The sequence below is a fragment of the Microvirga sp. 2YAF29 genome, assembly GCF_052114605.1.
Classification (GTDB): Bacteria; Pseudomonadota; Alphaproteobacteria; order Rhizobiales; family Beijerinckiaceae; genus Microvirga.
This window is the reverse complement of sequence record NZ_JBFRFB010000010.1, coordinates 1-115,343: the sequence shown is the minus strand read 5'-3', so window position 1 is coordinate 115,343 and position 115,343 is coordinate 1. Positions and strand designations below refer to the sequence as shown.

Below are 115,343 nucleotides of genomic sequence, written 5' to 3'. Positions count from 1 at the left end.
GAAATTACCGTCTCCCAGAATTTCGCGAACGCCTTCAGGCCCGAAGGTACGCATCCGGTCCAGATCGGCCATGGGCTTTTGATGATCGGGCTGCGTGATGCCGGGGAGGCGCGTCCACGGAAAGTTTTCCATCCATGAGGCGTGCGACGCAACCGGGTCGATTTCCTTTACCTTCTCGAGGGTGCGCGGCGCATTCCACCAATTGTGGAACTTCACTCGGCAATCCGGATTCGTGCCCATCCACTCGATGGCGGCGGTGTGTCCGGGAGTATTGCCGCCGTGGCCGTTCACGAAAAGGATGCGGCGAAAGCCCGTGCGCTTCAGGGAGTCGAGAATATCCGTGATGATGCGCAGGTAAGTGTCGGCTTTGAGAGAGATCGTGCCAGGATAGGCCATGAAATAAGGCGTGATGCCGTAAGCCTGAACAGGGAAAACCGGAATTCCCAGCGGCCTGGCGGATTCGAGCGCGACTCGCTCGGCAAGGATGCTGTCGACGGAGAGGCTCAAGTAAGCGTGCTGCTCCGTGCAGCCGAGCGGAACGACGGCGCGGTCATCCGTCTTCAGGTATTCTTCGACCTGAAGCCAGTTCATCTCACAGATCTTCATGCAGGTTCTTCCTCTTGATTGTTGGTGGTTGAGCGCAGGCGCTCAAGCACGGGCAGCAGCGTCGCGCGGATCGCATGAGGATCCGGCACATAGCGAAATTCCATGGCGCGACGGTCCGGCGGAAGGAGTTCCTTGATGGTTGCTTCCGCGCCGCTGGCATAGACGGCGACATCGACGCCGGACAGGAAAGCCGCCAGGTCAGGTGCGTTGATGAGCCGGACTTCCACGTCCGAGACGTGCGGCGCGAAGCGCAGGACGCCCGGCTTCATGAGAGCCGTGAATTCCGGAAAGATGGATATGATGCCGATGCGGGCCATCGGATCGATCATCGCGAGTTGCCCGCGCGTTTCTTCAGACGGGATGAAGCTCAGGCCTACAACTGGGATGCCGCTTGGCACCAGATGCTCAACTTCGCCGCGACGATGGGCCAGCGTTACACAGATGTCGCAGGGCAGAGGGAATGACTCGCCGGCATGCAAAGCGTCTACGGTCGTCACGACGATACTATCGCCGATGCCGATGTGCTCCTGGATTCGATTTGCATATTGCTGGGTCGTATCGACGAAGTTGCCGACCATCACGAGACGCAGCGGGCGTGTCGGCGTCGGCCCACGTGCGGCGCGCGCATTGACCAGCGACGAAACGACCGATGGCGCCAAGCCCAGCTGCTCTGCTTCATTGAAGAGGAGTTCGACACGTCGTTGAATTCTGCGGATCGCATTGGATCGAAGGCCATCGCTGTTGTGCCCATCCCCTACGAATGTGCCGGCCCCGGGCTTCGCCTCAATGAGACCGGCCTCACGCAGCTCGCGATACACCGTCGCGACTGTCATATGCGCTATGCCAGCCCGTTCAGCCAGCTCCCGCACGGAGGGCAGCCGTTGGCCTGTGGGCAACTCACCGAGGGCGATGCCGAACTCGATCAGGCCGCGCAGCTGCACGCCCAAAGGCACCGGGAGCGACCGATCCAGGGCGCCAGCAAGGTTGCCCAGAATGCGATCTTCGGTCAGCTGTACTGTTTCAGAATAACAGTTGCTTTCAGAAGACCCAGAAGATGGCTGCGTTTTAGGCACTGTGCTGTTGACTTTTCTAAACTGAGTGACCTACCGTTCTAATCGATAAGAACACCTTGGACGAAAAGCCAGGGCGTTAGCAAGAGGGGAAGTGAATTGAACAAAACTTTCAAGTTGGGCGGATCGCTCGTTGCAGCTCTGATGCTGGGAACGGTGCTTGGTGGCGCAGTGTCGGCGCAAACGCTGACCATGGGTCTGCGTGCAGGCCCCGACTCCATGGACCCGCATTGGTCGACGCTTGGCAGCCAGGCGGAAGCTCTCCGGCACATCTTCGACACGCTCGTCATGTCGGACGACAATCTGCAGCTGAAACCCGGTCTCGCGACGTCCTGGAAGCCGATTGACGACACGACCTGGGAATTCAAGATTCGCGAAGGCGTGAAATTCCACGATGGATCCGAATTGACAGCCGAGGACGTAAAGTTCTCCATCGATCGTATCCCGGTCGTCACCGGCCCGATGAGCATGACGATCTACACGAAGCAGGTTGCGGAGACGAAGGTCGCCGACAAATACACCCTGCACGTTAAGACGAAGGCTCCTGCTCCCACCCTGCCGAACGACTTCATCCGCCTCTTCGTGGTGTCGAAGTCCGTCGGCATGGAGGCCCGCAACGAGCAGTTCAACTCCGGCAAGGCTGCCATCGGCACAGGTCCTTACAAGTTCGTCTCCTGGGAGCCGAAGGGCGATCTCGTCCTTGAACGCAGCGACAGCTATTGGGGCGAGAAGCAGCCGTGGCAGAAGGTGGTTCGCAAGGAAATCCCGAGCGATCCGGCCCGCGTGGCGGCGCTCAAGTCGGGTCAGGTCGATCTCGTCAACTATGTGCCTGCGACCGATTATGCAGCGATGCAGAAGGACAAGTCGGTGGACACGTTCGTCGCCGACTCGGTGTATTACCTGAACCTCACGCCCAACGTGAAAGAGACCCTGCCGAAGAAGGCGAAAGTCGACGGCAAGGAAATCGAAGCCAACCCGCTGCGCGATCCCAAGGTGCGCGAAGCCATGGATCTCGCCATCGACCGAAAGACGCTCGTTCGCGTCGTGCTCGAAGGCCTGGGTCGGCCCGCGAACCAGCTGATGCCGGCGACGTTCTTCGGCGGCAACAAGAACCTGCCGGAAAAGCCCTACGATCTCGCGAAGGCGAAGCAGTTGCTCGCCGATGCAGGCTATCCGAAGGGCTTCGAGCTAGACTTCCACTGCACCAACAACCGCCTTCCTGGCGACTCCGCCGTCTGTGAGGCTCTCGCTCAGATGTGGGCGCGCGCCGGCCTGAAAATCAATGCCAATGCCCTCAACGGCACGGTGTTCTTCCCGGCTCAGCAGAAGGGCGAGTTCTCCCTTTGGATGAGCGGTTGGGGTACACTGACGGGTGAGGCGAGCTACACCTACGGCTCGCTGGTGCACACAGCCGATCCATCGCTCGGCCTCGGCGCGTTCAACAAGCAGGGCTACTCCAACCCAGAGGTGGACAAGCTGCTTCAGGAAGGTAGCCGCACCATGGACGACACGAAGCGCCGCGCCCTCTTCGAAAAGGCGACGGAAGTCTCCATGAACGACCGGGCCCTGATCCCGACCGTTCAGCTGCAGACCGTGTGGGCAGCCAAGAAGGGCATGCTCACCATTCCGCCGCGCGTCGACCAGGAAACCCTGGCCTACGAGATCAAGCCGAAGAGCTGATCGTAAACACAGCCGGCCGGGAGTCCTGGCCGGTCGAACTGGGAGAGGGGCGTTGTCGTCCCTCTCCATTTATCGTTTGATCGTTCTTCCAAAAAGGCGATGCGGTTCCCACGGAATCTGGTTATCGCACAGCCGTGCACGAGACAGCATGATCGGTTTTTTTATTCAGCGTGTTCTTCAAGCGCTTATGGTCGTGATCGCCATGTCGATCATCGTGTTCCTTGGCGTTTACGCCATCGGCAACCCTATCGACGTGATGATCGACCCGGCGTCGGACCAGGCCCTGCGCGAGGCGCTCATTCAGCGCTACGGCCTCGATCGTCCTTTGATCGAGCAATATTTCGTATTCATGAGCAACATGCTCCATGGAGATCTCGGAGAGTCGTTCATCTATCGCCTTCCGGTGCTGAGCCTCATCTGGTCGCGCTTCCCGGCGACGCTCGAACTCGCCCTGACCGCGATGATGATCGCCACCTGTCTTGGAATTCCGCTTGGATTGTGGGCGGGTTACAAGCCGGAATCGCTCTCCGCCAAGGCGATCATGGCATTTTCGGTCCTGGGCTTCAGCGTTCCGAGTTTCTGGGTCGGCCTTCTCCTCATCATGACGTTTGCGGTCGAGCTCGGCTGGCTGCCCTCCGGCGGTCGCGGGCCGACGAGCACGGTCTTCGGCATTCCCATGTCGATCACCTCGCTTGAAGGTTGGAGCTATATCCTCCTTCCCGCCTTCAACCTCGCATTGTTCAAGCTCGGCCTGCTGATCCGCCTGACCCGTGCCGGAACCGCGGAGGTGATGAGTTCCGATTACGTGCGTTTCGCCCGTGCCCAAGGATTGTCCGAGCGCAAGGTCGTCGGTCTTCACGTGCTCAAGAACATCTCGATCCCCATCGTCACCGTGTTCGGCCTCGAACTCGGTTCGACGCTTGCTTTCGCGGTCGTCACCGAGACGGTGTTCAACTGGCCCGGCATGGGCAAGCTCATCATCGATTCCATCACCGTGCTCGACCGGCCCGTGATGGTCGCTTACCTCATCCTGGTGGTGTTCCTCTTCGTGTTGATCAACCTCATTGTCGACCTCGTCTATGGACAGCTCGATCCACGCATTCGCGTAAAGGCCGCGTCATGAGTAGTTCTCCCGCCTTCGCGGTTCCCGCCGAAACCGGCTGGACCAAGCTTTCCAACTTCTGGTCCGATTTTCGGCAAAGCCCTGTCGCGGTCGTTGCGCTCGTCGTCGTCGTAACTATCGTTCTGCTGGCGATCCTCGCGCCTGTCGTGGCTCCGCAGGATCCCTACGATCAGGGAGCGCTCGATCTTTTCGATGCGCGCCTGGAGCCCGGCGAGATCGGGTCGGGCGGCTATGTCCACTGGCTCGGCACCGATGCCGCCGGCCGCGATCTCTTCTCCGCGATACTTTATGGATTGCGGACCAGCTTGATCGTGGGCGTCATGGCAGGATCGTTTGCTCTGGTGCTCGGCACGACGGTCGGGTTGGTCGCAGCCTATTATGGCGGCCGCATCGAAGCGATCATCATGCGCATCATCGACCTGCAGCTCTCGCTGCCGGCAATCCTGCTGGCGTTGGTGCTCGTGGCCATGCTGGGGCAGGGGCTGATGCAGCTCGTCGCGGCCCTGGTAGCGGCGCAATACGCCTATTTCGCCCGTACTGCGCATGGAGCGGCGAGTGCCGAGCGGCGTAAGGATTATATCGAGGCCGCGCTCTCGACTCCGCTGCCAGCGCGGCATGTGCTCTTCCGCCATCTTCTGCCTAATGCCTTGCCGCCCATCATCGTGGTGGCGACGGTGCAGGTGGCGAATTCCATCGCCCTGGAGGCGACCCTGTCCTTCCTGGGGCTCGGGCTTCCCATCACCCAGCCTTCTCTGGGGTCGCTGATCTCGAACGGTTTCCAGTTCCTGCTTTCGGGCCGCTACTGGATCTCGATCTATCCCGGCATCGCCCTGATGCTGACCGTCGTCGCCATCAATCTCGTTGGCGATCAAGTGCGCAACGTTCTGAACCCGAGGCGCAGTCGATGAGTGACGCCGTTCTTCGTGTCAACAATCTCCAAACGCAGTTCCAAACGCGTGGCGGCGTTCTCAAAGCCGTCGATGGCGTCAGCTTCGCGGTCGCGCGTGGCCGCATCCTTGGTCTCGTCGGTGAATCCGGCTCCGGAAAAAGCGTCACTGGCTACTCGATCCTCGGTCTCATCGAGGCGCCGGGAAAAATCGCGGGCGGTGAGGTTCTGCTGAACGGCAAGGACCTCACGCGTCTCAAGGGGGAAGCCATCCGCCGGGTCCGAGGCGCTCAGATCGCCATGGTCTTCCAGGACCCGATGATGACGCTCAATCCGGTCCTCAAGATCAGTACGCAGATGATCGCGGCCGTGCGTGCGCACGACAGGGTCTCGAAGAAGGTCGCGCGGGAGCGTGCCAGGGATGCGCTTGCCAAGGTGGGCATTCCGAGCCCGGAGGAACGGCTCGATGCCTATCCGCATCAGCTTTCCGGCGGCATGCGCCAGCGCGTGGCAATCGCCATTGCGCTTCTGCACAACCCTGCTGTCATCATCGCCGATGAGCCGACGACGGCGCTCGACGTATCGATCCAGGGACAGATCCTTGCCGAGGTGCGCCGTCTCGCGGACGAAACCGGCACGGCTTTCGTGTGGGTGACGCACGACCTCGCGGTCGTGTCGAGCCTCGCCGACGACATCTGCGTCATGTATGCGGGACGCGTCGTGGAAACCGGCCCCGCCGCCGATGTGATCGCGTCCCCGCGCCACCCTTATACTGCGGGACTTCTCGCCTCGGTTCCGTCCGAGCATGAGCCCGGAGCACGTCTTCCGCAGGTTCCCGGCTCCACGCCCTCGCTGGCGAACCTGCCGCCTGGTTGCGCCTTTGCGCCCCGCTGCGCGAAGGCAGGCCCGGCCTGCACCACCACGCCACCCGTTCAACATTTCGATGATGGACGCACCGCCCTTTGCCATTATCCGATTGAGCCCGTTACATGCCAGCCGCTCTCCTTGACATCGACCACGTATCGAAGCGCTTCGTGAAGCTTCCGAGTCTCGGCGAGCGCATCGCCGGGATGCTCGGAGCAGGTACGAAAGCGGAAACCGTGCGTGCGGTCACCAATGTCAGCCTGTCCGTCGCCAAGGGTGAGGTCGTCGGCCTCGTGGGCGAATCCGGCTGTGGCAAGTCCACTCTCGGACGCATGATCGCGGGCATCTACACGCCCAGCGACGGCAAGATCCTTTTCGGTAATGCACCCGTCGCCAAGCAGCAGGGTCGGCGCACCCAGAAGCTGACGACCCGCGTGCAGATGATCCACCAGGACCCGTTCGCGAGTCTCAACCCGCGCATGCGTATCGGCGACACCGTGTCTGAGGGCCCCGTGGCTCACAAGATCATCAAGGCTCGCGAAGCCGATGGCTACGTGGCGGACCTGCTGGGGCGTGTGGGTCTCGATCCGAGCTATCGCCGTCGCTTTCCGCACCAGTTCTCCGGCGGCCAGCGCCAGCGCATTGCAATTGCCCGTGCGCTTGCCATGAAGCCCGACCTTCTGGTGCTGGATGAGCCTGTGGCTTCCCTCGACGTGTCGATTCAGGCGCAAGTGCTCAACCTGTTCATGGATCTGCGTCAGGATCTTGACCTGACGGGTATCTTCATCAGCCACGATCTCGGTGTCGTGCGGCACGTGTCAGATCGCGTCGCGATCATGTATCTCGGCCGCATCGTCGAACTGGCGCCGACCTCGGAACTCTACGCCAATCCAAACCATCCCTACACGCGTGCACTGTTCGAGAGCGTGCCGCGCATCGGTGTGGGGCGTAAGGATTTCCGTCCGATTGCGGGTGAGATCCCTTCGCCCCTCAACCCGCCGAGCGGCTGCCACTTCCATCCTCGGTGCCCATTCGCGGGCCCGCGCTGTAAGCGCGAGGCACCGCCGCTGGAGGCCATTGCACCGGGCCGCTTCTCCGCGTGCCATCTCAACACCGGCGGAACCGATTAAGACGAGAGCTTCAGGACATGACCCAGACTTCATCTCTGCAGGCGCTGCATGAGCGCATCGGCGCCGTCAACGACGTGCTCAACGCTACCTCCGTCCTCACATGGGACTCGCGCACCATGATGCCGGAAGGCGGCGCGGAGACGCGCGGCCATCAGATCGCGACGCTGACCCGCATCGCCCGTGATCTCCTCCTCTCGAATGAGACGCTGAAGGCGCTGGAAGCAGCTGAGCGCGCTGTCGAATCCTCGGCTGAGGATTCCGCCGAGCGCCGGATGGTCTCCCAGACGCGCCATGCGGTGGAGCATCACCGCAGCGTTCCCGCATCGCTTATCCAGGAGCGGGCGGCCCTGCGCACAGTCGCACAATCGGCCTGGATCGAGGCGCGCTCGAAGAGCAATTTCGCTACCTTCTCGCCATATCTTGCCAAGACGGTCGAACTCTCGCGGGCCTATGCCGACTGCATCGGGTGGAGCGAGCATCCTTACGATGCGATGCTCTCGATCTATGAGCCGGGGGAGACAGCCTCAAGCCTCAAAGCTTTGTTCGGGGAGCTTCGCGCCGGAATCCTTCCGATCCTCCGCGCGGCAACGGCGCGCCCCGCGCCTCGCTCGGACTTCCTGTTCCGTGATTATCCGGAGGAGGGGCAGCGTGCCTTCGGGTTGAAGGTTGCCCAGAAGCTCGGCTACGATTTCAAGCGCGGGCGGCTCGACACGACCGTGCACCCATTCGAGGTGTCGTTCACCCGCAACGACGTGCGCATCACCACGCGATATACCCGCAATTACCTGCCCGCTTCCATCTTCGGCACGGCCCATGAAAGCGGCCATGGACTTTACGAGCAGGGCGTCGATCCGGCTTATACGCGCACGACCCTCGCCACCGATCTGGTCGGCCTCTATGCAGTCGGCGGCACCAGCTTCGGCGCCCATGAATCGCAGTCACGCCTATGGGAAAACCACATCGTTCGCAGCCGGACGTTCTGGCAGCTGCACTTTCCGGAGCTACAGAACCATTTCCCGGAGCAGCTCGGCGATGTGAACGCGGAAGAGTTCTACCGCGCCGTTACGCGCATCGAGCCCGGCTTCATCCGGGTCGAGGCCGATGAGCTGACTTACGATCTCCACATCATGCTGCGCGCTGACATTGAGACAGCGCTCATGGACGGCTCCCTGCCGGTGTCGGACCTGCCGGCGGCGTGGAACGCGGCGATCAAGCGCGATCTCGATCTCAACGTGCCGGATGATGCCCGCGGCGTGTTGCAGGATGTGCATTGGTCAACGGGCTATATCGGCTCTTTCCCCACTTACACCATCGGCAACATCATGGGCGCGCAGATGATGGACACCCTGCGCAAGCAAGATGCTTCGCTCGACGATGCTATCGGGGCAGGGGAGTATTCGGGCCTGGCCGAGGCGTTGCGCACCAGGATCTGGCAGCACGGACGCCGCTTCAGCCGCGATGAGCTGTTGGAGCGCGAGACTGGCCGCAAGCTCGATCCAGCTCCCTACATCGCTTATCTCCAAGGCAAATACGCAGAATAACAGCGTTTCCTATGGCCAGTGCTCCAGCGCAGTAAGTGCTGCTCACTCGCTTAAAGTCTCAGGGCTGGCATGCCATGCTGTCTGCCTTCCTTCTTGAAGAGACCCACCATGATCTCGATGAAGTCCTGACAGAGGCGGGAATGCTGATAATGGGTCGGCCTGACGACCGCGACGTCGAAGGGAATACTTGGCCGGAATGGTCGACGCACGACACTGTTCGGGCTGAGATATGTTGCCGTGAAAGGATCGACGATGGAAACACCAAGGCCAGAGGCAACGAGGGCAATTGCACTTGCGGCTAGGGAGGTTTCCATCAACTCGTGCCGTGAGACCTGAGCCTCGGTAAATACCTGATCGATCTTGAGTCGGAGCGGACTGTTCCGCCCTAGGGAAATATACGGCAGATCCTGGAGGTCTTGTGGTTCGAGGAACTCCTTCTCCACGATGGGATAATGCGCCGGTACGACGCAGACTGCCTCCACATAGGGAAGCGGAATGAGATCTGCGCCAGGAAACTCACCAGTCACCTGAGCAAAGCCGACATCGAAATGGCGGCCCGCCACGAAGTCCAGGACGAGGCGTGAGTTTAGGCTCTCGAGAGAGATATTCACCGCTGGGCGGTCCGACTGAAATATGCTGATGGCCTGCGTGAGGCAGCTCAATGACAATGCGTTGATGGAAGCAATGCGGAGGCTGCCCACTTTAGCTTGGCGAAGGTCATTGGCGATCTTCGCAATGCGATCCATGCCGACATAAAAACGATCAACTTCCGTGAACAAGATCGTCGCTTCATGGCTCGGCACGAGGCGATTGCCTTCACGTCTGAAAAGCGTGAGCTTCAGATCCGCCTCAAGGTCCTTCACCAAGCGGCTTACGGCCGGTTGCGTAATCTTCAGAAGTTCTGCTGCCACAGTCATGCTGCCTGTCAGCATGACTGCTCTGAAAGCTTCGACCTGTCGTGGATTCAGTTGCATGAAGCATTACTCGTCGATTTAGACGCATCATATAGTCGTTCGTCTAAGATTTATTATTACGATGCGCTGCTTCTCTAAGGGTATACCCTGCGCATAACATATCGTTATGGAGATAGTAGGGCATATGTACTTGAATCATGCAACTCAGAAATGCCTAATCCCCGCACTTCGCTGGCTAGACATCATTGCAAGGCTCGCCAACAATCATGGTGACTTACATCCTCCGACGTCTGACGATGCTCATACCCATGTTGCTTGGGGTATCGGTCGCCGTCTTTCTCGTCCTTCATCTGATACCGGGCGATCCTGCGCGCATGGCTGCGGGACCCGATGCGACCGAAGCTGATATCACGCAGATCCGTGTCAACTACGGTCTCGATCAGCCCCTCACGATTCAATACGGCATCTATCTCAAGAAGCTTCTGCAAGGCGATCTTGGAGAGTCGTTCCAGACACTGGCTCCTGTGACAGAAGGCATCGCCAGAACGTTTCCGGCAACGCTCGAACTCACAATCGCCGGCATGCTGATTGCCGTACTGCTCGGTGTGCCGCTCGGCATCTATTCCGCTCTTCATCCACGCGGCGCAGCTGACCGTTTAGTGACGAGCATCGCGGTGCTCGGCATTTCGATGCCAGGTTTTTTCCTCGGCCTCATCCTGATGCTCGTCTTCGCATCCATGCTCGGCTGGCTTCCGCCTACGGGCAGGGGAGGCTGGTCGCACCTGATCCTGCCGAGCCTCACGCTCGGGCTGCCTTATGTCGCGACTTTCGCCCGGCTGACGCGCTCAAGCATGCTTGACGTTCTGTCCGAGGATTTCATCCGCACGGCGCGCGCCAAGGGTCTTTCGTGGCAAAAGGTCACCTATCGCCATGCCCTGCGCAATGCATCGATCCCGATCGTGACTGTGCTCGGCCTCGACTTCGGTCGTCTCCTGGGCGGCGCGGTCATCGTCGAAACCGTTTTCGCCTGGCCTGGCATGGGTCGCTACATGGTCGACGCGATCATGGTCCGTGACATCTATGTCGTGCAGGGAACCATTCTGGTGTTCGCTGCTGCCGTCGTCATCATCAACCTTCTTGTAGACGTGATTTATGGCATCCTCGACCCTCGCATCTCCTATGCCTAAGCCCGCCAAGTCGCAGGGCTTTTTCGGATACCTCCTGCGGCGGCGCAACTATGTCGCCATCGCAGCAGCGTTCATTACGATCGTCTTCGTACTGGCCGCCATCTTCGCCCCACTGCTTTACGACTGGACCGCCACCACGCGCGTCTCGCTCAGCACGGCGCTACTTTCGCCATCGGCTTCCTATCCGCTGGGAACCGATGAACTCGGTCGTGACATGCTGGCGCGTCTTGTCTGGGGCGCCCGCATCACCCTCGTGGTGGCGGTGGTGAGTGTCTCTATCGCGATGGTCATCGGCATCGTGATCGGCTCTCTCTGCGGCTATTATGAGAACTGGTTCACCAGCCTCGTGATGCGCTTCATGGATTTCATGATTGCGTTCCCGCGCACCCTGCTGGCGATCATCGTCGTCACGATCTTCGGCTCCGGCGTTCTCAGCCTCACGCTCGCCATCGGCATCTCGACGATCCCTGCGAATGTGCGGCTTTTCCGTGGGCCGATTCTGGCCCTGAAGCGTCGCCAGTTCACCATGGCAGCGAAGGCTCTGGGAGCCAAGGATTCGAGTATCCTGTTCTCCCACATCCTGCCGAACACCATGTCGCTGATCATTATTCAGGGCACACTCTCGCTCGCCGAGGCCATCCTCATCGGATCGGGCCTGAGCTTCCTAGGGTTGGGTCCGCAGCCGCCCACGCCCGAATGGGGTGCCATGATTGCGGCCTCCCGCGCTCACATAACGAGTCATCCGCACGTGATCTTCGCACCTGGCCTCGCTCTGTTCCTGGTCATCCTGAGCTTCAACCTCGTCGGCGATGCCTTGCGGGACTTTATCGACCCCCGTTCGCGCAAAGCACTCTGATTTTTCATGCAACTCCGAAATATAAGGAAAGAGGGACCAATGCACTTTTCGACGTTTACCCGCCGCTCCTGCCTTGGACTGGGCCTTGCCCTTCTGAGCGCCACCGCGTTCATGTCGCCGTCGACCGCACGGGCCGAGTTCAACCTGCGCGTCGTGCAGGGTACGGATGTGGACACGCTCGATCCAGCCGTGTCGCGCAGCACGCCGTCTCAGGTCGTATTCAACAACATCTTCAACACGCTCGTGCGCTGGAAGGACACCAAACTCACCGAGATCGTGCCCGATCTGGCCGAATCGTGGACGAAGTCGGAAGACGGTTTGAAGTGGACCTTCAAGGTGCGCAAGGACGTGAAGTTCCATGACGGCACGCCCTTCGATGCCGAAGCGGTAAAGTTCAGCCTGGACCGTATCGCCGATCCCGCCCTGGGCTCGCCCAATCGTTCGCTTTTTACCAATATCAGTCAGATTACCGTGGTCGATCCCCACACGGTGGAAATCGCGACGAAGGAACCGTCGCCGATGCTCCTCGAAATCCTGTCGGACGAGTATTCCTCCATCAACAGCCCGACAGCCATAAAGAATGGTGGCCGCGCCTATTCCCGCAATCCAGTCGGCACGGGCCCTTACATGATCTCGGAATTCATTCCAGGGCAGCATGTGATCATCAAGCGCAATCCCGATTACTTCGGCACGCCCGGCAAAGCCGACACCATGACCTTCCGCCCCGTGCCGGAAGCGGGCGCGCGCGTGATCGAGCTTGAGGCCGGAAATGCTGACATCGCGCTCAACATTGCTCCTGAATCTGCGGACAAGATCAAGCAGAACAGCAAGACCGAACTGGTCGTGGAGCCGAGCTCCTTCCAGATTTTCTTCGAGCTCAACACCACGAAGCCGCCCTTCGACGATCCTCGCGTTCGTCTGGCGATCAACCATGCCATCGACCGCGACGCCATCATCGAGAAGATCCTGAACGGCTACGGCAACAAGCCGGAAGGTATCTTCCCCGAAGGCGCGCAGGGCCGCTCCAAGCAGACGGCTTATCCCTACGATCCGGAAAAGGCGCGCAAGATTATCGCGGAAGTCTTCCCGGGCGGCTTCAAGGAGAAGATCGTCATGTGGACGCCCGCCGGGCGCTACATGAAGGACAAGGCCGTGGCCGAAGCCGTACAGGGCTATCTCAATGCCGTCGGCTTCGAGACCGAGTTCAAGGTCTGGGAATGGGCGACCTATCAGAAGACGCTCTATCGTCCTGAAGAGGGCAAGGGTACCGGCAAAGGCAGCAACGAAGCCAACATGTGGCTGCTCGGTACGGGCGTCACGAATGCGGATTGGCGCCTGCGCCGCAAGTTCTTCAGCACGGACGCATCGAACCTGACGGGCTACAACAACCCCAAGATCGATGAGTTGCTGAATAAGGCCTTTGTGGACATGAACTACGAGACCCGCATGAAGGCCTATGGCGATGTGCAGAGCATCGTCTGGAACGAAGCGCCCAACTCTCTCGTGCTGTTCGATCAGGTCCAACTCATCGGCACCTCCAAGGGCCTAAAGGGCCTGGAAGTCTTCGGCGATGAGATCGTGAAGCTCGATCAAGTCACGAAGCAGTAACAGCCGGGGAGGGGAATCCTCCTTGTAGCAATGATGGCTCAGGCGGCCCGCACGCCGCCTGAGCCGATCCTTCAAACCAAGAAATGACCCGACGCGGATTTTCCGCGAACGGCGAAGCCATGCCTCCGCCACTGATAAACTCTACTCTGAACTGGAAGTAACGATGAATAAGCCGGTGACCGAACGTGAAATCCTGCTGACCGAGGCCCGCCTCAGCAGCCCTCCGGCAGAAGGTCTGATCAAGTATCACGACATTCCGGGCCTTGCCCGTGAGAAGCGTCACTTCCGTGAGTTCAACCATGTAGATCTCGCTCATACTGTCATGCTCGCCGAACAGGGCATCCTGCCGAAGGATGTGGCCGGCGTGATCCTGAAGGGACTGCTCGAGCTGCGCCACATGGACCCGGCCACGTTTCCCATCGATCCCGTCAAGGGAAGCTTCCTGCTCCAGGTCGAAGCTTATCTCTTCGCGCGGATGGGCGAGGACATTGGCGGTCAGATGCATACGGGCCGCAGCCGCATCGACCAGGGCACCACAGTTCGCCGCCTCTACAAGCGCAATCGCATGCTCGATGTGCTCGACCAGCTGAATACATTCCGCGAGGCCCTCATCGCTAAAGCCGAGAAGCACTCGCGCACCATCATGCCGGGCTATACCCACATGCAGCAGGCGCAGCCCTGGGTGTTCGGCCATTACCTGCTCAGCATCGCGACGCGTTTGACCGAGGATTTCACCCGCATCACGGAGTCCTATGCTCGCGTGAACCTGAATCCGCTGGGCGCGGTCGGCCTGTCGGGCACGTCCTGGCCGCTGAACCGGCAGCGGACGACGGAGCTTCTTGGCTTTGCCGCTGTGCTCGAAAACTCCAAGCTCGGGCGCGAAGCCTTCTATGCGGCCGATGCCATCGGCGCGCTCTCCATCGCCATGTCGACCCTGAACGATCTCGCCACCGATCTTCACATCTGGTCGAGCACCGAGTTCGGCTTCGTGGAGTCGGATGACGCCTATTGCGGCACCAGCAGCATCTTCCCGCAGAAAAAGAATCCGGCCGGACTTGAGACGATCAAAAAGGTTGCCGGTGGTTCCGTGACCTGGCTCGCTACCGCGCTCGGCACCTTCCGCGCCGAAGGCACGGGCGATCAGGCGATGCGCGATCTTCCGCTCATCGACGATGCTCTCGAGGCGACTGAGGGCATGCTCGATCTCTTCACCGGCATCATTGCGACGCTGATTGTGCACGAGACGCGCATGCGTGAGGCGCTTAACGGCAGCTGGTGCACTGCGAGTAACCTTGCCGATGTCATTGTTCGCGAGACGGGCCTGTCCTTCAGGCAGGTTCACCATGTCGTGGCTCGCCTCGTACGCATCTGCCTGACCGAGAACATTACGCCCACGACGGTCACAGTTGAGGCACTGAACCGCGCCGCGCAGGAGACCATCGGCCGCGATGTGCAGCTTAGCCAGGAGACCCTGACGCGGGCCCTCGATCCTGAGAACTTCGTTCAGACCCGTGTGACAACCGGCAGCGTTGCCCCTGCCGAGGTGGACCGTATGCTGGAGGTGGCCAAGGTTCAGCTGGCGGATGGCCGTTCGTGGGTTGCCGCGGAACGTGCCCGGATCGGCGAGGCGATTGCCAAGCTCGATGCCGCCATCGACACCATCGTCTCCGCCTAACAGCAGGCGAACAGGACAGGCCGGAATAGAGGTACTACCCATGTCACTTCCCAACACTTCGGAAGCCCTGCTCGAGATCAAGGATCTGCGCGTTGATTTCCTGACCTCGGACAACAAAGTCCAAGCCGTGAAAGGTGTTTCTCTTCAGCTGAAGAAGGGTGAAACTCTGGCGCTGGTTGGGGAATCCGGATCGGGAAAATCAATCACCGCTCTGTCCATCCTGCAATTGCTTCCCTATGCGGTTTCCAACGAACAGACCGGCAGCATTCGTTTTGCCGGTCGCGAGTTGTTGGGTGCGTCGGAAAGCGAGTTGGAGGCCATCCGCGGCAACAAGGTCGCGATGGTCTTCCAGGAGCCCATGACCTCCCTCAATCCACTTCAAACCCTGGAGAAGCAGATCGGCGAGGTTCTGGCGCTTCATAAGAACATTCGCGGCGAGAAAGCTCGCGAGCGCATCATCGAGCTTATGACCCTCGTCGGCCTTCCGACGCCGGAGAAGCGGTTGAATGCCTTTCCGCATGAGCTCTCCGGCGGCCAGCGTCAGCGCGTAATGATCGCCATGGCTCTCGCCAACGAGCCTGACCTGCTGATCGCCGACGAGCCGACGACCGCGCTCGACGTGACCGTGCAGGCGCAGATCCTTAAGCTGCTCAAGAGCCTGCAGAGCCGCTTCGGGATGGCCATGCTTCTGATCACGCATGATCTCGGTGTCGTCCGCAAGATGGCGGACCGCGTCTGCGTGATGAACAAGGGCGAGATCGTGGAAGCCGGCGAGACCGAGCAGATCTTCGTGGACCCTCGTCACGCCTATACCAAGCACCTGTTGGCGTCCGAGCCCAAGGGACAGCCCATTCCGACGGAGACGGATGCTCCCGTCATCCTCGAAGCCAGCGACATGAAGGTCTGGTTCAATATCAAGGGCGGCTTCCTGCGCCGCACGGTCGCTCATGTGAAAGCGGTCGATGGGATCGACCTGACGGTCCGTCGCGGACAGACGGTCGGCGTCGTCGGCGAAAGCGGCTCAGGTAAATCCACGCTAGGCACCGCCATCCTGAGACTGATCGAGAGTGAAGGATCGATCCGTTACCAAGGCAAGGAGCTGCAGAGCTTGGACAAAGACTCCTTGCGCGAATTGCGGCGGGAGATCCAGATCGTTTTCCAAGACCCCTATGGCTCTTTGAGCCCACGCAAATCCGTGTCGGCCATCATTGGCGAAGGATTAAAGATCCACAATATCGGAACGTCCGAAAGCGAGCGGGAACAGATGATCGCTTCCATTCTCGAAGAAGTCGGTCTCGATCCGTCTGTTCGCGACCGTTATCCGCACGAATTCTCCGGTGGTCAGCGTCAGCGCATCGCCATTGCACGCGCGATGATCCTGAAACCTAAATTCGTCGTTCTCGATGAACCCACCTCGGCACTGGACATGTCGATCCAGGCGCAGATCATCGACCTGCTGCGGGACCTGCAGAAGAAGCACAATCTGGCATACCTTTTCATCAGCCACGATCTCAAGGTGGTGAAGGCCTTGTGTGAAGAGATCATCGTCATGAAGTCAGGCAAGGTTGTCGAGCGCGGAGAGGCTGCCAACATCTTCAATGCGCCACAACATCCGTATACGCAGGCACTCCTGAAGGCGGCGTTCGATGTCGTCGCGGATACAAGTGGCGCAGTCGCATCCTGATCTCTCCCATATCCCCTGCTGGAAACGAGTTACACATGATTGATCTGCGCAGTGACACGGTCACGCGTCCTACCAAGGGCATGATCGAAGCGATGAACGCGGCCCCTGTTGGTGATGACGTGTGGGGCGACGACCCATCGGTGATCGCGCTTCAGGAAGCAGTCGCCGAGCGCGCCGACAAGGAGGCTGCTCTCTTCTTCCCGTCCGGCACACAGAGCAATCTCGCTGCTCTCATGGCCCATTGCCAGCGGGGCGACGAGTATATCGTCGGTCAGGAGGCCCATACCTATAAGTACGAAGGTGGGGGCGCCGCGGTGCTTGGCAGCATCCAGCCGCAACCGATCGAGAACGCCCCGGACGGGACGCTTCCTCTCGACAAGGTACGCGCCGCCATCAAGGCGGACGATTATCACTTCGCGCGGTCCAGGCTTCTGGCACTTGAAAACACGACAGGTGGCAAGGTTCTTCCTTCCACCTATGTGGAAGAAGCGGCGAAGTTCGCTCGCGACAATGGCCTTATCTTCCACCTGGACGGCGCGCGTGCCTGGAATGCGGCGATTGCTAGCAACAACAGCCTGTCAGAGATCTGCGCGCCTTTCGCCTCTGTATCCTTGTGCTTCTCGAAAGGCATGGGCGCTCCGGTTGGCTCGGTTCTTGTCGGCAGTCAGGATTTCATCAAGGAAGCGCGCCGCTGGCGTAAGGTTCTTGGCGGCGGCATGCGGCAGAGCGGCTATCTTGCCGCCGCTTGCCGATATGCCCTCGATCATCATATGGATCGCCTGGCCGAAGATCATGCGAATGCGGCACGTTTGGCGGATGCGCTCCAAGCCGTCGAGGAAGTCGAGGTCGTCTCATTGGCGACGAATATGCTTTTCGTGGGCATCCCGGCGGAACATTGTGCCGGCCTGCAGGCTCATTTGGATCAGAAAGGTATTCTTGCCGCGATCGGCCCCGTGGCCCGTTTTGTGACACACCTCGGTATCAGCTCAGACGATATCGGTATGGTCGGCGCCGCGGTGAAGAGCTATTTCAGCTCGGCTCCGAGTTATGTCGGTGGGACCGCAAACTCATCGTCGCTCTACGGCTCGAGGCTTTAAACGGGTAGCGTGAGCTTACCCGCCATTTCTTTTCGTGATGCTGGCCCCAAGGGAGAGGGCGCTTTCCAATTTGGACGCTGTCTGCTGAAGAGCATTAATTCGCTCCGGCATGGAGTCGTCCATGATCCGCTGTAGGGGGCCCGTCACGCCCAGAGCATGAAGAACCTGGCCGTCAGGCTGCTTGATGGGTACCGCGAGCGCAGCAAGTCCCTCGTCGATCTCACCGATGCAGGTCGCATAGTTGCGCTCACGCACCTTGGCGAATTCGCTCTCGATCCAGGCTGTATCCGTGCGTGTGTTGGCTGTGAACTTTGGAAGCGTTTCGCTCAAGACCTGCTCGATGAGGGAGGCGCCCTGAAAGGCCATGATCGCCTTTGCGGTTGCGGCGGCATGCGGCAGCATCTCGATGCCGGGCTGGACATATCCGCGCCAGCGCACCTCGGGCGATACCGATACCGCAACGAGGACGCGGCGCCCGACGATACGGGTGAGGTAACAAGTCTCGCCCGAAGTCTCGACAAGTTCTTTCAGGTGAGGGCGCGCAAGGGCGGTGATCCAGCCGTCATCGGCAGCCGCATGGAGATGGCGCCCCAGCCGAGGACCGAGGTTGTAAGACCGGTTGCGGCCTTGCCCGCTTTGAACAAGATCGGCACGTTCCAAGCCTTTGGAGAGGCTATTCCCCCGGCCTTGAACGAGTCTGCGACCAAGCAATTGGCTCTGAGCTCCGCGTTCGGAATGCTGACAGAATCCGAGATCGATCTGGCCGAGCTTCTTGCAAGCAGGCTCCCCTCGGACGGTCAGGTTCGTTTCGCGAATTCCGGCCCCGAAGCGGTCGTGATGGCGCTGAAGGCGGCGCGCGCATTTACCGGGCGTCCGAAGATCGCCAAGTGTGCAGGAGCATATCATGGCTCCTACGATTATGCCGAAGTGAGCCTTGATCCTAAACCTGAGGCTTGGGGTGGCAACGTACCTGTTTCGGTGGCATACGCAAAAGGAACGCCTGAGAACGTTCTCGCCGATGTGGTGACGATCCCGTTCAACGATATCGACGCTGCGGTCAGCCTCATTCGCGAGCATGGCCCGAGCCTCGCCTTCGTGCTCGTGGACCCCATGCCGAACCGCGCGGGATTGGCACCTGCCGACAAGGCGCATCTTCAGGCGCTACGCGAGGTCACGCGAGGTTGGCGCTCTCTTGATCTTCGACGAGGTGATCACCTTCCGCCTCGGGTATCACCGTGCTCAAGGGCTGTGGGGCATCGACCCCGATCTCACGACTCTCGGCAAGATCATCGGAGGCGGCTTCCCGGTTGGCGCTATCGGTGGGCGTGAGGACGTGATGGCCGTGTTCGATCCTAGCGCCGGAAAGCCCGCGCTCCCGTATGGCGGTACATTCTCAGCAAATCCCGTCACCATGCGCGCTGGTTTGGCGGCGATGGAATTGCTTGGTGAAGCGGCCTTCGCCCGTCTTGACGCGATGGGTGATGCGGTGCGCTCGGAGATCAACGAGGCATTTCGACGGCAGAATATTCCAGGCGGCGCGGTTGGTCTCGGGTCGCTCCTGAAGATCCACTTTACCGACAAACCTGTGAGGGATTATCGGTCGGCCTATATGAGCGATGCGGAGTCCCGCCAGCTTGCCGCGTTCAATCTCAACCTACTCAATAATGGCATCCTTGTGGCGAGCTACGGTCTCATGGCGCTCTCGACGCCGATGACCGATGACGATGTGCAGGAAATCGTATCGGCTGTCTCCAACTCGCTGGAGGCCCTGCCGTCTACAGCCTGATTGCGAACGGACTGCATCTCTCAAAATCTTTTTCCGACCATGATCCACTCAGCCAAGTTCTGAGGGCAGAGAAGCTCTGTCCCTATGACGAGGAAGTCAACAATGTCGACAACAGTCGATCCAATTACCCGCTCGGTGGTCCAGCATCGCTTCAGCTCGATTGTCGCCGAGATGGGCGAAGCGACGCTGCGGACCTCCTATTCGCAGATCCTGAACTCGAGTCGCGATTTCTCCCTCGCGATTTGCGACACGAAATGCCGCCTCGTCGCCCAGGCGGATCACATCCCCGTCCATGTGGGAGCATTGCCCTGGGCCGCGCACGCCGTCGAGGAACGTTTCCAGGATATTCGCCCCGGTGACGTGTTCTTGCTGAACGATCCCTATCACGGCGGCAGTCACCTGCCGGACCTGACGGCGTTCGTTCCGGTCTTCGATGGCGAGCGGCGCCTGTTCTGGACCATCGTGAGAGCGCATCAGAGCGATATCGGAGGCGCCACCCACGGCGCATATAACCCGAACGCGACCGAGATCTGGCAGGAAGGCCTCAGGATTCCACCAATAAAGCTCTATGAGGCGGGGAGGCTGCGCGAAGACCTTCTCGATATGCTTGCTCTTAATGTCCGCAATCCGCGTGACTTCAGGGGCGATCTCGCAGCGATGGTGGGTGCCGCGCATCTCGGCGAGCGCCGCTTGGCGAAGCTCTTCGCGGAGTTCAGCTCGGAACTCGTCGAGGAGGCGATCGAGATGATCCTTGACGCCGCGGAGCAGCAGGCGCGCGCCGTGGTCTCGACATGGAAGGACGGCGTCTTTTACGGCGAGGCTTTCCTGGACGATGACGGTTTTGGGCGCGAGAACATCCGCATTACCGCCAAGGTGACGAAAAGCGGCAGCGATGTCGAAGTCGATCTCACGGATTCGGATCCTCAGGCGATCAGCTTCGTCAATTCGTCCCATGCCAACATGCAGGCGGCGGTCGTCATGGCCTTCGCATATCTGATCGACCCTGAAACACCCAAGAGCTCCGGCGCATTGCGTCCACTGAAGATCGTCGCGAAGCCGGGCACCATCGTCTGGGCGGACCCCGGGCGTCCGGTGACGTTGTGTACGAGCCATCCCTCCAACGAGATCGTCGAGGCGGTTGTGAAGGCGCTTGCCGCCTCCTGTCCTGACCGCGCGATGGCCGGTTGGAGCCGTCGCTTCCGCATCGCCATTCAAGGAGAAGACCCGCGCACCGGTCGCGAGTTCATCTGGCACATGTTCCACGCCCGGCCGGGCGGTGGCGCATCCTCCGAGGGCGACGGCTGGTCGTCCATCGGTGAGTGGCATACCGCCGGCGGCATCAAGTTCGGCAGCATCGAAGTCGCTGAAGCCCGCTTCCCGCTTCACTTTAAGCATCATGAATTACGGGCGGATTCCGGGGGTGACGGACAATATCGCGGCGGACTCGGCGTAGCGCTCGATCTCGTCGTGGAGACTGCAAAACCTGCACGCGCCAACACCGCTGGCGACGGCGCGCGACATGGTGCTTCTGGGCTGCTGGGGGGCGCCTGAGAAACGAAGCGAGGAGGCGCGCAGGCGCGATCTCCAGGAAGGTCTTATCGATGCCGTCGAGAGCGGAGTGAAAGCATCATGAAAACGTTTACCATTGGTGTCGACGTCGGTGGCACGTTCACAGATTTGGTCGCAATTGACGAGAGCGGAAATACCATCTTCGCAAAATCTCCATCGACCCCCACCGACCAGTCGATCGGCGTGATGACCGGTCTCGAAGAACTGGCCCACCGTCATGGATTGTCCCTGGCCGACATGCTCGGCCGGACAGGCCGCTTCGTGCATGGAACGACCGTAGCGACGAACGCCCTTCTGGAGCGCAAGGGTGCGAAGGTTGCCCTTCTGACGACGGAAGGGCATCGCGATGTGCTGGAAATGCGCGAGGGTCTGAAAGGCAATCGCTACGACCTGCGCTTGCCGCCGCCTGAACCGCTCGTTCCGCGCCACCGTCGCTTCGGGGTGCGCGAGCGCCTGCGTCCGGATGGTTCGGTAATGACGCCGCTCGACCAGAACTCTCTGGGTGAGGCCATCGAGGCGATCAAGCAGTCTGGGGCTAAAGCCGTCGCTATCTGCTATCTTCATGCCTACCGGAACCCGCAGCATGAGATCGAGACGGTCGAGCGTCTTCAGCGCGAGCTGCCGGATGTCTATGTTTCGCGTTCCAGCGATGTGCTGCCTCAGATCAAGGAATACGAGCGCGTCTCGACGACTGTCGTGAACGCTTATGTCGGCCCTGCCGTCCGGCGCTATCTCAATAATCTCGAGCGGCGTCTCACTGATGCGGGCTTCTCGGGTAACCTGTTCATCATCCTCTCCCATGGTGGAATGGCGCCTGTCGAGGAGGCGGCCAGGCTTGCATCCGGAACGGTTCTATCCGGACCCGCCGGAGGCATCGCCGGTTCGCGTCGCTGCGCCGACCTTCTCGGCGTTGGCGATCTCATTCCCTTCGATATGGGCGGCACGAGCACGGACATCTCGCTCATTGCGGGCGGGCAGGCGGTGCTCTCGGCGGATGGCGGGCTTGCGGACCAGCGTATCGCGTTGCGCAGCCTCGACATTGCAAGCATTGGCGCCGGCGGCGGCTCGATCGCGCGCGTGGATTCGGGCGGGACCTTCCATGTCGGTCCCGAGAGCGCGGGCTCGGTTCCTGGGCCTGCCTGTTACGGCAATGGCGGCAAAGTGCCTGCCGTGACCGATGCCAACCTGCTCCTCGGCTATCTCGATGCCGACAATTTTCTTGGGGGGCGGCGCAAGCTGGACCGTGGGGCAGCTCAATCCATCATGGACGAATTGGGTTCGACCAAGCGGTCGGGCAGGGCATTGCCCCTGGAGCCGGTGGCATTCACCGGCTCTGCATCGGTTTTTCAGATAGAGCTGTTAAGTTTATTCGAATTGACCATGGATCCCCGTTAACAAAGACTAGCCCGTCCCATCGCTCGAGACAGCCCGCCAGTACGATGTGCTGGTTTCGGGCCTGTCTCTTTGAAATACAAAAAATTGGTCCATCCACAGGGTGGCTGGGGAGGAAAGTATGAGCCGTGTGTTCGGGAATATCCAACAGGCAGGGTATGTCGTGCGCGATATCGACAGCCGCATGAAGTTTCTGTCTGAGAAGGTCGGAATCGGTCCGTGGTTTGTGAATCGGAATGTCCGCCTTCCGGTCTGCATTTATCGCGGCGAGCCCATCGAACTGGAAATGCACGCGGCGTTGGCCAATAGCGGAAATCTTCAGATCGAACTCATCCAGCAACTCAGCCCGGCTCCGAGCATCTACACAGAGTGGTTCGACCGCTACGAAGATGGCAGTCCGCTCCAGCATGTCTCATCCTGGGAAGAGGATTTCGATGGCGCCGTCGCACGCGCACGTGCGCAGGGCTGGATTATGATTCAAGAAGGCCGCTCGGCTTACGGACCCTTCGCCTATATGGAACATCCCGAAGATCCGAAGCTGGTTTTCGAGATCACCAGGAAAGGACCGGAACGTCGTTCGGTGTTCGAGCAGATTGCTCAGGCTGCCGTTGACTGGGATGGTTCGGATCCGATCCGGGAAGGCTGGCCGGCGATCAAAGCTTGATCGTTCGACAGCGGCTGCAATGTGCCTCTAGAGGCATCTGAAAAACAGATAGCTTCTCTTAGATTATTAAAATTGACCATGCTCCCGTAGTGGCGATGATTGGACAAATTCCAAGCTACGGGAGGAGCCGTGGACGATCATCACCCGCTAAAGCGGGCGCCGAAGGCTGTCTTCGTCGCGTCCCACGCCATCTCCCGCGATCCAAGTCCGAAACTTGAGCAGCACGATCATATGCGTCGTCGAAGGGCTGTTTCATGAACGAACGCGTCGTTACTGACTATCACGAAATCACCCGTGTCCTGGCGGATAGGTCAATGCGGCAGGCTCTCTACGATGAGGGTGGCGTCGTGATGGATAGTGTTCTGCTCACGTTGCATGGGCCGGAGCATCATAAGCGCCGGGTGCTCGAATTCTCGATCCTGCGCAAAGATTATTTCGCCTATTACGAGGCCGAAATTTTTCCGCCGGCATTGGCGCAGGTTCTCAAAACATCCATCACGCAAGGCCGGATGGATCTCGTGGAGTTCGGTTATCGGGTGACGATGAACTTGACGGCCGACTTCGCCGGGATCGACCGGCCCGAAAAAACGGCGGATGAAACCGAGCGTCTGCTGCGATTGGTAAAGACTTTTTCGGAGGGCGCGACCTTGGTGCATTCCACCCGCGACAAGGAAGAAGTCCGCACAGAAGTACGCGCCGGACTTGAAGAGCTGCGAACAAGTTTTCTCATACCTTCCATCGAGCGGCGGTTGAAGGCGCTGGAGGAGGGCGGCGATGCGTTGCCGCGCGATATCCTGACGCTGCTGCTGCGCGAGCGCGAGAAGTTGGGCCTCTCGGATGAAGTGATCTTGCGCGAGATGGCATTCTTTCTTCAGGCGGGCTCGCATTCGACGGCGAACTCCATGGTCCATGCCATGCACGAGATTTTCCAGCGTTGGCCTGATCTTTCTGCGCGGCAGAATCTGCGCGAGGATCCGCTTTACCTTCAGCGTTGCGTGCATGAAAGCTTCCGGTTGCATCCGGCGAGCCCTGTTGCCTGGCGGCGGCCTGAAGGCTCGTGCCCGGTCACGGGTGAGGGCAGGGTCGTGTTGGACTTCGCCGCAGCCAATCGCCAGCGTGATCTCTTCGGTGAAACCGCGGACGAATTCGATCCAGACCGGTCGCGCGCTGATGGCGTCCCATCCTGGGGGCTGACCTTCGGCTATGGCATGCATATGTGCCTTGGCCGCGATCTCGATGGCGGTGTCCTGCCTGGGCCGGAAACCGATCCTGCCAATCACCAATACGGCATCGTCACCCAATTGGTGCGAGCGCTTCTCGATCGCGACGTACGCCCCGACCCCGAGCGCCAAGCCGTTCGTGATATGAACACCTCCCGCAAGAATTTCTCTTCCTATCCGGTTCTGCTGAACCATGAGACAGAGGCAAAGTCATGAAGTCCGTGATCGTAACAGGCGGCGCTGTTGGTCTGGGAGCAGGGATTGCTCAAAAATTCGATGCTGAAGGCTTTCGTGTCGGTATATTGGATCTGGATCCGGTAAAGACCGAGGCCGCTGCAGCAGAGTTTTCGAACGGCGTTGCCTTGGTTGCTGACGTCACCGATCAGGCGGCGGTCGAGGCGGCCTTCGCCAAGTTCGGCGCTGCGCCCGATGTACTTGTGAACAATGCCGGCATCGTTTCGTTCGGCCCGTTGCTGGAGCAGAGCCCGGCTCAGTTCGGCAAAGTGCTCGATGTTCACGTACTGGGCACGTTTACCTGCTCGTGGGTGGCGGCGAAGGCAATGGCCGATCGTGGCGGCGCGATCATCAATATCACATCGATCAATGCCATCACGCCCGGTCCGGGCGCAGGCGCCTATCCTGCCGCCAAGGCGGCGATCGCGAAGCTCACCGAGCACATGGCCATCGAATGGGGTCCGTTCGGCATCCGGGTCAACAGCGTGGCACCTGGCTTTATCGACGGCGGCATGTCGGCTCCGATCTATGCCGATCCCAAGGTGCGTGCCGCCCGTGGCGGTGCAGTGCCGAATGGCGGCTTGGGTACGGTCGAGGATATTGCAGAGGCGGTTTGGTATCTCGCTTCCGACAAGGCTCGCTACGTGAATGGACATCAGCTGGTCGTGGATGGCGGTGTTTGCCACAGCCTGCTGCGCGCATTGCCCAGAAGCTGAACCAGCATGCGCGCAATCATCTTCACCGGCGGGATCTACCACGACTTCGAAAAAATGTCGGCAGCTACAGCGGGCATTCTGGCCGCTGCAGGCATGGCTGTGGAGATCGTCAGCCAGCCGGCCGAGATGATTGCTGCGCTGGAACAGCCTGCGGACCTTCTGGTGATCCAGGGCTTGCGCTGGAGAATGTTGGGCAACGATAAGTATGAGCCATTCCGCGCCGAATGGGCCTACGAAACCGGCGACGATCTGAAGTCTGCCTTGACAACTCATGTGGCGGGCGGCGGCGGACTCATCTCGCTTCATACCGGTTGCATCTGTTTCGACGATTGGTCGGGCTGGCACGACATTCTTGGCGGCGGCTGGGTTTGGGGAGACAGCTTCCATGCTCCTGGGCTCGAGTCGGTGCGCATCACACCGGTTGCCGATCATCCGGTGACGCGGGGCGTTAAGCCCTTCACAGTTTCCGACGAACATTACCGCAATCTGTCGCTGCATCCCGGTTCGGTCATCCTGGCAGAAGGCGTCGCGGTCGCCGGCGTGAGCCACCAGGTGGCATGGGCACGAGCGGGTGGAGAGTTTGCCGGCAGGGCTGTGACCCTGACGACCGGCCACGACCTTGCCTCCCTGACAGAACCCGGTCAGGCGCGGCTCATTCAACAGGCGGCGCTTTGGGCTGCCCGGCAGAACGGAGAACGCTTGTCATGAGACCGATGAATGAAATGTCGGTGCTGATCACCGGGGGAGGCTCTGGCATCGGTGAAGGCACAGCCCGTTACTTCGCCCTGCATGGAGCAAAGGTGACGATCTGCGGGCGCCGCGAGGAGAAGCTCCGTGCCGTTGCCGAGAGCATTGGGGCAAATTGCCGTTACGAAGTGGCCGACATCACGAGCGACAGCGACTGTGCCCGTGTCGTCGAGGCCGCAGTCGCGCATGGCGGCGGGCTTGACGCGCTGATCAACAATGCCGGCAACATGCTGCGCGGTCCGATCACGGAGATGAAACGTAGCGACCTTCTCGATGTGTTCGACAGCAATGTGGTCTCGGGAATGATCCTCACCGCGCTGTCGGTTCCACATCTCGAAGCGCGGCGTGGTGCCGTGATTTTCATAGGCTCGGTCCATACCCGCAGATCCTATCCGAGCGCCTCTCCCTATGCCGCCACGAAGGGCGCCGTCGAGGTACTTGCGAAGGTGCTGGCTGCTGAACTCGGCCCGAAGGGCATCCGCGTGAATTGCGTGATCCCTGGCGCCGTCTCAACAGAACTGAACATCCGGGCCGGCATCGTCAGTGCCGAGGAACAGGCTGTCCGGATGAGGGCTCTTGAAGCCTCTCACGCTCTGGGTCGTATCGGCACGGAGGAGGAGCTCGCAGAGGCCATCGCTCATATGAGCTGCGCCGAATGGACGACTGGGTCATCTCTGGTGGTGGATGGGGGGCTCGCACTGGGGATATCGAACTTCTGAAGAAAGAAAAGATCGAAAAAATAATGCCCGAGAGGGGCGCAAGGGAGGATTGCATTCATGCAGCATCACGTGAACGAGTTCGCGCAGGTAGAACCCACCCTGCGCATTACCGACTTGAAGCAGGCTCTTTACGACGCCGATCCGATCTTTCTGACCACTGCTGTGGTGTCTCTTCATGGCGACGAGCACAAGGAAAAGCGCCGGGTCGTCCAGAGCCTTTTTACCCGCGAATTCTTTCGCCAATACCAGAACCGCGTTTTCCCAAAGACACTCGAGGAAACCCTCGCTCCGGTGGTCGAGGCTGGCGGCGGAGATATGACCGAATTCGCCTATCGGGTGCTGGTCAACCTTGTAGCCGATGTGGCCGGTCTCGATCGCGACAGGACCGAAGAACAGACGGATCGCATCCAGATGATCATCGGAAAGCTCGGTAAGGCCCCCACCATGGGTCAGATGCTGAGCGGGAGCCGCGAAGAGGCTCTCAATGAGATCCGCGAAGCGCTGGAGATCTTCAAGGTCGAGTTCTATGCCCATTCCGCAGCACGCCGCCGCGAATTGATTGCCCGCAAGGCTGGGGATTCTTCCGTCGAGCTTCCTCGCGACATGCTGACCTACATGCTGCAGGCTTATGATGGCCGCGTGGAGGAGGACCAGCTGGTTCGCGACACGGCTTTCTTCATCCTGGCAGGAGCGTTCACGACCGCCAATGCACTGCAAAATACGCTCTGGGAAATCCTGGCCTGGTGCAGGAAGCATCCCGAAACCCGGAACGAACTGCTGAACAGTCCTGAGCTGCTGCAGAAGTTCATTTGGGAATCCTTGCGCCTACATCCGGCAAGCCCTGTGGCCCGCCGCAAGGCTCTTTGCCCGGTACATCTTTCCGATCAGACCGAAGTCGCAGAAGGCGACCAGGTCGATATCAACATTGCAATCGCCAACCGCGACCCTTCCGTTTTCGGAGCCGATGCTGCCGAGTTCAATCCCTATCGTGAGCTGCCGCGTCGTGTGCAGCTGCATGGAATGAGCTTTGGCGCAGGCATGCATGCTTGCGTCGGCAGGATCCTCGCCGCCGGTATGCCGATCACCGCTGAAGGATCGGGTGAGGAAGAGACCGAATTCGGAACTCTCTACTTGGTGATCCACGCTCTGTTGCGCGAGGGAGTCGACTTCCATCCGGCAGATGCGCCCACCATCGACGAGAGCACCACACGCAAGCATTTCCACACCTTCCCCTTCACTGTACGCGGGAACCAGGCGGCATGACTTCGGCAAGTCACATGACCTTCGACCGAAGTGCCGACATCGTCGTTGTCGGCTTCGGTTGCGCCGGGCTCGCAGCCGCCATCACCGCCTGGCGTGCCGGCGCCGAGACGCTGGTGCTGGAGAAGCAATCGCCAGATGCCCATACGCCAAGCACCCGCATGTCCGGCGGCATGATGATGGCTACCACCGATGTGGAGAAGGCAACCCGCTATCTCGATCATTGTGCGGGCGGCATGGTGCCCCGCGATGTCAGCGAGGCTTGGGCCATACGTGCCTTGGGTCTTATCGACTGGCTTCATGAGATTGCCCCGGAGCTGGACCTGTGCCGGGTGGGCGGCGCCGAACATCCGGACTTCGAGGGCTCGGACGCCTTCGGAGTCTTTCAGCCGGGCGGCGCCAAGACACGCCTCGATTTGAATGGAAAGGCCGGGCCCTTCTTATGGGAAAAGCTTGCCGTCAACTTCCATGACAAGACAGATGTGCCGGTGCTGTGGAATTCGCCCGCGGACCGTCTGTTGCGGAATGACGAGGGGCGCATCATCGGCGTCGAAACGACGGATGGCCGTCGCATCGAGGCTCGCAAAGGCGTCATCCTTACGTGTGGCGGCTACCTGCATAACACCCAGATGAAGCGCGACTACCTGAGGGCGTGGCCGGTTTACTTCTACGGCAACCCCGGCAATACCGGCGATGGTGTGCGCATGGCGCAGGAGGTGGGGGCGGATCTCTGGCACATGAACCAGATGATCGGCCGTGCCATCGGCAATTTCGAGTTGGAGGATGGCAAGGACCTCTCCGTCATGCTGTTCCTCAATCCGCCTGGCTATGTGATCACTGATCGCTATGGCAAGCGGTTCGCCGACGAGAGCGCGCAGGCAAACCTGCTGCACGGCTTTTACTATCACCTGCTTGCGTACAATCCTGAGACCGGCGAGACCCCGCGCAATCCCTGCTACTGGTTTTTCGACGAAAAGCGCCGCAAGGCCGGGATGCTGACCCTGCCATCGGTGGGGGTGCATGCCGTGGGCATCTATAGCTGGAGCGAAGACAACAAAGCCGAGATCGCCAGAGGCTGGATCGCCTCCGGCGCTACTATTGCCGAAGCGGCGTCGGCAGCGGGCGTAGCGGACCCAACGGCCGCAGAAGCCTCCATCGAAGCCTACAATGATGCCTGCCGTACAGGCGCGCCCGACCCCTTCGGACGTCCGACGGAGACGATGGTGCCGGTGGACGAGGGTCCGTTCTATTGCGTGCGGCTCTATCCGGGAGGCTCGAATACCACCGGTGGCCCCCGCCGTAATGCTCGTGCGCAAATTCTCGACACACGCGGCCAGCCGATCCCGGGGCTCTACGCAGCAGGAGAGTTGGGGCAGGGCACCGGCATGCTTTACCCTTCGGATGGTTCGAACCTCTCGGAAGGATTCTGCTTTGGGCAGATCGCCGCGGAATCCGCACTGGCCGATGCCGGAGCGCGTGCATGAGCGGCGGACCCGGCAAAACATCCTTTGATCTGACGGGAAGAGTGGCACTGGTGACCGGTGCCGCTTCGGGTATGGGCAGGCGTGAAGCCGAATTGCTGGCTCAGTCCGGTGCGCACGTCATTCTTGCCGATATTCTTGATGAGGAAGGGCAGGGCGTAGTCACAGCCCTGAAGGCCGAAGGTCTATCTGCTCGTTATCGTCATCTCGACGTGTCGAGTGCGGAAGAGTGGGCTACTCTTGGCGCCGATCTCTCGGCGAGTGAGGGCAAGGTCGACATCCTGGTCTGCAACGCCGGTGCAAATGGCTCTGCCGCGCCGGACGTGCTGTCCTCCGACCTGATGGAACGGCTGATCGCAATCAACCTTCGCGGCGCCTTCCTGGGAGTGCAAACCATCGTGCCGCTGATGGGGGCGGGCGGTTCCATCATCACCATCGGCTCGATCTGCGCGCGGATCGGCACGCCCGGGGTGCATCTGGCCTATCACGCCACCAAAGGAGCGGTGCTCGCCTTCACCCGCGGCGCCGCCGCCGAACTTGGGCCGAAAGGCATTCGAGTGAATTGCGTTCATCCCGGCGTCATGCCGCCGATGCGGGATCGCCAGGGCGCCAGCCATTCCACGCGCGACAAACTGATCGAGCGTATTCCGCTTCGCCGCACAGGCGAATGGGATGATGTCGCCAAGGTCGTTGTCTTTCTCGCATCCGATGCGGCGGCCTATGTCAGCGGCGCTGACATTCCCGTCGATGGAGGCTTTCTGGCAACCTGAGATGGAATACAACTGAGATGGACATGGACGCCCGATTTGGAAGTGTTGCTGCCTTGGCTCAGCCCATGGACTTGGCTGGCCTGGCGCTGCGCAACCGGATCGTCATGGCGCCAATGACCCGCGAGAGGGCGCCGGAGGGCGTGCCTACGAACGAGATGGCCGAATACTATGCGCGTCGTGCGGAAGGTGGCGTCGCATTGATCGTCACCGAAGGCGCAGCTCCCAATGAAGAGGGCCGCTTCGGCCGTGACGTGCCACGTCTCTATGGCGCCGATGCGTTGGCCGGGTGGGAGCGGATCGTCCGTCGGGTTCATGCAGGCGGTGCGAAGATTTTCGCACAGATCTGGCATGTCGGCTCCTTCACGCCCTCGATGGTCGGTATGGAAGACAGCCTTGGCCTTGAACGGCTGAGCCCTTCCGGACTGGCCGCTCCTGGTCGATTTTATGGCCGCGAGATGACCGTATCGGAGATCTCTCGCACCATCGCTGATTATGCTCAGGCGGCGCGCGCCGCCCGTGATATCGGTTTCGATGGAGTCGAGATACATGCCGCGCATGGCTATCTGCCGGATCAATTCTTCTGGGCTGAGACCAACCATCGCCAGGACGCTTATGGCGGTGATCTCCAACAGCGCAGTCGCTTCGCGGTCGAAATCATTTTGGCTTGCAAGGCAATGGCCGGCGATGCCTTTCCTGTGACGCTTCGTCTCTCACAGTGGAAGCAGCATGATTACTCAGCGCGTGTTGCCGACAGCCCTGAGCAGTTGGCGGATTGGCTGACACCGCTGGTTAGAGCCGGTGCCGATGGCTTCCATGTCTCGACTCGCCGCTTCTGGGAGCCGGCTTTCCCAGGCAACGAACTATCTCCGGCGGCCTGGGTGCGGCGACTAACCGGCAAGCCGGTGATCGCAGTTGGATCGGTCATGCTGAAAACCGATTTCAAGGCTCACGACGGCAAGCTTCACAGCACACTGGTCCCTGAAAGCCTTCAACGGGTCAGCGACGGAATAGACCAGGGCGAGTTCGATATGATCGCTCTTGGTCGAGCGTTGTTGGCTAATCCCACACTCCCGCAGTGTGTTCTATCCGGCGATATGACGAGTTTGAGGAATTACGACCGAAGCTTCTTGGACAGGCTGATTTGAGGAAAGCGTACAAGCATGATCGTCGAGGAACGCATTTACACATTCCATCCTGGCAAGGTTCCCTTGTTCATGGCAGCCTACGATGCACACGGCCGCGAGCTTCAATGCAGGATTCTCGGGCGGATGCTAGGGTATTTCACGTCGGAGTTCGGCGAGCAGAACCAGACTGTTCATCTATGGGCCTACGACAGCTTGGCCGATCGAGCAGAGCGCCGTGCCCGGCTCGTAGCGGAACCGGAATGGCGGAGCTTCCTCGCCGAGATTTTACCGATGCTCGTCCGTCAGGAAAGTCGCATACTCACGCCAACGCATTTCTCACCAATTGGACTAAAAGCGCAGGACGGAGAATCCGTCTAACAAGAATATCATCCGGACGACAAAGATCCGGAGATGGAGGAAAATCGAATGCTGATCCAGCAGTTGCTGAACGGCTTAGTTGTCGGGGGAGTCTACGCATTGTTCGCCGTAGGCTTCAACCTCGTCTTCGGTGTGCAGCGTCTCTTGAATCTCGCGCATGGCGCGGTGTTCATGACCGGCGCGTTTCTTGCCTATTACACGGTTAAAGCCGGAGGATCACTGATACTGGGTTTCGTTGTTGCCGTCATCGGCTCAGGGATTCTTTCAGTGATCATCGAGATCATCTGCTTTCGGCGTCTGCGGAGGACGGGCGAGGCCGAATTTGGCGCCATCATTTCGTCGATGGGTGCCAGCCTGGTGATCATGACCGTCTGGCAGTGGGTCTCGCAGACGCAGGTGCTCCGCTTCCCGTTCGATACCGTACCCGTGGTGATCTTCCGTTTCTGGGGCCTGCGGGTATCGGCTCTGCAATTGATCATGATGGCGACCGCGATCATCATCGTGGTGTTGATGGCATGGTTCGTCTACCGCACTTCCTTCGGGCGGCGCGTCCGCGCGGTAACGGGCAACGAAAAGGCGGCCATGCTGGTCGGCGTCAACCCGAACCGCATCTACAACCTGACCTATTTCATTTCCGGCGCGCTGGCAGGTGCTGCTGGCGTGTTGGTGGGGCTTGCCTTCAACAACATCAACTTCACGATGGGCGAGCCATACCTGCTGTTCGGCTTCGTCATCATCATTCTTGGCGGTTTGGGAAGCATTCCCGGCGCTCTGCTGGCGAGCTTGATCTTCGGTATGGTCCAGACGTTGGCCATCGCATACCTGCCTTCGGGTCTGACAAACGCCTTCATCTTTTTCACGATGTTCCTCATTCTTCTCGTCATGCCGAACGGTCTGATGGGACGTGAGGAAGCCGGTAGCCTGCGTGGTCGGAGGTAATCTGATGGCTAATTACATTCTGGGCTATCAGCCGCTTCTCGATGTCTTCCTGTTGCACTTAGGATTGGCCTTTAGTCAGTGGCTGGTGCTGAGGGCGGGCGTTTTCTCGCTGGCCACGGTCGGCCTGGCTGCCGTCGGTGCGTATACGGGCGGAATCCTGGCGGTCACCTATGGCTGGCCGGCGCCTCTCGCGATCCTGGCTGCCGCCATCACCGGCGGATTGATGGCGCTTTTGCTGTCGATCCCGCTGGCCCGCTTGCGCGGCGTCTATCAGGCCATCGCTACCGTCGCCTTCATTCAGATCGTTCTGGCGCTGAACGTCTATGCCGATAGGGTCACCGGCGGTGCTCAAGGCTTCAACGGTATTCCCAAGGAAGTCGGAACGTTCACGCTGCTGATCGCCGGAATCATCACTGTGTATGTCATGATCACGATCATGCGCAGCCGGCTGGGGCGGGCCTTCGACGCCATCCGACAGAACGAAGCTGTGGCGGCCTCGCTCGGTGTCTCGATCACGCGGCATCAGGCGCTTGCTTTCGTCATCTCGGGGGCTTTGGCCGGGATCTACGGGGCGCTCGAAGCCTTCCACTCCTATGCACTTGCGCCCTCGCAATTCGGTTTCCCGTTCCTGATCGCGATCCTGTCCTATGTCGTCTTCGGTGGCCGCAACACGATCATCGGCCCGATTATCGGGACCGCACTATTGGTCCTGCTGCCGGAATTCGTCCGACCGCTGGCCGATGCGCGAATGCTGGTTTACGGGCTTCTCCTGATCCTTACCATCAACTTCCTTCCACGCGGAATCGCGGACACGCTGATCGAGCGGGCCCGCGCTCGCCGCCTCGGCAACAAGTCCGGCCAGACGGCCGCCGTCGCTGCGACGAGGAGCTGAGCCATGTCATTGCAACTCATCGACGTCAGCAAAAACTTCGGCGGCGTGATCGCATCCAGCGGCGTGAACATCACGGTGCCCAGGGGCAAGATCACCGGACTGATCGGCCCGAACGGCGCGGGCAAGACGACCATCGTCAACATGATCACCGGCATGCTGTCCGTCAGTGCCGGACGCATTGTCGTGGGTGACCGCGACATCACGCATATCCCGGCCGATCAGATCTGTCGGACAGGGCTGGCGCGGACCTTTCAGAACATCCGTATCTTGCCCGAAAATTCGGTGCTGGAGAACATTCTGATCGGGTTTCACAGGCACGAGCGGTGCTCGACCATCGCCGCGTTGTTGGGCTTACCTTCGTCGCGGCACGAGACTGCGGAGGTCCGCAGGAAGGCCTATGGGCTGCTGACCCAATTCGGAATGAGCGATCTTGCCGAGCATCCGGCAGGCTCACTCGCCTATGGCCATCAGCGCAAGGTCGAGATGATGAGGGCCCTGGCCTCGGATCCAGATTACATTCTGCTCGACGAGCCGATCGCCGGAATGAACGATGTTGAATCCGACGTTCTGGCCGATCTGTTCCTCGGTCTTGCCCAGAGCGGCAAAGGCATCCTTCTGATCGAGCACAACATCCGCTTCGTCTCGAAGCTCTGCGAGCAGATCTACGTTCTGGATGGCGGTCGTCTCATTGCCGAAGGCCCCCCAGCGGCCGTTCTGCGCGATCCTGCGGTGATCACCGCCTATATCGGAGGCGAGCATGCTTGATATACGGGACCTTCAGGTTCGCTACAGCGGCATTCAGGCCCTGCGCGGCGTGTCTCTCACTGTCAACGACGGTGAGGTCGTGGCGCTGATCGGTCCGAACGGAGCCGGCAAGTCCACGCTGGTCAATGCAGTTTCCGGTATCGTGCCAGCGGCCTCGGGAAACATTCTGCTGGACCGTGTGGAACTGACCTCCATGAAACCATGGGACATTTCGGGGCTCGGCGTTTTGCAGGTTCCGGAAGGCAGGCAGGTATTCCCCGAACTCACCGTGCTCGAGAACCTGCAACTGGGTCTCACGGCTCTGCGTGGCCGTCACTCCGAGACAAAGCTCGACGACGTCTATGACCTGTTTCCGATCCTCAGGGAGCGTTCGGCTCAATTCGCCGGTTCGCTATCGGGAGGACAGCAGCAGATGCTGGCGATTGGCCGGGCGCTGATGGGAATGCCCAAAGTGCTGCTTCTGGACGAGCCGAGCCTTGGTCTCGCGCCGGTGGTCATCAGCCAGGTCTTCGCTGCTCTGCGCACGTTGAAGTCACGGGGCATGACTATTCTGCTCATTGAACAGAACGCACATCTCGCGCTCGAATTGTCGGACCGCGCCTACATTCTCGATCAAGGCCGGATCGTGCAGTCGGGGGCTAGTAAAGAACTCGCCAAGGATGATGCTGTGGTGTCGCATTACCTCGGCGTGATGGCCGATGCCTGACGGCAAAGGCCCAATAGACACTGGGAGGAGACGATAATGAAGATAAGCAAACTGCTCTGTTCTACGATCCTGGCGGCCACGGTGCTGGGAGGCGCTGCAAAAGCCGATGAGGTCAAGATCGCCGCGATCCTGTCCACCACCGGTACCTACGCCTTTGTCGGCGTGCCGCTCGTCAACGGCATCAAGATGGCCGATGAGGAGCTGAAAGCCGCTGGTGCCTATGGGCCGCATACAGTCACGATCACCTATGACGACAATCGCTCCGACCGTCAGGAGGCCATTTCCCTCCTGACCCGGCGGACCAACACGGATCAGGTCGACCTGATCCTCGGACCGATCTCCTCGGCTGAGAGCATGGCGACCGGCCCCGTTGCGGTGCAACTCGGAGTGCCGATGTTCACCGTGGCGATGACCAACGAGGTTCTGCCGCTTGGCCAGTGGATCTTCAAATCCACGGAAACCGCCAGCACCTATATGCGTCCGTTGGCAGAGTATATCGGCGGCAAGCTGAAACCGGCAAACTGCTATCTCGTCTCGATCCTCGATAACCCCGGCTACATCATCCAGAAGGATGTTTTCCGCGATACGTTGAAGGAGAAGGGCGTCGAGATCCTGGCGGACGAGAAAATCCTCGCGACGGACACCGACTTCACCGCGCTGGCGACCAAGATCGTCGATGCCGATCCTCAGTGCCTTTTCGTGACCACCCCTCCGGAGCAGGCCGCCAACATCATCCTGCAAACGAAACAGGCCGGTCTGGATCCCAAAACCATTCTGTCGGGCGATACGGGCCTGGGCTCGACGCAATACATCAATGCTGCGGGCTCCGCTGGTGATGGAACGCTGTTCCCGTCGATCTTCGTTGCCGGGTATTCGGACGCTACCCGCGACTTCGCCAAACGCTATCAGGCAAAGTACGGCATCCCGCCTGATCATTGGGCGGCGACCGGCCACTCGATGATGTCGATCATCGCTGCCGCAGTCAGCAAGATCAAAGGCGACGTCACGCGTGAGACGTTGCGGGCAAGTCTAACGGACACCAAGGACGTTACGGTGTTGATGGGCGATGGTAAGATGACCTTCGGCGAAGGTCGACTTCCCAAGCACGGCAGCATCGTGATGCGCGTCAACAAGGGTGGCTGGGAAGTGGCCGAGTAAGCCCATGACATCGCTATCCTCCAACACGCAGGCATCGGGCGAAACGCCCGATGCCGAGTTCGACTGCGATGTTCTCGTGGTCGGAACAGGTCCCGGAGGAATGGCCGCGACTGCGGCGGCTTCCGCGACCGGCGCAGAAGTGCATGCCGTCGAGGCATTGGACGATATCGGCGGTAATTCGGTGTGGTCCACCGGTTACATGGCTTTCGTGAACTCGCGGGCGCAGGCCGAGGCTGGCATTTCCGACAGTATCGAGGCCTTCATTGCGGATGCCGAGCGCAGCATGGATCTGCTGCGCGACCGCTATCCCCTGATCCATGACCCGGTCCTGCTCCGCATGTTCGCTGAGCTCAGTGCCGAAACTTACGAGATCCTTCTGGCTCGAGGAATTCGCTTCTCACGGTTCATTCCGCGACCGCTCCAGCATCGCACGGACCGGATGCTGGCTGTCGAGGACATGAGGGCATTCCGCCGGGCTTTCGAACCAGACTTTGCCATGCCGAATGTCCGGCTGTTCACGCGGACCTCCGCGCGCCGTCTGATATCCGAGAACGGACGTGTGACAGGCCTGCTAGCTCAGGATGCGCGAGGGCGTAAGCTGCGCTGGCGCGTGCGCAAGGGCATCGTTCTGGCCGCAGGTGGGTATCAGGCAAACCCCGAGCTTCGTGCGCGCCACGTGCCAGGCTTCCTGGCGCACGCCCCTTATCTGGGTATCGATACGTCTCGCGGCGACGGTCATTTGATGGCTGGGGCAGTGGGCGCCGATCTCATCAATATGGGGCAGGTGCTGCCGCTGGTGATCGTTTCATCATCCTTTGTGGAGGATTGTATCGCGGTAAGCCGGGACGGGGCACGCTTTCATGATGAGGCTGGCCCTTATGAGCGGCGCGTCGAAGCTCTTCAGCATCAACCTAACAAAGCTGCGTATTACATCTTCGACAACGCGACCTTCACACGAAAGGCTGCGCTGCTGGCGCAGATGCCGGAGCCTTCCGTCTCTGCTCCGACGCTGGACGAGCTAGGGGTGCGAGTAGGAATAGACTCGCAGGCGCTGACCGCTTCAGTGGCTGAATGGAATGCTTTTTTGGCTACGGACGATAAGAAGGACAATCGGTTCGGCCGTGTCATTCTGCTGGAGGGGAGGCGGCCGATTTCTGAGGGGCCATTCCATGCGGTGCCGATGGTCGTCGGCTCGAACTTCGTCAGCGGCGGCATGCGGGTGAATTCCGCAATGCAGGTCGTGGACGTTTTCGGAGAAGCGATCCCAGGTCTCTACGCGGCGGGAGATTCAGTCGGAGGATTGAACCCGACAGCCGAGTTGGGCGGCATGCGCCTCTGTGGCGGTTTCACGCTGGGCCGCGTCGCGGGCTGCGCTGTGACCGAGGGATGGACCGGCGAAATCTCAGGGCCCATCCTGCAGGGTACATTCTTGCCGAGCATGCTGGGCACCCGCATCGCGTTGGTCAACATGCGCGAGTAGAACGTTTCGATCTCTGCATGTGAGAAGAGCGGCCTTTTGGCCGCTCTTTTTCGTATATTAACGTTCCAGCCTTCAATGCAGCTCTTCGGGATTGAAAGGCTCGTTCGGATCCGGGTTGACCACTTCGATATAGTCTCGGGTCAGTTTCTTGCCCATGCTGGCAAGACGCCAGCCGGTGATCGGCTTGCGGTTGGGGAGCGGTGCGATGTTCTTCTCGACGCCGCCGATCATCACCCGAGTAATGTTGTCGGTATTGCCGAGAATGGTGACATCTTCCTCAACTCGGCCGTTCACGAAGATGATATCTGCCTCGTAGCCTTCGAGGATAGCGCCGACGCGGCCTTGCATGCGCAATGCGAAACCACCTTCAAACGTTGCAGACCGGATCGCCTCGAGCGGCGAGAAACCGAAATACTTCACCAGCACTTCCATTTCACGATAGTGCCAGTCCCCGTAAGGGACCAGCGAGAAGCCGGATTCCGAGCCGCAGAGGATCGGCACGCCCGCCTTATGTGCTTCGGTGAGGGTCTCGATGCTTTCCGTGATCTCGCGCTCGAAGAGGCGGATCAGGTTGTCCGATGTGCCGAGCCTCGGTCCGAAATCCACCATGTTCGCCTGGAAGGTCAGGGCAGGGGCAATGGGGATCTTGCGGTCTATCACCTCACGGAGCGCCGCCTCGTCCATGGCCGTGGCGTGGAAGATCAGGTCGAAACCTGCGACCGCAGCTCGGCGAGTGGCTTCCGCGCCCCGGCAATGGCCCATGACCGGCGTGTGCAGCTCATGCGCCGTGTCGCAGATGAGCTTCAGTTCGTCCTCGGTCCAGACGCAGACCTCCCCGAGATGAGCCATACGTGGGACGACGCCAGTGACGTGGACCTTGATCCAGTCCGCGCCGTGCTTGATTTGACGGCGGATCTCGGCAACGATTTCGTCACGCCCCGAAACGGCCTTATAATAGCCGGTGACACCCTTGTCGTTGATGAGTGTGCCTGCGGTTCCGCCGAGGTTGTTGATCAGCGCATAGGCACCACAGGACATTCGCGGACCTTCGACGATGTTGGCGTCAATCGCATCGCGCAGGTCCTTCATGTTTTCGAACGTGCTGTCAGGATCGAGCACCCCGGTTACGCCGGCGCGCAGCAACTTGCGTGCGTTATACGAAGCCACGAGAGCTGAAAGCGCATCGCGGCGCTGATGGAAAATCTCGGCATTCGAGGCCGCGTCGTCGAAGGCGAGATGGCAATGGGCATCGATGAGGCCGGGCATGACGGTCTGGCCGGATGCGTCGATGACCCTTACCCCCTCCGCCTGCGCCTCTGCCGTGCTGCCAAGGGCTGCGATTTTTCCGTCCTTGATAAGGATCGACGTCGCGATCGGCGCGGCGCCCGTGCCATCGATCACTCTGCCATTCCTGACGATGGTGTTCTTCTGCATGGCGAAATCTCCCTTTTAATATTAGTTCAATCTCAACAATCGACGCGCGTTATCCGCCAGCTTCGGCTCGGGCGCATGGCCGTCACCGGCATCCGGTGCGTCCCAGCCGGCAAAATTCGTGCCGTAAACCAGCCGATCATCTCCGATAAGTGACTTCAGCAGGTCGAGCGAAGGATCGTGATTCAGGTGATTGTCGAACCAGATGCGCTGCAGGCGTTCCTCTAGCGCGCCCTCTGGCTTCAGGGCTTCCGGCACCCAGGGACGCTTCTTCACGGCACGTTTCATGCGCCCGAAGAGATAGCCCATCGCGCCGCCGCCATGGCTGAGACAGAGATCCAGCCGTGGATGCCGATCCAGCACGCTGCCATAAACGAGGGTGCAGATCGCCAGCACTTCCTGTGCGGCAAAGCCGACCACTACATCGAGGTCGAATTGCTTAAGCGCAGGATCTCCCGGTGGTCCGTCGATGCCTGCCGGCCCCGGATGGATGAACAACGGCACGTTCAACGCCACACAGGTCTCATAGAGCGCATCCATCTTCGGATCGTCCAAGAGATGCGGCATATTCGTGCCGATCTGCGCGCCAAGCATTCTCAACTCGGTCACAGACCGCCGCAATTCCTCGCAGGCGGCAGTAACATCCTGCATGGGCAAAGCGGCCAACGCCCCAAGCCGTCCTGCTCTCGGAGCCACGACCCGGGCTAGAGCGTCATTGTGCGTCCGGCAATAGCGAATGGCGTCGGCAGGCGGGATGAAGTGGAAGTAGGTGAGGGGATTGGGTGACAGAACCTGATAATCGATCCCTGCCTCATCCATGCGCTTGAGGCGCAGTTCAGGATCCATGAACGGGCTGCCGATATAGCGCACTCCGTCCAGCCTATAGCTGCCGACCCGAAACCAAGGCTGACCTTGAGGCGTGGCTCCGATCTCCGGCCCATATTCTCCAGCTGCGCCCATGGTCTCGCTCAGGACTGCATGGGCGTGCACGTCTATGACGCGGGCGGTTTTGGGTGAATGGCTCATGCGGACCGTCCCGGATATGATGAAGTCTCAATATTCATTGGCGATCACCAGCTTGGGCGTCTTCGAACGAGAGCAGCAGGGCATAAAGGTGTCATTGCGTGACCGCTCGGCAGCGGTGAGGAACTGGTCGCGATGGTCTGGAATCCCCTCGACCACCTGCGTCATGCACATGCCGCAAACGCCCTCGGTGCATGAATTCGGCACGTCCAGCCCGGCATTCAGCAACGCATCCAGTGCGGTCTGTCCCTTGGCCACGGTGACGATCTGACCGCTTCCTTCGATCTCGATTTCGAAATCTGAATCGGTATCGAGTTGTTCGACGCTGCCCGAGAAATGTTCGGTATGGATCGCATCCTCAGGCCAGCCCGCAGCGAGCGCTGAGGATTTCACGTACTGGATGAAGCCGGTCGGCCCGCAGATATAAAGATGATCCTGCTGATCCCGCTTTGCCAGGAGCGGTCCGAGCGTCAGCCTTTGCTCCTCCGGCCCATCGTCCAGGCGCAGATGTACCCGGCCATGAAATCTCTCGGCCGACAGAATCTCCGTGAACGCCAAGCGGTCGCGGCTGCGAGCGCAGTAATGCATTTCGAAGTTGGCACCATTCGCTGCCAGTGACTCGGCCATCGCCAGCAGCGGGGTTACACCAATGCCACCGGCCAGCAGCAGAGTACGCTTCGCCGAAGGTTCCAGCGCGAAGTGGTTCTTCGGCTCACTGATGAGGAGCATGTCACCTACCGAGATTCTTTCGTGTATGTGACGTGAGACCCCTCGCGATTCCGGTTCCTTCAACACCGCGACCACGTAACGGTGCGTTTCCCAAGGTGGATTGCACAAGGAGTACTGGCGCATGGGCAGACCCGGCAACATGACATCAACATGCGCGCCCGGTTCAAACACGGGCAGAGCCTGGCCGTTTTCCGGAACCAGTTCGAGGGAAGCAATGTCGGTCGCTTCCTTGCGGATCGCTGCAACGCGAACCTGCAATGAGTTCATCGGTCAACTCCCATGAACGATGAGGGCATTTCGCCTAACGTTGCCAACTTGCTACGCAGGGTGATATAGTCAATTTAAATATTGTTATTGCACGTATCTGAAAAACAGATTGCTCTTTGGCAAACGATTCAGATTGGCTCCTCGATCGGGGAATGCGATGAAAATACCGGAATTCACTCTACGGCAGCTTACCTATTTCGTGGCGGCCGCCGAAGCCGGAAAGATTGCCAATGCCGCGGTTGAAGTCGGGGTGTCGCAATCGGCGGTCACGACGGCGATCCTTGAGTTGGAACGCACCCTGGGAATGCCGCTTCTGGATCGACACGCCACTGGCGTAACGCTGACACACCGGGGGCATCTCTTCTACCAACACGCGATGAAGATTCTTGGAGCTGTTGAGGATGCGCGGCGGTGGCCGTTCCAGGCATCGCTGAACCTGTCCGGTCACCTGCGTCTGGTCGCGACCCATGTGGTGATCGGTTACTTCCTGCTCCCCTACCTCGGAAAGTTCCGCAGCGCGCACCCCAATGTCGAGGTGACATTGAGTGAGTTGACGCGCCCTGAATGCGAGGAGGCGCTGATCACCGGGCGGGCCGACATAGGAGTCATTCTCACTTCGAATCTCAGCCGCCCCGATGAGTTGGAAAGCCGAACGCTGGCGCGCTCACAGCGCCGTCTGTGGGTTTCCGGAAACTCGCCGTTGCTGACCGAGAAGTCCGTGTCCCTCGCACAGCTCTCAGATCTACCTTACGTCTTTCTGATGGTCGATGAAGGCGAGAGGGTGATGCGTAATTTCGGCCGCCCTCTGGGCTTCGAACCCAACGTGGTGCTGCGCACCACATCGATGGAGGCGATGCGCGAGTGGATCGGGCTTGATCTGGGAGTGACCATCGTTGCCGACACGGTCTATCGCCCCTGGTCGCTCGAGGGGCGCAAGATCGAACGCCTGTCACTTGCTGAACCGGTTCCGCCGTTGGAAATCGGCTTGGCATGGAAACACGAGGGCGACCTGAGCGATGCGGCGCAGGCCTTCGCAGACTACCTGCTGCAGACCGTGCCGCGGAGCGAAGGCGCCGCCTGAACGAGCAGAGTGTACTCAGTTTGATGAGTGCGGATGAGAATACAACATCGATGGACTTTGAGGCTGGGTCGCCATTGTCGCCCGCGTATGATGCGCGCATCATACGCGGGCTGATCATTCGGGCGTCTTCTCTCAATAAGCATACCGGGTACTCGCGCTTATCATGATCAGTGAAACATTGATGCATATCGCGCGGGTGGAAAAGTCCTCTGCACCAATCCTGATCGGTCAAAAAATACGTTACACTGTTCGAATTGGTGTCGAAAGTTTTTAAGCTTTTCTCGCTCCTCGCCCTGATGCTACCTTCCCTAGAAAGAACCCGGTGTCACGCTAGATTATGAAAATACCGGTCCAATGGGAGGAAAAATGAAAACGACATTGAAATTCGGCCTAGCCATGGCCTTTGTACTGGGCATGGGTGGTGGAGCATTTGCCCAGACGAAGGAAATACGTGTCCTTCTCGCCAATCATCCGTATGGCGACATCCTCAAGGCGGCGATTCCAGAATTTGAGAAACAGAGCGGCATCAAGGTCAATGCCGAGAGTCTGCAGGAAAGTCAGCTCACGACCAAACTGACCACTGAGTTTGCCACCTCCTCCTCATCCGTCGATGTCTTCATGACGCGCCCGCTGCAGGACGGAAAACTCTTCGCCAAGAACAAGTGGTATGAGCCCTTGGCGGGTTATGACTTCTCGGATTATCCGGCGAATACGGTGAGCATCGTTACCTACGACGGTAAGCCGAACATCGTTCCGCTGGTTACCGAATGGCAGGTCCTGTTCTATCGCAAGGACCTTCTCGATGCCGCGGGCATCAAAGTCCCTACGAATTTCGACGAACTGGCGGCGGCTGCAGAGAAGCTCAATACTGGAGGGGTGGCAGGTTTTGCCTCCCGTGGTAAAGGCGCTGCGGCCGTAACCCAGCTCTCCAGCTACATCTATAATTTCGGCGGCCAGTATCTCGACAAGGGCGTGGCTGTCTTCGACTCGAAAGAGGCGGTCGATGGCATCCGCTATTATGGCAAGATCGTCGGAAGCTACGGCCCTCGTGGTGTGACTTCCATGTCGTGGGAAAACATCCTGCCGCTGTTCCAGGCAGGCCGTGTAGCGATGTGGACCGACGCGTCCGTCTTCTATGGCCAGATTATCGATCCCGCAAAGACGTCGCTCGGAGCGGACAAGGTTGGAATCGCCAAGTTCCCGGCTGGACCAAAGACGAATTCTCCCTTCTACGTGTCCTCGTGGGGCATCGCCATGGCGAGCCAGTCGAAGAAGAAAGACTTGGCGAAGACCTTCCTTGAATGGGCCACCAGCAAGGAGCTTGCCGCCAAGGCGATGCTTGCCAATATCACGATGGCACGGACCTCCGTCTGGGAGGACCAAGCTGTCATAGCTAAGGTCGATCCCGGCCTCGTCGAGACGCGCGCGTTCGTGGCGAAGAACGGCTATCCGACCGACAGGCCCTTCATGAGCGCTGTTGGCGAGGCCCGTGACCTGATCGGTGAGATCGTTATTGAATCGATCAACACGAAGGGCGAGGCGCCGCAAATCGCCGAAATGGCAAAAGAGCTTGCCGCCAAGGTGAATACGCTGCTGCGCGACACGGGCGAGTACGGACAATAAGCTCCCGGAGTGCCGCGCCGCCTTCGGGCGGCGCGGCATCGATCCGAAATACCAAGCGCGCCGAGCGCTTGCACCTGTCGAGAGTTTATGACCCAGAACAATTACGCGGACAGCAATATCCGTTGGATCTATCCCCTGCCGGCGATCCTTTTCGTCGCGCTGCTGATGGTCTTTCCAGTCCTCTACACCACCTACATCAGCTTAACGAACTGGACGTTGACGGCAGGTACTGCACCATCCTTCGTGGGCCTCGAGAACTACGGGCGTGTGTTGATCGAGCCGCGCTTTCTGCAGTCCCTGTGGCGTACGATCGCTTTCACCGTTTCCGCCGTGGCGCTGGAGACCGTGTTTGGAGTGGCGGCCGCTCTGTTGCTGAACCGCGCCTTCGTCGGTCGAGGCTTCGTGAAGCTGCTGCTCCTCCTGCCTCTGGTGGCGACCCCGGTCGCAGTGGGAATTGTGTTCAACCTTTTCTATGATCCGACGATCGGGTTGGCCAATTACGTTCTGGAGTCAGTTGGGCTGCCAGCCAGCTCTTGGATTTCCGATGCCAGCACTGTCCTGTTCTCCCTTGTCCTGGTCGATGTGTGGCAATGGACGCCCATGATCACGCTGATCGTGCTTGCCGGGCTTGCCGCCCTTTCCGACGAGTCGGCAGAGGCTGCGCGGATCGATGGCGCAAACGAATGGCAGATCATCCGGCTCATCACGCTCCCGATGGTGATGCCGGTTATCCTTACGGCCGTCGTCCTGCGTCTGATCGATGCCCTCAAGACCTTTGACATTATCTTTGCGATGACAGGCGGAGGCCCCGGCTATGCTTCGGAGACGCTCAACATCATCGGTTATAAGTATAGCTTCGAGTATTTCCGCATGGGGCAGGCTGCGGTCATCCTGGTGGTGCTCTTCTTTGTCGTCCTTGTGTGCAGCATGGCTATCACACGCTTGAGCAAACGAACGGCATCTTGAACGGTGACATCCAACGCAGGACAAGATCATTCATGAAAAAAAATGGATTCACGATTCTGTTTTACGCCGCAGTCGTCATGCTGGTCATGATCGTGCTGATGCCTTTCCTTTGGATGCTGGCCTCCTCACTCAAGACCCAGGTGGACATCGTCGCATGGCCGCCGAAATTCGTCTTCAGCCCGACGTTCCAGAACTATTACAAGGTGTTCGAAGAGCAGGATTTCATCCGGTACTTCATCAATTCGACAGTTGTTGCGGTTTTTGCAGTGGGCGTGTCGCTCCTGCTTGGCCTTCCGGCGGCCTATTCCATCGCACGCTTTTCTCAACGGCGGCTCGCGCTCGTGATCCTTCTGGCGCGACTGATGCCAGGCATCTCGTTCCTGATGCCGTGGTACATCATTTTCTCCCGCCTCGGGCTGATGGACAGCTACGTGGCCCTGGTGCTGAGCCACGTTCTTATCACTCTGCCCATCGTGGTCTGGATCATGTCGAGCTATTTCGACACCATTCCTTTGGAGCTCGAGGAATCGGCGATGATCGATGGCGCGTCGCGGCACTACATCTTCCTTAAGATCATCCTTCCCTTGTCCGGGCCCGGCATCATCACGGCCACGACCCTGTCATTCATCTTTTCCTGGAACAACTTCCTCTTTTCTCAGGTGCTCAGCATGGAGAAGACGAGGACGCTGCCGATCGCCGTGTTCAACTTCCTCTCCTACGCCGATATCGACTGGGGCGGAGTCATGGCGGCATCCGTCGCGATCATGGCGCCCGCCCTCATCCTGACGATGGTGTTCCAGCGCTACGTCGTGAGTGGTCTGACGATGGGGGCCGTCAAGGGATAGCCTATGGCAGGCTTCTCCTGACGCTTGGTTTTAGGCATAGTTTGCATGACGTTACGCGCTCATATGACAGTTAGGGACAACTGACATGGCTTCACTCCAGATCGTCGATGTTCGCAAGGCCTACGGCTCGACCCAGGTCATCCATGGCGTCGATATCGCCATCAATGATGGTGAATTCGTCATCCTCGTCGGGCCTTCCGGCTGCGGAAAGTCGACGCTTTTACGGATGATCGCGGGGCTTGAGAACATCTCCGGCGGCGAGATCCGGATTGGACCACGGGTCGTAAACGATGTTGCACCCAAGGACCGCGACATTGCCATGGTGTTCCAGAACTATGCGCTCTATCCGCATATGACTGTCGCCGACAACATGGCCTTCTCAATGAAACTGAGGAAGGCGCCGAAGTCGGAGATCGAGGAGCGCGTCAACAAGGCGGCACAGATTCTCAGTCTCACCAAACTGCTCGACCGCTATCCACGCCAGCTGTCCGGCGGGCAGCGCCAGCGCGTCGCCATGGGCCGCGCCATCGTGCGCGATCCACAGGTGTTCCTGTTCGACGAACCTCTGTCCAACCTCGATGCCAAGCTGCGCGTGCAGATGCGCACAGAGATCAAGCAGTTGCACCAGCGGCTCAAGACAACGACCGTCTACGTCACGCACGACCAGATCGAGGCCATGACCATGGCCGACAAGATCGTCGTGATGCATGATGGCATCGTGGAGCAGATCGGCGCCCCGCTTGATCTTTATGATCGCCCGGCCAACCTCTTCGTCGCAGGCTTCATCGGTTCACCGGCCATGAATTTCCTGGAAGGGCATTTGCAGGGTGGGCGCTTTATCTCGGAGGGCGGCATTACCCTGCCGGTGGCGAATGTGCCCGCGGCCTCGGACGGCAAGCCGGTCATGTACGGCATTCGGCCGGAGCACTTCATCCTCGACTCGAACGGCTTGCCGGCTGAGGTAACGGTCGTTGAGCCTACAGGATCGGAAACGCAAGTCTTTGCAAAATTCTGTGGCACCGATGTCGTCGGTGTCTTCCGCGAACGCGTCAATGCGCAGCCCGGTCAGCAGATCAACCTCACGCCCGATCCGAAGCTTGTTCACCTCTTCGACAGGCAGACCGGCAAGCGCATCTGACGGAAATAGGCCCCTGTCGCGGGAACTGTGTATTGCGCAATTCCAGGCGCATCGAAGCGTATCCATGGTTCTGCGCTTCAGGGCATGCCTTTGACTATATTGGACAAGGGCAGGGAATAGAGTGGCGATTTCCGTGATTAGGCCCAAATTGTCGATTAGCTTATGTTAACGTGATCTGTGTTGAGGCGTTGGCGTCGAGCGGGGCCGTCCATTCGGTCCTGGGTCGGACTCCCAATCCTCTGCAAAGAGGCCATGGCGATGACTGACGACATCAGGCCTGCATTCGATGATACGGACAAAAGTCCGGGACGACCCATATCTTTATCGTCTCCCATTCTGGTGGGGCCCGAACGGACCCTTCCCCCGGGCTATATCCACCTTGGGGTCGCCAAGGAAATCTCGCCGGCCTTGCGCGATTTCGGCATTTATCCAGATTCGGTCATCAGGGAGGCGGGACTTGACCCGCACCTGTTCGACGATGGAACGAACGTGATTCCCCATGCGGCACTGGGGCGGTTGCTCACCCTGTGCGTGGCCCGAACCAATTGCCCCCATTTCGGGCTTCTGGTCGGCCAGCGCGCCACGATCCTGTCTCTGGGCATGGTGGGGCGCCTGATGCAGCACTCGGAAACCCTCGGCGATGCCGTGCGGGCGCTAGTGTCCAATCTTAGCATTCAAAACCGAGGAGCCGTCCCGTCGCTCACCGTCATTGGAGACACGGCGCTGTTCGCCTTCTCGGTCTATCAGCCCGAGGCCGAGAGCGCGGATCAGATCTCAGATGGATCCCTCGCTGTTTCGGTCAACGCCCTGCGTGCCCTTTGCGGAGCTGGCTGGAATCCAGTTGAGGTGTTGTTGCCACGGACTGTGCCGGCGGATCAGGAGCCTTACAGGCTACATTTCCGGGCGCCTGTCCGGTTCAATCAGGAAACAGCCGTCGTCGTCTTTCCAGCCCGCGATCTGGATCACCGGATTGCCGGGGCCGATCCTATGGTGCGGGCTTTGCTGGAGGAGCGGATTCAGCAGATAAAGGGTGCTCAAGGCTCCGCTCTGTCGGACGATATCCGCCGGCTGCTGCGCATTCGCTTGACGAGCAAGCGATGCTCCGCGGACGACATTGCGGATCTGCTGGCCATGCACCGCCGCACCCTGAGCCGCCGCCTGAAGGGCAGCGGCATGGGCTATCGGGCGATTACCAACGAGATTCGCTTCGAAATCGCCCGTCAGCTACTGCATGATACCGAGGTGCCACTCGGACAGATTGCGGCGGCCCTCGGCTATTCCGAGGCGAGCGCTTTCACCCGAGCGTTCCGGCGCTGGTCGGGCCAGACACCCACTGCCTGGCGCGGCGAGGGCCACCCGGGCTGACGGTCAAAACTGTCAAGAGATTGTCCCCGCCGGTCAAGCACGGCGTTCAGGCAAGTTTACAATGATCCGGCCTGCTGTTGTTCCTGCAGGGTGCAGCTTGGATGCTCCCGTGGGAAGCTTGGGGAGGATCGCGCGGTGAAGCTGAGGATCGGTTCACGTCCAGGTGTGGCGCTCACGAAATCCGCGTTCGGCTTTCTCGCTGGCATGGCCATCATTAGTGCATATGCACCTGCCGCCTGGGCCGAGGATGGTGCAGCTCAGAACATTCTGAAGGCCATGGCGGATTATGTCAGCCGCCAGGACAATTTGTCCCTGAGTTACGATGCCGACATCGAGGTGGTGACCCCAGCGGTCGAGAAGATTCAGTTCAGTGCCTCGGGCAAGGTCACCATGAGCCGTCCGAACAAGTTCCGGATCAGCCGGACTGGGGGGTATGCCGATATCGAACTCATCTCGGATGGCACCAATGTGACGGTGCATGACCGTGGCGGCAATCGGTTTGCGCAGGTGCCTGCCGCAGGCACGTTCGACGAAGTCGTCGACAGGCTCCGCGCCGAGGCGCAGCTCGACCTGCCGGGAGCCGATCTTCTGCTGTCGAATTCCTATGAGGAATTGATGGCCGGGGTGCTGGAGGCCAAGCATATCGGTCGGGGCGTTGTAGAAGACGTCGAGTGCGAGCATCTCGCCTTCCGCAACCTCGACACCGATTGGCAGATCTGGGTTGAGGTTGGCGAGCATCCGGTCCCCCGGAAATATGTTATCACGAGCAAGGCGGTTGGCGCCGCACCCCAGTACACATTGCGCTTCAGGGATTGGAAGACTGGCGTCAGTCCGGCCTCTGATGCCTTCGCATTCAAGCCACTGGACGGTTCCAGCGGCGTCTCGATCACCGTCCTGAAAGACATCGACGAAGTTCCGGCTGGAGTCGTGCCCGGAGGTGCCAAATGACTACCCTGAAGCCAAAACGTCTCGCGGCATTCATGTTCTTGGCTGGCGCTGCGGTCCTGCTTTGTAGCGCCGGCAGCCTTTCTCCGTCCGGCTCGCTTATCGGCCAAGCGGAGGCGAGGGTCGGGCGACCTGCAACACCCATGAGCTATGCCGGCGTAGCCCGGCGGACAACCCGTCGGGCCGTGACTTACGGAGCAGCCGCAGGAGCCGCCGCAGCGGGGACCTATTACTATGCTGCTCCCGGCTGCCGACAAGTCGTGAACTCCTACGGCCAGATTGTGTATCAATGCCCATAACGGAATAGGATGGTGAGCGTGCGACGCCTCCAGACTTTGGTCGGTGCCTTATGGGTGCTGTTGTCGCTGGTCGTGGCTCAGGTGAGCGCCGGCCCTGCCTGCGCACAAACTCCCTCAGGTCCGCAGGCACCCTCAAGTCCAACGACACCGCCCCCGCAAGTCCAGGAACTTCTCAGGCTCCTGGATGACCCTGCCACTCGGATATGGATCGATCAGCAGCGGAAGTCCGCGGTTTCTCCGAGCGAGCCTAATGCCTCCGAGCCGCAAAGCATGGATTCCGAGATGCTGGCGACGCGGGTCGAAGCGCTGCGTACGCATCTAGGTTCCATTGTGTCAGCGGCACCTGGCCTCCCGCAAGAATTCCGGCAGGCTGCCGACAGGCTGGCGCAGGAACTTCAGAGTCGATCCCTCTTCGATGTTCTTCTTCTCGTTCTCGGCTTCCTCGGCCTTGGTGTCGGGGCTGAGTGGATTCTCGGAAAGGCTACGACGTCCGCGCGCCACCGCAGCCTTTCCCGTCCGGTGGGGACAGTGGCCGAACGCGTGCGGATGGTTGGCTGGCGTATGGCGTTCGGTTTGGCACATGTTGCGGTCTTCACGATTGGGAGCGTCGGCGCGTTCCTCATTTTCGATTGGCCGCCCTTGCTGAGGCGGATCGTACTCGCCTATCTGGTCGCGGCGCTCCTGTTGCGGTTCGCAATCCTTTGTAGCCGGATCCTTCTCTCTCCATGGGCGGAGGACGGTCACGATCCTAAAGCCCTGCGCGTTCTTCCCTTGACCGATTATGCGGCCCGGTTCTGGTACCGTCGCCTGGTGCTGTTTGTCGGATGGTTCGCATTCGGCTGGGCGACCGTCGAGCTCGTGCGTACCCTCGGATTCTCACCGGGCGGAGTCAGGCTCGTCGCTTACGTTCTCGGGCTTGGCCTGCTGGCGCTGGCGATCGAAGCCGTATGGCGATGGCCGCCTTCTCCTGCTCCTGTACTCGTTCCGCTGCCGGAAGGCGCTGAACGTTCTCCTCGGCACCATGTCACAAGAACGTGGTTTATGTCCCTCTACCTGGTCCTGTTATGGGGATTGTGGGTTGCCGGGCTGATCGGTCTATTCTGGCTCCTGACTATTGCCGTCTTGATGCCACAGGCGGTTAAGATAACCCAAAGCTCCGCCCGAAACCTGCTGCGGGCACCAGAGGGCGTAGAGGCTGCGAACCGCCATGAACTGAGTGCCGTTTATCTGGACCGGGGTATCCGAGCTCTTCTCATCGTTGCAGCGGCCCTGTTCCTGGCCTGGGTCTGGAACATCGATCCGGTCGAGCTCACCAGCCGCGATACGGTCGCAACAAGGCTGGTTCGCGGCGTGCTCAGCAGCATTGTCATCCTGCTCGTTGCTGATCTTGTCTGGCAGGTGGTGAAGACACAAATCGACCGACGCCTTTCGCGCCTGCAGGCCGAGGCGCCTCCAGGCAGCGAGACTGCCTTGAGTCAGGCGCGGATCCGAACCTTGCTTCCGATGTTCCGGATGGCCGCCTTCATCGTGCTATCCGTCGTAGCTGTGCTGATGACCCTCTCGTCGCTGGGCGTGGACATCGGTCCATTGATCGCCGGTGCGGGGATTTTCGGCGTTGCCATCGGCTTCGGTTCGCAGACGCTGGTCCGGGACATCATCAGTGGGGTTTTCTATCTGTTGGACGATGCCTTCCGGGTCGGCGAGTATATCCAGAGCGGCAGTTACAAGGGCACCGTGGAAAAATTGGGATTCCGCTCTGTCAAATTGCGGCATCATCGCGGTCCGGTCTTCACAGTCCCATATGGGCAGCTCGGGGCAGTGGAAAACATGAGCCGCGATTGGGTTATCGACAAGATGACCATCAGCGTCACCTACGATACCGATATCGACAGGGCCAAGAAGGTCATCAAACAGGTCGGCAAGGACTTGGCCGCGGATCCGGAAATCGCGCCCAATATCATCGAGTCCCTGAAAATGCAGGGTATCGAACAGTTCGGCGATTTCGCGATCCAGCTGCGCATGAAAATGATGACGCGCCCAGGCGAGCAGTTCGTGATCCGCCGCAAAGCTTACGCATTGCTCAAGACGGCCTTCGACGAGAACGAGATCAAATTCGCCTTCCCGACTGTTCAGGTGTCGGGCAGCAACGACCCTGGGCCTGCCGCCGCCAGACAAGCTCTCAAGCTCGTTAAGGGAGCCCCGCCCGAAGAGGGTGTCTAGTCGAACATCCTGCTGGCCTTCCTGAACTGTCAAGAGAAAGTCTCAAGTGGTCAAGCAGGCGGATAGGTAGCGACTAAGATGAGATCGATTTGGTAGAGCGAGGCCTGTCAGGAAGGGGGAAGGAGCGATGGAGATGCCATCTACCCAAACGGCAGACGGATCAGACACGACCCTTATCGTCGGCCCCTTGACGAGGGATTTACGCCGCCTGCTACGAACGGAACTGTTGCGGGACACCTGTTCCGCCGCCACAATCGCCCGTCTCTTCTCGATGCACCGCCGCACCTTGAGCCGACACCTGCGCATTGAGGGACTTGCATTCCGGCAGGTAGCCAATGAGGTCCGCTTCGAGATCGCATGTGATCTGCTGGCCAACACCGACATGGAGCTTAGTCAGATCGCGACGGTTCTCAGATATTCCGAGCCTAGCGCATTCACGCGTGCGTTCCGGCGTTGGTCGGGTCAGACTCCGTCTGCGTGGCGTGCCTGCCACCTTCGTGTCCCAAAAAGACGTTTCCGTAAACTGCGGCGTTATGGCGGCAATCGGAGGCAGGGCGAGCTTCAAAGTCCTATGGAAAAGCCTCTCTGAGCCAGTCGCCGTGGGATCAAGTCAGGTCCATCATCGTCGTGAGGGCGAATTTGACCGCTCTCTTCCCCGGCGGGCAGTCCTAAACTGTCAAAGCATTGGCTCAACCGGTCAAGCAGCGAATGTCGGAAGGATCATAATCGCCTTCTCATATGAGCCGTATGACGAGATTTGGCATGACACGTGTTCCGGCCAACGACTCGCAAATCCGGCGGCAACCGGTGGCCCATTGCGGCCGCCCGTCAGGAGCAGAGCGCGGAGATCATCATGACGGTTGCGGTTCCGACGCAAGGTACGCCACAGCAAGATACGCGGCGACATGACAAGTATGAGCGGCTGGTCGCTGAGGCTCAATCTGTCCCAAAGCTGAAGGTGGCTGTGGCCTACCCTTGCGACGCGGCATCCCTCGGAGCGGTCTTCGAGGCGGCTGATCTTGGACTGATCGAGCCGATCCTGGTCGGACCGCTAGCCAGGATCAAGGCTGCTGCGGAGGCGCTCGGCAAGGACGTCTCCCGAATGCGCGTCGTCGATGCCCAGTATAGCCATGAGGCAGCCGAAAAGGCCGTGGAGCTTGTCAAATCCGGTGATGCCGATGCTTTGATGAAAGGCAGTCTGCACACGGATGAGCTCATGGCGGCCGTGGTCCGCCGCGAGGGTGGGCTGCGCACTGCACGCCGGATCAGTCACTGCTTCGTCATGGACGTTCCGACGCATGAGACGGCGCTTATCATCACGGATGCCGCCATCAATATCGCGCCGACGCTGGAGGACAAAGTCCACATCGTTCAGAACGCTATCGACCTGGCGCGAGCTTTGCGGGTCGATCCGGTGCGGGTTGCGATCCTGTCCGCGATAGAGACCGTCAACCCTAAGGTGCCTTCGACTATCGAGGCTGCGGCTTTATGCAAGATGGCGGATCGCGGACAGATCACAGGCGGGATTCTCGATGGGCCCCTCGCACTCGATAACGCCATCGACCTCGGCGCGGCGAAGATCAAGAAGATTGAGTCGCCGGTGGCCGGGCAGGCCAACGTCCTCGTGGTCCCAGATCTCGAAGCAGGCAACATGCTCGCCAAGAGTCTGACCTTCCTGGCGGATGCCGATGCCGCCGGCATCGTGCTCGGCGCCCGTGTTCCGATCATCCTCACGAGCCGCGCCGATTCGACGATCACCCGGCTGGCCTCCTGCGCCGTGGCTTCGCTCGTAGCCGATGCGCAGCGCAAGCGCCTTGCCATCCCGGAGGTCTGACTGATGATCCCCGTTCTCATCGTCCTCAATGCAGGATCATCAAGCCTTAAATTCCAGGTCTTCGACATGCTCGACGGCGCCGAGCCGCAACTCGTCTGGAAGGGACTCTATGAAGGCCTGGGAGGGGCGGCGCATTTCCTTGTCAAGGGTACGGACGGGCCACTTCTCGATGAGATGACGTGGAGTTCTGGCGACCGGATTGGACACGAGGAAGCGTTGATGCACCTGATCTCCTGGTTGCGCCAGCACCAAGAGGGACGCAAGCTTGCCGCCATCGGGCACCGGGTCGTTCATGGAGGTGAGGCTTTCTCCTGTCCGGTTCTCGTTGATGACGCCGTTATCCAGAGACTTGAGACGCTGGTGCCGCTTGCCCCACTGCACCAGCCTCACAATTTGGAGCCGATCCGGATTGTTCAACGGCGTCTGCCGGGAATGCAGCAGGTCGCATGCTTCGACACGGCCTTTCACCAGACCCAGTCCGACATCGCGAGCCTGTTTGCCCTGCCGCGTTCCATACGGGAGCGTGGCGTGCGGCGCTACGGCTTTCACGGTCTTTCCTACGATTACATTGCATCCGTGCTGAAGGATTACGATCCGCAGTTGGCAAAGGGACGAGTGATTGTCGCCCATCTTGGCAATGGCGCGAGCCTATGCGCGCTCCGGGAAGGGATCAGCATCGCGACGACTATGGGTTTCTCCGCCCTTGATGGACTTCCTATGGGAACACGCTGCGGCGCCATCGATGCTGGCGTCGTGTTCTTCATGCTCCGAGAGATGAAGCTCAGTCCCGAAGAGGCCGAGCGCGTGCTCTATACCAAGTCGGGACTCCTCGGGGTTTCCGGCATCTCGAACGACATGCGGATATTGCGGTCAAAGGCAATGGATGTAGACGCCAGGCGCGCCATCGACATGTTCGTCTACCGCATCATCCGTGAGATCGGTTCGCTCGTGGCGGCGCTTGGCGGCGTTGACGGAATCGTTTTCACCGCCGGGATCGGCGAGAACGATGTGGCGACGCGGGCCGAGGTGCTCGCGGGCCTCACATGGGCGGGCTTCATCCTTGATGAGGCCGCCAACCGCGCCGGAGGACCGCGAATATCCAGCGGATCCGGACCTACAGCATGGGTCATGCCCACCAACGAAGAACTCGTGATCGCACGGCAAACGCGCAGCGCCCTCGCTGCCACGCAAGCCAGGCTCGCATCCTGACCAGGGAGATTGAAGTCATGGAGCCTCTCAAGAGCAAGCCGGACCAAGACAAGGCCCTCAGTGAACTTGGGGACGAGACGTTCATGTCGGCGGCTGACCTGCGGAAATATATGACTGACATGCAGATGGCGAAAGCCATGAAATCCGTGGACGGCATGGACCAAGCCGAGAAGGCTCGTCAGGGTTTGATCAAGCGGATGGCCGAACCCATTGACCTGACACCCGAGCGGCTGAATGAAATTCTGCAGCCGCTGCGGAGCAAACTTCGGTCCGCTGCGGAGCGCGGCCAGACCGAGCTGATGGTCATGCGCTTTCCCAACGCGATGTGTACTGATCATGGCCGCGGGATCAACAACGCGGATCCGGAATGGCCGAGCACTCTCACTGGACGACCACGGCAAGCCTACGAATTGTGGCGTGATCAGCTTCAACCCGTAGGCTTCAAACTCAGCGCGCAGATCATTGAGTGGCCAGGGGGGCTTCCGGGAGATGTCGGATTTTTCCTCAGATGGGGCGAAACCAAGAAGTGAAATCAACCTTCCAGGAGTGGACGTCGCCGATGCCAGGACATGAACCGACGACCAAAGCCGACCAGCATGAGCTTGAAACGGGTCTGATCGAATTCGGCCGCTTGCAGACGAAGATTACACAGGTCTATCAGGAAAGGTGCACTAAGGCAGCGCAGCACTACTTCGATGCTGTGAAGGCTGCGAGTGAGCCAATGGTTGACGGATTAAGTCGCACGGCGTCGCCTCTGGATCTTTGGCGTGACGCAAGCGCCTATTGGCTCGACTTCTCGCAGCGCTCGATCCTGTTCTGGGACACGCTGCGACAGCGCGGCAACAATTGGATCGAACATGAGAAGGCCGGCAAGCCGCCTTTGCTGGATTTTGATTGGGAGATGGTTGCTGACGCCCGCACATTCGAGCGCCCTGCGAACTATGCCCTAGTGCGCATCGTTCCGCCGGATGGCATTAAAACCGATCCGGAGCTGAGGCCCTTCGTCATCATCGACCCGCGGGCCGGCCATGGACCGGGCATCGGCGGGTTCAAGCAGGACTCGCAGGTCGGCGTAGCGCTCAAGGCAGGCCACCCGGTCTATTGCGTGATCTTCTTTCCCGATCCGATGCCTGGGCAGACGCTAGCGGACGTCTCCCGTGCCGAGGCGGAGTTCCTGCGCATCGTTGGCGAGTGCCATCCAAAAACGCGCAAGCCCGTCCTTTTTGGGAACTGCCAGGGCGGGTGGGCATCCATGCTCGTCGGCGCCATGGAGCCGGACCTGGTAGGGCCCATCGTCATCAATGGAGCGCCGATGTCGTATTGGGCCGGCAATGATGGCGAAAACCCGATGCGTTACGCCGGAGGCATCCTCGGAGGCACTTGGCCCGCACTCCTCGCGAGCGATCTCGGCGCGGGCAAATTCGACGGGGCCTACCTCGTCGAAAACTTCGAGTACCTGAATCCGGCCAACACCTATTTCGACAAGTACTACACGCTCTTCTCGAAGGTCGATACCGAACCGGAGCGCTTCCTTGAATTCGAACGCTGGTGGGGTGGTTTCTTTCTGATGAACCGGGACGAGATCCGCTGGATCGTCGAGAATCTGTTTGTCGGAAACAATCTTGCTGATGGTGACGCTGAATGGTCCGAGGGACGAGCCTTCGACCTGCGGGCCATCAAGTCGCCCATCATCCTGTTCGCGTCACTCGGGGACAACATCACCCCGCCGCAACAGGCTTTCAACTGGGTAGCCGATCTCTACCCGACGACGGAGGCGCTCAAGGCGAATGGACAGGTCATCATTGGCTTGATGCACAAAAGCGTCGGGCATCTGGGCATCTTCGTGTCGGGCCAGGTCGCAAAGCGTGAGTACACTCAGATCACCGATTTGATCGGGTATATCGAGCATTTGCCGCCGGGCTTGTACGGCATGCAGGTCGAAGAGCATGAATCCGATGGAGCCGTACATTATGACGTGCTCCTGACCGAGCGGCGAGTCGAGGATCTTCAGGTTCTGCAGAAATATGAACGCAAAGACGAGATGCCATTCAAGGCAGTCGAAACCGCTTCCGAAGCCTTGGCATCCACCTACGAAACCTTCGTTCATCCCTTCATCTCAGCGATAGTGACGCCTGCCGGCGCAGAGATGAGGCGGGCAATGCATCCGCAAAGATCGCAGCGCTGGGCGGTGTCGGACCTCAACCCATTCCTGTGGCCTCTCAAAGGCATGGCCGATCTGGCCAAGGCGAACCGTTTGTCGCGCGACAACGATAGTCCCATGGTCATGATGGAGCACTGGACGGCCGCCATGACGTCCGCTTCGTTGGATCTTTATCGCGATCTGCGCGATGCTGCGGTAGAGAGCGCCTTCTTCCGCACCTATGGCCCAGCCAGCATCGGGATGGCGGATTCCGCGCAATTTGCCGAACCCGAGGAGGCCGTCGATATCCGCAACGCTGCTCTAGTCAAGGAGGCACTTGCGCATATCGAGGATGGAAACCGGACGGAAGCCATCGTCCGTGCGGCACTCCTGCTGGCGAAGGAGGGCACGGGAAGGCGGCGGCTTTCAGCTATGAAGAAGGCACGCGAACTCGTCGGACAGGACATCGGCCTTCTCGACATGCCGGCAGAACGGGCCCGCGGCATCATTCGCGAGCAGTCGTATATCGTCGACTTCGAGCCGGTGAGGGCGCTTGCGGCTCTACCCAAGCTTCTACGGTCTCCTGAGGACCGGCGCTCTCTGCGCGTTCTGCTCGATCGCCTGGAAGGCCGCATTGAAGCCAACTCCAAGCAGGTCCTGCTGTTGGCCGAAATCCGCCGACTTCTTTCCGAAGATCTGGCCGAGGGACAGGCCAAGGCAAAACCGATCGCCATGACGCTGGTAAAAAGTCCAACGAAGGATCGACCCAAAGCGCGAGCGCAATCCGCTTCTCAACGTCGAATGCGTGAACACAGACGTACAAGGTCAAGCTCATGAACGATCACCCGACCGAATTGCCCCAAGCCGCGATTCAAACGAGTGTTCTGGAAGGCAAGCGGGCCCTCATCATCGGCATCGCGAACGAGCACTCGATCGCCTATGGCTGCGCCCGGGTCTTCCGCCAGCTTGGATCCGAACTCGCGATCACCTATCTCAACGAGAAGGCTCGACCGTATGTCGAACCCTTGGCCAAGGAGCTTGGCGCATCGATCATCGCGCCTTGCGATGTCGGCCGCGATGGCGAGCTCGAAGCCGTTTTCAACCATATCCGCGAGACGTGGGGTAGTCTCGACATAGCGCTCCATTCCATCGCCTTCGCGCCGAAGGAGGACCTTCAGGGCCGCCTTGTCGACAGTTCCGGCGAGGGCTTCAAGGTGGCCATGGATATCTCCTGCCATTCCTTCATCCGCATGGCCCGCCTTGCCGAGCCGTTGATGGAAGGGGGTGGCACGCTTCTCGCGATGAGCTATCACGGCGCCAACAAAGTGGTTCCGAATTATAATCTCATGGGCCCCGTGAAAGCGGCACTGGAGAGCGCCGTTCGCTATCTCGCCTATGAACTCGGCGACAAGCATATCAGGGTGCACGCGGTATCTCCGGGGCCTCTTAAAACTAGGGCTGCTTCCGGATTGAAGGATTTCGATGTTCTCCTTTCGGAAGCCACCGAAAGGGCTCCCATCGGAGAGCTGGTCGATATCGATGACGTGGGGCTCACCGCAGCTTATCTGACAACACCCTTTGCTCGGCGCCTGACGGGGACGACGACTTATGTCGATGGCGGTCTCAGCATCATGGCCTGATTGAATGCCATCAAGATCCAGAAGGGCTATGGAAGATGTTGATGAATGAAAGCCTTTCACCTCTGATACGGATCGAGAGCACCGTCGCAATGGTCATCGGGAATGATTTCTGTGGGCCTATTGGAGAGACAGCATGAATGTGCCGCTGAATCCTGCCGCTCCTCAGCATCTGCCGATCTTCATCACCCCTCCTGGCGAGACTGATGTCCTGATGGCCGTAATGGCTGCGGTGCTTGTGCTCTCCGTTCTCGCTGTCGGTCTTCTGTTCCTTCGGTTGCATACGCTGCCCGAGAGAATTGCGCATCGGTCTCACAAGCTGCAATTCGAGATCGTGGCTGTGCTGGGTTTGCTCGCTCTCTTCACGCACATTCATGCGTTCTGGGTGGCGGGCCTTTTGCTTGCGCTGATCGATATTCCCGATTTCGGAAATCCACTTCGCAGAATGGCGGGTTCTCTCGAGAAGATTGCCGGCATGAAGCCCGGCGAAGGTGGTGGGGAAACACCGAAAGAGCCTGATGGTTCTGTCATTTCCGCCGACGACCCGAAGGAGAGCACAGTCGAGGGACCGAAGACCCTTACTTCATCTCGAACGCCGAAGGAGAAGATCCATGCTTGAGCTGCTTCTCTGTTCTCTGCTGACCATTCTCCCTGACTATCTCTACCGCCGTTACGGTCAGGGAAAGCGGATCGGCAAGGAAATTACGCTCTTTTCGATGTGGTTCGAGCTGAGGTGGGGCATCATCACGTGCCTGATGCTCACAATCGGGCTGATTACGGTGATTTTCTATCACCATCCATCGACGACCAACGCTACGGCGCTCTTCCGCATCATTCCGATCCTTCCCGAAACCAACGGTCGCGTCGCGGAAGTCTATCTCGATGGCGTGAGTGGTTCCGTTAAGCAAGGTTCACCGATCTTCAGGCTCGACAGTTCGAAGCAGGAGGCTGCCGTCGAGACCTCACGCCGGAAGATCTTCGAGACCGAGGCTGCGATGGTTGTCGTGCAAGCGGATATCCTCAGCGCCGAGGGCAGGATCGTCGAGGCGAAGAGTTCATATCAGCAGGCCGTCGATGAACTGGAGACGAAGCAGGAAATCTACCGCCGCAATCCAGGCGCCGTAGCCGTTCGCGATATCGAAAAGCTTAAGGTCGCCGTCGAGGGACGCCAGGGGTCGATCGACGCCGCCACCGCCGCGAAAGCCCAGGCAGAAGCACGATATTCCGCGCTTCTGCCGGCTGAGAAGGCAAGCGCCGAAGCTGAGTTGGCCCAGGCAGAAGTAGATTTGAGCAAGACCGTTATTCGCGCAGGCATTGATGGACGGATAGAGCAGTTCACACTGCGCGTAGGCGATGTCGTCAACCCGCTCATGCGCCCCGCCGGCGTCTTGATTCCTATCGAAGCGGGACGGGGACGCCTCCAAGCAGGCTTCGCACAAGTCGAAGCCCAGATCATGAAAGCCGGCATGGCAGCGGAGGTCACCTGCGCCTCGAAGCCGTGGACGGTCATTCCGATGGTAGTGACAGGCGTGCAGGACTTCATCGCCGCGGGTCAGATCCGCAGCGGTGAGCAACTGATGGACGTGCAGCAAGTAGCTCGGCCGGGCACAATTCTGGTCTTTCTCGAGCCTCTCTATGAAGGCGGACTTGACGGGGTCACCCCAGGCAGCAGCTGCATCGCCAATGCCTATACCAGTAATCATGATCTGATCGCGTCGGGCGAGGTTGGTGCCGTGCGCGGCTTTGCCTTGCATGCGGTGGATGCTGTTGCTCTCGTCCATGCCATGATCTTGCGGATTCAGGCACTGGTTCTTCCCATTCAAACCCTTGTCTTCGGCGGCGGACACTGAGGCTTGGCGGGCGTCCGATTGCGCGATTACAACTCCGAAATGAACAGGCTGATGACGATCTACACTCAGCTTGCGAAGGACGGAGTCAAAATCGGTAAGTAACGAGAGACGGCGATGATGTCTCATGATGCCCGCCCGCTCCAGGCACGGGCGCTCATTGAACCTATCTTCCCTGGAAAGGGGTTCAATAAGGGTTGGCGCGGTCGAAATCTCTATGCTTGGCACGTAATGCCAATCGTTCTTGAGTAGCGCGCTGCTGAATGATCGGCTCTGCTGTCTTGCGCGGGACCTCCGCACCGTACAATTGGCCTGCACCGTTCCGGGAGTCGTGTTGGGCTGTTACCGGGAACAGCGGCGGTACTGGGTGCCCATCGTGTCCTGCTCATTGAAATAGCGTTTGAGCGTTCCATCGGGCTGCGCTGACATCAAAACCCTGACCTCGCTGGCCGAAATGGCATTGGCGCAGCCGAGAACAAGTCGTTGTCGTTCTCCAGCCGCATTGACCGATTTAATGCGACATGTCGCTTGGGGTGTTTTCAGGCGGCTGCCAGATATGATGAAGGCGGGCGCGAAGATATCGATCGGCTTTTTGAACGATGTTTCTTTTCTAGCGAAAGAGTAGACGTCAGTACAATCGCCGCTGCCCTGCAACCAAGCGCCTTGAAAACTGGAAAGGCTCGGTTACGCCATCGCGCCGACACTCCCTGCCAGCACAGAAAGATCCAAGCCAAGCCCGGCGCAAGCAAGTCGAGCAATTCGCATCATGACCCTCCACCAAGGTGCCTGCCCGAAATTGCCTCGGGTCAGGAAGACCGGACATCGTGGGATTACTGTATGTCGAGCGGAGTAGGGCGCTTGACCGGAAGGGACAATCGCTTGGCACTTTGGGCCATCAAACCGGGTAAAATGGGAATCCGTTCAGGTCGAACATTTCTGCTGCTGCGCCGAGGAGCTCATAGTTCCTGGGCCTGTTAGGTCCATCCGAAAGATATGCTGGTTTGAAACCTACACAAAGCCCCCGTCTCATATTAGAGCGGGGGCTTTGATCTCGGCGAGAATGGGCAGGGCTGAAGTCAACGAATGTTCGGAGAGGCTGAATGCTACCCTCTAAACAATGCGCCTGATCTGCACGCTATCTTAGGCCGCCGTAGCTGCATGAGGTGAGCCTTGCCAAAGCAAGTCTGCCTCCTGGTCGGAGAGGGTCGCCGGGCGCTCCAGCATAGTTGTGATCGGTATCGCGCGTCCCGTGGAAGCGCTTTCCAGTATGCTGTGCATGATCTCAAGGACATGAAGGGCCAGCCTGCCTGTCGAGCGGTGAGGAGTGCCATTGAGCGCGGCGCTCGCGAGATCGGCGAGGCCGAGCGCGCGGTAGTTGGCGCGCGACGGCATATCGGGCGCCCAATTCGGAGAGCGCCAGTTCGGCGCCCCAAGCGGCATGTCGCTTGAGTCCTTGGGTTGCCATTCCCCGCCGCGCTCCGTTATCTCGACATAGCCGCCGAAGAAGTTCGGATCCGGCACGCGCAGGGAGCCTTCGGTGCCATAGAGCTCGACCGCAGGATGTCCGTGCTTCCAGACATCCCAGCTCATGCAAAAGGTGACCTGAGCACCAGACGCGAATCCCAGAAGCGCCATGACGTTCGTTGGCGTCTCCACACTGATCCGCTGGCCCTTTTTCGGAGATTCCGCGGTCACGACGCGCTCGGGAAACCCAATGCCCGACATGGAGAACACGCGCTGCACCGGGCCGATGAGGTTGACCAGGGTGCTGAGATAGTAGGGGGCCATATCCAGAATGGGACCGCCGCCCGGCTTGAAGAAGAACTCCGGATCGGGATGCCAGTGCTCCATGCCGTGAGACATGAGGAAGGCCGATCCCGAAAGGATGCGCCCGACAGCTCCATCGTCCACGAGCTTGCGGGCTAGGCGTCCACCTGCTCCGAGGAATGTGTCCGGTGCGCAGCCCAGCAGCAGGCCACGCGCCTCGGCTTCATCGACGAGCTTGCGACCCTGCTCGAAATCCACCGCGAGGGGCTTTTCGGAAAAGACGTGCTTGCCTGCGCTGAGTGCGGCGAGAGACACGCCGAAATGAGCGCTGGGGATCGTGAGGTTCACAACGAGATCGACATCCTCGCGAGCCAGAAGCTGGTCGACCGTGAGGGCTTCGATCCCGTGGCGGCTGGCCTGTGCCTGTGCGATCTCGGGCCTCACATCGGCGCAGGCGCGCAGCGTCAGTCCCCGATAGGCCGGAATATTCTGAAGATAGATGCCCGAGATGTTGCCGCACCCGATGATGCCGACATTCAGGGTTTTCATGGTTCTTATCCTTCGATATTGCGCAGGAAGTCGAAGCTCGCGCGGGCTGTCTTGGCAGGGTCGGCGGGCTTGTCATGTTCGACGACCATCCATTTGGCGCCTGCCTCACGGCAGGTCCGCCACAGGCTGCGCCAGTCCAGCACACCGGAGCCAACATCCGCCCAACCGTCCTGGTCTTCGTTCTGTCCTGCGGGAGCAATGTCCTTGACGTGAGCTGCCGTGATCTTACTGCGGTAGCGTTCGATCCATGCCTTAGGGTCGACATTGCCGCGTACAAGCCACGACACATCGACTTCCCAGGCGAGGGGGCTGCCGTCCGCTTCTTCGAAGATCAGCTCCAGCGCCGTCTTGGCGCCATCCTTCGGGACCATCTCCCAATGATGGTTGTGATAGCCGAGCCGGATGCCTTCCTTCTGGAAGCGCTCGGCCATTTGGCCGAGCTCCTGCCCGAGCGAACGCCATCCATCGGCTGCCATGTCACGCTGCTCGGGAGGAACAGCGGGCATGTAAAGGTCCGTGAGGTCGAGAACCTGGCAGGCCTCGATGACTGCATGGGGCTTTTCACGCAACGCGGCCAGGCTGACATGGCTGGAGGATGCCTTCAGGCCCCACGCATCCAGTTTGGAATGCACGCCTTGCGCATCATCGAGATGCGAGCCGACCATTTCCACATAGCGGTACCCGGCTTGCGCCACGGTATCGAGAATGCGGTCGAGGTCTTCCATCGAGCGCAGGGTGTAAAGCTGAATTGAAAGGCAATCTGTGACGCTCATGAAGTCCTCAAAGTTTTGAATGTGAAAGCGCTGGCGTTCAGAGGCGTTGGCTGCTCTCGGCTTCGAAGAGGGAGACCTGCGCGGCATCGATTCCAAGATTGAGATGGTCGCCAAGCGATAGCCTAATGTCTCCGCTGGTGCGCACCTGGAGGACACCTTCAGGATCCCTGCACCAGATCACGGTGTCGGCACCCATAGGCTCGATGATATCGACGCTGAATCCCGGCCAAGCGCCGAGCTCGACGATCCTCACATGCTCCGGCCGCACACCGAGAACCACCTCCCGGCCAGGGGAGGGGCCGCCCGTGAACGTATAGCCATGGAGCGGCAGGCGACGCTGGCCAGACACGAAAATCGGTCCGCTGCCGGTGTCTTCGAGCCTGCCTTTGATGAAGTTCATCTGCGGGGACCCGACGAAACCGGCGACGAACATGTTGGCGGGACGGTGATAGATTTCCGCCGGGCTGCCGACCTGTTGGATCATCTGATCCTTCATGACCACGATCCGGTCGGCCAATGTCATGGCTTCGATCTGATCGTGCGTCACGTAAATCATCGTCGTCTTGCCGAGCCGGGCATGCAGCCGCTTGATCTCGACCCGCAATTCATTCCTGAGCTGCGCATCGAGATTGGAGAGCGGCTCGTCGAACAGGAAGACCGCAGCATCGCGAACGAGCGCCCGGCCAATCGCGACGCGCTGGCGCTGGCCGCCCGACAACTGGTCGGGGCGGCGGTCGAGAAGGTGGGTGATTTGCAGGAGTTCCGCTGCCTGCCTCACCCGCTTTTCGATCTCAGGCTTGGGCGTCTTCGCCATTTTGAGACCGAATGACATGTTTTCACGCACGCTCATGCGCGGGTAGAGCGCGTAGGATTGGAACACCATCGCGATGCCGCGATCCTTCGGCTCCTCCCAGGTGACGTTCTGTCCCCCGATCCAGATCTGACCGTCGGAAATGTCGAGGAGGCCGGCGATGGCGTTGAGCAGCGTTGACTTTCCGCAGCCTGAAGGGCCGAGCAGGACGATGAACTCACCTGCCTCGAAGTCGAGGGACAGGCCGTTGAAGACTCGGACTGCCTCGAAGGCGACAGTGATATCGCGAACGGAAACGGTGGACATGTTTACCCTTTCACTGCACCTGCGGCGATGCCGCGGACGAACCAGCGTCCCGAAACGAAATAGACGACGAGAGGAACGAGCGCGGCGAGCATTGTTGCAGCCATGTCGACGTTGTAAGCGCGCTCTCCTTGCGTCGAGTGAACGATGTTGTTGAGCTGCACCGTCATGGGCAGGTTCTCCCGCCCGGCGAAGGTCAGGCCGAAGATGAAGTCGTTCCAGATGCCGGTGACCTGAAGGATCGCTGCGACGACGATGATCGGTGTCGACATCGGCAGCATCACCCGGAATAAGATCGTCCAAAACCCGCCGCCATCGATGCGGGCCGCCTTGAACAGCTCGATGGGTAGGCCCGCATAGTAATTGCGGAACAGAAGCGTCATCGTCGGCAGGCCGAAAATCACATGTACCAAGATGATGCAGAGCAGTGAGTTGTAGATTCCCGTCGTGGAGAAGATGCGCACCAGGGGATAGAGGAAAACCTGGTAGGGAATGAACGCCCCGAGCAGTAGGATGCCGAAGATCACGTTTGCTCCCCGCACCCTCCAAAGGGAGAGAGCATATCCGTTGATGGCGCCTGCGGCGATCGACAGGATGACGGATGGGATCAGAATGCGGACCGAGTTCCAGAAACCGACGCTGATGCCGTTGCATTCAAGTCCCGTGCAGGCGGACGACCAGGCCTTGGTCCATGCCTCGAAGGTGAGATTGGCAGGCAATGCGAGGATGTTCCCGAGCCGTATTTCGTCCATCGGCTTGAGCGAGGTGACGAGCATGATCCAGAGCGGCAGCATGAAGAACAAGGCTGCCGTGATCAGAAAGGCGTAGATGCCGACGCGGGCGATGGTAAGGCGCCGAGGGCGGCGGCCCTGCGGGATGGCGGTGGTCATGCGGGCCTCCCTTGGGAACGGACATATTTGGCGTAGATCCATGGGGCGAGGATCACCACGACCGTGATCAGCATGACGGTGGCGGCAGCCGTTCCGAGGGCGATGTTGTTGCGCTCGAACAGGTGATCCATCACGAACTTCGCCGGCACTTCCGTAGCGATGCCGGGGCCGCCGAGGGTCATGGCGACTACAAGGTCGTAGAGCTTCACGACGCCTGTTGCGAGGAGAACGGTGGCAGTGACGACCATGGGCCGAAGCAGCGGAAGAACGATGGACAGGTAGACGCGCCATGTGGGAATGCCGTCGATGCGCGCGGCCTTCCACAGTTCCGAGTCCACGCCCCGCAAGCCTGCGAGGAGAATGGCCATGGTCAGTCCGGCCCCATGCCACAAGCCCGCAATGACGATGGTGTAGATCGCCATCTGCTGATTCACGAGCCAGTCGAAGGTGAAGCTCTCGAAGCCCATGTCACGCACGAGCTTTTGGAGGCCGAGGCCGGGATTGAGAAACCACTGCCAGGCAACCCCGGTGACCACGAAGGACATGGCATATGGGTAGAGGAAGATCGTGCGGAAGACGCCTTCGGCGCGGACGTTCTGATCGATGAAGACGGCGAGCATGAAGCCGATAATGAGGCATCCCGAGATGAAAAGAACCCCGAAGATAAGGATGTTTTCGGCTGAGACCAGGAACCGGTCATTCATGAAAAGGCGGCTGTACTGCGCAAAGCCGACCCAATCGAGCTTGGGAAGCAGCGTCGAACTCGTGAATGAGAGCCGCACCGTCCACAGCATGCAGCCGATATAGACGACCAGGACAATGAGCGCTGTCGGGAGTAGCGCCAGGGCTGCGGGCAGTCGTGCTCTGTTGAAGCGGCGGCTTTTGACAGGGCGCTCGGATGTGGCAACGGCAGTTGGGATAGAGACGATGGCCATCTGAAGACTCCCTCAAAGGTTCCCAGTCCGGCGGAAGCAGGGCTCCGCCGGACCGCATTGGGATGAAGGTGCCTCAGCTTGCGCTTTGCATGGCGGAAACGACCTTCTCCACGAAGGCGTCAGCCGACATGTTCGGGTTGTTCCAGAATTGCGTGACAGCATCCTGCATGGCGCCGGAGAAGTTCGGCGTGCTCAGGAGTTCCATGGCCTCGACCTGGTTCGCCGGGTCCTTCAGCACTGAGGCGGACTTCTGAGCGCAGACATCCATGGATGAGACGTCCACGTCCAATCGGACTGGAATCGAGCCCTTCTTCTTGTTGAACTCGAGCTGGGTCGTCGGATCGAGAAGGACATCCGCCAACTTGTCCTGAGCGGCCAGCTGATCCTTATCCTTGGTCACGGGGAATACGAATACGTCGCCGCCGATCACGAGCCCCGGATACTTGCCGACGATGGTGCAGCCGTATTCCTTGCCTGCCGTCTGGCCCGCCGCGGTGAACTCGCCCTTGGCCCAGTCGCCATTGAAGTGCATGGCCGCCTTGTTGGTGATGACGAGCGCGGCGGCATCATTCCAGTTGCGTCCGGGAGAGCCGGGATCGACAAGTGCACGCATCTTCCCGAAGAGCTCGGTGGCCTCCTTGAACTCCGCGCTCTTCGCCGCTTTCTGGTCACGCGCACCGTAGACCTTGCGGAACAGATCAGCGCCGCCATTGCCGACCAACACGGCACGGAACAGGTTATGCTCCCAGTTGGGCTGCCCGCCGAGGGCAAGCGGGATCACGCCGCTGGCCTTGAGCTTTTCGCCGGCCGCGATGAGTTCAGGGAAGGTCTTCGGAGGCTCGACGCCTGCATCCTTGAAGAGCTTCGTATTGTAGAACATCCAGTTCTGGCCGTGAATATTGATCGGAACTGCGAAGAATTTGCCCTCACGAACTGTCGCATCGACGATGGGCTTGGGCATGATCTCACGCCATTTGCCGGCTTTTGCTTTGCTTTCGACATCGCGAACGAGGTCGTTGCTGACGAGTTCGTCGAACTGCTTGCCCGTATTGAACTGCATCATGGCCGGGGGATTTCCGCCGACGATGCGGTTGATCCCTGCCGCACGGGCGTTCGCGCCGCCGGCGATAGCGTTATCGACCCAGGTGCCGCCGGCCTTTGTGTACTGGTCGGCAAAGACCTTGACGGACGCGGACTCGCCGGCCGAGGTCCACCAATGGAGTACTTCCGCCTTTTGGGCGAAGGCTCCAGAGCTCGAAATCATGGCAATAGCAAGGGTATACGCGGAAACGCGTGTCTTCAGGTGCATGGCTTCCTCCCAGAAGCGTTGTGAGCTTTTTCTGTAATCGATTACATCTTGTTCTAAGTAGGTTGAAATCGACTTCAAGGTAAGTCAAGACTAAAATTTACGTAGTGTCGAGGTTGGTTGATTGAGGCGATATTGTGTTGGGACCTCAAAGGTGCGCTCCATGAGCCGTAGAAGCTGGAAAAAAGTGAAGGAGGTCCGTATCGCGGACGTGGCGCAGCTAGCCGGAGTTTCCACGGCTACCGTCAGCCGCGTCCTGGCAAATCCTGATCAAGTTCGTCCAAAGACGCATAAAGTGGTGATGGAGGCTGTGCGTCGTAGTGGGTACACACCCAACAGTACTGCCCGGAATCTCCGCACTCGGCGCACCATGAACGTACTGGTCGTCGCGCCGAGGCTCACCAATCCTGTCTTCGCTCAGGTTCTGCGTGGAGTGGACGATGAACTGACACAGAGCGGATACGGAATCATCGTTGCCAATCTGGACAATCGAACGGAGCGGGAGGTGCGCTATGTCGACCTCGTGCTCTCCCGCCAGGTGGACGGCGTTCTCCTTATGAATGGACGAATTCCACAGGACAGCAAGCGCAGCATGGCGGATGCCGGTGTGCCCATGGTGGCCATGTGCTCGGCTGTTCCAGGTGGGGTCATTCCCAACATCACCGTTCAGGACCGGGAAGCCTCCCGCAAGGCAGCGGAGTATCTGGTGCAGCTCGGCCATCGCAGGTTCGGATACATTTCCGGCCTTCCCGGCACCTATATCGAGACGGAGCGGTTCAAAGGTTTCTCGGAAGGGCTCTCGTCGGCCGGTTGCAGCGGGAATGTCATACGCTGGGAAGGGCCCTTCATGTTCTCGACCGGTGTCGCTGCTGCTGAAGCCTACCTGCGCATGAAGGAGCGGCCGACCGGAATTTTCGCAGCCTGTGATGAGAGTGCGATCGGCTTTATCAAGACGGTCGGGTCCGCCGGAATCCGCGTGCCGGAGGATGTGTCCGTGATCGGGTTCGACGGCATCGAGTTCGCCGATTACACCGAGCCTACGCTCACCACATTTAGGCAGCCGCTGCACGAAATCGGCCGCACGGGCGCTCTTACTCTTTTGAAGATGATTCAGGGGGAAAAAGGCCCGAAGGAGTGGGATATCCGCTTGCCATTGCAGTTACTGGAAAGAGGCACCACCGGCTCGGTGCCAGCAAGGATGCGCGGAGCATCTGCCGCTAAAAAATTATAAAAACAGGAAACGCCCGATGACGACCATTCGAAACCCTATCCTTCGTGGCTTTAATCCTGATCCCGCCTTCTGCAGGGCAGGCGATGATTACTACATCGCCACCTCGACCTTCGAGTGGTATCCCGGCGTTCAGATCCATCACTCTCGCGATCTCGTGAACTGGCGCATGATCTGCCGCCCGCTCGATCGTGCGTCTCAACTCGACATGCGCGGCAACCCCGACAGCTGCGGTGTGTGGGCGCCCGCCTTGACCTATGCCGATGGCTTATTCTGGTTGATCTACACGGATGTGAAGCGGCGTCTCGGCAACTTCAAGGACACGCACAACTACCTTGTGACGGCGCCGTCCATCGAAGGTCCGTGGTCCGACCCGGTCTACATGAACTCGTCAGGTTTCGATCCATCGCTGTTTCACGATGACGATGGGCGCAAGTGGTTCGTCAACATGATCTGGGATCATCGGCGTCGGCGAAGCTCCTTCGATGGCATTCTCCTGCAGGAATACTCGCCGCAGGAGCGCCGGCTCGTCGGCCCGATCAAGAACATCTTCAAGGGCAGTCCTCTCGGGCTGGTGGAGGGGCCGCATCTGTGGAAGCGCAACGGCTGGTACTATCTCACGGTGGCCGAGGGCGGCACCTCCTATAACCATGCCGTCACGATGGCTCGTTCCAGAACGATCGACGGACCTTACGAGCTCCACCCAAATATTCATCTCCTGACGAGCAAGGACGCGCCGGATGCTCCACTTCAGAGGGCAGGGCACGGCTTCTATGTAGAGACATCCGCCGGCGAGGTCTTCCACACACATCTCTGCAGCCGCCCTTTGCCTGGATCGAGACGCTCGCCTTTGGGCCGGGAGACGGTGATCCAGCGGGTCATCTGGGGAGACGACGACTGGCTCTACCTCGCCCATGGCGGGCAAGTTCCCGCTATCGAGGTTCAAGGACCTGAACTCCCATCCTACCCATTTCCGGCTGAACCTGAGCACCACGATTTCAATGATGGAAAATTGCCCTCCGAGTTCCAGTGGTTACGCACTCCCGAATGGGAGCGGCTGTTCTCGCTGAGTGCTAGGCCGGGGCATCTTCGGCTTTATGGGCGTGAGTCCATTGGAAGCTGGTTTGAACAGGCTCTCGTTGCCCGGCGCCAGACGGAATGGAGCTACTCAGCCGAGACCGTGGTGGATTTCAATCCGAAAACCTATCAGCAGCTTGCCGGCCTGATCTGTTATTACGACCGTGCGCGCTTTCACTACCTTGCCGTGTCTGCGGACGACGAGGGGAGGCGGGTGCTCCAGGTCATCTCGTGTCTGGGAAACGATCCGGATTCCATAATGACCTACATGCTCGACAGCGATCTGCTACTGCCCGCGACCGGCCCAATTCATCTCGGCGTCGATGTCCATCTGGCGGATCTTCAGTTCAGATGGGCGGTCGATGGAGCGGACTGGAAACCTGTTGAGCCTGTCCTCGATGCGAGCATCTTGTCGGATGAGGCAGGGCCAGGGGCCCATGGTTCATTCACAGGCGCTTTCGTCGGAATGGCTGCTCACGATCTGACAGGTCGCGCTCTAACGGCGGATTTCGATTTCTTCATTTACCGCGCATCCGATCATAGCGAGTAACCGAGGGCAGCGGGCGAACGGCCTTGCATGCCGCTCATCGACATACATTCTCAGGAGGGCAACATGCAGCCGGTTCGTTGGGGAATATTGAGTACGGCTAGGATCGGAAGAACGAAGGTCGTTCCGGGAATGATGAAAAGCCCGCTTTGTGACATTGCGGCCGTCGCTTCGCGGAACGAAGCATCGGCCCAGGCCATGGCCAAGGAGCTGGGAATTTCCAAGGCTTACGGTTCCTATGAGGCGTTGCTGGCCGACCCGGATATTGAGGCCATTTACAATCCGCTTCCCAATCATCTGCATGTCCCGCTGACGCTCATGGCGGCATCCGCAGGTAAACACGTGCTGTGCGAGAAGCCGATAGCGATCACTGCCAGCGAGGCGGAGCAACTCAAGGAAGCCTCCTCCAAGGTCTTCATCGCCGAAGCGTTCATGGTTCGTCACCATCCACAATGGCAACACGTCCGAAATCTCATTCAGGAGGGAGCTGTAGGAGAGGTGAGGGCGATCCAGGTGTTCTTCTCCTATTTCAACGCGGACCCATCCAACATCCGCAACATGGCGGATATCGGCGGTGGCGGAATGCTGGATATCGGATGCTATGCGGTGGTGGCTGGCCGCTACTTCTTCGATGGCGAGCCGGTTCGCGCCATCGCGCTCGAGGATCGCGACCCCGCCTTGGCAATCGACCGCACGATGAGCGCACTCGTGGATTTCGGTGCAGGTCGTCAGCTCACATTCACGGTCTCAACACAGCTCGTACCATTCCAGAGGTTACAGATCTTCGGAACGAAGGGACGGATCGAGATCGAGATACCTTTCAACGCTCCACCTGATCAGCCGACCCGCATATTCATCGATAACGGCACCGCGCATGGCGGCGGTTCGGCACGGGCCTTCGAATTCCCTGTCACGGATCAATATCAGCTTCAGGGGGAGGCGTTCAGTCGCGTCGTCCGCGGCGCCGATCCTCTCAGATACGGCATCGAAGATGCATTGAAGAACATGCGCGTCCTCGATGCGTTAAGGCGCTCGGCGAAGTCATCGGCTTGGGAGACGATTTAGACACGCTTTATCCGCTGCGGAAAAACCTGTTGGGCAAAGGCGCCCCATCTCGCTTTCGAGCAGCGACTGCCGGATAAATTCCGATGCCATCGTGCCGGGAAGGCCCACAAATGTGCCTTGTTCCCCACAGACACTGATACGGTCGAGGGCCGACACCCGAATAGGTCTGCGGTCCGCGCCGTAACTTGGAGAGCCGGCAATGCCTGGGTCGGATCACGGTTCTGATGGAAACAATGTGCAGGTCCGGCGATTTTCTGCGCTCTATCGACAGCTTTGGATCCAGACGAAGCAAGCCCAATTCATGCTCATCGGGCTCTCGCTTGCGGTTGCCGCCCTTGCGTCCGTGCCGCTCTATTTTCAGCAGGTGTTGATCAACGGTTTGGCCTACGGAATCTCGCTGCATCAAGTCATGGTGCTCGGGGCCCAATATGCAGCCGTTACATTGCTTGCAATCGCCCTCAAGCTTTACCTGCAATATCGAGGCGCGATGCTCGGCGAAACCATCGTTCGCCGAATCCGCGGCCGCATCCTGGCCACCTATGCCCATAAACGCCATGCCGGAGACGCGACCCGGGCTGCCGATGGGACCATCGTCAGCATGCTGACCGCCGAGGCCGAAAGCGTCGGTCTTTTCGCAGGCGAGGCCATCACGACGCCGCTCCTGGAATTCGGAACTCTTCTCAGCGTCCTCATCTACATCACAGCCAGTGAACCACTGCTCGGCGCCATCATCGTCGCGGTCGCATTGCCGCAAGCCGTGATCGTGGTCGCCGTCCAGCGACCGGTGAACCCTCTAGTGAAAAAGCGACTGGAGCTTCTGCGAAGGGCTGTTGACCGGACGATAGATTCTGCGAATCCCTGGCCGGAAGCGACGATCCTCGATACCTTCGACGGGGTCCTCCACACCCGCCAGAGAATTCATATCCTCAAGCTATCCTCGAAGGCCGCGCTCAATGCGCTGGCTGCTCTCGGAGTCGTCGGAATTCTGGTGTTGGGCGGCTGGCTCGTGCTCCAGGGCAAGACCGACGTTGGAACCGTGGTGGCCGCCCTGAGCGGCCTGACCCGCATTGATCGACCCTGGAAAAACCTGATCAAGTTCTACCGTTCGCTGAGCACCGTCCTCGTGCGTTATGGGATGCTGGCTGATGCCATCGCATGACGCGACCCATTCCAAATGCCTACACCATCCCGAATGTCCCATGCTTTAGATAGACCGCTCTCGGTCAGGCCCGGAGCATCAGCGCTCCACCGAGCAGGACTGCGAGCCCCACCAGCAACAAGCCTGCAACCGGCCAGCGTCGCAAGCGGGTGTCAGCCTGCTCGATGCTGGCCGCAAGGCGGAGCACGATTGGGCTACCCACTTCCACAAGAGTGACGATATCGCCTTCTGGAACAGACCCTGGCAAACGCGTCAGGAGACGAACGAAGACAATGGCGCTTGCGCCGAGCAGCATGGGCCAAGCCACTTTCCAGAGCGCGCTCGGCTCCAGCAGACGCATCACGCTCTCGCCCGCAATTGTCGGATAGAGCGACCAGGGCACAACCAGTGAAGCGGTTGTGACGGCGAGCCATGGAAACAGTTGACCGGGCGGCGCAGAGGCAGGCGGCTTTCGGCGCTCATCATAAGCTATTGTTAGAATGAAATGCAGCATCAGCATCGTGCTGCCGGCGCCGGCGAACGTCACTGCAAATCCGACGAGCCCGTAACCTAGCATCGGCTTGGCGGCGAGCTTGGCGAGCGCACCGCTCGTCAGCGGCATGCCGCCGAGGCTCAGCGCCAGGATTCCGGTAAGCAGCAGCACGGGCCGAAGTCGTGGCCCGCGGGTCGCGCTCAGGACACCGATCGCGAGGAAAAGAGCGCCTTTGATCAGCGTGTGATGCACGGCATAATAGGCGACGAGATTGGTCGCTTCTGGGTCAGCGTTCTCGAGCGCGACACCGAGCAGGACGGCGACCAGACCCATCTGGCTGACGGTGGAGTAGGCGAGGATCGTCTTGGGCCGCTCCTGTGTGATGCCGATGAGGACGCCGTAATAGGCGGTGACAATTCCGGTCACGATCAGCACGGTGCCCCAGAACGGCAGACCGACTTCATAGGGCAGGAAACGGAGGAGTCCGATCACTCCTGACTTGACGACCACGCCGCTGAGTACGGCAGACGCCGGTACAGGAGCGGCTGGATGTGCAAGAGGCAACCAGACATGTAGAGGAAACAGTCCCATTTTAAGAGAAAAACCGAGGATCAGCAGCGCGACGATGCCGTCGCGCATGGGTGACGAGGGTAGGGCAATGACGACATCCCGGATCTGCGGATTGGCTTCCGGGTGGCCGGCGGCAAGCATCACGAGGGCGAGAAGGAGAAACGCCTCCGCAAGCAGCGCCAGCGCGACGTAGATGACGCCGGCCCGCGATGCGGCGGCGGTCTGCTCATGGGTGATGAGTCCGTAGGCCGAGAGACTCGTTAGAGTGAAGAGCAGGTAGAAGTTGACCACATCGCCGACGATGAAGAGGCCGAGGCTGCCGGCGAGCGTCAGCAGCCACCAGACGGCAAACTGCGGCGCCTCGGGGTCGTGGCGCATATAGGAGGCTGCGTAGGCACCTGCTGCGCTCCAGAGCAGCGCGGAGCCTCCAAGCAGGATGGCGCCTGGCCTGTCGAGCGCCAGTGTCAACCGGAATGGTTGCGGGAAGAGAACGAAGTGGCCATCCGATAAGAATAATGCCGCCAGCATCGCCGGGAGAGGAGCCACAGCGAGCAATGACAGCGCTCGCGCCCGAAAGCTGGCGAAGAGGCAGCAGGCTGCCATCAGAAGCGGCAAAAGCAACACTGCGGCGAGAAGAGAGCCCGATACAATCATGGCGCGCCAGCCCAGACGAAGCCGGCACGGCCGATCTGCAGAAATCCAAAGGGCTGGAGCGGCACGAAGCCGAGCAGCACCGCGGAGATCGCCAGAAAGAGAGCTACGAACTCGGCGCGGCGCGGGATCGCTTTCCTTGTCGCCAGCGGAGCCTTAGGCTTTGCCAGAGCCCGGCCAATGACACGGAATACGTACGCACCAGCGAGCAGACCGCCAGCCAGGATGGTTGCGGCAAGCCAGGGATGACCCGTAGTCACAGCCGCGGTCAGAAGCAGACATTTCGCGACAAAGCCACCGCTCGGAGGTATTCCCATCAGCGAAAGGCTGGCGAGGCCGAATGCCACGGCGCTGACGGGGAGCACTCGCCCGAATCCGCTGAGATCGGAAATGCGGTCATGGCCGAAAATCTCGGCAACGACGCCGGCGGCAAGGAACATGGCCGCCTTGGCAAGCGCGTGCGAGACGAGCTGAAGGGTGCCGCCGGTCCAGGCGATTGTTCCCCAGGCCGGCAGCGCCTCGCTGCCGGCAGCAAGCGGGAAGACGATGAAGAGATAACCGATCTGCGCAACTGTCGAATAGGCGATCATTAGTTTGAGGCGTGCCTGTCTTATAGCCATCACGCTGCAGAAGAGGATCGAGGCGGCGCCGAGAACGGCGAGAAACTGCCCCGTCAGGATGGCCACCCCCGGAGGCGCAACGTCGAGGACGAGCCGTAGGATCAGGAATATCGGTGCCTTGATTACCAGGGCTGAAAGCACGGCGCTGGCAGGGGCCGGAGCGCCGGCATGGGCAGGAGGAAGCCAAAGATGCAATGGGAATAGGGCAGCCTTGGCGAGGAGCCCCGTAATCATTAATGCCAATGCCGCGGAAACGGCGGGACCCCCTTCAGTCATTCGTGACAGCGCGAACAGGTCGAGCGTCCCAAACTGGCCGTAGAGCAATACCACACCGAGCAGATACAGCAGCGAACCGAGCAGTGCGAACATCAGGTAGCGCAAAGCGGCAGCGATGGTCTCGGCCCGACCGTCGAGACAGACCAGCGGCACAGCGGCAAAGGTCAACAGTTCCAGGGCGACGTAAAGGCTGAACAGGTCCTCGCCGACGAAGACGGCGTTCAGTGCACTCAAGAGCGCCAGCAGCAGCGCCCAGAAGGTCACAGGTGAGCGCCCATCCGGGTCGGCAGGGTCAAGTCGCTGCTGCGCCTTTGCAAAGAGGCCGACAGCAGTGATTACCAGCGCCGTCATCGCCAGCATCGTGGCAGCAAGACCATCGGCCCGCAATGCAATCCCGAGTGGCGGCTGCCAAGAGCCGACGACATAGGTGAGAGCCGCCCCGCTCCGTGCCAGCGCAAGCACGATCGCCACGGCAGTTGCGAGCCCGACGGAAAGTGCCGCCAGAGCTATGCTGGCCGCAAAGCGCGGACGGAACGTGAACATTGCCAGCACGGCGCAGACTGGCAGGATGACAGCCAATACCAGCAGGAAACCATCCGGTGTCGAGACGTGAGTTGGCGTGATTGCGAGCACGGTCATGGCTCGCTCTCTTGCCCGGGAGCCGTCTCGATCATCTCTATGCTGGTCAGTTCGAACAGCCGCCGCAGCAGGGCGACGGCGAGCGCCGTTGCGGAAAAGGCAACGACGATGCCGGTGATGACCAGCGCCTGCGGTACCGGATCGCTTTCAAAGCCCGAGCCTGCGCCACGTCGGGCGATTGCGCCGAAAACGAGAAAGATACCAGCGCCGAGGATGTTGAAGCCAACGATGCGCCGCAGCAGGCCGGGATGCGTGATCACCGCAAATAAGCCGATACCGACAAGAGCCGCGCCGCAGATGCCGAACAGGACGCCTGGACTCAGATCAGCGATCATGGTGTGGAGGCTTCCAGGCATAGCCGGCAACCAGCAGCGCCAACGTTGCTGCGACGGAGAGTGTCAATGCCGCTTCGATGGCGATGATCAATGGCTTTGCCAAGTCATCCGGATAAGCAAGGAAGCCAGAGGCGATCGCGAAGCCAAGGAATCCTATCGCCAAGAATAACGCAGGTCCTCCCACCAGGATCAAGCGCAGCATCAGGTTGCCGGTCTCGGGTGCCGGCAGCAAGCCGGCTAGCATCGCGAGCAGCCACATCGCGGCGAGCACCGTACCGGCTTGAAAGGTGCCGCCTGGAGCGTCGGCGCCGACCCAAAACATATAGATCCCGACGACGACACCAAAGGGTGGCAGCATGCGTGCGAGATAGGATAGTGGTGCGGGTACGGAGACCGTGAGTAGATTGGGAATTCCGCCCCAGTTCCGCTCGGACGCGAGCGACCAGATTCCAATCAGCGTCAACAGCAGCACAACCTTCTCCAGCAAGGTGTCGAGTGCGCGATATGCCAGGAGGACTGCCGTCACCGGATTGCCGAGGCCCGTAGCATCGAGCGATGAGGCTGCTGCCGGCGCGAGCGTCGGCGCAGGCGACGGGAGTGAGAGAACGGCGAATGCCAACCCGGCGGCGACCGCCGCACAGATCAATGCCACACCAATTTTGCCCGCAGCACCCACGAGATTGGCGGACGTCTCGCATTTGCGCAGATGCGCCTCGGCCCCCAGCAAGACGAGGCCCGTCCCGCCGCCGCCGATGGCCACCTCGGTCAGTGCCACATCGACAGCCGACAGCCGCACCCAGCCGATCCCGAGAAGCAGGCCGAAGGCGATGAAGGCGACAATCGCATTACGGTCATCACGCGTCATCGTGATGTGCGCGGCCAACACCAGAAGCCAGGCAAGCAAGGCGATGTCGAGCAGCGGCGTCATGAGCCGGGTTTGCGACGGTGAACGGCGCCAGCGATGAGTTGACTCGCCGCTGCGGCTGAAAGCTGCGCTAGCAGCCAGACGCAGATGAGTTTGAGGCCACCGGCAATACTGGCTGACTGCGGCAGGAGGCCCACCACGATCAGTCCAAGTCCAAGATTATCGGCCTTGCTGAGTGCGTGAAGACGGCTCAATGTGTCGGGAAACCGCAGTAGGCCGAGCGTGCCGGCCAGAAAAAGAAGCGCCCCGAATCCGACATTGAAGACGGTGAAGGCATCGACGAGCGAGTTCATGCCTCATCCTTCCTTTGCTCAGACACCATAGTTTGGAGATCTGCTTCCCCAAGTGTGAAGGCGGCGCAGGAAAAGGCCGCAAACAACGTGAGCAGTAGGGCGACATCGCTCGTCGCCGCAGAGTCTGAGGCTGTACCAAGCAGCAACAAGGCGGCAGCGCCGCCCGATCCAAGTAGTTGCACAGCCATCATCCGCTCAGCGGCTATTCCGGATCGCAGCACCTTGAACAGGCCAAGGGCGGTCACGGCCAGAATGAAGAACGCTGATCCGATGAGAATTTCAGCCATGACGCCGTACGCTATATAAAGCTTCGCAAAATGCCGCCTCATCAGCCGCGATCTGCTCCTCAACCGGCTCGCGTAGATCGAGACAATGAAAATGTAGAGTGCCATCTGCTTCTGTGGCGATTGGCAACTTGCCAGGTTGCAGGCTCATTACGGCGCAGGCAGCGTCCCGTGCCATGCCTGCCGGAAGCGACGAATGATAGACGACGAAGCCCGGATGCAGCGTAGGGCGCGGAGTGAAGACGCGGCGCGCGATATCGACACCGGCGACGACTGACTGCGGCAGGAAACGGATGAGAAAGCGTGCGAGACCGGGAACTGAGATCTTGCTGTCCGCTGGCCAGAGTAGGGTGCTCGCCCAGGTTCCAGCCGCTGCAGCAGCGATGCCGGCGGGAAGATCTATCAAGGCAGGTCCCATCAGGATCATCCAGAACACCAGAAAGCCAACTCCGCGCAGAATGAGTGCATATGGCGAAATCTTAGAGGGGGGTATTATTCCGGATGTCATCACGCCAACCCCATGTGCAAAGGGCCTCGCCCAGGATGGCATGCGGTTGATCGCGGGGTGGCGACGTTCATTTCAATCGCTCCGAAACCGCGCTCCTGTCAGGATCCGATAACGCTCCCCAGCATCCGAATTGCAGAGTTCACGTCTCCGATCGCAGCCGCGAGATGCGCATCCTCCCATGCTGCAATCCCGCGAGTTCTCGTTCGAGTATAGCAAGCAGCCCTAAGCCGGAGCGTCGAAAGCTTACCGAATAGTCCTATAGCAAAGTAACAGTCGTCCTCTCACACGGCATCCGCCTTCTGTCCCACTTCTTTGCACAGCGTCCCATTCTCCGCTGCGCGGCGCGCGGTAGGGACAGTGCTGACATGGGAGCTGATCGCTGTTCTAAATACTGCTTGATGGCCAGCAGAACCCTTCAAGACGACTTCACCAATCCCGAAAAGCCAGCGACCGCCAAGAGGCTCAAGGCCCAGCCCACGATGGATTGAAAGTAAAAATAATAGATGGCGACACGGCCGCCGGGTTTGGAAGGGTTCGGTCGCCAGAAGGTTCTCTGACCCATGTCGAGCACAGGCAGCAGTGTATCGAGAGAATACATCCAAGGGCTGAAAGCCGGATAACTCGACGCCTCCCAGCGCTCGCGGAAGCAGGCGAGTTGGTTCTGCCCGGGAATGGCCAGCCCTTGCGTTTGATTTGTGGCGATCAGGGAGCGCTGTTCGGTTTTTTCGATGCCGCAGAGCGTCCATTCGGGCGCGCGCAACACAACCGCGCTGTTGGGCATCACCGCTCCCTGTCTTTCCGCATAACCGAATATTGCGACGCCGAGAAGCCAGAAGAGGAAAAGCCAGACAAGCGCCAGCAGTGGCTGGCGGCCATAGGCGAGGGTAAGCCCCAGAATGCCATCCGTGGCAGCCAACATGGCTCGCCAAACCGCGCTGCGGGCACGCGCGCGTCTTGCTCGCCGTTGCAGCCTCTCCTTCACGACGAGGACGGTACGGGCATCCTCGCCGTGACCCATCTCGCGGAAGACCGTGGCCAATTGTTCATAAGGTTGCGGCCAGAAATCCTCGCTCCAGCGCTGCGGTGTTTGGCGCGCCAGCCAATCGAGCCTGCTTTCGGCGTCGACCGGCCCGTCGATGAAGGCGCCATAGCGGCAGCGGTTCAGCAGCAGATCGCCAGGTTGCGGCCAGCATGCGGCTTCATCGTGGATTGTGCCGATCGAAGCCCCGGTCAAGGCCAGTGTGCCGGCCAGCTTGGCGCCGCGCCGCAGGAAGAAGGCCCCTTTCACCGTTGTGCGGCTCAGATCAAGCGCGCCGCCACCGGGATTTTCGATGACCATGCCCGAGCCGACCATATCGCCGTCAATCTGGGACGCCATCAGCCGCACAACTCCCTTGATCCGAGTGCTGCGCAACACGACGCTGCCGCGACTTTCGACTTCGTTCGCCTCAATCGCCACACCTTCACGACCCGTGACCGTTGCGCCGGAAGCGTCGAGATCTGCTGTGAGCCGCGCGCCCGTGAGGGCAACAACACCGCGCAGCGTCGCTCCACGCAGAAGCACGTTGCGCACCTCCAAGCTCTGAGCTCGAAGCGCATATCCGCTCGGGTTTAGAATGGTGGCGCCATCGCACTCGAGATTTCCGCCGAGGCGCGACTGCGCGAGATTGACCTCGCCATTGACTTCTGCCCCGCGCAGATAGATGCCGCCGCGCGCCTCAAGCCGTTCCGCTTGCAGGCCCGGGAGGCGGGATCCGTCGAGAAAGAGGCGGTTGATGATCGCGGCTCGCAGGATCGGGGTCGCCTCGAAGTGGCAGTCATTCAGGCCGATGTCGCGGAAGACGCGGCAAGCTTCGAGATCGAGTATATCCCTAATCCAAGCGCCTCTTATCCGGATCCCCTTCTCATGCAATCTGCATCCCTCATCACCCCCGAGCATGAGGAAGCGCAGGAACGAAGCGCGGATCACCCTCGCCGGATCAGGATTTTCTGGGCGCGAGCCATCCCCTAGGCGATCAAAGTGGCCGGTAAGGAGCGTGGCGATAACCTCCTCCTCCCCCAGCAGCAGGGGACGAAAACTGTCCAGGCGGGCTGTGGCCGTAGCCCAGGAGCCCTTTTCCGCTTCAGCACCGAAGCGCCATTCCAGCGTCATGAGGCAACCGGGGCAGGGATTTTGATCGCTGCGCAGGCGGCCAATGTCTCACGCGGCGCGCCTTCCTTGGTCTCATCGAAAGCGGTGCGCATCATGGTGCCGTTTAAGCCCTTGAGATCGATTGGGAGAATGAGGAGAACCGGTTCACACATGAGCGTATCTCCATTGGCGACGAGATGAGGCGGCCAGGATGAATTGGGCCTGCTCCCCTGAGACGGCTGAGGAATTCAACCATGACTGCTCCGTCGAGTTTTCGCTTTAGCGCCGCGCGTGGACGGCACTAGGCGCTTCCTCTCAGGCGGTCGTCCCGCGGAGGGGCCTGACGCGCTGACCGGGATGCAGCGCCTGGACTCCGGCGGAAACGATCATCTCTCCGGGCTGCAGCCCCTGCGAGATGATCACTTTTCCGGGGTCGAAGCGCTGCACATCGACATCGCGTAGTGAGACTGTCGACTCCGTGGGGTCAACGATCCAGACCGCAGGTGAGGCCCCCCTTTGAACCAAAGCGCTGGCGGGTATGGAGACAATCGCAGCAGAGGAGAGTTCCAGCGTGCCGACCACGGTAGAGCCGAGCCGCATCCCTTCCGGCGGGTTCTCTAGCCCAACCCTGACCGAGAAGGTGCGGGTCACCGGATCGGCCTGCGGCGCTACCTCGCGAACCTTGCCAAGAGCTGCCACCTCGGGAGCGTTCGCGAGCACGACGCGAATGATCGCGTCGCCGGCCTGCGTTTCGAGTATCCTGGCTGGAACGTTGAAGACAGCATCGCGGGCATCGTCGCGGGCAAGCTGGATAACGACTTGTCCGACCTGCACGACCTCGCCGGCCTCGATACTGCGCGCTGTCACAACCCCGGCGACATCGGCGCGCAATTCGGTGAACCCGAGGCGATCCTGCGCCAACGCGACTTGCGCCTCCGCATTTTCAAGTTGGGCCTGCGCGGTTTCCTGCGCCCTGAGCGCCTGATCGAAGCGCGGTCGGGTGGTGAAGCCTTGAGCCATCAGTTGCTCCTGGCGTTCGAAGGTGTTGCGGGTAGTGCTGACCTCACCCCTGGCAGCTTCCAATGCAGCCTTCGCCGCAGTCAGTGCATTCTGCTCGATGGCAGGGTCAAGCCGCGCGACAATCTGGCCCGCAGCGACGTGATCCCCGACATTGACAGGCCTCTCGGTCACCTTTCCGGCGATCCGGAAGGCAAGCCCAATATCCTTCTTGGCCTGGATCTCGCCACTGAGCTTGATATCATTGACGAGCTTTCCCGACTGGATCGTTACGACTCCGACCGTGCGCGGCTCTGATGTGGGAGCTTTTTCGTTCTGGCAGCCGGCGACCATGATAAAGAGGGCTGCGCCTATCGCCATCCTGATAAGCCGAGTATTCCCACTACGAACCATTCTCGTCGAGATCGCTATCATGCAGCCACTCCGGTGGTAGCCTCGTCGCGTTCTCTCACCTCGTCCGGCATGGAAGAGCCGGCGCCGAACACAGTGACATAGAGTACTGGCAGGAGAATGAGGGTGAGCAGAGTCGCAGTAAGCAGACCGCCCATGATGGCGAAGGCCATGGGTCCCCAAAACACCGTCGGTGCGATGGGAATCATACCCAGAACGGTCGATATCGCAGTCAGCATGATCGGTCGAAAACGTGTGCTGCTCGCGTCAAGTGCCGCCTGTATCACGCCCTTACCGAGCGCCCGCTCAGCCTCAATCTGCCCAACCAGGATCACCGCGTTTTTAGTGATGATGCCGATCAGGGCGAGGATGCCGAGCAATGCCACAAAACCGAGCGGCTTGCCGGACAGAAGCAGAGCGCCGACAACACCGATCAGACCGAGCGGAGCGATGCTGAGGACGATGGCGAGGAGGCGGAAGCTTCTGAGCTGCGCCATCAGCACGGTGAACATTATAAGCAGCATCACCGGGATTACAGCGAGGACCGATGCTTGCGAGGTGGCGCTCTCCTCCACCGTCCCGCCAACGGCGATGTTGTATCCGGCTGGCAGAGCCTTCCCCAGTTCCTCAATGGAGGGCTGCAAACCGGAAACGACCGTCTCCGGCAGGGTGCCGGGGGCAACGTCGGCTGCGACAGTCAGGGTCGGGATCCTGTTGCGCCTCCAGATCAGAGGCGGGTTGAACCCGTAGCTAAAGGTCACGAATTGCGAAATCGGCACGGAGCGGCCGCTCGGAAGCGCGACCTGCATGCTGCGTAGTGTTTCCAGGGAGACACGGTCGGTATCCTGGGCGCGCACGACGACGTCAACGAGATAGATGGCGTCTCGCACCTGCGTTACGATAGTACCTGAGACAACCGTGTTGAGGATTGAGGCGAGTGCCTGCGAACTTAGGCCGAGCCGTTGGGCTTCGTCCTGGTCGACCCGCAAACGCAACTCGCGCGAGGGCTCTATCCAATTGAAGTTGATCTGCTCGGCCTTGGGATTGGCTGCGACGGCTTGGGCGAGCTTCATGGCGATGGAGCGGACCTCCGCGATGTCCGGTCCGCTGACGCGATACTGCAAGGGCCAGCCGACGGGCGGACCGAGCTCGAGTGGATAAACACGCGCAACAACGTTCGGAAACTCCTTATCCAGCAGCGCCTCGAGCTTCTTCCAGAGGCGGTCTCGCGCCGCTACATCCTTCGCGACGATCACGACTTGGCTGAAGAAATCATTCGGCAGCTGCGCGTTGAGCGGCAAGTAAAAGCGGATCGCCCCGCGCCCGACATAAGTGCTCCAGCGATCGACATCGGGATCGCCCTTCAATGCCGTGTCGAAGCGCGCCGATACCTCTTCGCTACTGTAGATCGAGGCGTTCTGCGGAAGTGTCAGGTCGACCAATAGTTCTGGCCGATCCGAGGCTGGGAAAAACTGGCGTGGTACCAGAGGTAGTGCGAGAACCGATGCCAGGAAGAGCGCTAGTGTTATGGCAATCGTTAGCCAACGCAGCCTGATCGCACCAGAAAGCAGCCGCCGGAACATCAGGACGGTGCGGCCCGGACCCGCATCGGGCGTCGATACTTTCGGAGCGGACAGCATTGCAACGCCGAGAACGGGAGCAAAGACGACTGCCACGAACCAGGATACGACGAGCGCAATCGTCACCACTGCGAAGAGCGAGAAGGTGTATTCTCCAGCTGAACTCGCGGCAAATCCGATCGGCACGAAGCCGGCTATCGTCACGAGTGTTCCGGCCAGCATCGCAGTCGAATATTTCTCGAAAGCGTAGGTGGCCGCCTTAACCTTTTCATCGCCGGCCGCGAGACGGGTGACCATCGCGTCAGTCGTTGTCATGGCGTCATCGACAAGCAGCGCCAGCGCGATAATCAGTGCGCCAAGCGAAATGCGCTGCATGTCAATCCCAATAACGAGCATGCAGGCAAAAACGATGGCGAGTGTCAAGGGTATCGACAGGGCTACGACCAAACCGGGGCGCAAGCCAAGGCTGATGAAGCTCACAACCAGAATGATGATCACCGCCTGCCACAGCGACGTCATGAAATCGTCAATCGCATGCTCCACCGTCACTGCCTGATCGGCGACCAGCTTCGGCTCGATGCCCAGCGGCAAGTTGGCGGTAACTTCCGCCATGGCCGTCTTGATGTTCGCTCCGAGGGCCAGGATGTCCCCGCCATCGCGCATGGCGATGCCGAGTCCGATCGCTTCTTGCCCGTCCACCCGGAACATCGGCTGGGGCGGGTCGGTATGACCGCGCCGCACCGTGGCGATGTCCTTAAGGCGGACCATGCGATCTCCCACTGGAAAGTTGACGTTGAGGAGATCAGCCTCCGACTGGAAGGCGCCGGAGACGCGGACGGCAAATTTTTCGTCTTGGGTCTGGATGACACCGGCAGGCCGAACCGCATTCTGGCTCTGTAATGCCGCCAGTAATGCACCACGATCGATGCCGAGATTGGCAAGTTCCCGCACTGAGAATTCGATGAAAATACGCTCATCCTGCGCCCCGATGATCTCAATTTTGGAGACATCCGGCACGAGCAGCAGCCGCGAGCGGGTGGCCTCGACATAGTCGCGCAGCTCTCGACCGGTGAAACCGTCGGCGGTGAAGCCGTATATAATGCCGAATGTGTCGCCGAAGCGGTCGTTAAAGAAAGGCCCAAGCGCGCCGGTCGGCAGTGTATGGCGCATGTCAGTGACGAGATTGCGCACCCTGTGCCAGGTGTCCTGCACCTCGCGCCCGGGTACCGACTGCTTCAGCTCGACGAAGATCGTCGTCACGCCCGGTGTAGTGTAGCTGCGGACGGTGTTGAGGCCCGGCGTCTCTTCAAGCTGGCGCTCCAGCCGCTCGGTGACTTGACTGAGGGTATCCTCCATAGTTGCGCCCGGCCAAGCAGCCGAAATGACCATTGTCTTGATGACGAAGGCAGGATCTTCGTTGCGACCGAGCCGGATGAAGGCGAGCACGCCGGCGGCAACTGCCACGATCATGAGATAGATCACGACCGAGCGGCTCTTGAGTGCCCACTCTGAGAGATTGAAAGTCATCGTGCATCCGCCCCGATCAGCCGAACCTTCTGGCCCTCCCGCAAAAGGCTCGCACCAGCGGTGACGACAATGTCGCCGAGATCGAGTCCATGGGGGATGAGTGCGGTCGCCGGGTCGCTGCTAAGTACGTCGAGCCTACGCAGCGAGACCGTCAGCGTCTTGGGATCGACGATCCAGATGCCTGTCGCCTGATCGTGCTGGGTCAACGCCGTCGCCGGTATTGCGATCGCGGTTGAGCTGCTGCCACGGATCGTTCCCGTAACGGCGGTCCCAAGCCGGAAGCTCGGCGGTGGATCGGTCAGCCCGATCCGAACCCGGAAGGTGCGCGTTACTGGGTCGGCCTGGGGCGCGACCTCCCGCACCCGCCCATGCGCCGCGACGGCAGGGTCGCTAGCCAGCATCACATTCATGCGGGCGTCAGGGGAAATCCGGCGAATGAGATCGGCTGGAAGCTCGAACACCGCATCACGACCATCGCGCCTCGCAAGTTGGACGATCATTTGCCCCGCCTGAACCACCTCCGCCGGTTCGGCGCCGACTCTGGTGACGACACCCGGTGCATCCGCCTTCAGCATGGTGAAGCCGACGACGTCTTCCGCGGCACTGACCCGGGCCTGCGCGGCGTCGGCCTGGGCCTGGGCTGCAGTGCGCGCCTGCTCGGCCGCTTCAAAATCCGCCTGCGTCGTGACGTTACGCTCTAGCAGATGGCTCTGTCGCCCGAACTGATTTTCCGCCTTTCTGAAATCGCTCTGCGCAGCCGCCAACGCCGCCCTGGCAGAACGCAAATCATTGAGCTCGTCCTCGGGGTCGAGCCGCGCGACCGTCTCGCCGTCGCGGACCGTCGCGCCAATGCCGACGCTACGCTCAGCCAGCCGCCCCCCGATGCGAAACGCGAGAGAGGCCTGATCCTGCGCCTCGATGTGACCGGTGAAACCGAGATCTGCCGCCTCACGTGGCGGCTCCACGGTGATCGTTCGAACGATCCGGATCGGCGGTGGGGCATCCGCATTCTCGCGCTGACAGGATGCGGCGATGAAAGCGACCGCTGCGAGCGCCGAAGCGCGCAGGAACCCGATGGCCATATTGCGCCTCATCCCTGTCGCCCCGCAGGCTCTGTGTCGCTGAGCCTGCCCAGAGAGGGCCTACTCATTCGCAAGCCGCTCAATGCAAACTTCTCCTTCCTCCGACGGTCGCTAGACAGAGAAGTGCACCCTGGCACGGGAAGGATCCGCCGTGTCAGCCCTTTCCAGACGACACCTAAACGCTAACAACAGTATGGTGGGCAAGGATTAGCTCAGAATCCCAACTCTACGCCGGACATCCCATTTTTGGGTCTGCCACCTCCCGCTTCGTTCGAGTAACGGGTACTGAGGTAACGTGTCACGAAGGCAAGCCCTTGGCCTTAGAAGCCTACTCGGCGCCGTAATTCCGCCGCAGCTCGAACTTTGGGACGCCCGGTCCAAATTTGGGATTCTGTGCCGATGCTCTCCTCACACAACGAATTATGTTCCGAACTGGCGACCTGAGCCTTTGCACGGGAATGGAGCGGCTGGGCGCGTCTTGGCTCGAGAGCCTGGGTTCATGGGAGGCAGGACATGTCCACCACTACCGCTACCGCCGCGCCGAAGACGGTGATGCAGAGATTTCTGGATGCCGTCGAGAGGGTAGGGAACATGGTCCCCCATCCCGTGGTCATCTTCCTGATTCTGATCGGCATCGTCATCGTACTATCGGCAGTGTTGAGTCTTTTCGGAGCGTCCGTTTCTTTTGAGCGTATCAACCCGGATACTCACCAGGTGGAAACTGCCAGCACGGAGATACGCAGTCTGCTGACTACAGACGGCATCCGCTTCATGTATTCGTCGCTGATACCTAATTTCATGAGCTTCACGGCGGTCGGTCTCATGATCGTCGCCATGATCGGCGCAGGGGTTGCAGAGGAGTCCGGACTCGTCACCGCCCTGATCCGTAAACTGGTGATCGTTTCTCCACGCTGGGCGCTAACTTACATTCTATCGTTCGTCGGCATCATCGCCAGCATCGCAGCTGATGCCGGCTATCTCGTTCTCATTCCGCTTGCAGGTATCGCCTATCTTGCCGTCGGTCGGCATCCGCTAGCCGGTCTCGCGCTTGGCTTTGCGGCGGTGGCCGGCGCTTTCACCGTTAATATGCTGATCAAGCCGCTCGATGCCGTGCTCGTCGAGTTCACCAATGACGCGGCTCATCTTGTCGATCCCAACCGTTCCATTGGACTCGCTTCGAATGTCTGGTTTTCAATCGCCTCGGTGCTGCTCCTTACTGTGGTCATTGCTTTCATTACCGACCGCATGATTGCGCCGCGCCTCGGGGCTTACGATCCCAAGCTGGCAGCGGAAGGAACCACGACGGAGCAGGGTGCCGTACTTTCGGAGCAGGAGACTCGCGGCCTGCGTTTCGCCGGCATCGGATTGCTCGCGCTTGTCGCGGTCTTCTGCCTCCTGACGATTCCGTCGGGTGCACCGCTGCGGAATCCGGACACACGGGAACTCATCGGCAACTCGCCCTTCATGAACGGACTCATTGCGCTTATCATGCTGGTGTTTCTCGTGACGGGCTGGACCTATGGGGTCGGTGCAGGCACCTTGAAGACATTGCCCGAGGTCATTGCGGCGATTGAGAAGTCGATCAAGAGCCTGGGCGGCACGATTTTCCTGTTCTTCGTGCTGAGCCAGTTCGTCGCCTATTTTACCTATACCAACATGGGCACGGTGATGGCGCTCAGCCTGTCGAGCGCTCTGCAAGCGGCCAATATCGGTGCGCTGCCGCTGCTGCTCGGATTCATTGTTGTCGTTGCGATCATCGACCTGCTGCTAACTGGCGCGATAGCCAAATGGGCAATCTTCGCTCCGGTTTTTGTGCCTCTGCTCATGAAACTCGGAGTCGAGCCGGAGGCCGTACTCGCCGCCTATCGCGTCGGCGATTCGCCGATGAACGCAATCACGCCGTTGAACGCCTATTTTGCCCTCGTCGTTGGGTTTGCACAAAAGTACGATCGCTCTGCTGGCGTTGGCACGATCGTCTCGCTGATGCTCCCCTATGTCATTTGGATGTTCGTATTGTGGACCGCTCTCTTTGCCATTTGGAAGATGCTCGGTCTGCCGTGGGGGCTATGACCCCGGCCCCCATCTCAGCGCTACGTAACTCTCACCTGATCGGATGGATATGATGGATACCAAGAGCACCCCTTCCATTCCTCTCGACACCGACGCAGCGATCAATCACCTGATGCTGTTTCTTTCGGTTGAAGGTGTGACCGGTAAGGAAGCCAATATCGCAGCCGCGGTTAGCGACGCGCTGACGAAAATCGGCGTGCCGGCCTCGGCCATTCGTTTCGACGACGTCAACAAGCGTATCCCGCTACCAACCGAAACCGGCAACCTGATCGTCGACCTGCCGGGAACCCGACCGGGACCGCGCCTGCTGTTCTCGACCCATCTCGACACCGTTCCGCTCTGTGCTGGCGCCAAGCCGAGGCGTGAAGGCGACCGCATCGTGTCAGACGGCACGACAGCACTTGGCGGCGATGCCCGCACCGGCGTGGCGCTTCTCGTCGTCTTGGCCGAGACGCTGATCAAGAACAAGCTTTCCCACCCGCCGATCACTCTGCTTTTCACGGTGCGCGAGGAGAGCGGCCTGCACGGCGCCCGCGAATTGAACCCTGCGGATCTTGGCGGTCCGGTAATGTGCATCAATGTCGATGGGCAACTCGCCTCGGAGCTCATCATAGGCGCGGTCGGTCAGGAAAATTGGGAAGTCGAGATCACAGGCCGCGCCTCGCATGCTGGCGTCGCTCCTGAAAAAGGCATCTCGGCAACGCTGATCGGCGCCATCGCCCTCACAGAAGCGCAGCGAGCCGGGTGGTTCGGCAAGGTCGTCAAGTCCGATGGCCGCGGCAGTAGCAATGTCGGTATCTTCGGCGGAAAGGACGGAAAGTCTGCAGGAGATGCTACCAATGTCGTGACCGATTATGCCTATATCCGTGGCGAGGCACGCAGCCCAGAGGCTGCTTTCGCGACCAAGATCGCCGATGGCTTCAAGGAAGCCTTCGCCAAAGCCAAAGCGGAGGTGAAAGATCACGAGGGTGGCACCGCTGAAGTGAAATTCAGCCACCAGCCGGCCTACCCACCCTTCGAGCTCGCTAAGGACAGCCCCGTCGTCCAGCGTGCGACCAGGGCTCTGGCCAGACTCGGCATCGAGCCGAGCTATCTGTTCTCCAATGGCGGGCTCGACGCCAATTGGCTCGATAAGCATGGCATTCCGACCATCACCATCGGTGCCGGCCAAGCCGAGATCCACACCATCAAGGAATATGTGAACCTTACCGAATACGAGAAAGGCTGCCGACTTGGCGTGCTGATGGCGACGCTGGAGGATTGATGCCTGCGCTGGGCACCGCCGAGGAGGCGCCCTGCAAACGGTTTCGGCGGCCGAGACAATACTCTAGGGAGCTGCACGATTGAGCCCGATAGCGTATACCGGCATCATCATCGCCGTTGCCGTCGTTCTGTTTGTCTGGAACAAAATTCCTGTCGTCCTCGTCGCCATGATGACCGCGCTGGCGCTATGGGCCACTGGGATCTTGACTTTGCCCCAGGCCCTTGCCGGCTTCGGCGATCCAGCCGTGATCTTCATCGCCTCGCTCTTCGTCATCAGCTCTGCTCTTGAAGTAACCGGCGTCACTGCCTGGGCCGGCCAACTCCTGATCAAGGGGGCCGGAGAGGAGAGCCGGACCCGACTCCTTCTCCTGAAGATGATCCTGGTCGCGCTGCTCACCGCTCTGATCAGCGTGAATGGCGCCGTCGCTGCGCTGCTGCCGGTTGTCGTTGTCATCGCGGTGCGGCTCAGGCGCAAGTCTTCGCAATTGCTCATGCCGTTGGTCTTTGCGGCCCATGCTGGTTCTATGCTGGCGTTGACCGGCACGCCCGTCAACGTGCTGGTTTCGGAAGCCGGCGCCGAGGCGGGGGTAGGGGAATTTGGCTTCTTTGAGTTCGCGCTGATCGGTGTGCCGCTGCTCGCAGGCACTATGGCGATCATTGTCGTGTTCGGGCAGCGGCTGCTTCCGGAACGCAATGGTGCCACCATGCCTGCTGATTTCAGCCGCCATGCCAAGACGCTGGTCGAGCAATACGGGCTTGCCAGCGGCCTCTATCAGCTGCGTGTGCGTGCGAGTTCGCCATTTGTCGGTCAGGCAGCTGCGGCGATTGACCTGTCTGCCTATCCGGAACTGAAACTCGTCGCCATCCAGGACAACATATCGAGCGGCCCGCTGCGTAGGGCGGCGATAGCCGAGGGGGACCATCTGCTGCTGCGGGGGGACGCTGACGCGGCGGCGGCATTGGCGGCCAAGGCCCATCTTGCATTCCGCGAGGAGACAAAGACCGGTCAAGGGGAGGAGGTGCTGTTCAACCGCCGTTCCGGCTTGGCCGAAGTGGTCATTCCGCCGCGTTCGGGCCTGATTGGCCAGCGTGTGTTTCCCGGCATGGTGACCGATAGCGGGGATCTCATCATTCTTGCCGTGCAGCGTGGCGGCGCTGAGGCGAAAGTTGGTAGCGTGGCCAAACAAGCTGGCGGTATCGTTCTGCAGGCTGGCGATACCATGCTCCTGCAGGGCACCTGGAAGGCCCTCGATGTTCACCTGAACGATCCCGACGTCCTGGTCGTGAGCTCGCCCGAGCTGGTTCGCCGCCAAGCCGTGCCAATGGGACCCGGTGCGAAGCAGGCGGTTGCGATACTGATCGGGATGGTCATCCTGCTCGCGACCGGAATCGTTCCCCCGGCGGTCGCCGGGCTCCTAGCTGCCGGCGCTGTCATTCTCTCCGGAATCATGAGCGCCGAACAATCTTATCGCGCGATCAGCTGGACCACAGTGATCCTGGTCGGTGCCATGATGCCGCTCTCCACGGCAATGACCGAAACAGGGGCGGCGAAGTTGATGGCCGAGCAACTCGTCTCATTGGTTGGCGAGGCCGGCCCCATCGCGCTGCTGGCCGGGCTATTCGCGCTGACTGCCATCATGGGCCAGTTGATCAGCAATACAGCGACGGCGCTCATCGTCATTCCCATCGGGGTTGCTGCGGCCACAAGCATGGGCGTCTCACCGCAGCCGGTCCTGATGTCCACAGCCATCGCGGCGGCTGCCTCTTTTTTGACCCCTATCGCTACACCGACAAACTTGATGGTGATGGGGCCGGGCGGCTACGCCTTCAGTGATTACTGGAAGCTCGGCCTGCCGCTGCTGATTTGGTTCTTTGTCGTGTCGGTGTTCTTCGTGCCATTGATCTGGCGCTTCTGAGAAAGTGTACTGCGCCAAATGCATTGAGCATTCGTGTCTCTAAAGCATCAGTGATGGATAGTAGGCAGGGATTCCCGGATGCGCTGTGAGAAATCGGGCGCGCTGTCCGCTGCTTGAGCTGCCTCATTGATGAGGGAGCGCCGCCTCAGCTCAGGGAATGGCAACATCGTGTCCACCCGGCCCGAGTGATAAAGATAGCTGTCTATCAGGCCATTGAGAAGATGGCGGATCTCAAACCGGCCCTGCCGCCCGGCGGCGTTGGCGTAACGCACGATGTTGATCGTGCAACTGTTGCTGATCAGATGATACCATTCCGGCCGGTCGGCGAGCTGGTTGATCCTATCGAGGTAGACCAGCAGGAGTCTACGTGCATCCTCGGGCGAGGTATTGAGACGGTAGAGATACACCGTTTCGTGGCGGTAATTGCTGCGCACGCGGACGAGATCGCGCTCGTCGCCTACGACATAGATCAGCTCGAACTGCTTGAAAATGGACGCAATAGGATCGAAGCCCTCTCCGACCTCCGGTCGCGTTTCAATGGAGATGCTCAGTGGCGGGGCGTTATCGAAGAGAAAGCTCAGAAACGTGTGGCCAACAGGGCCCTCGCTCCAATAGGACACGTAGAAATCGATGCCGGTCAGGTGCGAAAGCCACACTTCGCGTTCTTCGTAACGCACCGTGAAATCATCACGGCTGCGGTAGTCGAAATTGCGCACGCCGGTGAGGCGTACGCGATCGCCGTCAATGAAAGCCCTTGGCATCACCGCGACCTCCTGCCGCCACGGGCGATCATGGGAAGGTTGGATGGTGGTCCACCATGCGACCAGGCAGAGAAAGACCATGCCAAAAGCAAACTTCATGTGCCTTCGGCGCGACAACCAGATGGCCCAAAATGCAAACGCGGCGAAGGATGCCGCCAATCCGAGACGCATCCAGGCCCACGGCAGGTTCGAATAATAGATTGCCAGTGTGCCCCATGCGATGAGCATGACCCAGGCCAGGAACCGGATTCCCGAGATCATGTAGCCCAAGAACCGCAATAGGAGCGTGCCGCGCGACTTTGATCGGAACTTCATGCTGGTACCTGCATATCAGATCGCCAATCGCCCCGAAGCTATAGTCCGGAAGAGGGCCTCGCTTCAGCGAGCGTATCCTTACGGATTCTGCCATTTTTAGTGAGGATGAGGAAGTTTCTATCCGGCGCTGGGATGAAGCCGAGTTTCGCCGAGAGATTGCCTGCGACGAACAGAAGGTCGCCAGATCACCATCGCCTTCGGGCGTCATCCCTAGCGCTGCACAGGCTCAAGGCAGGTAAGCCACTCGTTCAAACCTGCGGGCCGCGAAGCGAGAGACCAGCGCCAGCAAGGCGCAGACTGCTGCTCCGATCAGATCCGTACGGACCGAGATCGGCAGGTTCACGAAACCGAGCGACGTCAGGCCTGCAAGAACCGCCATCAATACGGCGGCGCAGAGCAGGATCCAGCTCACTCCGTACAAAAGGGAGGCTGAAATATTGGGTCCCAAGCGCATGGTTTGTTCCTTTTGCGACATGGAAACGGTTTATAGGCACATGCATGAGCTAATCGGCATGCTGATCAAGCGATGCGCTTATGGGATTGCGTATCCGCATTCCATTCATTGCCTTCACATGGGAGTGACAATGATCGACCTGAGAGAACTTAGCCATCGCTTTCTCGCGGGCTTCGCTGGGACTGTACCCGAACTCTCTTCGGAACGCCCGGCTGAAGGTAGAGTGGTCCTCAAAGCCTACATCCTGTGCGATCGAATGGATGGACTGGATTTTGACAGGGTCGCCGAGGCGGCGATGCGCATCTCGCAGCCGTTCACGGTTTATGAAGCGTGCAACGCCACCACTGCACTCAAGTATCCGATATAGCTTAGAACGGGACACTGCCAGGAGACGGCATAGCTGCTCTGAATCGAAATCCGGAGATGCCATATTGCGTCGCACGATATGGAGAGCCCTATCAATCATGAGCGATGCGACAGAGCGAGCAGCAACCTCTGCATGTCCGGCGCTTGGGAGAACGCAAGCCATAACGAAAGAACGCGTCACTGACATGAGACGTCGTGCATGCTCGTCTGAAATATACGAGAGTTGGCGAGAAAGCCCGTCCATATAGTTCGCGAGCAAGGCTGCAAGTGCGGGGTCGAGATTCAGGTTGTGGGCCCGATCGAGGCCGCTCATGTCTGCCTCGAAGAGGTCTCGCGGAAGCATGAGCATGAGTAGTTCGCTACCGTCTGCTCCTCCTGTATATGGCATCGCCAGCGAACAGTGCCCCATGTTCTTGGCGAAGGACGTCGACAGGGTGAGCGCTGCCTGATCCGACGAAGTGCTTCGCGTGAGCACAACACACCAATCGTTTACGGAGGGTCTAGGCCGATGCCACCGCTGATGCACCGTGACATCAGGAAAGAACATCCGCGTAAGTGTAATCTCCCCGAGTGTCCATGAAGAGAACTCAGCCGATAGCTCTGTCCTGCTGTCCGGAGTTGGTAAAAGCTCAACGAACTCAGCTATGAAATTTGGCCAGGCGCTCAAAATATTTGAATGCCGTATATCCATTGCGGAGAGGAATTTTTGGCAAGATGTATGGGTGAAGTGGGCAGACTCAGTAATAGAATGAGTCACGATGACCTCCGCTTGGCACCTAAGTGTAACGCTCTATGAAGTTTTACTCCGCACTAAATCCAGTTGGTTCAGCGAGTTCATATTTTAACTCGCAGCCACTGCAGTAAATTTCATCGGTCACACTCTCAGCGGTGCCTCCGATACCCTTTCTTTCCTCTGTGCTCATGTACCGTTGAGGACAAGCGGGTCGGCCTTCTCCACCTTTTGCAAGGCGTTTGGACTGTCGAAGTCGACCGGGCTTCCCTCACGCGAGATCGTATTGGCTCGATTCTATCATAGGCCTTCGTAATGGGCATGCTTGACTAACTTGGACAATTACTTGACGGATCCGGACAGAAAGGCTCGCTCTCGAGCGGCAGCCTGAAGGTCGCGCGCAACCTGGTTCTCATGAGCACCGGAACTCTGCTGGTTCAGGATGGACCGGATTGTCTGCAGCACTCAGCTTGGTGAGAAGGGGTGACGTGCGGACCTAAGCGCGCAGGCTGCATCTCCTCTCAGGAGAATGTTCAGAAAGAGCAGAGAAGTCCAAAAGGACCGAGATGCTGAGAGCATACGATATCACGAAACATTAAAATCGGCTCGTGCTGCCAAGTTGGGTATCGTGGCAAATTAGCGACATGTGTTCCCGGAATATCTCCACACTCATTCGCAGGATATTAGATTTTACGCCTATCAATGAGCAGTCATGCCTATGAATTGGAAAGGTAAATTCTGTTGTAGCAGGCATTTCCTCTAGGGCAGCTAGTCTCTCCACACAAATTCGTGCGCTTGACCTTACGTCATGTGCGTGTTGGCCATCCCCCAAAGCTTGAGCGAGACCCAGCCTCAGCGGGCAAAGTCTTAACAACGAATGAGCGTCCGCAGCGGCGCATATGGGGCAGCAATGACCAACGCCATCTACACGTTCGAACCTGGTAGCGGAACGATGATCGGTCTCGACTCGACATCGAAGACAGGCAGTTACGTTCTGGCATCTGCCGATAGCGTGAAGTTGGTGATTGCCACCGAGATAAATGAACTCTTCGATCCTGCCTATACTTACACCGAGGGTTTTGGCCAAGGGCTGTTGCTCGGTGGGAATTTTCCCGAGACTTCAGTGAAGTTCTCCGCAACGGACAGCGCCACAGGCCAGCAGCCACAAGCCTTCGATCTGAAGTCGCTATACATGTCCAATGATCTGACCGGCGTCACGCAGACCTATAGGATCACCACGGACTCGGGAGCCTATGAGATCATCACCCTTGCGGCTGATGAGAGCAGGGTAGTCACCTTCACGAACCCCGGTTTCCTTGGCATCAGGTACTTCACGGTCACTGCCGATACCGACCTTGTTTCCGGCAATGGCGCACAAGGCGAGTTTCTCGGATGTGTGGACAGCATCGCCTTGGAGAACATCAGGGCAATCGACACGGTCGCCCCCACCATGACGTCCATCGGAGTGCCGCCGAATGGCACGTATCGGACAGGTCAGACACTGGACTTCACGGTATTCTTCAGCGAGGCCGTCACTGTCGGGGGTGTGCCGCAGCTTGCCATCGATATCGGCGGGCGGACAGTCTATGCGGATTTTGCGCTCGGTGCAGGAGCGTCCTTGACTTTCCGTTACACGGTGGAAGCGGGGCATCTCGGTTGGATCGTTTAGGACAAACGGCGGTACGATCAGGGATGCGGCAGGCAATAACGCGGCGCTGGTGCTAAACGGAGTTGGTTCGACGGCAGGAGTCCTGGTGGATTCAGTCGTGCCGCCCGCGCCGTCCACGCCCGACCTCGCTGCGTCCTCCGATACCGGTACCTCCAACAGCGATAACATCACCGGTGACACCACTCCGACCTTCACCGGCACCGCGGAGGTCGGCGCAACCGTCAGGCTGTATAGCGGGTCCACCGAGATCGGCTCCACTGTCGCCGTCAATGGCACCTGGAGCATCACAAGCTCCACGCTCGCCGCGGGCAGTTACCTCATCACCGCCAGGGCGACCGATACTGCCGGCAACGACGGTCCTGTGTCGCAGGCCTTACAGATCGAGGTTGTCACCGCCGCGCCCGGCACGAAGGTGAACAGCATAGCCTTTTCGTCCGATACCGGAGCGTCCGCCACCGACTTCGTGACCCGCACGGCCAGCCAGACAATCAGCGGCACACTGGACACGCCATTGCAGGCGGGCGAGCGCGTTGAGCTTTCGCTCGATGGTGGACAGAGCTGGACGACCGCTGCCACCGACAACTACACTTCCTGGTCGCTGGCAGCGACGCTGGTTTCCGGCACGCACACGATCCTGGTACGCGTAGCGAATGCCGTCGACGCTGGCGGTGAGAAATACGAGCGGCAATACACTCTCGACACCGTTGCACCGACGCTGGCCATTACCAGCGACATGGCGCGCTTGAAGGCTGGCGAGACGGCGACCATCACTCTCACATTCAGCGAAGACCCGGGTTCGAGCTTCACATGGGACGGGTCCGTTGGTGACATCATGGTCTCGGGAGGAACGCTGAGCGCCATCTCGGGGAGTGGCCTTATCCGCACCGCGACCTTCACGCCCAGCCCGGACACGAACGGCGGCATGGCTTCGATTACGGGGCCGCAGGCTCCTACATCGATGCAGCCGGAAACGGCGGTGGAGCTGGCGCAACACCTAGCCTGACGTTCGACTCCAGCACTCCCACTTTCCAGTCCATCGGATCGTCGCCTTCAGACGGGGCGGACGAAGTTCCGCAGGATGCCGGCATCGTCCTGCGCTTCAGCGAGGCGGTGTTCACAGGTAACGGAGGCAGTATCGTCCTTTACAACGTGACTGACGGAACGGTGATCGAGACTATTTCCTTCAACTCATCTGCCATCACCGGATGGGGAACCCAAACGATCACGATCGATCCGTCGGTCCTTCTACCCCAGGGCAAGAACGTCGCCGTGAAGTGGGGTGAATCCGTCTTCCGCGACGAGGCGGGCAATCCTGTCGCCGAGAACACGACCGACACTCTTCTCGATTCCACCGTGGAAGATCCCAACGACATTCCAACCGCCACCAACCTGACCCAGGTTAAGGCGATTACTGAGGATGGGTCCAGCATTGCCCTGGATCTCATTGTGGTCTCCGACCTGGACGGCTGGGACACGATCACCGCGATCCTCACTCTCAGCGACCCGGTGGCTGCTAGCCTCTCCGTCGGCACCTTCGGCTCTGCGACGTCGGTCTTCAATGCGGCAACCGGCGTGTGGGCCGTCACCGGATCGGTTGCCGACGTGAATGCGGCCCTCGCCGCCGTGACGCTCACGCCAGGGGTCAATTACGACCATTCCTTCACGATCACCACCCGCATCCGCGATGCCGCGGGTACAGGTCCGGCGGACGGCACCATCACGGTCTCTGTCACTCCCGTCAACGACGACCCGTTGGCGAGCGTCCCGCTCAGCATCTCGGTGACGGAGGACACTCCCATTGCCTTGACCGGCATCAGCTTCTCAGATCTCGATGCCGGTGCGGGTAACGTGACAGCAACCTTCAGCGTTGCTGCGGGAACGCTCTCGGCGGACAGCGCAGCGGGCGTGACCGTGGGTGGAACGGCATCAGCGCTGACGCTGACGGGCACAATCGCGCACATCAATGCCTTCATCGCGGCAAGCGGCCTGAGCTATGCCCCGGCGCAGGACGACACCGGTATCAGAGTGCTGACCGTTACGATCAACGATGGCGGCAACAGCGGCACCGGTGGAGTGCGGACCGATACCAAAGTGGTCGACCTGCACATCCAGGCGATCGACGATGTCGCCATCATCGCCGGCGACATGACCGGTTCAGTGACGGAAGACATCGCTCTCGTCACCTCGGGCATCCTGACTGTCTCGGATGTGGATGCCGGCGAGGATGGGTTCCTGGCTCAGCACGATGTCGTCGGCGCTTACGGCACCTTCTCCTTCGACCACACCACAGGCGCTTGGAACTACGTGCTGGACAACGGCGCCGCCGCAGTCCAGGCCCTCAACCAGGGCGAGACCAGGCAAGACACCTTCACCGTACGCTCGGTCGATGGCACCCAGGCAGTTGTGACCGTCACCATCAATGGCACCAAGGATGCCAATGTGATCGACGGAGTGAACGTGGACCGGACTGAGACTGTCAATTCTGATGGCTCGGTCTCGCAGGTGGTTGCAATCCCGGTGGTGGGTCCCGGTCGAAGTGATAGCGATGGCAGCCCTGGCTATGCCGACATCCCGCTGGTATCGGTGGGAGGCCGGGTCATGCTTCTCGTCCAGCTCGGAGTCGGCCTTGGCCTGACAGCCTCCGGCTCTGCTGCGCCCAAGTCGGCGGGCTCCTCGCTGGCTGACCTGATCCGTGAAATCGAGGCCCGCACGACGGTCGGCTCCCCCGACCATGCATCGTTGACAGGAGGCGGATCAGGCTTCCTGACCGGCCTTCAGACCGACATGCCGCTGATCGTGCAGAGCCTTGTTCTCACGCAGAGCGGCGCCACGTCTGGCGTTCCGCTCGTGATCAGCGGCAGCAGCGACGCGGATGCCCCGGCGACCGCGCTCGTCATCGATGCGGTCGGCCTTGCAGCCGGCACGGTGATCGAACTTCAGAACGTGTCCTTCGCCACGATCCTCGGCAATGTGCGGGTGACAGGCGGCGCGGGCTCCCAGGTGGTGTATGGCGACAGCGCCAGCCAGCACATCGTGCTTGGTGCCGATGACGATACTATCCACGGCGGTGGCGGCAACGACTACATCGGCTCCGAGGGCGGCAATGATTGGCTGTACGGCGATGACGGCAATGACACCGTCTCGGGCGGCATCGGCCATGACCACCTGTTCGGCGGCAGCGGCAACGACCGTTTGATCGGGGGCTCGGGCAACGACCGTCTCTACGGCGACAGCGGCAATGACCGCCTCGATGGCGGGGCAGGGCGTGATCGCCTCGAAGGAGGCACCGGCAATGACGCTTTGTACGGAAGGTCCGGCAATGACACGCTCGTAGGCGGCCTGGGACGGGAGAAGCTTTTTGGCGGGGCTGGCCGGGATGTTTTCAAATTCAACTCGGTCGAGGAAAGTCGGGCTGGTTCACAACGCGACATCATCTACGACTTCAAGACGGGATTGGACCGGATCGACCTGCGTGGGATCGATGCCAACGAGAATCTCAGGGGTAACCAGGCATTCTCCTGGAGCGGCGCCGAAGGTCCCTTCCTTTACCGATATGAAGCCGCAGCGGGCTTCACCGGCAAAGCCGGGGAGCTGCGCTATGCCGACGGCATCCTGATGGGTGACACGGATGGCGATGGTCGAGCCGACTTCGAGATCAGGATCGTCGGCACATTCACCTACGGCGACGTGATCCTCTGAACAGGGAGCGGAAGAGGGGGCCTGAGCCTCTCTCCGTCTTGCCGACTTATCATCACTTGAATGCGTGGAGATTCCTATGAAGCGCCTGTTTATGTCCCTGTTATCGCTCGCTGTCGGGACGGCCATGGCCTCGGCCGGCGACCTGCCGCGCCGGACGGCCCCTCGGCCTCCTGAACTAGCCGTCCCGGCTCTCGGTTGGAGCGGATTTTATGCCGGCGTGCACGGCGCCTGGGTCCTCGATAACGGTGATGCGCAGCGCGCTGGACTTTCCGGGGTTTCGCCTGCCGCCCTGCACGACCCATGCGGGTCTGAGTGCCAGCGCCTTAGGTGGGGGCGCCCAGGTCGGCTACCTGTGGGACTTCGGCAGCATGGTGGCTGGCATTGAGGCGGATCTCACCGCTCTGGACGTGGGCCGCTCGCGCAGCTTTGATGGCGCGGACGGCGCGTTTGCCGTGCGCACGGATCTAGGTTCGCAGATGAACTGGTTCGGCGCGGTCAAGGGGCGGATGGGCCTGTCGATGCCGAGCTTTCTACCGTTGTTTATCGGCGGTCTGGCCTATGCGCAGATCGAGCGGTAGGGGCGGATCATGGTCACGCCTCCAGGTGTCGGACCGCAAGCCAACCGCGACGCGTGGACGACCGGCTTTGTGCTTGGCGGTGGCACGGAGCACATGCTGAGTGAGAACGTGTCGCTCAAAACAGAGACGCTGTACTACAAGCTGCAGGACGAAACGCTGGCGCTCACGCGGGCCGGCGATCAGGCGAGCTATCGCTTCGCGAATGACGGCTGGATCAGCCGTGTCGGCCTGAACTTGCGCTTTTAAACCCGGATCAACCGATGATTTTCAGCTGATCAGGAGATCAAGATTTCGGGGTAGGTGCCGGGTGCAGTGAAGGACATTCGCTGACCGTCGTTTAACGGCGAATATGGGATACCGGCAGATGAGAAAACGCTCAGCAGTTCGATGTGTAATGCTCTCGAGCTTTGCACATGCGGTGCGGGTTAGCGGCCCTGTTTAGTTGCAATCCAAATCGTGTGTCTTGCGCCCCTGCGCGTTCCGTGGGCACGGGCACCTACTTCATCCACTTTAAATCCCGATTTGCGTAATTGCTGGGTGAAGGCTTTATTCGGAGCCGATGACCACACGGCAAAGACACCTCCAGGGGTCAGTGCTGCCCGAGCCGAGCCAAGCCCCGACAAGTTGTAAAGACTATCGTTGGTCTGACAAGTCAGCCCCTCGGGTCCGTTGTCGACATCCAGCAGGATTGCATCGTAAGCGGACCGGCGCGATCTTATGAGGCTGCCGACATCCCCTTCGAAGATGCTGACGCGCGGATCCGCAAGGCTTTCGCCGAATACCTCGGCCATGGGACCTCGGGCCCATGTCACGACGGCGGGTACCAGTTCAGCCACGGTGATCTGTGCATCGGGCCCGAGTTCAGCAAGCGCGGCGCGAAGCGTAAAGCCCATCCCCAGCCCACCGATAAGGATCCGTGGACGCTCGCGGCCCTGAAGCTTCAGGCAGGACAATCTGGCGAGCGCCTCCTCGGAGCCACTGAGGCGGCTATTCATCAGCTCGTTGCTACCCAACATGATGGAGAACTCGGCCCCACGCCTCTTGAGGCGCAGCTCGCCCCCGTCGCTAGGGATTTTCGCCGTATCGAGTAAGACCCAAGGAATCATGAAAAGCTCTTTGGACAGCACCACCTGCGTTCCGAGACCATGCATGATGGAATGCATTGGCCGGGAACGCCGATCAGTGGATACACGCTCACCCATACCTTTGGCCAGTGCGCCAAATTCTCTTGCTCATGATCGCTTTCACAGGACGATGTGAATGAGCGCTATCGCTTGCCGCCGGATGGCTTGGCCGGCGTTCCGGCTTTGCCCTGATTTGCGAAGGGTGATGTCGGGATTGCTTCCTTCGGCTTGTCCTTCTTCGGCTTCTTTGCTTCGCGGTTGCTGCGCTGCTCACCTCTGGCCATGGCTAGCCTCCGATCGTCAGACAGTTCATGGGAGAAATTGTCTCACTCGTGGGCTGGTTTGTCGAGCAGACGGTCGAAGTCGGCCAGCACGCGGTCGATCAGCTTGCGGCGGCGCAGATCGCTCGCATCCAAGCTCTGTGCGAAGAGGCCAAGCAGATAGCGTGCTTTCTCAACGGCCTCTGGCCAATCGGTCGCGGGTGCGGCTGCCAGCAGGTCTTCGAGCGCTGCCTGTCTTGTGCGTAACGCTTTCTGATCGGCTTCGACTTCCGACCGGAGCCGCCGAAGATCAGTAGCCTTCTGTGCTGTCATGCCGCGATGAGCATCGAGATTGGTCGGTCGATCAGCCATAGTCTTGTGCCTCCGTGTCGGTTGCCTGTGCATCAAGTGGCAAGTCGATCTGCTACGCACGTTCACTCAGCAGGCGGGCCAGCGTTTTGGCCAGGCGTTCATATTGTTCAGCGGGCTCGGGTAACACGCCCTGCCACTCGTGAGCGCGAAGCGCCCAAGCAACGTCGGAGAGGCTGCCGAGAGGCTCGTGCGGCCAAGCAGGCTCGCTGGTGGGCATGAGGATCATAAACTGCCGTGAAGCCTTCATACCCACGCGGGCGACGTACAGGATCTCATCATCCCGTCGAAGCCGTGCGACCGGTTCGTAAATCCGGGATCCGTGGAAGAAAGCTTCGCCGTTGGTCAAATCTCAGAGGCCCTTGCAGTGATCTGACTCTCGCGTACGGCGCGCTCGCCGAAGCCCGATGATTTGATGCGATAGGAGACTTCACCGGTCTGATCGGCTGGCATGAGGCGGGTAACCTCGTAGATACCGCTGGCGCTCGCACGTTTATCCGAGAAGTTCGGATGGGTGATGCGAACCAACTGATGAATTTTGTATTTGTGAGACATTCTCTTCTCCTGAAGCACGACCGGAATGGAGCAGGGAAACGCGCGTCTCCCGCATGGGAGTTGGCGATCCAAACGAAAAAGCCGCCCCACGTGGGAGCGGCTTCGAGACTTAGCGGCACAGGCTGTGTTCTGTGCCGATCATCAAGGATCACGCGTTCTCGATGTTATTGACGGCGATCTTGCCGGAGCGGCGGTCTTCAGCCGTGTCGAAGGCAACCTTTTGGCCTTCAACGAGGTTACGCATGCCTGCGCGCTCAAGGGCGGTCGCATGGACGAACACGTCCTGGCTGCCGTCGCTCGGCTGGATGAAGCCGAAGCCCTTCATTTCGTTGTAGAATTTTACAGTGCCCGTAATCATGGGGGTAGCCTTTCGCGATTGCTGTAGATGCACGTGAGCGAAGGCGTGCGGAAGCACGGCCTTGTCTCGGTTCGTCGATGTAATGGTAAGAAAGTCCGAACGTGCGCCTGACAAAGTCAAAAGCGAAACGACCCGATTGTCCGGCCAAAATCCGATAAGAACTATATAGGCTCTTTCTTAATCGATAACAAGTGCTGCGTTTTTTCTCGTTAAAACTAGGCAGAAATCAGCAGGGCTGGTTGCGATCTAGGGATGAACTAGGATGAGACAGCGCTGCTGCTATTGGGTATTCAACTTGGGTTCCTTCACCTGCCTCCGAACCGGTAAAGTCATCAAAGTGATCATTGCGAGCCACACATTAAGGCTTCCGTAACGCTCACATGCCGCTCAATGTTATCGGCCTTCCGGAGAACCCTAGGCGATGGCTAAGCCTCCATCCTGGATCCGGGGCGCTTACTGCCTGCCTCTGCCTTTTGGGCTGAACTCTCTTCAAGCGTCGGATAGACGCCCGCCAGCACCTGGCCGAAATGGCGGCGCAAGGCATTGTTGCAGCCGCACGACAAGCTATCCAATTTGTCCAGATCGCGGACCCGAACGCCGCCTCTGCGGGTCTCTAGCAAGTTCTTGCGTTTCAAGGATTGGATGACCCGGCTGACATAGCTTCGGCCGACACCCATCATGCTGGCCAACTGCTCTTGGGTCAGGGGTACGTCATGATCACCTGTTCGATCGATTGCAGCCAGCAGCCATTTCACCGTCCGTTGCTCGATCGTATGGACCGCGTTGCACGCCACCGACTGGAACACTTGCGCCAGCATGCAATCCGCGTAGCGGGCGAACAGGTGACGCAGGCTCGGCGAGCGGGTTTCGAACTCCTCCAGGTCGGCTGTGGAAAGGCGCAGAAACGGACCTGGGAACTGGACCTCTGACCGGGCAAAGGCCGGCAGACGTCCTTGACTTACGATCCCGCCGATTGCGCCTTCACGCCCGATAAGGGCCGTTTCCACGGTGATGCCTTCATCGAGCTCAACCACAAACGAGGCAAGGCTGGGACCACAAGGGAAGTAAACGAATCTGACCTCGTCCCCAGGCTGGTAAAGCCCCGATCCGGCTTCGCCCTCCCATTCCTGCAGCGAGGGCGCAACGATGTTCAAATCCTCCGACCTGAGAGCACTCAACAAGTTATTCCCGGCAATCCTCTCCCTGAGGCGCGACGGGATAGTGGCAGGTTGCATGAGACCGTATTCTCCAACGACTTCGGCAATAGCAACGCGTCAGGGCAAATAATGTTCAATTGTGAACTTATCCGTGTCCATATGTGCACTTGTGGACAGACAGGGTGCGCTTTGCCTGTCACAAGGACGCATGAGCATCCCCATATGACGAGTCTATTGGCTTCATGAGCCAGATGTCGGGCCCGGCAGTCCAAGCACGGGATTCAGCCGCCGATCTACGGTGCAATCGAAGCCGCATACTCGTTGAGGTTTTCCATGACATTTTCGCCATATGCCGATGCCGCTCCGATCCCGACGGGCGTACCGGGCCTCGATAACATTCTGACCGGCGGGTACGCCGCCAACCGAGCTCATCTCATCGAGGGGCGGCCCGGTTCCGGTAAGACGACGTTGGGGATGCAATTTCTGATCGCCGGCGCTCAGCAGGGCGAGACCTGCCTCTACATCACTTTGTCCGAGAGCAAGCGTGAGCTTCTGTCCGTTGCCTCCCGCCACGGCTGGTCTCTCGAGGGCATCGAGATCTTCGAACTGGTTCCGCCGGAACTGAGTCTCGATCCGAAGCAGGAGCAGAGCTTGGTCTATGCGTCCGAGCTGGAACTGGGCGAGACCGTGCGAATGGCCCTGGCGGAGATCGAGCGGGTGAAACCCAGCCGGGTTGTCTTCGACTCGCTCTCCGAGATCCGACTGCTCTCTCAGGGCTCCCTGCGCTACCGACGGCAGGTTCTGGCGTTGAAGAGCTATTTCCTGCTCAACGATGCGACCGTCCTCATGCTTGACGATCTCACCTCCGAGCAGGATGACCTCAATCTGCACTCCATCGGTCACGCCGTGATCCGCCTCGACCAGATCGTGCCGATTTATGGATCGGAACGGCGCCGGATCACGGTGACGAAGATGCGCGGCACCGCCTTCCGGGGCGGCTACCACGATCTTATCATCCAGCGAGGTGGACTGCGGGTATTTCCCCGCCTCGTAGCGGCCGATCATCACGCCGCGTTCGCATTCGAGACGGTTCCCAGCGGCATCGACGAACTCGACAACATTCTCGGCGGCGGTTTGAGCCGCGGAACGAGCACTCTCGTCGTTGGACCCTCGGGCGCGGGCAAGTCAACTTTGGCGCTGGGCTATCTCTTCGCCGCCCTGGAGCGCGGCGAGCCCGCTCTGATAATCAGCTTCGATGAGACTATCGGTATTCTCATGCAACGGGCCAAAGGCGTCGGGTACGACTTGGGTCCCTATGTCGAGACGGGGCGGCTTCGCATCGAGCAGATCGATCCGGCTAATGTCTCGCCGGGAGAGTTCGCCGGCCGTGTGCAGGACGCCGTTGAAGAGGATGGGGCGCGAATCGTCGTGATCGACAGTCTGACTGGCTATCTGAACGCAATGCCTGAGCAGCCGTTCATCGTGCTCCAGATGCACGAACTTCTCACCTATCTCAACCAGCAGGGGATCGTGACGATCCTAATTCTGGCTCAGCATGGCATGATCGGCCAAATGGCCTCACCGATTGATCTTACTTATCTCAGCGATACCGTCGTCCTTCTGCGCTTCTTCGAGGCCAACGGCCGCATCCGGCGGGCTTTGTCGGTGGTGAAGCGACGCACGGGATCGCACGAAGATACAATTAGAGAATTCCGGATCGACGGCCAGGGGTTGCGCGTTGGTTCGCCACTGGAGCAGTTCCGGGGTGTGTTGACGGGCGTACCGACATTCGAGGGTCAGCGCGCCTCGCTTCTGGAGGAGCGTGAGACCGACAATGATGGAGTCCGATGAGGTGTCTGTGCTGATCCTTGCCCCACACGGGCGAGATGGTGCTGTCGCATCGGCGATCCTCGGTGAAGTCGGGCTCTTGGCTTCGGTCTGTTCTAGTCTTGAGAACCTTGTCTCGGGATTAGAAAGGGCGGCTTGCGCTGTGATCACGGAAGAGGCGCTCCTCAGTGCAAACCGCCGCGAGCTCGCGGAGTGGATAGAGAAGCAGCCGCCGTGGTCTGACCTACCTTTCATCCTGCTCACCCATCGGGGCGGCGAACCCGTTGAGCACCTCGCGGACCTGCTTGGGAACGTGACGGTGTTGGAACGCCCGTTCCATCCGACCGTCTTGGTGAATGCCGTCAGATCCGCCTTTCGGGCGCGGCAGCGGCAGAGAGAGGTAGAGGCGCATCTCAAGGAGCGTGAGCGCACCCACGAGCGTCAGGCGCTGCTGATCCGCGAACTGCATCACCGGGTCAAGAATACCCTTGCGACGGTCCAGGGACTCCTCGGGGCGACGGCCCGCTCCACGCGCTCAGTAGACGAGTTCTACCGCTCCTTTGCGGACCGGATCATCTCTCTGTCCAATACACACAATCTTCTCACCGAAGATTATTGGCAGACGGCGCCGCTGATTGAGATGTTCAGGAACGAGCTGGCCCATTACGACGATGGCGCGATGCGGCGCATCACTCTTGATGGACCGCGTGTGGAGCTCTCGGCCGACCTGGCCGTGCCGGTCGGCATGGCCGTGCATGAGCTGACCACGAATGCGGCCAAGCACGGGGCACTTTCGGTTCCGGGCGGACAGATCGCTGTGACTTGGACAATACGGGATTTGGAAGCAGGGCGTCTGCTGATCATCGACTGGGTTGAGCGAGGCGGCCCAAAGGTGGAGCAGCCACGGCGCAAGGGGTTCGGCTCCACTTTGCTGCATCGGGTGCTGACGCATCAATGCCACGCAACGATCAGCATTGCCTATGATCCCGAGGGCTTGTCCTGTCACATGGAGATCCCTCTGATCGAGGATCGCCTCGTGCCGGAATATTGATCGTTCAGGCAGCCTGGATAGCCGAAGCCCCTCTTTGTCACAGCCCGGCGATGAACTCGATCACGATCCTGATAATCGGGGAGGGCCGTTTCTGACAGATTACCGTTTCTGGCAAATTACAATGAAAAAGCCGGCGTTCGGACGGATCGAGATGTCGACGAAGCTAGCCTTATTTTAAGTTGGGTCTGTGGAAATATGCGCCCCTCGGACCATTTTAGGCTTTTTGGATCATCCGAATCCCTACTGGAGCGACCGGCTTAGCGAGTCTCCACACGTCCTGGGGCTGTCGCCGCCAACGGGAAATCGCCCTGAAACCCGCAGCCGCAAGGCTTTTTGTATTTCGCCGTTGCGAACGTGGCCTAGTCGAGAAGAGGGCAGGGGATTTGGGGCGCCCTGTCACGCTTTGCTCAACGGGTGCCAGCTGGGGTGTCATCTTCTGTTGGATTGCGTGTGTGCGGATACGACGAAGCCCTTGGACCAGATGGCTCACGAGGGCTTTTTTGTGTTTGGTTGCGGGGACATGAAACCACCGACAGTTTGATGGTATAGTGTATTACGTTTTGTGAGCTTGTCTGCAACAGGACCTCCAGGTTCCGCAGCCTTAACGTCAAACTGGGATAGCTAGCAGGACTTTCATGAGCGCGCATTTGCGGCACGGTCCAAAAATTTTGTTATCTCTTCTCGTGCGTCCGCTCGCTTGCAGCCGGCAGTGCGAGACCTTCCTTAAGGTACTAGCTTGGTCGGCTGACGCAATCTAAGAGGCTGACTCACAAAAGTCCTGCAATCTTTCAGAGTCTTGCGAGCGGTCTGGTCAGCGCCTGGATATGGGCGATGAGGATCCAGGTCGCCGCGCTTTCAATGGAGGCTTCGAAGCGCTTGGCTAGGTGCCCACAGTGTCCAAGCCAAGCCAAGGTTCGCTCCACAACCCAGTGCCGCTAGAGCACCGCAAACCCTTTGATCGCTTCCGAGGGCTTGACGATCTCGATGGTCCTTCACCCAGAACTGCGACGGCGTCGCGCAGATTGTCTCGCGCATCTAAAGCGGCAAACAGTTAGCATCTATTTGAGAAACCGCTTATCGGAGTCGTGGAACGATCCTTCGCCTACTTCGAAAGGCCGGGGAAAAGCGAGTTGTAGATCGGGTCGACTGCGGTAAAGCTCGCGGGCGGATTTTGGAATCTTAGAACCATCAGCATACTGGCCATAGTACCACCATCCCTTCAAGGGAATTGGAAGAGACTCGCTCGCCAAAGCGCGCCCATACCACCACCAGAGGTCTTGAACCGCGCTGTTTGCTGAGGCGTAGCGCTCTGTCATGAGGGCGCCGACAGGGCCGTACTTTGTGAAATGATAGAACTTCAGTGAAGAGCCGTTGGCATTTAAGTATCCTGCTTCATCGATCGAGATATGGCGTTTGCTCAAATTCCAACTGGCGACATTATACCCTGGATCACGCAAGACAGAGAAATTGTCAAAAAAGCAAGGGATGAGGTTGCACCACTTTTGGTCAACGAAAAGGCCAATGTCGTGACGTTCATGACACCAGTCATCAAGGCGATCACGCCACCATGACGCAAATCGACGACCCTCCTCACTGTTCGATACTCCGATGAAACCAAGATTGAATACTCCGTGCAGTAGTGAGCCGACTTCATTGTCTAAAATCGCTTGATGATCGGCGCGAGCTTCAGGGTCGACTTGATGAGGGGTGAGAATGATCGAATGCGACGCAAGGCGATCGACTGCCTCATCCATTCTGCTGAACACGGCGATGTCTGGATCGAAATAGAGAACTTGATCAACATCCGGCTGCCGGAGGATAAAGTCCAAGGCCCGGCCTTTGATAGCAGTGCAAGCCTCAACGACATCGAGACCAAAGATCCACCTTTCCGTCTCGGCGCCCAAGAGTTCATCAACGCGAATGACATGATCGAAGCATTCTTGCCGCCAATCAATCAGGAGATCCGGCGGACTTTGGTCAACGAGGATCGCCCACAATGTCCACTCTGGATGGACACGGCGAATCGAGTGAGCCAGTACTCGCGCGCGATCCAGATAAGCATAGCTAAAGCTCGTAAACGCATGAACCTTCATTTCAAGCGTCCAGCGCAAGATATGTGAGCGTCATGCTGCTCATGCGCCGCGTGGCCGCGCAGGCCGCTCTTTCCGCGCGCGCTTTGCGGCCCAGGGTCATAGCTCCTCCCGTTGCGAAGAACGTGAGCAGTTCCGCTTCATCGGAGAGGATGACTCCCCGTCCACACTCGCCAATCGCTGCGGCGACGTTTCCGGAGGAGCGATGCGTCACGACGTAGGCGCCGCTCTCGAGTCCCTCATATGTCGCCAAGGAGAATGTTTCCTGGGTAGTAGGCCACTGCACGATCAGGTCAATGCCATGCGCTTCCAAAGCCTGCGACATGGCAAGAGGATGTTCCGGCGTTACACGCACCTCGACATGCCTTATCTTCTGCAATTCAGGTGCCCTATAGTTGCCTCGCTCACCAAGAACGAGAAATTCGTAACGGCCAATTTCGCTATCGCTACTTGTAGCCAATCGTTCAAATGCCAGCCAGCCCTTCTGCTCGACGGGCAGTCCAACAAAAGCGACTCTTATCGGTGCATCATCATCAACTGCTCGCGGGACAGGACGTAGGCGCCACGCCAATTCAATATGCGGATTGACATGCATTCTCGATGACCGGAGGCCTGAGCGAGCGAGCCAAAAAGTGAGCGCTGATTGCGATGGCGCAATCACGTGGATCTCGAATTGATCGAAGAAGGCCTTCATTCGCCGCATGTGGTCCGCGCGATCTTTCCCATAGACGCATATGAGACAGGAATCCGAGCTAATATCTGGCGCGCCGCAAAACTCCCTGTTATTCCGGCGCAAGATATAATTGGGGCAAATACTGAAGAAGTCGTGCACCCAAAACCAGCAAGAATCCAAGCCACTGGCAGAGATTAATTCAGCTACACTTTCGATCCGATGGCCCAGTAGTTGGTGAATCGTGACATCAATGAGCCAGCGCGACGAATGCAGAGCACCCATGGTCGCTGTCAATGCGCTTGACCTGCAATAGCAGATCAAGCGCCCGTTCAAGATGAGGCCAAGGATGGGATCACTTTCCGTATCAGCCAACCTGAGCCCTGGCTGGCGCGGAAACGCGACCAGATAGTCCACATCGGACGCGTGACAGCATTGCTCCTCCCTTGAAAGGCAGGTCTGAATACCCCCAATGCTAACACGATAATTGTCATGAGTTATTGCCAGTAGAAGTCGGCGAGAACCGGCTTCTGCTCCAGTCTCGATAATCCTGGCAATCTCATCAGAGCTCGCGAGCGTCGCTCCAATGGCGGGCTCTTGGTATCGTTGTGAAAGGGTTTCGAGGTCCGGCGGCAGGGTCAAAAGGGGCGACATCGCCGGGGCAAGCTGCGTGCGTCTCAACTGAGCCGCGTACAAGTCTGTCCAAACCGCAAAGGCGGATCGAACCTTGCCATCTGCCCGGAAAACGATGCGCCGCGCGAGCGACCTAGCCTTTCCATCGACGCCGAAGACTAGCGGCTTCACCCAGTTGCGCAGAGTGCCACTTCGGTGGAAGATTAGACGCTGACCGATCGACTCTGCTCGTCGATCTTTCGTTTCGATCCCCAAATCAGACATGTCAGTAACAACTCGGAGCGCCAAGAGAGTCCGCTGCGCGAACCGCTAAGCGTCAGTCGTTCGCAGAAATATCGGCAGAAGTCTATACTAAATAACGTTCTAAAAAATGTCGGGACGAGTTTATACTATTGCTTTGATAGTGGGGAAAAATTCCAGGGTGCCATTCCATTCATTCATTGTTCTCAAGGTCTTGCCACTCGATTGACCGGCCCGGAAGAGACGGATCATACTCCGCGCCGGCGCCGCATGGAGAACCAATCTTCATTGCGCAATATTGTAACTTGCTGGCCGTCCCAAACTGCTTTACCGGAGGCCTTGGGCTGCCTTAACGCCGCCGAGCGCACTGATAGCAAAGGATAGCCAGTCCTGCGACGCATCATGGGGTAAGCGCCTATAATGGATATATATTTAGTAGACTCTCGATATGGGAAAATTGACGTCCCTGATGTAGAGGGCGACCTTATTGGAAAATTTATCAATAAATATGGCGAATGGGCATGGGATGAAGCTGTATTCGTTGCTTCACTTCTTGATCAGGGATCTCGTCTGCTAGATGTCGGAGCCTATTTAGGTACATTCGGCTTGGGCGTCGGCATACACCAAATCTTGGCGAACACATGCTACGTAGAGGCGAATCCGCAGATTTTTCCCTACCTGAGGGACAATATTAGACGACTTAAGCGCCACCCGTCGCAAGTCGTATCGGCTTTGGTCGTGCCGACTGCTACTCGTCCCATGTCGGGCTTCATGTCTGAAGGGAACTTTGGCTCACTTTCCTTCGCCGAGAATGCCCAAGGGCAACCGTTTGGTGAAATGCCGGAATCGACCATCTCTCTTAAGGAACTGCGGGATCTTTACGGCCCTTTTGATCTGATCAAGCTCGATGTCGAGGGCATGGAGCGTGAGCTGATCCAGTCGGACGCCGACTTCTTCCGCAGTGGCGCTTGCAAGCTATGGCTGGAGTGCAATGAAACCCCTGCCTCACTCCAGCTCGCTGAGCTTCTGTTGGAGTTAGGTCTGGAAGTATATTACTTTGCTTTCCCTTCGTATAATCCCAATAATCTGCGTAACGATCCCGATCCTATTTTCCCCTTTGCCCATGAATCTGGGCTACTGGCAGGAAAAGAACTAAATCCAAAATTGGATTCAATCCTTGAGGCACATCAGTGCCTCTTGTTCCGTATCAACTCTGTTGAAGACTTGCGCGCCGCAATGTGGCGCACGCCACGATGGGGCAAAGCGGAATGGGAAGCTAAATCCGCACGTGAGGTTGCCCGACTGGCCAGCAGAGAGATGCTCGGCCAGGACTTTGCAAGCTTTCTCTCGAATGATGCGCCTGCCCCGCAATGGCAGGACGGTAGCGCCATTGCCAACCAACTGCACGATCTCAAGGCGCAGCTGCAAAGGCAGCAGGAGGCTCTTGATAAAGAGTGCCAGACATCTGAACAGTTCTATCGCCAGGCCGAAGCTCGCGGTCTGGAGGTGGCAGCACTGCAATCTGAATTGCGTTCACTGACCGAGCAGATCGCCGCTCTCAACGAAAATATTCGGCATGGTCAAGAAGCCTTTGATGCCCAGTCCGCTCAACTGTCGCAAATTCGTGATGTGGCGAGCGAAAGGCTATTTCAATTGGACATAGCCACTGCACGGGTAAAGAGCGCTGAGGAATCGGCTGCCCGGGCACAGGCACGCATGTTGCAGTCAACCCGGGTACTAGGACGTGAAAGAGACGAACTGCGCGCCGCACAACAGACCCTGCAAGACGCTCTTTCCGCCTTGGAGGCGCAAAACGCGGCCCTTGATCAGGTCAACGACGATGGTACGCCTGTCCCCGATGCTCAGGCTCCTTTGAATTCCGAATCTGCGGCCAACACGCTTCGCAGGAGAATTCGCAATTCATCTTTGTATCAGAGACTGCTTCGGACGCACGTGAACCGCCTTCGCCGACTTCTCAGAAAGGGAGGGAGGTCATGAGCGACAAGAGCGGCCTGATGAAGAATCTGCTTGAAGACCATGAGTATATCCGCTGGGTCGCAATTGGTGACGACTTCGATGAGGCTTACTATTGCGCAAAGAACCCAGATGTCGCGCAATCGGGCATAGATGCGCGTCTCCACTACCTAAGAACAGGTTGGTTAGAGGGACGAAATCCGAATACATGGTTTGATAGCGCATACTATCTTCTCCGGAATGCGGATGTGGTTGCGGCGCAAGTCAACCCCTTGCTTCACTATGTTTGGCAAGGTCGCCTGGAGGGGCGCATCACCAAGCGACCCCATGATGCCGTTCGGACAATCATCGAGAGGGCGCGACCGTCTCATCATCGAGCCGTACATTTTCCGCAAACTGCGCCGCTGCCAGACGAGATCGATTACCTCATCGCCAGGATTAGCGAGCACAAGACAGGCGGCCTTGTCGTCTCCTTTGGGCACGATGACTACGCTGAAAATATCGGCGGAGTTCAGCGCTTAACGGGTGAAGAAGCGACAGACTATGCCGCATCTGGCTGGCAGTATTTGCATCTTTCTCCCGCCCGCCCTCTGCCCATGCTGAGTCCTGAGCGTGAACTCGACCACTATATTTTCTCGGTGCGTCTCGACGGGGATATCTTTGGACCTGCAAACGCCGCACAGATCCTCACGCTGCTGATAGAGCTATCGCAAAATGGAAGAGCTATCGACTTTATCATCCACCATCTGATGGGACAGTCTCCTGAAGTTGTGGCGACGATTTGCAATTCCGTGGCAGACGCAGAAGCGTATTTCTGGCTGCATGATTTCTATGCGTTATGTTCGAATCATAATCTCCTGCGAAATGACTGGAAATATTGTCATGCGCCCGGGCGCGACAGCACGGCATGCCGAATTTGCGCCTATGGTCGAGAACGTTCGGATCATCTGGAACGCATCGCGCATTTGTTCGAACAGATTAGGCCGTCGATATTGGCACCTTCGCAAACGCCTTTGAGTATCTGGCTGGATAGATCCAGCCTGGATCACAATAGGGCGTACGTCGTCTCCATAGGCAAGCTTGTCGTAGCCGAGGATCCTGTATTGCCGCGTGTCGGCGGCCCTCTGCGCATCGCCTTCATCGGGCATGATTCACATGCAAAGGGCTGGACGACTTTTCAAGCTCTGCTGGATCGCTTTTCCGGTGATGCACGCTACGACTTCATCCGCCTTGGTGTCGAGGGGGATACGCCGAGCGGGGACAACCGTTGTCGTCACATCCATGTTAGGGCGGATCGGGATGATCGGGATGCCATGACGCTGGCCCTCGCCGAAAACGAGATTGACGCTGTTCTCCTCTGGCCTGCCTGGCCTGAGACCTTCAGCTATGCGGCGCATGAAGTTCTTGCAGCAGGATCGTTTCTCATTACCCATGCAGATGCTGGCAATGTGCCTTCAGTGCTTGCAGCATATGTCCCCCTACAGGGCGTTGTGCTGGAAAATGTAGATGAATTGTTCGAACTGTTCGCGGCCGGCGATAGGCTTGCGGCGTTGCTGAAGAGGCCGCGTCAGCAAGGTGTGATTCTTCCTCACCAAAATACGACCCACATGTCGCTCAAACGTCACGCTGTGCTACGCGACCAGCGTCAATCGGCGTGGATGGAGACCGCCCTTGCCTAAGGTCCATTGCTTTACAAGCGCGAGCTTTGCCTATCTCGACCGGGTACGGGTCCTCGCCGCGACACTGAAGACCTATAATCCGGAGTGGGAGCTCACTCTCTGCCTTTCAGATCAGGAGCCTTCTGGCTGGCGCTTCGACACTTCCGCCGAACAGATCGACCATCTGGTTCGCATTTCCGAGCTGGATATCGAGGACCTGCAACGGTTTATCTTCGACCATAACGTTATTGAGCTTTGCACGGCCGTAAAAGGGGCCATGCTATCCCGACTTTTTGCGCAAGGCGCGGAGAAAGTGGTCTATCTGGACCCGGATATTGCCGTGTTCGGCAGCCTCGACGAGCTGTCGCGTCTCCTTGACCATCATGACATTCTTCTCACGCCGCATCAGTTGAGTCCGGACGACGATATATCGGCGATTGCTGACAACGAAATGGGATCGCTGAAGTATGGCATATATAATCTTGGCTTTATCGCCGTCGCCAATACGTCTGAGGGCCAGCGCTTTAGCCAGTGGTGGGCACGCCGCTTAGCTATCCATTGCTTCGACGAGGTGGCGAACGGGCTTTTCACAGATCAGAAATGGTGTGATTTGGTGCCCGCATTCTTCGCTGGTGCGCATATTTTGCGCGATCCCGGCTATAATGTCGCCAGTTGGAACCTCAGCCAGCGCCCGATATCGATCGACGAGAATGGCACTGTTTACGCAGGCGGAAGTCCACTCAAGTTTTTTCATTTTACTAAGATCGACTGGGCTGGCGAAGTGGCAATTGAAAATTATGCCAGGGGGCAGATCGAGACATTTGAGCTATTAAGCTGGTATAAGAACCTGTTGGTGCTCAACAAACCGATAGGACTTCCTGAGCGCTATTGGGCTTATTCGATATACGCGGATGGCTCAGCAATATCAGATGAACATCGTCTGCAGTATCGGACCGACCGCGCTTTACGCGAAAAGTACCCGGATCCATTCGCAGCAGGGGCAGCCATTTTTGAGAATACATGATGCTGCCCTGACGCTCCTTGTTAGGGTCCGGGCACGTTCCGAGACAAAAGGCCAAGGTGGATTGAGGCTTTCTGCTGATAGGCTATGCCGAGCGGTCAACCTGACGGAGCTAGAGACCGAGAAGGCCTCCTTCATTTGCTCTCGCGATACGAGTCGACGATACCCAACATTTCGGTGCATCCAAATCGGGCAGCGGTTTACCGCCGCAAAGTCGAAGAACTGGAGAACTTGCTCGAAGACACTGAACACAAGGATGATGCAATGGAACTGATCCGCTCGCTGATCGAGACGATCGTTCTGAC

General features: G+C 59.5%; 102 protein-coding genes and 2 pseudogenes (1 of these 104 running past the window's edge). 64 read left to right on the top strand and 40 right to left on the bottom strand.

Annotation, left to right across the window (positions count from 1 at the left end):
• Both AB4Y85_RS14380 and AB4Y85_RS14375 read right to left on the bottom strand, forming a co-directional pair.
• On the bottom strand, positions 1-606 hold the 5' portion of the coding sequence (locus tag AB4Y85_RS14380) for a creatininase family protein (protein WP_441985593.1). 90 nt of this gene lie to the left of the window's left edge; only the first 606 of its 696 coding nucleotides appear in the window; its start codon is at positions 604-606; the stop codon falls past the left edge of the window.
• Positions 603-1,547 (bottom strand): GntR family transcriptional regulator, encoded by a 945-nt coding sequence (locus AB4Y85_RS14375; protein ID WP_441985592.1) that lies wholly within the window; start codon positions 1,545-1,547, stop codon positions 603-605. Before AB4Y85_RS14375 ends, AB4Y85_RS14380 begins: the two co-directional genes overlap by 4 nt.
• 228 nt (positions 1,548-1,775) lie before the next feature.
• Between AB4Y85_RS14375 and AB4Y85_RS14370 the strand changes: the two genes are divergently transcribed.
• The 6 genes from AB4Y85_RS14370 to AB4Y85_RS14345 all read left to right on the top strand — a co-directional run bounded on the left by AB4Y85_RS14370 (position 1,776) and on the right by AB4Y85_RS14345 (position 8,900).
• Entirely contained in the window at positions 1,776-3,356 is a 1,581-nt protein-coding gene (locus AB4Y85_RS14370) for an ABC transporter substrate-binding protein (RefSeq protein WP_441985591.1), read from the top strand.
• Between the two features lie 148 nt (positions 3,357-3,504).
• Entirely contained in the window at positions 3,505-4,479 is a 975-nt protein-coding gene (locus tag AB4Y85_RS14365; RefSeq protein ID WP_441985590.1) for an ABC transporter permease, read from the top strand.
• Complete coding sequence (locus tag AB4Y85_RS14360; protein WP_441985589.1) at positions 4,476-5,387, top strand: ABC transporter permease; 912 nt, start codon at positions 4,476-4,478, stop codon at positions 5,385-5,387. The genes AB4Y85_RS14365 and AB4Y85_RS14360 overlap by 4 nt, the downstream gene beginning before the upstream one ends.
• The gene (locus AB4Y85_RS14355) at positions 5,384-6,403 is read left to right on the top strand and encodes an ABC transporter ATP-binding protein (RefSeq protein ID WP_441985588.1); all 1,020 of its coding nucleotides are present in this window, start codon (positions 5,384-5,386) and stop codon (positions 6,401-6,403) included. The genes AB4Y85_RS14360 and AB4Y85_RS14355 overlap by 4 nt, the downstream gene beginning before the upstream one ends.
• Positions 6,355-7,359 carry an ABC transporter ATP-binding protein gene (locus AB4Y85_RS14350; protein WP_441985587.1) on the top strand — a complete coding sequence of 335 codons (1,005 nt, stop codon included), beginning with the start codon at positions 6,355-6,357 and terminating at the stop codon, positions 7,357-7,359. The genes AB4Y85_RS14355 and AB4Y85_RS14350 overlap by 49 nt, the downstream gene beginning before the upstream one ends.
• Before the next feature lie 17 nt (positions 7,360-7,376).
• Entirely contained in the window at positions 7,377-8,900 is a 1,524-nt protein-coding gene (locus AB4Y85_RS14345) for a carboxypeptidase M32 (RefSeq protein ID WP_441985586.1), read from the top strand.
• 50 nt (positions 8,901-8,950) lie between these two features.
• Here the strand turns inward: AB4Y85_RS14345 and AB4Y85_RS14340 are convergent, their stop codons facing one another.
• Positions 8,951-9,874 carry a LysR substrate-binding domain-containing protein gene (locus AB4Y85_RS14340; protein WP_441985585.1) on the bottom strand — a complete coding sequence of 308 codons (924 nt, stop codon included), beginning with the start codon at positions 9,872-9,874 and terminating at the stop codon, positions 8,951-8,953.
• A gap of 206 nt (positions 9,875-10,080) precedes the next feature.
• Between AB4Y85_RS14340 and nikB the strand changes: the two genes are divergently transcribed.
• The 6 genes from nikB (at position 10,081) to ltaE (ending at position 17,921) form a co-directional block, all read left to right on the top strand.
• Positions 10,081-11,001 (top strand): nickel ABC transporter permease, encoded by a 921-nt coding sequence (gene nikB, locus AB4Y85_RS14335; RefSeq protein WP_441985584.1) that lies wholly within the window; start codon positions 10,081-10,083, stop codon positions 10,999-11,001.
• Positions 10,994-11,857 (top strand): ABC transporter permease, encoded by an 864-nt coding sequence (locus tag AB4Y85_RS14330; RefSeq protein WP_441985583.1) that lies wholly within the window; start codon positions 10,994-10,996, stop codon positions 11,855-11,857. The genes nikB and AB4Y85_RS14330 overlap by 8 nt, the downstream gene beginning before the upstream one ends.
• A gap of 39 nt (positions 11,858-11,896) precedes the next feature.
• The gene (locus tag AB4Y85_RS14325) at positions 11,897-13,465 is read left to right on the top strand and encodes an ABC transporter substrate-binding protein (RefSeq protein ID WP_441985582.1); all 1,569 of its coding nucleotides are present in this window, start codon (positions 11,897-11,899) and stop codon (positions 13,463-13,465) included.
• A gap of 163 nt (positions 13,466-13,628) precedes the next feature.
• A complete protein-coding gene (argH, locus tag AB4Y85_RS14320; protein WP_441985581.1) occupies positions 13,629-15,140 on the top strand; it encodes an argininosuccinate lyase in 1,512 nt (503 codons plus the stop codon).
• Between the two features lie 40 nt (positions 15,141-15,180).
• Positions 15,181-16,824 (top strand): ABC transporter ATP-binding protein, encoded by a 1,644-nt coding sequence (locus AB4Y85_RS14315; protein ID WP_441985580.1) that lies wholly within the window; start codon positions 15,181-15,183, stop codon positions 16,822-16,824.
• A 35-nt stretch (positions 16,825-16,859) separates the two neighbouring features.
• Positions 16,860-17,921: a low-specificity L-threonine aldolase gene (ltaE, locus tag AB4Y85_RS14310; RefSeq protein WP_441985579.1), complete on the top strand. Its 1,062-nt coding sequence runs from the start codon at positions 16,860-16,862 to the stop codon at positions 17,919-17,921.
• Between the two features lie 15 nt (positions 17,922-17,936).
• Here the strand turns inward: ltaE and AB4Y85_RS14305 are convergent, their stop codons facing one another.
• A complete protein-coding gene (locus AB4Y85_RS14305) occupies positions 17,937-18,632 on the bottom strand; it encodes an IclR family transcriptional regulator (protein WP_441985578.1) in 696 nt (231 codons plus the stop codon).
• A 24-nt stretch (positions 18,633-18,656) separates the two neighbouring features.
• Between AB4Y85_RS14305 and AB4Y85_RS14300 the strand changes: the two are divergent.
• The 19 genes and pseudogenes from AB4Y85_RS14300 (at position 18,657) to AB4Y85_RS14210 (ending at position 37,921) form a co-directional block, all read left to right on the top strand.
• Positions 18,657-19,707 (top strand): annotated as a pseudogene (locus AB4Y85_RS14300) (aspartate aminotransferase family protein).
• A gap of 102 nt (positions 19,708-19,809) precedes the next feature.
• Positions 19,810-21,258, top strand: a complete 1,449-nt coding sequence (locus tag AB4Y85_RS14295; RefSeq protein WP_441985577.1) for a hydantoinase B/oxoprolinase family protein — start codon at positions 19,810-19,812, stop codon at positions 21,256-21,258.
• 78 nt (positions 21,259-21,336) lie between these two features.
• Complete coding sequence (locus tag AB4Y85_RS14290) at positions 21,337-22,671, top strand: hydantoinase/oxoprolinase family protein (RefSeq protein ID WP_441985576.1); 1,335 nt, start codon at positions 21,337-21,339, stop codon at positions 22,669-22,671.
• A 118-nt stretch (positions 22,672-22,789) separates the two neighbouring features.
• Positions 22,790-23,332, top strand: coding sequence for a VOC family protein (locus tag AB4Y85_RS14285; RefSeq protein WP_441985575.1), 543 nt, complete (start codon positions 22,790-22,792; stop codon positions 23,330-23,332).
• A 254-nt stretch (positions 23,333-23,586) separates the two neighbouring features.
• Positions 23,587-24,768: a cytochrome P450 gene (locus AB4Y85_RS14280; RefSeq protein WP_441985574.1), complete on the top strand. Its 1,182-nt coding sequence runs from the start codon at positions 23,587-23,589 to the stop codon at positions 24,766-24,768.
• Complete coding sequence (locus tag AB4Y85_RS14275; protein WP_441985573.1) at positions 24,765-25,502, top strand: SDR family NAD(P)-dependent oxidoreductase; 738 nt, start codon at positions 24,765-24,767, stop codon at positions 25,500-25,502. The genes AB4Y85_RS14280 and AB4Y85_RS14275 overlap by 4 nt, the downstream gene beginning before the upstream one ends.
• A gap of 6 nt (positions 25,503-25,508) precedes the next feature.
• Positions 25,509-26,210, top strand: coding sequence for a ThuA domain-containing protein (locus AB4Y85_RS14270; protein ID WP_441985572.1), 702 nt, complete (start codon positions 25,509-25,511; stop codon positions 26,208-26,210).
• Positions 26,207-26,968, top strand: coding sequence for an SDR family NAD(P)-dependent oxidoreductase (locus tag AB4Y85_RS14265; protein WP_441985571.1), 762 nt, complete (start codon positions 26,207-26,209; stop codon positions 26,966-26,968). The genes AB4Y85_RS14270 and AB4Y85_RS14265 overlap by 4 nt, the downstream gene beginning before the upstream one ends.
• A 57-nt stretch (positions 26,969-27,025) precedes the next feature.
• On the top strand, positions 27,026-28,231 hold the full coding sequence (locus AB4Y85_RS14260; RefSeq protein WP_441985570.1) for a cytochrome P450: 1,206 nt from the start codon (positions 27,026-27,028) through the stop codon (positions 28,229-28,231).
• Entirely contained in the window at positions 28,228-29,712 is a 1,485-nt protein-coding gene (locus AB4Y85_RS14255) for an FAD-dependent oxidoreductase (RefSeq protein WP_441985569.1), read from the top strand. The genes AB4Y85_RS14260 and AB4Y85_RS14255 overlap by 4 nt, the downstream gene beginning before the upstream one ends.
• Entirely contained in the window at positions 29,709-30,479 is a 771-nt protein-coding gene (locus AB4Y85_RS14250) for an SDR family NAD(P)-dependent oxidoreductase (RefSeq protein ID WP_441985568.1), read from the top strand. The genes AB4Y85_RS14255 and AB4Y85_RS14250 overlap by 4 nt, the downstream gene beginning before the upstream one ends.
• Positions 30,480-30,496: 17 nt before the next feature.
• Positions 30,497-31,624: an oxidoreductase gene (locus tag AB4Y85_RS14245; RefSeq protein ID WP_441985567.1), complete on the top strand. Its 1,128-nt coding sequence runs from the start codon at positions 30,497-30,499 to the stop codon at positions 31,622-31,624.
• 15 nt (positions 31,625-31,639) lie between these two features.
• Positions 31,640-31,981, top strand: coding sequence for an NIPSNAP family protein (locus AB4Y85_RS14240; RefSeq protein WP_441985566.1), 342 nt, complete (start codon positions 31,640-31,642; stop codon positions 31,979-31,981).
• 48 nt (positions 31,982-32,029) lie between these two features.
• Entirely contained in the window at positions 32,030-32,920 is an 891-nt protein-coding gene (locus AB4Y85_RS14235) for a branched-chain amino acid ABC transporter permease (RefSeq protein WP_441985565.1), read from the top strand.
• Between the two features lie 4 nt (positions 32,921-32,924).
• Positions 32,925-33,812 (top strand): branched-chain amino acid ABC transporter permease, encoded by an 888-nt coding sequence (locus tag AB4Y85_RS14230; protein ID WP_441985564.1) that lies wholly within the window; start codon positions 32,925-32,927, stop codon positions 33,810-33,812.
• A gap of 3 nt (positions 33,813-33,815) precedes the next feature.
• Positions 33,816-34,577 carry an ABC transporter ATP-binding protein gene (locus tag AB4Y85_RS14225; RefSeq protein ID WP_441985563.1) on the top strand — a complete coding sequence of 254 codons (762 nt, stop codon included), beginning with the start codon at positions 33,816-33,818 and terminating at the stop codon, positions 34,575-34,577.
• A complete protein-coding gene (locus AB4Y85_RS14220; protein ID WP_441985562.1) occupies positions 34,570-35,283 on the top strand; it encodes an ABC transporter ATP-binding protein in 714 nt (237 codons plus the stop codon). Before AB4Y85_RS14225 ends, AB4Y85_RS14220 begins: the two co-directional genes overlap by 8 nt.
• A gap of 36 nt (positions 35,284-35,319) precedes the next feature.
• Positions 35,320-36,441 carry an ABC transporter substrate-binding protein gene (locus tag AB4Y85_RS14215; RefSeq protein ID WP_441985561.1) on the top strand — a complete coding sequence of 374 codons (1,122 nt, stop codon included), beginning with the start codon at positions 35,320-35,322 and terminating at the stop codon, positions 36,439-36,441.
• A gap of 4 nt (positions 36,442-36,445) precedes the next feature.
• Entirely contained in the window at positions 36,446-37,921 is a 1,476-nt protein-coding gene (locus AB4Y85_RS14210) for an FAD-dependent oxidoreductase (RefSeq protein WP_441985560.1), read from the top strand.
• Between the two features lie 72 nt (positions 37,922-37,993).
• Here the strand turns inward: AB4Y85_RS14210 and AB4Y85_RS14205 are convergent, their stop codons facing one another.
• Genes AB4Y85_RS14205 through AB4Y85_RS14195 form a run of 3 tightly spaced genes read right to left on the bottom strand, consistent with a single transcriptional unit; the run spans position 37,994 to position 41,371 of the window.
• On the bottom strand, positions 37,994-39,355 hold the full coding sequence (locus AB4Y85_RS14205) for an amidohydrolase family protein (RefSeq protein ID WP_441985559.1): 1,362 nt from the start codon (positions 39,353-39,355) through the stop codon (positions 37,994-37,996).
• Positions 39,356-39,376: 21 nt separating this feature from the next.
• A complete protein-coding gene (locus AB4Y85_RS14200; RefSeq protein WP_441985558.1) occupies positions 39,377-40,378 on the bottom strand; it encodes an amidohydrolase family protein in 1,002 nt (333 codons plus the stop codon).
• 27 nt (positions 40,379-40,405) lie between these two features.
• On the bottom strand, positions 40,406-41,371 hold the full coding sequence (locus AB4Y85_RS14195) for a PDR/VanB family oxidoreductase (RefSeq protein WP_441985557.1): 966 nt from the start codon (positions 41,369-41,371) through the stop codon (positions 40,406-40,408).
• A gap of 157 nt (positions 41,372-41,528) precedes the next feature.
• Here AB4Y85_RS14195 and AB4Y85_RS14190 point away from each other — a divergent pair, with 157 nt between their 5' ends.
• The 7 genes from AB4Y85_RS14190 (at position 41,529) to AB4Y85_RS14160 (ending at position 49,337) form a co-directional block, all read left to right on the top strand.
• Positions 41,529-42,452, top strand: coding sequence for a LysR family transcriptional regulator (locus tag AB4Y85_RS14190; RefSeq protein ID WP_441985556.1), 924 nt, complete (start codon positions 41,529-41,531; stop codon positions 42,450-42,452).
• Positions 42,453-42,818: 366 nt separating this feature from the next.
• Entirely contained in the window at positions 42,819-44,075 is a 1,257-nt protein-coding gene (locus AB4Y85_RS14185) for an ABC transporter substrate-binding protein (protein ID WP_441985555.1), read from the top strand.
• Positions 44,076-44,162: 87 nt separating this feature from the next.
• Positions 44,163-45,041: a carbohydrate ABC transporter permease gene (locus tag AB4Y85_RS14180; RefSeq protein ID WP_441985554.1), complete on the top strand. Its 879-nt coding sequence runs from the start codon at positions 44,163-44,165 to the stop codon at positions 45,039-45,041.
• A gap of 32 nt (positions 45,042-45,073) precedes the next feature.
• Entirely contained in the window at positions 45,074-45,886 is an 813-nt protein-coding gene (locus AB4Y85_RS14175) for a carbohydrate ABC transporter permease (protein ID WP_441985553.1), read from the top strand.
• 85 nt (positions 45,887-45,971) lie between these two features.
• Positions 45,972-47,024 (top strand): ABC transporter ATP-binding protein, encoded by a 1,053-nt coding sequence (locus AB4Y85_RS14170; protein ID WP_441985552.1) that lies wholly within the window; start codon positions 45,972-45,974, stop codon positions 47,022-47,024.
• Between the two features lie 258 nt (positions 47,025-47,282).
• The gene (locus tag AB4Y85_RS14165; RefSeq protein WP_441985551.1) at positions 47,283-48,389 is read left to right on the top strand and encodes an AraC family transcriptional regulator; all 1,107 of its coding nucleotides are present in this window, start codon (positions 47,283-47,285) and stop codon (positions 48,387-48,389) included.
• A gap of 135 nt (positions 48,390-48,524) precedes the next feature.
• Positions 48,525-49,337, top strand: coding sequence for a DUF2092 domain-containing protein (locus AB4Y85_RS14160; RefSeq protein WP_441985550.1), 813 nt, complete (start codon positions 48,525-48,527; stop codon positions 49,335-49,337).
• Positions 49,338-49,966: 629 nt separating this feature from the next.
• Here the strand turns inward: AB4Y85_RS14160 and AB4Y85_RS14155 are convergent.
• Positions 49,967-50,134 carry a hypothetical protein gene (locus AB4Y85_RS14155; protein WP_441985549.1) on the bottom strand — a complete coding sequence of 56 codons (168 nt, stop codon included), beginning with the start codon at positions 50,132-50,134 and terminating at the stop codon, positions 49,967-49,969.
• Positions 50,135-50,161: 27 nt separating this feature from the next.
• Between AB4Y85_RS14155 and AB4Y85_RS14150 the strand changes: the two genes are divergently transcribed.
• The 9 genes from AB4Y85_RS14150 to AB4Y85_RS14110 all read left to right on the top strand — a co-directional run bounded on the left by AB4Y85_RS14150 (position 50,162) and on the right by AB4Y85_RS14110 (position 60,523).
• Complete coding sequence (locus AB4Y85_RS14150) at positions 50,162-51,853, top strand: mechanosensitive ion channel family protein (RefSeq protein WP_441985548.1); 1,692 nt, start codon at positions 50,162-50,164, stop codon at positions 51,851-51,853.
• Between the two features lie 127 nt (positions 51,854-51,980).
• Positions 51,981-52,442, top strand: coding sequence for a helix-turn-helix domain-containing protein (locus AB4Y85_RS14145; RefSeq protein WP_441985547.1), 462 nt, complete (start codon positions 51,981-51,983; stop codon positions 52,440-52,442).
• 264 nt (positions 52,443-52,706) lie between these two features.
• Positions 52,707-53,687: a phosphate acetyltransferase gene (locus AB4Y85_RS14140; protein WP_441985546.1), complete on the top strand. Its 981-nt coding sequence runs from the start codon at positions 52,707-52,709 to the stop codon at positions 53,685-53,687.
• A 3-nt stretch (positions 53,688-53,690) separates the two neighbouring features.
• Positions 53,691-54,896 (top strand): acetate/propionate family kinase, encoded by a 1,206-nt coding sequence (locus AB4Y85_RS14135; protein WP_441985545.1) that lies wholly within the window; start codon positions 53,691-53,693, stop codon positions 54,894-54,896.
• A 17-nt stretch (positions 54,897-54,913) separates the two neighbouring features.
• On the top strand, positions 54,914-55,426 hold the full coding sequence (locus AB4Y85_RS14130) for a hypothetical protein (protein ID WP_441985544.1): 513 nt from the start codon (positions 54,914-54,916) through the stop codon (positions 55,424-55,426).
• Positions 55,427-55,455: 29 nt separating this feature from the next.
• Positions 55,456-57,873 (top strand): DUF3141 domain-containing protein, encoded by a 2,418-nt coding sequence (locus tag AB4Y85_RS14125; protein ID WP_441985543.1) that lies wholly within the window; start codon positions 55,456-55,458, stop codon positions 57,871-57,873.
• The gene (fabI, locus tag AB4Y85_RS14120) at positions 57,870-58,676 is read left to right on the top strand and encodes an enoyl-ACP reductase FabI (RefSeq protein WP_441985542.1); all 807 of its coding nucleotides are present in this window, start codon (positions 57,870-57,872) and stop codon (positions 58,674-58,676) included. The genes AB4Y85_RS14125 and fabI overlap by 4 nt, the downstream gene beginning before the upstream one ends.
• Positions 58,677-58,809: 133 nt before the next feature.
• Positions 58,810-59,292, top strand: a complete 483-nt coding sequence (locus tag AB4Y85_RS14115) for a hypothetical protein (RefSeq protein WP_441985541.1) — start codon at positions 58,810-58,812, stop codon at positions 59,290-59,292.
• A complete protein-coding gene (locus tag AB4Y85_RS14110; RefSeq protein WP_441985540.1) occupies positions 59,285-60,523 on the top strand; it encodes an HlyD family secretion protein in 1,239 nt (412 codons plus the stop codon). The genes AB4Y85_RS14115 and AB4Y85_RS14110 overlap by 8 nt, the downstream gene beginning before the upstream one ends.
• A gap of 339 nt (positions 60,524-60,862) precedes the next feature.
• Here the strand turns inward: AB4Y85_RS14110 and AB4Y85_RS14105 are convergent, their stop codons facing one another.
• The 7 genes from AB4Y85_RS14105 to AB4Y85_RS14075 form a co-directional block, all read right to left on the bottom strand.
• Positions 60,863-61,174 carry a hypothetical protein gene (locus tag AB4Y85_RS14105; RefSeq protein WP_441985539.1) on the bottom strand — a complete coding sequence of 104 codons (312 nt, stop codon included), beginning with the start codon at positions 61,172-61,174 and terminating at the stop codon, positions 60,863-60,865.
• A gap of 486 nt (positions 61,175-61,660) precedes the next feature.
• Positions 61,661-62,836 carry a Gfo/Idh/MocA family protein gene (locus AB4Y85_RS14100; protein ID WP_441985538.1) on the bottom strand — a complete coding sequence of 392 codons (1,176 nt, stop codon included), beginning with the start codon at positions 62,834-62,836 and terminating at the stop codon, positions 61,661-61,663.
• A gap of 5 nt (positions 62,837-62,841) precedes the next feature.
• Positions 62,842-63,609, bottom strand: a complete 768-nt coding sequence (locus tag AB4Y85_RS14095; protein ID WP_441985537.1) for a sugar phosphate isomerase/epimerase family protein — start codon at positions 63,607-63,609, stop codon at positions 62,842-62,844.
• A gap of 37 nt (positions 63,610-63,646) precedes the next feature.
• Positions 63,647-64,726 carry an ABC transporter ATP-binding protein gene (locus AB4Y85_RS14090; protein ID WP_441985536.1) on the bottom strand — a complete coding sequence of 360 codons (1,080 nt, stop codon included), beginning with the start codon at positions 64,724-64,726 and terminating at the stop codon, positions 63,647-63,649.
• A gap of 2 nt (positions 64,727-64,728) precedes the next feature.
• Positions 64,729-65,613, bottom strand: a complete 885-nt coding sequence (locus AB4Y85_RS14085) for a carbohydrate ABC transporter permease (RefSeq protein ID WP_441985535.1) — start codon at positions 65,611-65,613, stop codon at positions 64,729-64,731.
• Positions 65,610-66,548 (bottom strand): carbohydrate ABC transporter permease, encoded by a 939-nt coding sequence (locus tag AB4Y85_RS14080; protein ID WP_441985534.1) that lies wholly within the window; start codon positions 66,546-66,548, stop codon positions 65,610-65,612. The genes AB4Y85_RS14085 and AB4Y85_RS14080 overlap by 4 nt, the downstream gene beginning before the upstream one ends.
• 73 nt (positions 66,549-66,621) lie before the next feature.
• Positions 66,622-67,857 carry an ABC transporter substrate-binding protein gene (locus AB4Y85_RS14075; RefSeq protein WP_441985533.1) on the bottom strand — a complete coding sequence of 412 codons (1,236 nt, stop codon included), beginning with the start codon at positions 67,855-67,857 and terminating at the stop codon, positions 66,622-66,624.
• Between the two features lie 160 nt (positions 67,858-68,017).
• Between AB4Y85_RS14075 and AB4Y85_RS14070 the strand changes: the two genes are divergently transcribed.
• The 4 genes from AB4Y85_RS14070 to AB4Y85_RS14055 all read left to right on the top strand — a co-directional run bounded on the left by AB4Y85_RS14070 (position 68,018) and on the right by AB4Y85_RS14055 (position 72,930).
• The gene (locus AB4Y85_RS14070; protein WP_441985632.1) at positions 68,018-69,085 is read left to right on the top strand and encodes a LacI family DNA-binding transcriptional regulator; all 1,068 of its coding nucleotides are present in this window, start codon (positions 68,018-68,020) and stop codon (positions 69,083-69,085) included.
• A 16-nt stretch (positions 69,086-69,101) separates the two neighbouring features.
• Entirely contained in the window at positions 69,102-70,709 is a 1,608-nt protein-coding gene (locus AB4Y85_RS14065; protein WP_441985532.1) for a glycoside hydrolase family 43 protein, read from the top strand.
• Positions 70,710-70,772: 63 nt separating this feature from the next.
• Positions 70,773-71,771 carry a Gfo/Idh/MocA family protein gene (locus AB4Y85_RS14060; RefSeq protein WP_441985531.1) on the top strand — a complete coding sequence of 333 codons (999 nt, stop codon included), beginning with the start codon at positions 70,773-70,775 and terminating at the stop codon, positions 71,769-71,771.
• A 301-nt stretch (positions 71,772-72,072) separates the two neighbouring features.
• Positions 72,073-72,930 carry an ABC transporter transmembrane domain-containing protein gene (locus tag AB4Y85_RS14055; protein ID WP_441985530.1) on the top strand — a complete coding sequence of 286 codons (858 nt, stop codon included), beginning with the start codon at positions 72,073-72,075 and terminating at the stop codon, positions 72,928-72,930.
• Between the two features lie 64 nt (positions 72,931-72,994).
• On the opposite strand, the gene AB4Y85_RS14050 is transcribed toward AB4Y85_RS14055, so the two are convergent.
• The 12 genes from AB4Y85_RS14050 to AB4Y85_RS13995 all read right to left on the bottom strand — a co-directional run bounded on the left by AB4Y85_RS14050 (position 72,995) and on the right by AB4Y85_RS13995 (position 86,230).
• Positions 72,995-74,440, bottom strand: a complete 1,446-nt coding sequence (locus AB4Y85_RS14050) for a complex I subunit 5 family protein (RefSeq protein ID WP_441985529.1) — start codon at positions 74,438-74,440, stop codon at positions 72,995-72,997.
• A 182-nt stretch (positions 74,441-74,622) separates the two neighbouring features.
• A complete protein-coding gene (locus AB4Y85_RS14045; protein WP_441985528.1) occupies positions 74,623-76,158 on the bottom strand; it encodes a complex I subunit 5 family protein in 1,536 nt (511 codons plus the stop codon).
• Positions 76,155-76,493 carry an NADH-quinone oxidoreductase subunit K gene (locus AB4Y85_RS14040; RefSeq protein ID WP_441985527.1) on the bottom strand — a complete coding sequence of 113 codons (339 nt, stop codon included), beginning with the start codon at positions 76,491-76,493 and terminating at the stop codon, positions 76,155-76,157. The genes AB4Y85_RS14045 and AB4Y85_RS14040 overlap by 4 nt, the downstream gene beginning before the upstream one ends.
• Positions 76,483-77,421, bottom strand: a complete 939-nt coding sequence (locus tag AB4Y85_RS14035) for a hydrogenase subunit MbhD domain-containing protein (protein ID WP_441985526.1) — start codon at positions 77,419-77,421, stop codon at positions 76,483-76,485. Before AB4Y85_RS14035 ends, AB4Y85_RS14040 begins: the two co-directional genes overlap by 11 nt.
• Positions 77,418-77,711, bottom strand: coding sequence for a monovalent cation/H(+) antiporter subunit G (locus AB4Y85_RS14030; RefSeq protein ID WP_441985525.1), 294 nt, complete (start codon positions 77,709-77,711; stop codon positions 77,418-77,420). Before AB4Y85_RS14030 ends, AB4Y85_RS14035 begins: the two co-directional genes overlap by 4 nt.
• Entirely contained in the window at positions 77,708-77,998 is a 291-nt protein-coding gene (locus AB4Y85_RS14025; RefSeq protein ID WP_441985524.1) for a monovalent cation/H+ antiporter complex subunit F, read from the bottom strand. The genes AB4Y85_RS14030 and AB4Y85_RS14025 overlap by 4 nt, the downstream gene beginning before the upstream one ends.
• Positions 77,991-78,431, bottom strand: coding sequence for a Na+/H+ antiporter subunit E (locus AB4Y85_RS14020; protein ID WP_441985523.1), 441 nt, complete (start codon positions 78,429-78,431; stop codon positions 77,991-77,993). Before AB4Y85_RS14020 ends, AB4Y85_RS14025 begins: the two co-directional genes overlap by 8 nt.
• Positions 78,432-78,918: 487 nt before the next feature.
• Positions 78,919-80,655: a hypothetical protein gene (locus AB4Y85_RS14015; protein ID WP_441985522.1), complete on the bottom strand. Its 1,737-nt coding sequence runs from the start codon at positions 80,653-80,655 to the stop codon at positions 78,919-78,921.
• Positions 80,652-80,807 carry a hypothetical protein gene (locus AB4Y85_RS14010; RefSeq protein ID WP_441985521.1) on the bottom strand — a complete coding sequence of 52 codons (156 nt, stop codon included), beginning with the start codon at positions 80,805-80,807 and terminating at the stop codon, positions 80,652-80,654. The genes AB4Y85_RS14015 and AB4Y85_RS14010 overlap by 4 nt, the downstream gene beginning before the upstream one ends.
• A gap of 142 nt (positions 80,808-80,949) precedes the next feature.
• Positions 80,950-82,011, bottom strand: a complete 1,062-nt coding sequence (locus tag AB4Y85_RS14005) for an efflux RND transporter periplasmic adaptor subunit (protein WP_441985520.1) — start codon at positions 82,009-82,011, stop codon at positions 80,950-80,952.
• 50 nt (positions 82,012-82,061) lie between these two features.
• Complete coding sequence (locus tag AB4Y85_RS14000) at positions 82,062-85,148, bottom strand: efflux RND transporter permease subunit (RefSeq protein WP_441985519.1); 3,087 nt, start codon at positions 85,146-85,148, stop codon at positions 82,062-82,064.
• Positions 85,145-86,230 (bottom strand): efflux RND transporter periplasmic adaptor subunit, encoded by a 1,086-nt coding sequence (locus AB4Y85_RS13995; protein ID WP_441985518.1) that lies wholly within the window; start codon positions 86,228-86,230, stop codon positions 85,145-85,147. The genes AB4Y85_RS14000 and AB4Y85_RS13995 overlap by 4 nt, the downstream gene beginning before the upstream one ends.
• 513 nt (positions 86,231-86,743) lie before the next feature.
• On the opposite strand from AB4Y85_RS13995, the gene AB4Y85_RS13990 reads away from it, so the two are divergent.
• The 3 genes from AB4Y85_RS13990 to AB4Y85_RS13980 all read left to right on the top strand — a co-directional run bounded on the left by AB4Y85_RS13990 (position 86,744) and on the right by AB4Y85_RS13980 (position 91,479).
• Positions 86,744-88,300, top strand: a complete 1,557-nt coding sequence (locus AB4Y85_RS13990; RefSeq protein ID WP_441985517.1) for an AbgT family transporter — start codon at positions 86,744-86,746, stop codon at positions 88,298-88,300.
• Positions 88,301-88,352: 52 nt separating this feature from the next.
• The gene (locus AB4Y85_RS13985; RefSeq protein WP_441985631.1) at positions 88,353-89,564 is read left to right on the top strand and encodes a M20/M25/M40 family metallo-hydrolase; all 1,212 of its coding nucleotides are present in this window, start codon (positions 88,353-88,355) and stop codon (positions 89,562-89,564) included.
• Positions 89,565-89,643: 79 nt separating this feature from the next.
• On the top strand, positions 89,644-91,479 hold the full coding sequence (locus AB4Y85_RS13980) for an SLC13 family permease (RefSeq protein ID WP_441985516.1): 1,836 nt from the start codon (positions 89,644-89,646) through the stop codon (positions 91,477-91,479).
• 47 nt (positions 91,480-91,526) lie between these two features.
• Here the strand turns inward: AB4Y85_RS13980 and AB4Y85_RS13975 are convergent, their stop codons facing one another.
• From AB4Y85_RS13975 to AB4Y85_RS13965, 3 genes are all read right to left on the bottom strand, one after another.
• Positions 91,527-92,501 (bottom strand): Lnb N-terminal periplasmic domain-containing protein, encoded by a 975-nt coding sequence (locus AB4Y85_RS13975; protein WP_441985515.1) that lies wholly within the window; start codon positions 92,499-92,501, stop codon positions 91,527-91,529.
• A 280-nt stretch (positions 92,502-92,781) separates the two neighbouring features.
• Positions 92,782-93,009, bottom strand: coding sequence for a hypothetical protein (locus AB4Y85_RS13970; RefSeq protein ID WP_441985514.1), 228 nt, complete (start codon positions 93,007-93,009; stop codon positions 92,782-92,784).
• 49 nt (positions 93,010-93,058) lie between these two features.
• Positions 93,059-93,439 carry a helix-turn-helix transcriptional regulator gene (locus tag AB4Y85_RS13965; RefSeq protein ID WP_441985630.1) on the bottom strand — a complete coding sequence of 127 codons (381 nt, stop codon included), beginning with the start codon at positions 93,437-93,439 and terminating at the stop codon, positions 93,059-93,061.
• Positions 93,440-95,015: 1,576 nt separating this feature from the next.
• On the opposite strand from AB4Y85_RS13965, the gene AB4Y85_RS13960 reads away from it, so the two are divergent.
• The 5 genes from AB4Y85_RS13960 to AB4Y85_RS13940 all read left to right on the top strand — a co-directional run bounded on the left by AB4Y85_RS13960 (position 95,016) and on the right by AB4Y85_RS13940 (position 100,297).
• Positions 95,016-95,774 carry a hypothetical protein gene (locus AB4Y85_RS13960; RefSeq protein ID WP_441985513.1) on the top strand — a complete coding sequence of 253 codons (759 nt, stop codon included), beginning with the start codon at positions 95,016-95,018 and terminating at the stop codon, positions 95,772-95,774.
• A gap of 85 nt (positions 95,775-95,859) precedes the next feature.
• Positions 95,860-96,777: an Ig-like domain-containing protein gene (locus AB4Y85_RS13955; RefSeq protein WP_441985512.1), complete on the top strand. Its 918-nt coding sequence runs from the start codon at positions 95,860-95,862 to the stop codon at positions 96,775-96,777.
• Complete coding sequence (locus tag AB4Y85_RS13950; protein ID WP_441985629.1) at positions 96,729-99,473, top strand: VCBS domain-containing protein; 2,745 nt, start codon at positions 96,729-96,731, stop codon at positions 99,471-99,473. Before AB4Y85_RS13955 ends, AB4Y85_RS13950 begins: the two co-directional genes overlap by 49 nt.
• A gap of 248 nt (positions 99,474-99,721) precedes the next feature.
• Positions 99,722-100,051: an outer membrane protein gene (locus tag AB4Y85_RS13945; RefSeq protein WP_441985511.1), complete on the top strand. Its 330-nt coding sequence runs from the start codon at positions 99,722-99,724 to the stop codon at positions 100,049-100,051.
• Between the two features lie 9 nt (positions 100,052-100,060).
• Complete coding sequence (locus tag AB4Y85_RS13940) at positions 100,061-100,297, top strand: outer membrane protein (protein ID WP_441985510.1); 237 nt, start codon at positions 100,061-100,063, stop codon at positions 100,295-100,297.
• 179 nt (positions 100,298-100,476) lie between these two features.
• Here AB4Y85_RS13940 and AB4Y85_RS13935 read toward each other — a convergent pair whose 3' ends face one another.
• The 7 genes from AB4Y85_RS13935 to AB4Y85_RS13905 form a co-directional block, all read right to left on the bottom strand.
• Complete coding sequence (locus tag AB4Y85_RS13935) at positions 100,477-101,157, bottom strand: hypothetical protein (protein ID WP_441985628.1); 681 nt, start codon at positions 101,155-101,157, stop codon at positions 100,477-100,479.
• Positions 101,158-101,318: 161 nt separating this feature from the next.
• Positions 101,319-101,459 carry a hypothetical protein gene (locus AB4Y85_RS13930; RefSeq protein WP_441985509.1) on the bottom strand — a complete coding sequence of 47 codons (141 nt, stop codon included), beginning with the start codon at positions 101,457-101,459 and terminating at the stop codon, positions 101,319-101,321.
• Between the two features lie 42 nt (positions 101,460-101,501).
• Positions 101,502-101,807 carry a hypothetical protein gene (locus tag AB4Y85_RS13925; RefSeq protein WP_441985508.1) on the bottom strand — a complete coding sequence of 102 codons (306 nt, stop codon included), beginning with the start codon at positions 101,805-101,807 and terminating at the stop codon, positions 101,502-101,504.
• Positions 101,808-101,859: 52 nt separating this feature from the next.
• Positions 101,860-102,153, bottom strand: a complete 294-nt coding sequence (locus AB4Y85_RS13920; RefSeq protein ID WP_441985507.1) for a hypothetical protein — start codon at positions 102,151-102,153, stop codon at positions 101,860-101,862.
• On the bottom strand, positions 102,150-102,359 hold the full coding sequence (locus AB4Y85_RS13915; RefSeq protein WP_441985506.1) for a hypothetical protein: 210 nt from the start codon (positions 102,357-102,359) through the stop codon (positions 102,150-102,152). Before AB4Y85_RS13915 ends, AB4Y85_RS13920 begins: the two co-directional genes overlap by 4 nt.
• A 148-nt stretch (positions 102,360-102,507) precedes the next feature.
• Positions 102,508-102,717: a cold-shock protein gene (locus AB4Y85_RS13910; protein ID WP_441985505.1), complete on the bottom strand. Its 210-nt coding sequence runs from the start codon at positions 102,715-102,717 to the stop codon at positions 102,508-102,510.
• Between the two features lie 425 nt (positions 102,718-103,142).
• The gene (locus AB4Y85_RS13905; RefSeq protein ID WP_441985504.1) at positions 103,143-103,952 is read right to left on the bottom strand and encodes a Crp/Fnr family transcriptional regulator; all 810 of its coding nucleotides are present in this window, start codon (positions 103,950-103,952) and stop codon (positions 103,143-103,145) included.
• A 255-nt stretch (positions 103,953-104,207) separates the two neighbouring features.
• Here AB4Y85_RS13905 and AB4Y85_RS13900 point away from each other — a divergent pair, with 255 nt between their 5' ends.
• Together AB4Y85_RS13900 and AB4Y85_RS13895 are read left to right on the top strand one after the other, a co-directional pair.
• Entirely contained in the window at positions 104,208-105,725 is a 1,518-nt protein-coding gene (locus tag AB4Y85_RS13900; protein WP_441985503.1) for an ATPase domain-containing protein, read from the top strand.
• Complete coding sequence (locus AB4Y85_RS13895; protein WP_441985627.1) at positions 105,712-106,752, top strand: sensor histidine kinase; 1,041 nt, start codon at positions 105,712-105,714, stop codon at positions 106,750-106,752. The genes AB4Y85_RS13900 and AB4Y85_RS13895 overlap by 14 nt, the downstream gene beginning before the upstream one ends.
• Before the next feature lie 788 nt (positions 106,753-107,540).
• Here the strand turns inward: AB4Y85_RS13895 and AB4Y85_RS13890 are convergent.
• The 3 genes and pseudogenes from AB4Y85_RS13890 to AB4Y85_RS13880 form a co-directional block, all read right to left on the bottom strand.
• Positions 107,541-107,741, bottom strand: a pseudogene (locus AB4Y85_RS13890) (transposase); the annotation flags it as partial.
• A 69-nt stretch (positions 107,742-107,810) separates the two neighbouring features.
• Positions 107,811-108,845 carry a hypothetical protein gene (locus AB4Y85_RS13885; protein WP_441985502.1) on the bottom strand — a complete coding sequence of 345 codons (1,035 nt, stop codon included), beginning with the start codon at positions 108,843-108,845 and terminating at the stop codon, positions 107,811-107,813.
• A gap of 1 nt (position 108,846) precedes the next feature.
• Complete coding sequence (locus AB4Y85_RS13880; RefSeq protein ID WP_441985501.1) at positions 108,847-110,409, bottom strand: hypothetical protein; 1,563 nt, start codon at positions 110,407-110,409, stop codon at positions 108,847-108,849.
• 396 nt (positions 110,410-110,805) lie between these two features.
• Between AB4Y85_RS13880 and AB4Y85_RS13875 the strand changes: the two genes are divergently transcribed.
• From AB4Y85_RS13875 to AB4Y85_RS13865, 3 genes are read left to right on the top strand one after another with little or no spacing between them, the layout of a single operon-like run.
• The gene (locus tag AB4Y85_RS13875) at positions 110,806-112,383 is read left to right on the top strand and encodes an FkbM family methyltransferase (RefSeq protein ID WP_441985500.1); all 1,578 of its coding nucleotides are present in this window, start codon (positions 110,806-110,808) and stop codon (positions 112,381-112,383) included.
• Complete coding sequence (locus AB4Y85_RS13870; RefSeq protein WP_441985499.1) at positions 112,380-114,038, top strand: hypothetical protein; 1,659 nt, start codon at positions 112,380-112,382, stop codon at positions 114,036-114,038. Before AB4Y85_RS13875 ends, AB4Y85_RS13870 begins: the two co-directional genes overlap by 4 nt.
• The gene (locus AB4Y85_RS13865; RefSeq protein WP_441985498.1) at positions 114,031-115,041 is read left to right on the top strand and encodes a hypothetical protein; all 1,011 of its coding nucleotides are present in this window, start codon (positions 114,031-114,033) and stop codon (positions 115,039-115,041) included. The genes AB4Y85_RS13870 and AB4Y85_RS13865 overlap by 8 nt, the downstream gene beginning before the upstream one ends.
• Positions 115,042-115,343 lie beyond the last annotated feature (302 nt).

What these genes read in the sequence shown, in the direction of transcription:
- AB4Y85_RS14225 (WP_441985563.1), top strand. Translation starts at nt 33,816, where the DNA reads ATGTCATTGCAACTCATCGACGTCAGCAAAAACTTCGGCGGCGTGATC.
- AB4Y85_RS13895 (WP_441985627.1), top strand. Translation starts at nt 105,712, where the DNA reads ATGGAGTCCGATGAGGTGTCTGTGCTGATCCTTGCCCCACACGGGCGA.
- AB4Y85_RS14230 (WP_441985564.1), top strand. Translation starts at nt 32,925, where the DNA reads ATGGCTAATTACATTCTGGGCTATCAGCCGCTTCTCGATGTCTTCCTG.
- AB4Y85_RS13915 (WP_441985506.1), bottom strand. Translation starts at nt 102,359, where the DNA reads ATGTCTCACAAATACAAAATTCATCAGTTGGTTCGCATCACCCATCCG.
- AB4Y85_RS14145 (WP_441985547.1), top strand. Translation starts at nt 51,981, where the DNA reads ATGGAGATGCCATCTACCCAAACGGCAGACGGATCAGACACGACCCTT.
- AB4Y85_RS14205 (WP_441985559.1), bottom strand. Translation starts at nt 39,355, where the DNA reads ATGCAGAAGAACACCATCGTCAGGAATGGCAGAGTGATCGATGGCACG.
- AB4Y85_RS14280 (WP_441985574.1), top strand. Translation starts at nt 23,587, where the DNA reads ATGAACGAACGCGTCGTTACTGACTATCACGAAATCACCCGTGTCCTG.
- fabI (WP_441985542.1), top strand. Translation starts at nt 57,870, where the DNA reads ATGAACGATCACCCGACCGAATTGCCCCAAGCCGCGATTCAAACGAGT.
- AB4Y85_RS14085 (WP_441985535.1), bottom strand. Translation starts at nt 65,613, where the DNA reads ATGACCACCGCCATCCCGCAGGGCCGCCGCCCTCGGCGCCTTACCATC.
- AB4Y85_RS14340 (WP_441985585.1), bottom strand. Translation starts at nt 9,874, where the DNA reads ATGCAACTGAATCCACGACAGGTCGAAGCTTTCAGAGCAGTCATGCTG.
- AB4Y85_RS13970 (WP_441985514.1), bottom strand. Translation starts at nt 93,009, where the DNA reads ATGCGCTTGGGACCCAATATTTCAGCCTCCCTTTTGTACGGAGTGAGC.
- AB4Y85_RS14080 (WP_441985534.1), bottom strand. Translation starts at nt 66,548, where the DNA reads ATGGCCATCGTCTCTATCCCAACTGCCGTTGCCACATCCGAGCGCCCT.
- AB4Y85_RS14185 (WP_441985555.1), top strand. Translation starts at nt 42,819, where the DNA reads ATGAAAACGACATTGAAATTCGGCCTAGCCATGGCCTTTGTACTGGGC.
- AB4Y85_RS14365 (WP_441985590.1), top strand. Translation starts at nt 3,505, where the DNA reads ATGATCGGTTTTTTTATTCAGCGTGTTCTTCAAGCGCTTATGGTCGTG.
- AB4Y85_RS14290 (WP_441985576.1), top strand. Translation starts at nt 21,337, where the DNA reads ATGAAAACGTTTACCATTGGTGTCGACGTCGGTGGCACGTTCACAGAT.
- AB4Y85_RS13960 (WP_441985513.1), top strand. Translation starts at nt 95,016, where the DNA reads ATGACCAACGCCATCTACACGTTCGAACCTGGTAGCGGAACGATGATC.
- AB4Y85_RS14210 (WP_441985560.1), top strand. Translation starts at nt 36,446, where the DNA reads ATGACATCGCTATCCTCCAACACGCAGGCATCGGGCGAAACGCCCGAT.
- AB4Y85_RS14060 (WP_441985531.1), top strand. Translation starts at nt 70,773, where the DNA reads ATGCAGCCGGTTCGTTGGGGAATATTGAGTACGGCTAGGATCGGAAGA.
- AB4Y85_RS14135 (WP_441985545.1), top strand. Translation starts at nt 53,691, where the DNA reads ATGATCCCCGTTCTCATCGTCCTCAATGCAGGATCATCAAGCCTTAAA.
- AB4Y85_RS13885 (WP_441985502.1), bottom strand. Translation starts at nt 108,845, where the DNA reads ATGAAGGTTCATGCGTTTACGAGCTTTAGCTATGCTTATCTGGATCGC.
- argH (WP_441985581.1), top strand. Translation starts at nt 13,629, where the DNA reads ATGAATAAGCCGGTGACCGAACGTGAAATCCTGCTGACCGAGGCCCGC.
- AB4Y85_RS14075 (WP_441985533.1), bottom strand. Translation starts at nt 67,857, where the DNA reads ATGCACCTGAAGACACGCGTTTCCGCGTATACCCTTGCTATTGCCATG.
- AB4Y85_RS14285 (WP_441985575.1), top strand. Translation starts at nt 22,790, where the DNA reads ATGAGCCGTGTGTTCGGGAATATCCAACAGGCAGGGTATGTCGTGCGC.
- AB4Y85_RS14115 (WP_441985541.1), top strand. Translation starts at nt 58,810, where the DNA reads ATGAATGTGCCGCTGAATCCTGCCGCTCCTCAGCATCTGCCGATCTTC.
- AB4Y85_RS13945 (WP_441985511.1), top strand. Translation starts at nt 99,722, where the DNA reads ATGCGCAGCGCGCTGGACTTTCCGGGGTTTCGCCTGCCGCCCTGCACG.
- AB4Y85_RS14330 (WP_441985583.1), top strand. Translation starts at nt 10,994, where the DNA reads ATGCCTAAGCCCGCCAAGTCGCAGGGCTTTTTCGGATACCTCCTGCGG.
- AB4Y85_RS14325 (WP_441985582.1), top strand. Translation starts at nt 11,897, where the DNA reads ATGCACTTTTCGACGTTTACCCGCCGCTCCTGCCTTGGACTGGGCCTT.
- AB4Y85_RS14000 (WP_441985519.1), bottom strand. Translation starts at nt 85,148, where the DNA reads ATGACTTTCAATCTCTCAGAGTGGGCACTCAAGAGCCGCTCGGTCGTG.
- AB4Y85_RS13935 (WP_441985628.1), bottom strand. Translation starts at nt 101,157, where the DNA reads ATGATTCCTTGGGTCTTACTCGATACGGCGAAAATCCCTAGCGACGGG.
- AB4Y85_RS13965 (WP_441985630.1), bottom strand. Translation starts at nt 93,439, where the DNA reads ATGGCATCTCCGGATTTCGATTCAGAGCAGCTATGCCGTCTCCTGGCA.
- AB4Y85_RS14235 (WP_441985565.1), top strand. Translation starts at nt 32,030, where the DNA reads ATGCTGATCCAGCAGTTGCTGAACGGCTTAGTTGTCGGGGGAGTCTAC.
- AB4Y85_RS14065 (WP_441985532.1), top strand. Translation starts at nt 69,102, where the DNA reads ATGACGACCATTCGAAACCCTATCCTTCGTGGCTTTAATCCTGATCCC.
- AB4Y85_RS14315 (WP_441985580.1), top strand. Translation starts at nt 15,181, where the DNA reads ATGTCACTTCCCAACACTTCGGAAGCCCTGCTCGAGATCAAGGATCTG.
- ltaE (WP_441985579.1), top strand. Translation starts at nt 16,860, where the DNA reads ATGATTGATCTGCGCAGTGACACGGTCACGCGTCCTACCAAGGGCATG.
- AB4Y85_RS13870 (WP_441985499.1), top strand. Translation starts at nt 112,380, where the DNA reads ATGAGCGACAAGAGCGGCCTGATGAAGAATCTGCTTGAAGACCATGAG.
- AB4Y85_RS14005 (WP_441985520.1), bottom strand. Translation starts at nt 82,011, where the DNA reads ATGGCGATAGGCGCAGCCCTCTTTATCATGGTCGCCGGCTGCCAGAAC.
- AB4Y85_RS13940 (WP_441985510.1), top strand. Translation starts at nt 100,061, where the DNA reads ATGGTCACGCCTCCAGGTGTCGGACCGCAAGCCAACCGCGACGCGTGG.
- AB4Y85_RS14100 (WP_441985538.1), bottom strand. Translation starts at nt 62,836, where the DNA reads ATGAAAACCCTGAATGTCGGCATCATCGGGTGCGGCAACATCTCGGGC.
- AB4Y85_RS14015 (WP_441985522.1), bottom strand. Translation starts at nt 80,655, where the DNA reads ATGACGCTGGAATGGCGCTTCGGTGCTGAAGCGGAAAAGGGCTCCTGG.
- AB4Y85_RS14260 (WP_441985570.1), top strand. Translation starts at nt 27,026, where the DNA reads ATGCAGCATCACGTGAACGAGTTCGCGCAGGTAGAACCCACCCTGCGC.
- AB4Y85_RS14240 (WP_441985566.1), top strand. Translation starts at nt 31,640, where the DNA reads ATGATCGTCGAGGAACGCATTTACACATTCCATCCTGGCAAGGTTCCC.
- AB4Y85_RS14025 (WP_441985524.1), bottom strand. Translation starts at nt 77,998, where the DNA reads ATGGCTGAAATTCTCATCGGATCAGCGTTCTTCATTCTGGCCGTGACC.
- AB4Y85_RS13930 (WP_441985509.1), bottom strand. Translation starts at nt 101,459, where the DNA reads ATGGCCAGAGGTGAGCAGCGCAGCAACCGCGAAGCAAAGAAGCCGAAG.
- AB4Y85_RS14030 (WP_441985525.1), bottom strand. Translation starts at nt 77,711, where the DNA reads ATGAACTCGCTCGTCGATGCCTTCACCGTCTTCAATGTCGGATTCGGG.
- AB4Y85_RS14270 (WP_441985572.1), top strand. Translation starts at nt 25,509, where the DNA reads ATGCGCGCAATCATCTTCACCGGCGGGATCTACCACGACTTCGAAAAA.
- AB4Y85_RS14350 (WP_441985587.1), top strand. Translation starts at nt 6,355, where the DNA reads ATGCCAGCCGCTCTCCTTGACATCGACCACGTATCGAAGCGCTTCGTG.
- AB4Y85_RS14265 (WP_441985571.1), top strand. Translation starts at nt 26,207, where the DNA reads ATGAGACCGATGAATGAAATGTCGGTGCTGATCACCGGGGGAGGCTCT.
- AB4Y85_RS14055 (WP_441985530.1), top strand. Translation starts at nt 72,073, where the DNA reads ATGCTCATCGGGCTCTCGCTTGCGGTTGCCGCCCTTGCGTCCGTGCCG.
- AB4Y85_RS14090 (WP_441985536.1), bottom strand. Translation starts at nt 64,726, where the DNA reads ATGTCCACCGTTTCCGTTCGCGATATCACTGTCGCCTTCGAGGCAGTC.
- AB4Y85_RS14275 (WP_441985573.1), top strand. Translation starts at nt 24,765, where the DNA reads ATGAAGTCCGTGATCGTAACAGGCGGCGCTGTTGGTCTGGGAGCAGGG.
- AB4Y85_RS14200 (WP_441985558.1), bottom strand. Translation starts at nt 40,378, where the DNA reads ATGAGCCATTCACCCAAAACCGCCCGCGTCATAGACGTGCACGCCCAT.
- AB4Y85_RS14345 (WP_441985586.1), top strand. Translation starts at nt 7,377, where the DNA reads ATGACCCAGACTTCATCTCTGCAGGCGCTGCATGAGCGCATCGGCGCC.
- AB4Y85_RS13880 (WP_441985501.1), bottom strand. Translation starts at nt 110,409, where the DNA reads ATGTCTGATTTGGGGATCGAAACGAAAGATCGACGAGCAGAGTCGATC.
- AB4Y85_RS14180 (WP_441985554.1), top strand. Translation starts at nt 44,163, where the DNA reads ATGACCCAGAACAATTACGCGGACAGCAATATCCGTTGGATCTATCCC.
- AB4Y85_RS14360 (WP_441985589.1), top strand. Translation starts at nt 4,476, where the DNA reads ATGAGTAGTTCTCCCGCCTTCGCGGTTCCCGCCGAAACCGGCTGGACC.
- AB4Y85_RS13905 (WP_441985504.1), bottom strand. Translation starts at nt 103,952, where the DNA reads ATGCAACCTGCCACTATCCCGTCGCGCCTCAGGGAGAGGATTGCCGGG.
- AB4Y85_RS14355 (WP_441985588.1), top strand. Translation starts at nt 5,384, where the DNA reads ATGAGTGACGCCGTTCTTCGTGTCAACAATCTCCAAACGCAGTTCCAA.
- AB4Y85_RS14010 (WP_441985521.1), bottom strand. Translation starts at nt 80,807, where the DNA reads ATGTGTGAACCGGTTCTCCTCATTCTCCCAATCGATCTCAAGGGCTTA.
- AB4Y85_RS13985 (WP_441985631.1), top strand. Translation starts at nt 88,353, where the DNA reads ATGGATACCAAGAGCACCCCTTCCATTCCTCTCGACACCGACGCAGCG.
- AB4Y85_RS13990 (WP_441985517.1), top strand. Translation starts at nt 86,744, where the DNA reads ATGTCCACCACTACCGCTACCGCCGCGCCGAAGACGGTGATGCAGAGA.
- AB4Y85_RS14140 (WP_441985546.1), top strand. Translation starts at nt 52,707, where the DNA reads ATGACGGTTGCGGTTCCGACGCAAGGTACGCCACAGCAAGATACGCGG.
- AB4Y85_RS13975 (WP_441985515.1), bottom strand. Translation starts at nt 92,501, where the DNA reads ATGATCTCGGGAATCCGGTTCCTGGCCTGGGTCATGCTCATCGCATGG.
- AB4Y85_RS14040 (WP_441985527.1), bottom strand. Translation starts at nt 76,493, where the DNA reads ATGATCGCTGATCTGAGTCCAGGCGTCCTGTTCGGCATCTGCGGCGCG.
- AB4Y85_RS14165 (WP_441985551.1), top strand. Translation starts at nt 47,283, where the DNA reads ATGACTGACGACATCAGGCCTGCATTCGATGATACGGACAAAAGTCCG.
- AB4Y85_RS14220 (WP_441985562.1), top strand. Translation starts at nt 34,570, where the DNA reads ATGCTTGATATACGGGACCTTCAGGTTCGCTACAGCGGCATTCAGGCC.
- AB4Y85_RS14295 (WP_441985577.1), top strand. Translation starts at nt 19,810, where the DNA reads ATGTCGACAACAGTCGATCCAATTACCCGCTCGGTGGTCCAGCATCGC.
- AB4Y85_RS13995 (WP_441985518.1), bottom strand. Translation starts at nt 86,230, where the DNA reads ATGGCCATCGGGTTCCTGCGCGCTTCGGCGCTCGCAGCGGTCGCTTTC.
- AB4Y85_RS14070 (WP_441985632.1), top strand. Translation starts at nt 68,018, where the DNA reads ATGAGCCGTAGAAGCTGGAAAAAAGTGAAGGAGGTCCGTATCGCGGAC.
- AB4Y85_RS14110 (WP_441985540.1), top strand. Translation starts at nt 59,285, where the DNA reads ATGCTTGAGCTGCTTCTCTGTTCTCTGCTGACCATTCTCCCTGACTAT.
- AB4Y85_RS13910 (WP_441985505.1), bottom strand. Translation starts at nt 102,717, where the DNA reads ATGATTACGGGCACTGTAAAATTCTACAACGAAATGAAGGGCTTCGGC.
- AB4Y85_RS14095 (WP_441985537.1), bottom strand. Translation starts at nt 63,609, where the DNA reads ATGAGCGTCACAGATTGCCTTTCAATTCAGCTTTACACCCTGCGCTCG.
- AB4Y85_RS14125 (WP_441985543.1), top strand. Translation starts at nt 55,456, where the DNA reads ATGCCAGGACATGAACCGACGACCAAAGCCGACCAGCATGAGCTTGAA.
- AB4Y85_RS14245 (WP_441985567.1), top strand. Translation starts at nt 30,497, where the DNA reads ATGGACATGGACGCCCGATTTGGAAGTGTTGCTGCCTTGGCTCAGCCC.
- AB4Y85_RS13900 (WP_441985503.1), top strand. Translation starts at nt 104,208, where the DNA reads ATGACATTTTCGCCATATGCCGATGCCGCTCCGATCCCGACGGGCGTA.
- AB4Y85_RS14215 (WP_441985561.1), top strand. Translation starts at nt 35,320, where the DNA reads ATGAAGATAAGCAAACTGCTCTGTTCTACGATCCTGGCGGCCACGGTG.
- nikB (WP_441985584.1), top strand. Translation starts at nt 10,081, where the DNA reads ATGGTGACTTACATCCTCCGACGTCTGACGATGCTCATACCCATGTTG.
- AB4Y85_RS14130 (WP_441985544.1), top strand. Translation starts at nt 54,914, where the DNA reads ATGGAGCCTCTCAAGAGCAAGCCGGACCAAGACAAGGCCCTCAGTGAA.
- AB4Y85_RS13875 (WP_441985500.1), top strand. Translation starts at nt 110,806, where the DNA reads ATGGATATATATTTAGTAGACTCTCGATATGGGAAAATTGACGTCCCT.
- AB4Y85_RS14170 (WP_441985552.1), top strand. Translation starts at nt 45,972, where the DNA reads ATGGCTTCACTCCAGATCGTCGATGTTCGCAAGGCCTACGGCTCGACC.
- AB4Y85_RS14250 (WP_441985568.1), top strand. Translation starts at nt 29,709, where the DNA reads ATGAGCGGCGGACCCGGCAAAACATCCTTTGATCTGACGGGAAGAGTG.
- AB4Y85_RS14175 (WP_441985553.1), top strand. Translation starts at nt 45,074, where the DNA reads ATGAAAAAAAATGGATTCACGATTCTGTTTTACGCCGCAGTCGTCATG.
- AB4Y85_RS13925 (WP_441985508.1), bottom strand. Translation starts at nt 101,807, where the DNA reads ATGGCTGATCGACCGACCAATCTCGATGCTCATCGCGGCATGACAGCA.
- AB4Y85_RS14045 (WP_441985528.1), bottom strand. Translation starts at nt 76,158, where the DNA reads ATGACCGTGCTCGCAATCACGCCAACTCACGTCTCGACACCGGATGGT.
- AB4Y85_RS14255 (WP_441985569.1), top strand. Translation starts at nt 28,228, where the DNA reads ATGACTTCGGCAAGTCACATGACCTTCGACCGAAGTGCCGACATCGTC.
- AB4Y85_RS14195 (WP_441985557.1), bottom strand. Translation starts at nt 41,371, where the DNA reads ATGAACTCATTGCAGGTTCGCGTTGCAGCGATCCGCAAGGAAGCGACC.
- AB4Y85_RS14035 (WP_441985526.1), bottom strand. Translation starts at nt 77,421, where the DNA reads ATGACGCCGCTGCTCGACATCGCCTTGCTTGCCTGGCTTCTGGTGTTG.
- AB4Y85_RS14190 (WP_441985556.1), top strand. Translation starts at nt 41,529, where the DNA reads ATGAAAATACCGGAATTCACTCTACGGCAGCTTACCTATTTCGTGGCG.